Origin of the sequence: Enterobacter sp. 148H3 (assembly GCF_034107425.1) — a bacterium.
Classification (GTDB): Bacteria; Pseudomonadota; Gammaproteobacteria; order Enterobacterales; family Enterobacteriaceae; genus Enterobacter; species Enterobacter vonholyi.
On the sequence record NZ_JAWNEI010000015.1, the window covers coordinates 1 to 99,463 of the forward strand.

Genomic DNA, 99,463 nt, shown 5'->3' on the forward strand with positions numbered 1-99,463 from the left:
GACCCCATGCCGAACTCAGAAGTGAAACGCCGTAGCGCCGATGGTAGTGTGGGGTCTCCCCATGTGAGAGTAGGGAACTGCCAGGCATCAAACAAGTGAAGAGGCCATCCGGAAGGATGGCCTTTTTGCGTTTATGGGTCAAAAAACGGTAGGCCGGATAAGGCGAAGCCGCTACCCGGCAAGTCGTCAGATCGCACTCCACTCCATAATAAACTCCGCAATCCCATCCACATCATTTAAATCCAGTACCGGAACTTCAAGTGGCAATACAACATCACTGACCACCGCAATGACATGCTCATCAAGCGTTAACTCGCTGATGTCATGCCCGGCATCGCTTCTGAATAGCAGGATCTTAGGCACGGCCTCATGCTTAAATCCCTCAATCAGCACCAGATCCAGGGTGGAGTGATCCATCCTACTGACAAGATAAGCGAGATCCAGCGGCGCCTCGTCCGGCGTTTCTGCCATTAACGCCCAGCGTTGAGAACTTGCCACCATCGTTTGCGCTGCACCCGCTTTACGCAGCTCAAAGCTGTCTTTTCCCGGTTTATCGACATCCATATTATGGTGCGTATGCTTAATCAATCCTGGACGAATACCTCTGGCACATAGCGCAGGAATGAGCTTTTTCAGGAGCGTGGTTTTCCCGGTCCCACTCCATGCGGAAATGGCTAAAATAGGTATCATTTTTTCTCCTGCATCATCTGCAAATCTTCATGCGTATTCACGTTCACAAACGCTGATTTTAAATCGCTAAAATCAACGGAATGGCCGCCAGACTCACGCATGAAGACCATTACCCTGCGCTCTCCCCCAGCCAGATAGCTCTGCAGAGCAAGCGCTAGCGATCGGTGCATTAATGCGATAGCAGGATGGTCACGCTCGCCGTCATGTACCCAAACCACAGGAGCTGTACCGCGAAGCTGTAATAAACGCTCGGCAAGACAGGACGGAATAAACGGGGTATCGCAGGGGCAGAAGATAAACCACTCTCCTTGAGACTGTTGTATGACCGAAAGCATACCGGCCAGCGGTCCTGGGTAATCCTCAACGATATCCTGGTAGACGGCGTACCCGCTGCTTCGGTAAGTGTCGATATGCCGGTTAGCGCTGATGGCCATTGTCGACACCTGGCCTGAGAGCGTATCGACGACATGCTGCCATAAGGGTTTTCCATTAAGAAGCTGAAGCCCCTTATCTTTTCCGCCCATTCGCGTTGCTCTGCCGCCTGCCAGAACGACCCCGATGATTTCCTGGCTAAGATTCACGAATATCGCCTCTTTTATTGTGGGATTGACCCTGCTAACGTGTCACTCTAAATGAAAGGAGCACCACCATGAAATGTAAACGTCTGAATGAAGTTATTGAACTCCTACAGCCCGCCTGGCAAAAAGAGCCAGAGCTAAATCTGATGCAATTTTTACAGAAACTGGCGAAAGAGTCAGGTTTTGACGGCGATCTGGCTGACCTTTCTGACGACATCCTGATCTACCACCTTAAAATGCGCGACTCTGCCAAAGATGCTGTTATTCCTGGTATTCAGAAAGATTATGAGGAAGATTTTAAGACCGCATTATTGCGCGCACGAGGCGTAATTAAAGAGTAAAAGCTTGTAAGCGGCGGCACCGAAATCGCCACAAGATGATATCCTGAATCATTCGTATAATTTCCGGATGATCGGATGAACGACCAGGCTTTTACTTTCCAGACATTACACCCGGACACCATTATGGATGCCCTGTTTGAACAGGGTATTCGGGTGGATTCCGGGCTAACACCGTTAAACAGCTACGAAAACCGCGTCTATCAATTTCAGGACGAGGATCGTCAGCGATTCGTTGTAAAGTTCTATCGTCCTGAACGCTGGTCCGCAGAACAAATTCAGGAAGAGCATCAGTTTGCTCACGATCTGCTGGATGACGATGTTCCCGTTGCCGCACCGCTAAAATTCAATAACCAAACGCTCCTCACGCACGAAGGGTTTTACTACGCTGTATTCCCGAGCCTGGGGGGGCGCCAGTTTGAAGCGGATAATATCGATCAGATGGAGTGGGTTGCCCGCTATCTTGGGCGTATACACCAGACGGGACGCAAAAAAGCCTTTATTGCCCGCCCGACTATCGGGATTCAGGAATACCTTCTTGAACCGCGCCAAGTATTCGAAACGTCTGCAATGATCCCCGCAGCGCTAAAGGATGATTTCCTCAACGCCACCGATAAGCTTATTGCTGCAGTGAAAACCTGCTGGCGCGATGATATTTCCGTCCTGCGCCTGCATGGCGATTGTCACGCCGGGAATATTCTCTGGCGTGACGGCCCGCTCTTTGTCGATCTCGACGATGCGCGCATGGGGGCAGCGGTTCAGGACCTGTGGATGCTGCTCAATGGCGATAAAGCCGAGCAGCGCATGCAGCTTGAAACCATTATTGAAGCTTATGAAGAATTTAGCCCGTTTAATTCAGACGAAATTGCCCTGATTGAGCCTTTACGTGCGATGCGTTTTGTTTATTATCTCGCATGGTTAATCAGGCGTTGGGACGATCCGGCATTTCCTCGCAATTTCCCGTGGCTTACCGGAGAGGATTACTGGCGTAGCCAGATATCTACATTTACTGAGCAGGTTAGGGTTCTTCAGGAGCCCCCTCTGCAATTAACGCCGATGTATTAATGGACACACCCAGGAGAGAGTTAATCATGAAAAAAATTTGGCTGGCGCTGGCAGGTATGATTCTGGCATTTAGCGCTTCTGCTGCGCAGTTTACCGACGGCAAACAGTACATCACGCTGGACAAGCCGGTCGCTGGCGAGCCACAGGTTCTGGAGTTCTTCTCGTTCTATTGCCCACACTGCTATCAGTTCGAGCAGGTGCTGCATGTTTCTGACAACGTGAAGAAAAAGCTGCCGGAAGGCACAAAAATGACCAAGTACCACGTCGAGTTCCTGGGCCCATTGGGTAAAGACCTGACTCAGGCATGGGCGGTGGCGATGGCACTGGGCGTGGAAGATAAGATCACTTCGCCAATGTTTGAAGCCGTACAGAAAACACAGACCGTTCAGACCACTGCGGATATCCGTAAAGTGTTCGTTGATGCCGGCGTGAAAGGTGAAGAGTATGATGCCGTGTGGAACAGCTTCGTGGTGAAATCACTGGTTGCCCAGCAGGAAAAAGCGGCTGCTGACCTCCAGCTTCAGGGCGTTCCGGCGATGTTTGTTAACGGCAAATATCAGCTGAACATGCAGGGCATGGACACCAGCAGCATGGATATCTTCGTACAGCAGTATGCTGATACCGTGAAATACCTGGTTGAGAAGAAGTAATTTCACTGATGTAAAAACGCCGGTCACTGACCGGCGTTTTTGTATGAAGATTTAATCCTGCCTATCTGTTCGTCTTTCTCTTTCCAGAGCGTATTAAGCCACTGCTGGAAACGACGTTTGAAATTCTTGTCGTTTACGTAATCACCGTGCAGTTCAGCGTCAATCGGAACCAGGTCGACATGCACGACAATGCGCGTCAGTTTGCCGCTGAGCATATCGAAGAATGGCGTCCTGTCGTTTTCCGGATAGCAGAGCGTGACGTTAAGAAGTTTATCGAACTGTGCTCCCAGCACGTTAAGCGCCATCGCAATCCCCGCTGCCTTTGGCGGCAACAGATGCTGATAAGGAGAGCGAGTTTGCTGGCGCTTCTCTTCCGTAAACCGGGAACCTTCAACAAAGTTCACGATAGTCGTTGGATGCGCGCGAAACTTTTCGCAGGAACGGCGCGTGGTCTCCACATCTTTGCCGCGACGCTCGGGATGACGAATCAAATAGCTGCGCGAATAGCGTTTCATAAAGGGCATATCTAGCGCCCAGCAGGCCAGCCCAATAAAAGGCACCCAGGCGAGCTGCTGTTTCAGAAAGTATTTGTTCATCGGGATGTGTTTGCGAAAAAGCACGCATAACACCACGATGTCCGCCCAGCTGTGGTGATTGCAGATCAGCAGGTACCAGTTCTTCTTGTTAAGACTCTCCAGTCCTTTGATATCCCACTTCAGATGCGGGTTCAGGCACAGCAGGATCGCCAGCCCTTCGCACCAGCAGTACATCATGAAATTACAAAATGCGGACACGGCTCGCCACACCATGGGGACAGGCAGCAGCAGTTTAATGATCCCGGCTACGATGATCGGCACAGAACATGCGACAGTCACCAGAATAGTTAAAATGATGCTTAACAGTAATGTTATTGCAGCGAGCAATCTCGACATGATGAGCTTTTTCAGGTAGTTAGCTGTAAGTTAGCGGCCGGCTATTCGACGCTGGGCGCTGATTTTACCAGAAAACGGACAAATTAATGGCGCTTTCATGTGATGATTTGGCCGCTTTTACCCTGTCGTAGACGATTTCACTGTGATTCCGCGCTTATCAAGGCTTATATCCACATAGACTAAATTGCCATCAGTTGGCCATATAGATAAGATCTAATGCCATAACAGCATGATAATTAAGATCTAAAAAATAACTCATATGTGTATTTTGTGTCTGTTATTCATATGAAGTGAAAATATGCACAAACTTATCCACAGTTTGAATTTTGCGAGCGATCCTCACGATCGCAAAATCTTTTCCTGTATCAGGCGCTAATAACTGATGTTTTCATCCTTCTGTGGCATCCTTTACCCATAAATTGATTAAAGGCACGGACATTATGGTTCAGATCCCAGAAAACCCTCTTATTCTCGTCGATGGCTCTTCTTACCTGTATCGGGCATACCATGCGTTTCCTCCTCTGACCAATAGCGCAGGGGAACCCACCGGCGCAATGTACGGCGTGCTGAACATGCTGCGCAGCCTGATCCTTCAGTACCAGCCAACCCATGCGGCTGTGGTCTTTGATGCGAAAGGCAAAACGTTCCGCGATGAGCTGTTTGAGCATTACAAATCTCACCGTCCGCCAATGCCTGACGATCTGCGTGCGCAGATTGAGCCGCTGCACACCATGGTAAAAGCGATGGGGCTACCGCTGCTGGCCGTCTCTGGCGTTGAAGCCGATGACGTCATCGGTACGCTGGCGCGTGAAGCAGAAAAGATGGGTCGTCCTGTACTGATCAGCACCGGTGATAAAGATATGGCGCAGCTGGTGACGCCAGGTATCACCCTGATTAATACCATGACCAATACCATTCTGGGGCCTGAAGAGGTTGTCACTAAGTATGGCGTGCCGCCTGAGCTGATTATCGACTTCCTTGCGTTGATGGGCGACTCCTCGGATAACATCCCGGGTGTCCCTGGCGTTGGTGAGAAAACCGCGCAGGCGCTGCTTCAGGGGCTGGGCGGGCTGGATACGCTCTACGCGGAATCAGACAAAATCGCCGGGCTCTCCTTCCGTGGCGCAAAAACCATGGCCGGAAAACTGGAAGAGAACAAAGAGGTGGCTTATCTCTCCTATAAGCTGGCTACAATCAAAACCGATGTCGAACTGGAGCTGGGCTGTGAGCAGCTTGAGGTGCAACAGCCTTCTGCTGGCGATCTGCTGAGCCTGTTTAAGAAATACGAATTCAAGCGCTGGATCACTGACGTGGAAGCCGGTAAATGGCTACAGGCAAAAGGGGCCAAACCTGCTGCAAAGCCGAAGGAGACGATTGTTGTTGAAGCAGAAGATCAGGCTGAAGAAGAAGCCGTGGCGCTTTCATTCGACAACTACGAAACCATTCTTGAAGAGTCACAGCTGATCGCCTGGATCGAGAAACTGAAAAAGGCGCCGGTCTTTGCCTTTGATACCGAAACTGACAGTCTCGATAACATCTCAGCCAATATGGTTGGCCTGTCATTTGCGACAGAGCCGGGTATTGCAGCCTACGTTCCTGTGGCGCACGATTACCTGGATGCGCCGGAGCAGCTCTCCCGTGAACGCGTGCTTGAGCTGCTGAAGCCGATCCTGGAAGACGAAAAGGCGCTCAAGGTTGGGCAAAACCTCAAGTACGACCGCGGCATTCTGCAAAACTACGGCATTGAACTGCGTGGGATCGCCTTCGACACCATGCTCGAATCCTACATTCTGGACAGCGTCGCGGGCCGCCATGATATGGATTCCTTATCTGACCGCTGGCTCAAGCACAAAACCATCACCTTTGAAGAGATTGCCGGAAAAGGGAAAAATCAACTCACCTTTAACCAGATTGCTCTTGAAGAGGCGGGTCGCTACGCGGCGGAAGATGCTGACGTCACGCTGCAGCTGCATCTGAAGATGTGGCCAAAACTGCAGAAGCACGAAGGTCCGCTGAACGTGTTCCAGCATATCGAGATGCCGCTGGTGCCCGTGCTATCCCGCATTGAACGCAACGGCGTGAAAATCGACCCAACGGTGCTGCATAACCACTCCGGGGAGCTAGCGCAGCGCCTGACCGAGCTTGAGCAAAAAGCGCATGAGCTTGCAGGCGAGCCGTTTAACCTCTCTTCACCGAAGCAGCTGCAAACCATTCTGTTTGAAAAGCAGGGCATCAAGCCGCTGAAGAAAACCCCTGGCGGCGCACCGTCAACCTCTGAAGAGGTGCTGGAAGAGCTGGCGCTGGATTACCCGCTGCCAAAAGTGATTCTGCAGTACCGTGGTCTCGCGAAGCTGAAGTCGACCTACACCGACAAGCTTCCGCTTATGATCAACCCGAAAACGGGTCGCGTACACACGTCGTATCATCAGGCTGTTGCGGCGACCGGTCGTCTCTCGTCTACCGATCCTAACCTACAGAACATCCCGGTACGTAACGAAGAGGGCCGTCGTATTCGCCAGGCTTTCATCGCACCAGAGGATTATCTGATAGTCTCTGCTGACTACTCGCAAATCGAACTGCGCATAATGGCGCATCTGTCCCGTGACAAAGGCCTGCTTACCGCGTTTGCTGAAGGAAAGGATATCCACCGGGCAACCGCGGCGGAAGTATTCGGCTTGCCGCTGGACAGCGTGACCAACGAGCAGCGCCGCAGCGCTAAGGCGATCAACTTCGGTCTGATCTACGGCATGAGTGCATTTGGTCTGTCGCGCCAGCTCAACATTCCGCGTAAAGAGTCGCAGAAGTATATGGATCTCTACTTCGAGCGTTATCCGGGTGTGCTGGAATATATGGAACGCACCCGCGCGCAGGCGAAGGAAAAAGGTTACGTCGAAACCCTGGATGGCCGCCGTCTCTACCTACCGGACATCAAATCCAGCAACGCGGCGCGCCGCGCTGGCGCAGAGCGTGCGGCGATCAACGCCCCGATGCAGGGTACCGCGGCGGATATTATTAAGCGTGCAATGATCGCCGTTGATGCCTGGCTGGAAGAAGAGAAGCCTCGCGTGAAAATGATCATGCAGGTACACGATGAACTGGTATTTGAAGTGCACAAGGACGACCTCGACGCCGTGTCGAAGAAGATCCACGAACTGATGGAAAACAGCATGACGCTTGATGTGCCGTTGCTGGTGGAAGTGGGAAGTGGTGAAAACTGGGATCAGGCTCACTAACGATTCTTCGCATAACGCGCTATTTATGTAAGTTTGCAACATTAGAACGCGCGTTTTGTGACGATCATTAGAATTCCCTATGTAAAGAATGAAAAAAAACTACAAAAAGTGCTTTTTCTGCAGCACAAAAAGGGGTAGAGTTATCGGCGTAGGGTACAGAGGTAAGATGTTCTATCTTTCAGACCTTTTACTTCACGTAATCGGATTTGGCTGAATATTTTAGCCGCCCCAGTCAGTAATGACTGGGGCGTTTTTTATTGCGGCAAAGAAATGTTCAGGCAAAAAAAGCGCGGACATTGCCGCGCCCGGTATTACTCTTCTTCCGCTTCCTTCGCGGGTTCCAGCTCGCTAAACCAGGTATCGAGTTTCTGACGCAACTTGTCCACGCCCTGCTTTTTCAGCGAGGAGAACGGCTCAACCTGTACATCACCGTTGAACGCCAGCACCGCTTCGCGAACCATATTCACCTGCGCTTTACGCGCGCCGCTCGCCAGCTTATCGGCTTTCGTCAGCAGCACCAGTACGGCGATATCGCTTGCTACAGCCCAGTCGATCATCTGCTGATCGAGATCTTTTAGCGGGTGACGAATATCCATCAGCACCACCAGACCTTTCAGGCACAGACGTTTTTCCAGGTATTCACCCAGCGCACGCTGCCACTTGATTTTCATCTCTTCCGGTACCTGCGCGTAACCGTAGCCCGGTAAGTCGACCAGGCGTTTGCCCTCTGCGACTTCAAACAGGTTGATCAGCTGGGTACGGCCAGGTGTTTTTGAGGTACGCGCCAGGCTCTTCTGATTGGTCAGCGTATTCAGGGCGCTGGATTTCCCCGCATTTGAGCGGCCAGCAAAGGCCACTTCAATACCGGTATCAGAAGGCAGGTGGCGAATATCGGGCGCACTAGTGACAAAATGCGTCTGTTGGTAGTTCCAGGTAGTCACGTGGTCGTCTCCAAAATCGTAATCTGAAGGGGATTATACCCGAATGCAGGCAAAAGGCTTTTCTGTTTGCTAATGACCTGTAGGCAAATGCCTCAGGCAGTGTGAGAGATCGGCCAGTAATGCCCTGAGATATTTCAGAGAATTCGCAGGTGTCAAAAAATCCAAACTGTTTTAAATCATAAGCTTATTTTCGGGTAATTGTCTGAAAATCCTTTTTTGTACCGTTTCGTTGCTTGTTAGTTTAACGGAACAAGGTAAAGTGTGCGTCAGGGCGAGGAAGCCAACAGGAAATCGACTTAAGGATTAGGGTCAGGAGCGCCAGGAGGCGAAGACGCAGGATTGTCAGGACGACCAGCGCCTGGAGGCGTTTTAAAAGGAAATGGAACCGTATCACGGACGGTATTAGCCAAGGGATAAACAGGGTTTGTTGTTGGCAAACATGGAATGTCTGACCCGCTAAGGGTTGTGAGTCAGGAAAAAAGGCGACAGATTGCTCTGTCGCCTTTTTTCTTTGCTTGCTTTCTGCTAGATTTCGCCGCAATTCTATACTGAAGAAAACGACTTAAAGATAAAACATCATGAAAAAACCAACCTCCGCTGCGGGCGCGAAACGCCCTGCAAAAGCACGCCGCAAAACGCGCGAAGAACTGAACCAGGAAGCGCGCGACCGCAAACGCGACAAAAAACATCGCGGTCATGCTGCGGGTAGCCGTGCCAACGGTGGTGGTGCAGCGGGCGCTTCTGCAAAAGGCAAGCAGCAGAAAGATCCTCGTATCGGCAGTAAAACTCCCATTCCACTGGGCGTGACAGACACCCCGGTCACTAAGCAGCACAAACCAAAGAGCGAGAAACCTATGCTTTCACCGCAGGCTGAGCTGGATTTGCTGGAGAACGATGAGCGCCTGGACGCGCTGCTGGAACGTCTTGAAGAGGGTGAAACCCTGACCGCTGAAGAGCAGTCATGGGTGGATGCCAAACTGGATCGTATTGATGAACTGATGCAGAAGCTGGGCCTGTCATACGACGATGACGAAGATGAAGAAGAAGACGAGAAGCAGGAAGATATGATGCGTCTTCTGAAGGGTGGAAACTAACATTTGCACCCGGCAGGCACGATAGTCCTGCTTATAACCCTTCCGGTTATATGTTATCTGGTGTGGTTATTCGTTAAACTACGGCGGTTGTCGCGGCGACAGAAGTGGCTGCGCACCCGAATGATGGCCCGCAATGGGGTCAGAACGGGCCGCCGTATACGAACGCGACACCAACGGAAGGAGTGAGCATGTCAGCATCAACTATCGAATGGGATTTGGCCCTAATCCAGAAATATAACTATTCCGGGCCGCGTTATACGTCATACCCCACCGCGCTGGAGTTCTCCGATGCCTTCGGAGAGCGTGATTTCCAGCAGGCTGTCGCGCGCTATCCTGAGCGTCCGCTGTCGCTCTACGTCCATATTCCGTTCTGCCACAAGCTTTGCTACTTCTGCGGCTGCAATAAAATCGTGACCCGCCAGCAGCATAAAGCCGACCAGTATCTTGATGCGCTCGAACAGGAAATTGTGCATCGCGCGCCGCTGTTTAAAGGCCGTCACGTGAGCCAGCTTCACTGGGGCGGCGGTACGCCAACCTATCTGAACAAAGCGCAAATAAGCCGCCTGATGGCGCTTCTGCGCGGCTATTTCAGTTTTAATGCTGACGCTGAGATCTCGATCGAAGTCGATCCGCGTGAAATTCAGCTGGATGTCCTGGATCATTTACGCGCAGAAGGATTCAACCGACTGAGTATGGGCGTACAGGATTTCAATAAAGAGGTTCAGCGTCTGGTGAACCGCGAGCAGGACGAAGAATTTATCTTTGCCTTACTCAATCACGCGCGTGAGATTGGTTTCACCTCGACCAATATTGACCTGATTTACGGCCTGCCAAAGCAAACGCCGGAAAGCTTCGCCTTCACGCTGAAGCGCGTGGCTGAACTTAACCCGGACCGCCTGAGCGTCTTTAACTATGCGCATCTGCCAACGCTCTTTGCCGCCCAGCGCAAAATCAAAGATGCCGATCTTCCTTCTGCCCAGCAGAAGCTGGATATCCTGCAGGAAACCATCACCTCGCTGACCGAAACCGGCTATCAGTTTATCGGCATGGATCACTTTGCCCGTCCGGATGACGAGCTGGCCGTTGCTCAGCGCGAAGGGGTCCTGCACCGTAACTTCCAGGGATATACGACCCAGGGCGATACCGATTTACTGGGAATGGGTGTCTCCGCCATTAGCATGATTGGCGACTGCTACGCGCAGAACCAGAAAGAGCTGAAGCTGTATTACCAGCAGGTTGATGAGACTGGCAACGCGCTGTGGCGCGGCATTGCGTTAACGCGTGATGACTGTATCCGTCGCGATGTGATTAAGGCGCTTATCTGTAACTTCCGTCTCGATTTCAGCGATGTGGAAGCGCAGTGGGAACTGAACTTCAGCGATTATTTCGCGGAAGATCTGAAGCTTCTGGCGCCGCTGGCGAAAGACGGGCTGGTGGATGTGTCGGAGAGCGGGATTGAGGTCACGCCGAAAGGGCGTCTGTTGATCCGTAATATCTGCATGTGCTTTGACGCGTATCTGCGTCAGAAAGCGCGAATGCAGCAGTTCTCGCGAGTTATTTAAACTGTAATGCCGGGTGGCGGCTTCGCCTTACCTGGCCTACAAAAGTGCGAAATGTAGGCCGGGTAAGCGAAGCGTCACCCGGCTTTTCATCGCCAACTCGCTAGCTAAACAGCCCAACCAGCGCCGCGCACAACATAGCCGCAACGGCTGTTTGTGGCGTGTGGCTTTCAGCGGCTCCGCTAGAGAGCATATTCACGAATGTTTCCAGCATGATGTTCACCCCCAATTTCCGGGCACGATCATACAAAACTCATCGGAACAGTAAAGCGCAAAATAACGACGATTTGCGTTCAATTAATAACCTTTACACAGCGGCGTGAGATCATTCCATTCCCAGCTCTTTCAGCTTGCGCGTCAGGGTATTGCGACCCCATCCCAACAGGCGAGCGGCTTCCTGCTTGTGACCCTGCGTATGACGAAGCGCGGTGGTCAACAGCGTACGCTCCATCTCAGGCTGAGCCTCAGACAGCAGGTTTTGATGACCGGAACGCAGCGCGCGGTCGGCCCACTGCGCCAGCAGCGTCGCCCAGCTGTCCGGCAGCGCGTGTCCGCTACTGCTTTCCGGCGCGGTCGCCTCAAACAGTTCGGCCGGTAAATCCTGAATCAGCACTTCCTGACCGGCAGCCATCACGGTTAACCAGCGGCAGGTGTTTTCCAGCTGACGCACGTTGCCCGGCCACGCCAGACGCGTCAGAGCGGCATCGGTTTCCGGGTGAAGCTGCTTGGCTTCCACGCCCAGCTCGCGGGCAGCCACCTGCAGAAAATGACGCGCCAGGCGGGGAATATCTTCCCGACGTTCACGCAGCGGCGGCAGATGAACGCGAATGACGTTCAGACGGTGGAATAAATCCTCACGGAATTTTCCTTCCTGCACGCGTTGTTCCAGGTTCTGGTGGGTCGCGGCGATAATACGCACGTCCACTTTCACCGGCGCATAGCCGCCCACGCGATAAAACTGCCCGTCGGCCAGCACGCGCAGCAGGCGGGTCTGAACGTCAAGCGGCATATCACCGATTTCATCCAGGAACAGCGTGCCGCCGTCAGCCTGTTCGAAGCGCCCCTGGCGAATGGTATTTGCGCCGGTAAATGCCCCTTTTTCATGGCCGAACAGTTCGGACTCAATTAAATCCTTCGGGATCGCCGCCATATTCAGGGCGATGAACGGGGCTTTTGCCCGCGGGCTATGGCGATGCAGTGCATGCGCTACAAGCTCTTTACCGGTGCCCGATTCGCCGTTAATCAAGACGCTGATGGACGAGCGGGACAGACGGCCAATAATGCGAAACACGTCCTGCATCGCCGGCGCTTCGCCAATGATGTCGGTGGTTGGCCCAAAATCGGGCGCGTGGCGTGGTTGTTGCTGCTCCTGATAATGGCTAATCGCGCGTTCAACCAGCGCCACCGCTTCGTCGATATCAAACGGTTTGGGCAGGTAATCGAACGCCCCTTGCTGATAGGCACTCACTGCGGCATCCAGATCGGAGTGCGCGGTCATTATGATGACCGGTAGCATAGGGTGGCGTTGTTTGATCTGCTTTAACAGCGCCAGCCCGTCCATGCCCGGCATACGGATATCCGACAGCAGAACATCGGGCGTTTTAGTGGTGAGTGCGTCGAGCACTTCGCTGCCGCTCTCAAACGTCGTGCAGCTTAATCCTGCCCCTGTGAGCGCGCGTTCAAGCACCCAACGGATGGAGCTATCGTCATCGACTACCCAGACTATCCCTCGTTGCATAAACGTCACCTTTATTTTTTAATCGGCAGGAAAACCGAAAACTCGGTATGTCCCGGCCAACTGGTAAATTCAATTTTTCCAGAGTGTTGGTCGATCAAACTGCGGGCAATGGATAAGCCCAGGCCGGTTCCGCCTTCGCGGCCGCTGACCATCGGGTAGAACAGGGTGTCCTGCAGATGCGATGGAATGCCGGGCCCGTTATCCTCAACGTCGATTCGGGCGGCCAGCCGGTAGCGCACGCCGTGTAACGTGAGCTGGAAGGCGGTGCGGGTGCGTAAAATAATCTCGCCGCCTTCAGGTCCCAGCGCCTGCAGAGCATTACGCACAATATTCAACAGGACCTGCTCAATCTGGTCCGGGTCATGGGCCAGTTCCGGCAGGCTTGGGTCGTAATCACGTACCAGCGTGACGTTCTCTGGCAGCTCCATTGAGACGAGCTTCACCACCCGCTCAGCCACTTTATGGATGCTTTCAGTGACGTGCATTCCCGGCTGCTGCGGACCGAGAAGACGGTCTACCAGATTCCGCAGACGGTCCGCCTGCTCAATGATGACGTTGGTATATTCCGCCAGCGCAGGGTCAGGCAGCGCCTTGGTCAGAAGCTGCGCCGCGCCGCGTAACCCACCCAGCGGGTTTTTGATTTCATGCGCCAGACCGCGCACGAGGTCACGGGCTGCAATCTGCTGCGCATGCTGAAGCTGCTCCTGGCTCAGTCGACGCTGATTATCCATCGGCGCCATTTCCAGCAGGATCAGGCCTTCGGGAAGACGTTGCGCGGTTAGCGACAGAATGTGCGAGCGCCCGTCGATCACCAGCGTCACTTCGTTATCGGTGAAACCCTGGCCTGCCTGTAAGCTTTCCTGCATCAGGCCAATATTCAGCGAAAAGTAGCTCAGGAGTTCCGGAAGCGGGGTACCGAATAGTTTACGTGCGCTTTGGGCAAGCAGCTGCTGTGCCGCCGGGTTGGCGTAATGAACGGCCAGCTCGTCATCGACCAGCAAGATGCTGTTAATCAAAGAATTGAGGATCTGCCCAGCATCGGGCAGCGTGCCAGTTGCCATTCAGCAGTCTCCTGGAGTCGTTTGCACTAATTTAGTGCAGTATAGCGTTTTCGGCGTAAAAAGCGCGTGAGATCAGATTGTTGGTGGAGAAAAAAGCCCATCCTGAGATGGGCTAAAAGTTTCCACGGCAACTACTCCCGGCGCTTGTCACGCCGGGTAAAACAACTTAATTAAACGCTGTAGTACAGTTCGAACTCAACCGGATGCGGAGTCATGCGCACGCGGTCGTTCTCTTCAGTGCGCAGTGCGATGTAAGCATCGATAGCGTCGTCAGTGAATACGCCACCTGCAGTCAGGAACTCACGGTCTGCGTCCAGCGCCTGCAGGGCTTCTTCCAGAGAGCCAGCAACCTGTGGGATCTCTTTCGCTTCTTCTGGCGGCAGGTCGTACAGGTTTTTGTCCATCGCTTCGCCCGGGTGGATCTTGTTCTTGATACCGTCCAGACCTGCCATCAGCAGTGCTGCGAAGCACAGGTATGGGTTAGCCGCTGGATCCGGGAAGCGTACTTCGATACGACGCGCTTTAGGAGACGCTACTACCGGGATACGGATAGAAGCAGAACGGTTACGTGCAGAGTAGGCCAGCATCACTGGCGCTTCGTAGCCCGGGACCAGACGCTTGTAGGAGTTGGTGGTTGGGTTAGCCAGGGCGTTGATCGCTTTAGCGTGTTTGATTACGCCGCCGATGTAGTACAGCGCCTGCTCGGACAGGCCAGCATATTTGTCGCCAGAGAACAGGTTGGTACCGTTCTTGGACAGAGACATGTGGCAGTGCATACCGGAACCGTTGTCGCCAAACATTGGTTTTGGCATGAAGGTCGCGGTTTTACCGAAACGGTGCGCAACGTTGTGCACAACGTATTTGTAGATCTGAATTTCGTCCGCTTTTTTGGTCATGGTGTTGAAGCGGGTTGCCACTTCGTTCTGACCAGCAGTCGCCACTTCGTGGTGGTGAGCTTCAACAACCAGGCCCATCTCTTCCATCACCAGACACATGGTGGAACGAATGTCCTGTGCAGAATCGACCGGAGGAACCGGGAAGTAACCACCTTTAACGCCAGGACGGTGACCTTTGTTACCACCTTCATATTTGGTGGAGGAGTTCCATGCACCTTCGATGTCGTCGATAGCAACGTGGGAGCCAGAAATAGAAGCACCGAAACGGATGTCATCGAACAGGAAGAACTCTGGCTCTGGCCCGAACAGAACGGTGTCTGCGATGCCGGTAGAACGCAGGTACTCTTCAGCGCGTTTAGCGATAGAACGCGGGTCGCGGTCGTAGCCCTGCAGCGTGCCTGGCTCGAGGATGTCGCAACGGATGATCAGGGTTGGTTCTTCGAAGAACGGATCAATGACCGCAGTGGTCGCATCTGGCATCAGAACCATGTCGGATTCGTTAATGCCTTTCCAGCCACCAATGGAGGAGCCGTCAAACATTTTGCCTTCTTCAAAGAATTCGGCGTTCACCTGATGAGCAGGGATTGTGACGTGCTGTTCTTTACCTTTGGTGTCGGTGAAGCGGAGATCAACAAACTTCACTTCATGTTCGTTCAGCATCGTCAAAACGTGTTCAGCGGACATACTTAACTCTCCAGATTGGTCATTGTCGTCGTGGTAACGAGGTCTTCAGTTTCTGTTTGTACTGGCTGTTGCCATGTATTTTTATAAAGCGAAATCTGTGCCAACTTTTAAATCACCCCAAAAAGGCGTTATCATGCGCACCATAGTGCAAAAGGGCTGCACCACGATGGATTTGTTGCACCAGTATAGTGCTTCAATGTGAACATTGAGCACCATATTGGTGCAATTTACGTTAAAGTGCCCTTTTTCGCTCCGTGAAAGCGATCACAAAGCATCTCTGCAATACTTGTTTGCGGAGGATGTTTGTGATCCTGTTTTGTAGTGCGATTAATCCGTGTACAATAACGCGCTATTTCTAATGCCTGAGGCAAAGTTGTGATCGAAAATTTGCGTAACATCGCCATCATCGCGCACGTTGACCATGGTAAAACTACCCTGGTTGATAAGCTGCTGCAGCAATCCGGTACGTTTGATGCGCGTGCCGAAACTCAAGAGCGTGTGATGGACTCCAACGATTTGGAGAAAGAGCGTGGGATTACCATCCTCGCGAAAAACACCGCGATTAAATGGAATGACTACCGTATCAACATCGTTGATACCCCAGGGCACGCCGACTTCGGTGGTGAAGTTGAGCGCGTGATGTCCATGGTGGATTCCGTGCTGCTGGTGGTTGACGCATTTGACGGCCCAATGCCGCAAACGCGCTTCGTGACCAAAAAAGCATTTGCCCATGGCCTGAAACCAATTGTTGTTATCAACAAGGTTGACCGTCCTGGCGCACGTCCTGACTGGGTTGTTGATCAGGTATTCGACCTGTTCGTTAACCTCGACGCGACCGACGAACAGCTGGACTTCCCTATCATTTACGCTTCGGCGCTGAATGGTATCGCGGGTCTGGATCACGAAGATATGGCGGAAGACATGACCCCGCTGTATCAGGCGATTGTCGATCACGTACCGGCACCGGATGTTGATCTGGATGGTCCACTGCAGATGCAGATCTCCCAGCTGGACTACAACAACTACGTTGGCGTCATCGGTATCGGCCGTATCAAACGCGGTAAAGTGAAGCCAAACCAGCAGGTTACTATCATCGATAGCGAAGGCAAAACCCGTAACGGTAAAGTTGGCAAAGTGCTGACTCACCTGGGTCTGGAGCGTATCGACAGCGATCTGGCTGAAGCGGGCGACATCATCGCTATCACCGGTCTGGGCGAGCTGAACATCTCTGACACCATCTGCGACCCGCAGAACGTGGAAGCGCTGCCAGCCCTGTCTGTTGATGAACCAACCGTTACCATGTTCTTCAACGTCAACACCTCTCCGTTCTGTGGTAAAGAAGGTAAGTTCGTTACCTCTCGTCAGATCCTTGACCGCCTGAACAAAGAGCTGGTGCACAACGTTGCGCTGCGTGTTGAAGAAACCGAAGACGCTGATGCATTCCGCGTTTCTGGTCGTGGTGAGCTGCACCTGTCTGTTCTGATCGAAAACATGCGTCGTGAAGGTTTCGAAATGGCGGTTTCCCGTCCGAAAGTTATCTTCCGCGAAATCGACGGCCGTAAACAAGAGCCGTTCGAAAACGTGACGCTGGACGTTGAAGAGCAGCACCAGGGTTCTGTGATGCAGGCGCTGGGTGAGCGTAAAGGCGACCTGAAAAACATGAATCCAGATGGCAAAGGCCGCGTACGTCTCGACTACGTGATCCCAAGCCGTGGCCTGATCGGCTTCCGTTCTGAGTTCATGACCATGACCTCCGGTACCGGTCTGCTGTACTCCACCTTCAGCCACTACGACGACGTGCGTCCGGGCGAAGTTGGCCAGCGTAACAACGGCGTGCTGATCTCCAACGGTCAGGGTAAAGCGGTTGCGTTTGCGCTGTTCGGTCTGCAGGATCGCGGTAAGCTGTTCCTGGGTCACGGTGCTGAAGTTTACGAAGGCCAGATCATCGGTATTCACAGCCGTTCTAACGACCTGACCGTAAACTGCCTGACCGGTAAGAAACTGACCAACATGCGTGCGTCCGGTACTGACGAAGCAACGGTTCTGGTTCCACCGATCAAGATGACCCTGGAGCAGGCTCTGGAATTCATCGATGACGACGAACTGGTAGAAGTGACTCCGCTGTCTATCCGTATCCGTAAACGTCACCTGACCGAGAACGATCGTAAACGTGCAATGCGCGGTGCGAAAGAAGAGTAATACGGTCAATCTATAGGTCGGGTAAGCGCATGTACCACCCGGCCGGTAAAAAGCCGCTGATCCCTCAGCGGCTTTTTTATTCGATGATCGCCAGAATTCTTCATTACCCGGGGGAGTTATGTCCCAACGCTATCTTTTTCCTGCGAAATTCACGGATTAGGGTAACTCTGCTCCATTTATCACGAACACCCGATCTGCCGATGAAATCGTGGTTTCGCGATGCGCGATAATAATCCTCGTAATGTTCATCGCCTGTATAGACTGATTGACCTGACTTTCACTGGTTTTATCAAGGTGGCTGGTCGCCTCGTCCATGAATAAAATACCCGGTTTACGGTATAATGCCCGGGCAATATAAATCCGCTGTTTTTGACCGCCGGACAACCCTTCCCCAAGTTCACCAATCAGTGTCTCGTAACCCATTGGTAGCTTTAAAATGTCATTATGAATATGGCTTGCGATAGCGCATTGCACCATCCACTGCTCGTCAATGTCAGGCCGAAAACCGGCGATATTCTCTTTGATTGAGCCTGAAAACAGCTTATCTTCCTGCATGATACAGGCAATGCGTTCAGCATAATGCTCGAAACCAAGTTGCTTAATATCAATGCCATTAATTCGGACGCAGCCGTTCGACGGTTCGAATAAACCGCACAACACTTTCATCAAGGTGCTTTTACCTGAACCCGATACGCCCGTAATAGCAATACTCTCTCCGGCATGAATGGTCAGATTCAGTTTGCTGAAGATAGGGTCCGCATGGTTATCATAACGGTAAGTCAGATCCTGAGTTTCGAGCGTTAAGGCTCCGTGTGGTAAACGCAGCGGGCTGGTGGCCGTTGAAGAAGATGCTTCCTGCAGCGCAATATCGGCAACGCGTTCATTGTGTAAGTTGATGATCTTCAGCTGAATGATAAAGTTGATCAGGGCATTTATTCGGTCATAGAACTGACTCCTGAAGGTGTTAAATGCGATAAACATACCGATGGTTAAATGACTATCCATCATCAGCCTGCCGCTAACCCACAGGATAACAATTTGGTCGCAGGCGGCGATAAAAGAGACGACGCCACCAAAGAAAAGATCCATTCGCGTCAAACGAATGCCTGTATTGACCTTATCTGAAAAAAGATTAAACCAGTTATTGATTCTCAGGTCAGTCATCCCCTGAATCTTAATCGTCGCGATACCGTACAGGGTTTCCATAAAATAAGAATTAAGGCGTGCTTCCTTGATTAACTCTTCTTCGGATAGCTGGCGATAGTATCGATAGGTAGCAAACCGAATGAAGGTGTATATTGCGGTAAAAGAGACCACTATCATGCTGAGCTGCAGGTTGTATAAAAACATCATTACCAGCAAACCCATGAGCATTAGCGTATCAATAATGCTACCAGTCAAACCTGTGGTAAAAGTGGCCCGTATAACATCAAGCGAGTGGAAGCGAGACTGAATGTCCCCCAGTTTGCGTCTTTCAAAATAGGTGGTCGGTAGCTTAATAAGGTGAGAAAAGAGGCTAAAACTCCACTGGACGTCGATGAGTGTTCCCAGTACCAGCGTGGTCCAGGAGCGTATGACACTGACCGTCAAACGTAACAGAATCAGAATAAACAACCCAAGACAGATGATATTAAGTAAACCGTAATCTCCGGATGCAATCACATTATCCGTGACTAATTGTGTCCCCACAGGCATTAGCAGGCTGATCAACTCAATCACCAGCGATAAGAAAAATACCTTCGTCAGTGAAGTTATCAGTCCATTGATATTCTTTAATAACGTGGTCGCTTTTAACCTGTTTTGCTTCTTTTGAACTGAGAAAGTGGTTCCCGGCCATACCTCAAGCACAACACCAGTAAAATGTTGGGACAATTCGGGCATGCTAATCACCCGTCGTCCAAACGCAGGGTCGTGGATCACCGCGCTGTTCTTATCGACCTTAATCAGTACGACAAAATGGTTAAAATCCCAATGCAATATGCAGGGCTTACGCACGTCATGTAATTCCTGAAGGTCCACGGACAATGCGCGTGACGACATCTCCAGTTCACTGGCAATTGCTTTTATCGCATTGAGGTTGACCCCACGTGATGACAAATTGAATTGTTGCCGGAGTTGCAGTAGATCCACCTGCTTGCCATAAAAACTGCATATCATTGAAAGACAGGCCAGGCCACATTCGGACGCTTCGGTTTGAAAAACAACTGGGATGCGTTTAAATATTTTCAGATCCAACTTGCGCAGCAGCGTCTCAAGTGTATAAAGATTATTCATTACCCGCGTCCGTTACGCTCATTTTCATTTCGTAAAATGGCGATAATAACCACTCATAGATATGTCTCTTTTCAAGGAAAAGAGAAATCTGCGCTTTGGCTCCCTGGCTCAGTGAGAGTTGTTTTCCATGAACTTGCACAGACTGTAGGTCAGGTTTGATCATGATTTTGTACCAGGACTTTTTATCGTCATAGAATTCATGTGCGATGGTCTGCTTTGACAGGAGTTCTGGCTTCGATGCCGGAAGCCTGGATATTGCTGATATTGATGCCCTGAACTGACCAAATTTTTCATAAGGAAAGGCGTCGTAACTAACATTAACGCGCTGGCCAATCGCCAGATAAGGAAGAACTTCATCCGGAACCCAGGTTTCGAGATAGCATGGTGAATGGATATTCTGCTGAACTCGCGCCAGTACATCGCCTGCGCCGATCATCTTACCTTGCGCCGTATTGATGGAGTCGATTAAGCCATCGGCTGTTGCCACGATGACATAATTACCTTCCGCTTCTGTATTTAACTTTTCTTTTTGCAGTTCGTATATTTGTTGCTCAAGCTGGTAAATCTGTTGGTCATAATCAGCGCTCTGGGACTGGATTTGCTGATTGAGCGCATCGATCTGAACCTGGTCCTGTGATTTTCTGGCGACCAGGTCAGAAACATTGCTCTGCTGTTGGTAGAGTAGTGCGTTTTGGCTACTCATCTGGTCTTTGGTGACCAGACCTTTTTCCTGATAACCACGGTAATCGTTAACGTTCTTCTCAATCTGATGCAGTTCCCGCTCAGCCTGCACCAGTAGCCCAGATGAGGTATTAAAACTGGACTGATAATGATCTTTTTGAGTCGTCAGCGCGTTGAGCGTACGGTTTTTCGAAGAGTTCAAATTTGCCATCATTACGCTGATACTCTTTATTTGTAGCGCGATCTCCTTTTTTTTATTCTCATCAACCAGGCCTGATTGCGTCGATACACCCGAATGAATGAGAAAGAGAGCATCACCTTTTTTTACGCGATCGCCTTCATTAACAAAACTCTGCACGACTGTACCCTGCATTGATGCAGAGATATTCACTGAGCCAGGGAAAGTGGTTATTTCACCGTGAACGATGACGCGACGGGTGTAGGAACCTTTGGTAATAAAAATAGAAATGGAAGCAATAAAAAAAATGCTGAGCAATATGATAAGAGCAAAAGGGATGCCCGGCAGAAGAACAGCTTTCCCTTCCCACCGTGTACTCTGATATTCAATAGCTTCCTTGCGAAACATACCTGGCCTCTTGCGGGGGTGGAAATAGCCGCCAAATATCAGCGGCTATGAGTTATAATGGTTCAGGAATTAATGTCTACCGTGATCATTACCCTGGCGGCCACCGCCACTTTTCGAACCACCATTACCTTTTGATGAACCACCGCTTTTACCACCAACGTTAACCGAGCAACCACCGCTAAAGGATGTGCTTTCAGAGTGAGAACCATCTTTGTTAGTGGTGCTGGTGTGAGAATAGCTGCCATTACAACCAGCGCTACCACCACCGAACATCCCACCAATCGCACTACCGATAGAACCCCACATTCCTGCACCGCTGACGTTACTTAATTCACTTTCATTGAGTTCACGCATTATTAATTTTCCTTGCAATAGTGAGCAAAAGGTATACCCATAATATCCATAGACTTTTTCCATACCATTTCACCATCCGTGAATGAAATGTTTTTTACGCCAAAACGCGTAAAATCCTTTTCGCTGTACGTCGACAGACCTGTGTCTGGATCACCAATATTTTCTTTTTGCCCGCAAAGTGGCATCATCCATGACACATTTATATCTTTGTAGAATGCTTTATCCGTTTTTCTTATTTCTGAGAAAATGCGATCTGTTATCGTTGTGTCTGTATTGATTTCTCCGTTAACCGTAGTTGTTAACTTATTGTCATCAGAATTAGGCGACCCATGGAAACCAATAATGGAACCATAATTGATGATTTTGTTTTTTGCCGCTGGGAAAAGATAGTTAGCACAGGAAGAAAGGCATAATCGCCTGACCTCAATGTTAATTTCTTTATCATGAATAACTTGTGCTATTTTTATTGCAGTTTCGACATCGCCGCCACCACTGTTTATGGATATCGTTCTGACAGGGATAAGGTTTTTTCTGATAAGCCCCACAATGATTTTGTCATCATCTTTGGATATGTTTCCGTCGATATATAACGTATCAAAAACGAGGTGGGTTGAAAGTTTTGGTTCAAGCCCTTGCTTCACAATCAGTTGGCTGGAGAGTTGATATAAAATATCTCTGCTGGCTTTTTTAAATCGGTAGGCATTGTATGAATAAATAGCGAAAGCGCAGAGTAAAGCTATTAAAACGGCACTGAGGACGTATCCCTTTTTAATCTTCACGAAAGTGCAGCTCCATGTGTAAAGTAATGTAAACTTATCATTATAAAAAAGAAGATAAATAGAGCATTTGTATCTAAATGTAAATTTAAGTAAAGTGAACTTGTTGCGATTTCGAGCAAAGCCGCGCGAAATGGGATTGCCATGGCAAAAATGGGGGAATATGGTGATGAGAAAAAATATTACGGAAGCGTTTTTCTATAATTTTTTGCAGAATGAACTAAAACGTATATCTTCGCAAAATCGAACTTAAATAAAACTCATCCCTGCCTATCGCCAGTAAGCCAATATCATCTTCCTGGCTAAATTTTTGTTCTTCATACTGCTCCCTCTAAGCTGAATCTCGTGCATAGCCAAACTTTATCTTTCCCGCTACAGTTACCTCTCCACGGCGAGCAGGAGATAAACATGCTTTATATCTTTGATTTAGGAAACGTCATCGTCGATATCGATTTTAATCGCGTGTTGGGCGCATGGAGCGATTTTAGCCGCGTGCCGCTGGCGACCTTAAAGCAGAATTTCGCGATGGGCGAGACCTTCCACCAGCATGAGCGCGGTGAAATCAGCGATGAAGCATTCGCTGAACGTTTCTGCCAGGAGATGGGGCTTTCGTTAAGCTATGAACAGTTTTCCCACGGCTGGCAGGCGGTATTTGTGGCGGTTCGCCCTGAGGTGATCGACATCATGCACAAACTGCGCGAGCAGGGGCATCGGGTCGTTGTGCTATCAAATACCAACCGTCTGCATACCACGTTCTGGCCTGAAGAATACCCTGAAGTTAAGGCGGCGGCTGATAAAATCTATCTCTCGCAGGAGATGGGCATGCGTAAGCCTGAAGCGCGAATTTATCAGGCTGTTCTGCAGTCAGAAGGATTCACCGCGGCCGATGCGGTCTTTTTCGACGACAACGCCGATAATATAGAGGGAGCTAACCAGTTGGGTATTACGTCAATTCTGGTGACCGGAAAAGAGACGATACCTGACTACTTTGCGAAGCAGCTATGCTAAAAACCGTTCATCAAAAAGCCACGCACCATACTCGCCCGCTGCGGGCCTGGCTGAAACTGCTCTGGCACCGGATTGATGAGGACAATATGACCACGCTGGCGGGTAACCTCGCCTACGTGTCATTGCTCTCGTTAGTGCCGCTGGTGGCGGTTATCTTTGCCCTGTTTTCCGCCTTTCCGATGTTTGCGGACGTCAGCGTGCAGCTTCGTCATTTTGTCTTCGCGAATTTCATTCCGGCAACCGGGGATGTTATCCAGAACTACATTGAGCAGTTTGTTGCCAATTCCAGCAAGATGACGGCAGTGGGGGCGTGCGGTCTTATCATCACCGCGCTGCTGTTGATGTACGCCATCGATAACGCGCTAAACACGATCTGGCGGAGTAAAAAAGCGCGGCCAAAGGTCTATTCTTTTGCCGTGTACTGGATGATCCTCACGCTGGGGCCGCTGCTGGCCGGGGCGAGCCTGGCAATCAGTTCTTATCTGCTCTCCCTGCGCTGGGCGAGTGATTTAAACGGCGCTATTGATAATGTGCTTCGCATCTTTCCGTTGATCCTGTCGTGGCTCTCGTTCTGGCTGCTCTATAGCGTGGTGCCGACCACGCGCGTGCCTAACCGCGATGCGGTCGTGGGGGCGCTGGTGGCGGCATTGCTCTTTGAGCTCGGTAAGAAAGGGTTTGCCCTCTACATCACCATGTTTCCGTCCTATCAGCTGATTTACGGCGTGCTGGCGGTGATCCCCATTTTGTTTGTCTGGGTCTACTGGACCTGGTGTATCGTCTTGCTTGGTGCTGAAATAACTGTCACTCTCGGTGTATACCGCGAACTTAAAAAAGCAGCAGAAGCTGAAAAACAACAAGAAGCAGACCAACCATGATTGCATTGATACAGCGCGTAACCCGTGCCAGCGTCACCGTGGAGGGAGAGGTGACGGGTGAAATTGGCCCAGGACTTTTGGTGTTGTTAGGTGTCGAAAAGGATGACGACGAGCAAAAAGCCAACCGCTTGTGTGAGCGCGTACTGGGCTACCGTATTTTCAGCGATGCGGAAGGCAAGATGAACCTGAACGTCCAGCAGGCGGGCGGCAGCGTGCTGGTGGTTTCCCAGTTTACGCTGGCAGCGGATACCGAGCGCGGCATGCGCCCGAGTTTCTCGAAAGGCGCCGCGCCGGATCGTGCAGAAGCACTTTACGAGTACTTTGTTGAGCGTTGTCGCCAGCAGGAAATGAATACGCAAACCGGACGATTCGCTGCAGATATGCAGGTATCGCTGGTGAACGATGGCCCCGTCACATTCTGGCTCCAGGTATGAGCATACTTACGGCATGGCCGCGGGTAACAAGAGAGAGTACAGCTATGTATCACCTTCGAGTACCGCAAACGGAAGAAGAGTTAGAAGCCTATTACCAGTTCCGCTGGGAAATGCTACGCAAGCCATTACATCAGCCAAAAGGCTCTGAGCGCGACGCCTGGGACGCGATGGCCCACCATCAGATGGTGATGGACGAAGAGGGCAACCTCGTGGCCGTCGGGCGTTTGTATATCAACGCCGATAACGAAGCGTCTATTCGCTTTATGGCGGTTCATCCCTCCGTGCAGGACAAAGGTCTGGGGACGCTAATGGCGATGACCCTGGAATCCGTCGCCCGTCAGGAAGGCGTTAAGCGCGTTACCTGTAGCGCCCGCGAAGATGCCGTGGAATTCTTCGCTAAACTCGGTTTTGTGAATCAGGGGGAGATCACGACCCCGCAAACCACCCCGATTCGTCATTTTTTGATGATCAAACCTATCGCCACGCTGGACGATATTCTGCATCGCGCCGACTGGTGCGGACAGCTGCAGCAGGCCTGGTATCAGCACATTCCGCTCAGCGAAAAAATGGGCGTGCGCATTCAGCAGTACACCGGACAAAAATTTATTACCACCATGCCGGAAACTGGCAATCAGAACCCCCACCACACCCTCTTTGCTGGAAGTCTGTTCTCACTGGCCACGCTCACCGGCTGGGGACTTATCTGGCTGATGCTGCGCGAGCGCCATCTGGGCGGCACTATCATTCTTGCTGATGCTCATATCCGCTATAGCGCACCGATCAGCGGTAAACCGAGCGCGGTGGCCGATCTGGGATCGCTGGGCGGCGATCTGGATCGCCTGGCACGCGGCCGCAAGGCTCGCGTACAAATGCAGGTTGAACTATTTGGCGATAAAACACCGGGCGCGGTGTTTGAAGGCACCTATATCGTTCTTCCGGCGAAGCCTTTTGGCGCGTATGAAGAGGGCGGGAACGAGGAGGAGTAATCTTCTGTTCACGTTATCCGGGCGTGCTGAATCCGCCCGGCGATATCCCGCATAACGTCTCGCGCAGACTGGCTAACGCCGCCAAGCTGAAAGAAGCCATGGATGACGCCCAGCCAGCGCTGAGCGGTACACTTCACACCTTGCTCAGTCAAATGCTGATATAACATTTCTCCCTCATCGCAGAGCGGATCGTACTCTGCGGTAATGATGTGCACTGGCGGAAGTCCGTAAAAATCATCGCGCCACAGCGGGCTCGCTTCGGGATGTTGGCGGTCGATGTCGGCGAGGTACATTTCATACCCGCTGAGCAGGGTATCGCGGGTGATAATGTAATCCGTGCCATTGAGGGCATAGCTTTCAAAACTGGCGGTGGCGTCGAGCATGGGATAGATAAGAATGAGCTGCGCGGGTTTCCATCGTCCTTTCGCGTTGAGCCGCAATGACGTCACCAGCGCAAGATGGCCTCCTGCGCTGTCTCCGCAAAGTGTGATCCGGTTTTTATCCACGCCCAGTTTGTCCGCATATTGCCAGACCAGATCTGCACCTTTTTCCGCATCGTCATGTGCTGCGGGGAAAATATGCTCCGGGGCCAGCCTGTACTGAATCGCGATCACCCGGCAATTGCCGTAGCAGGCTAACTGGCGGAGTTGGTTGTCATGGGTATCAAAGCCGCCGCTGATGAAACATCCACCATGATAGTAAATGGCAGCAGGCAATATTTCAGGCGCATTGAGAGGTGAAAATACCCGAATGGTAAGACCCTCAAGAACAAGCGTCTCCACCTGAACGCGCGTTTCGGTCTCCCCGGCAAGCCCCGTGCTGGCAATATAACCTGCTCGTCGCACCTCAACGCTGTGGCGACGTGACGAGGGTCGCCCTGCAGCGATAAATCCCTGAACCAGCTGTGCAATACCCTGTTCCAGCGCCATGAAAATTCCCTTTTACTGTATGGATAAACAGTTTTATAGCCTGGTTTGATTCAAAAGAAAACAAGAATATTGTTGAGGGCAACAAACTGGAAAGCGGCTCGCAAAGGCGATGACGCGTCTCTCAATGAGAATGGAGAGCATCTGACATGAAAGACGGCGGGTAATGCTGTCGAACTGCAGGCCGGGCAAGCACGCGCCGCCCGGCACTGTCACAGGGAGTTATTCCCCTTCACCCGGGAACAGGAACGGGTTGATCGAGCTGCGGGCGAATCCCTCCTGCTCCATCTTCGCGTCCAGAATCAGCGAGGCAAGATCGTCGGCCACCGCTTCGACTTTCGGGTCTTTTTCCTGATACAGAATCTTCAGGTAAGTGCCGCAGTCGCCGCAGCTTTCGGCTTTCACTGCCGCTTCTTCATTTTCCAGCGACCAGTAATTCAGATCGCGGGTCTGCTCGCAGTTGCTGCACTTGATGCGAACCACGTGCCACTCGGTTTCACACAGGTTGCAGTGCAGGTAGCGCAGCCCCTGAGTGGTGCCGATTTGCACCATGCTCGATACCGGCATGGAGCCGCAGACCGGGCAGAACTGGCGCGCCTCGCCGTATTCGGCGCGAGCTTTGCCGGGGATCAGGCTCGCCATTTGCGCCCAGTAAAGCGACAGCGCAGCCCAGATAAACGGCGCTTTATCGCTGCTCACCAGAGCAAAGTCGGAGGCAAACAGCGCGCTCGCCATCTCTTCCAGCTCCAGGTCAGAGGCTTTTTCCAGATTCTCAATGACCGCCAGCGCGGTTCCGCTCATCTCCGGCTTCAGCTCGGCAATCAGCGAATGCAGCAGCTTTTGCCAGTGCTTGTCGCGCGGCAGGACGTGAATGTCCAGCGGCGGTTTGCCCTGCGCGTTGGCTTCTTTGATGCGCGCGGTCAGATCCATTTGCAGGGGATGGTCGTACAGCACCACTTCCTGCGCGTGGGCGACCAGCGCGGCAAAACGCAGAAAATCGCCCAGCGGGTTGTTCTCTGCCAGCTCGCGCAGACGCTCTGCGCGGCGGTTGTAGAGGTTCTTGAGTCTGGGGAATAACAACGGCGGAATATAATCCGCCGTGCGTTTCTCGCTCGACCCCAGCTCATCTTGCGGGATTATGCGAATACTCATTCAGATGACTTTTCCTGTTTCTGGCGGACTTCACGGTACCAGCGCGGGTGATGTTTCTTCGCCCACGTACTGGTTACCCATCCTTCCACCATCGCGGTAATGGTGCCTTTCACCCAAAGGGCGGCGTAGATATGCACCATGATAACCACAATTAACGCCACTGCGGCAAATGAATGCAGCATCAGCGCGAATCGGATCACCGGGATTGAGAAAGCAGGCGCAAAGTACGGACGCCAGATGATCACGCCGCTCACCAGCAACAGGACCAGGAAGATAATCGCCGCCCAGAATACGCATTTCTGGCCGAAGTTATAACGCCCGGTGTCACCCACTTCCTCGTTGACGACGATCTTACGAATATTCTTCGCCCAAAAGATATCATCCCGATTGATTAGGTTATGGTGCCAGTAGCGGAAAAACATGATGATGAAAGACGCGAACATAATGACGCCCACAAACGGGTGCAGGATGCGCGCCAGCTGTGGAGTCCCCATGATCTGCATCAGCCAGTTGAAGGACGGGAAGAAGAACCCCAGCCCGCTTATCGCCGCCAGCATGAAGCAGAAGGCGGTGACCCAGTGGTTGATGCGTTCCGGCGCGGTGTAGCGCACGATGGTGTCACGTTTTCTCATTTGCGCACCTCGTCTTTCTCTTCATGCAGGTTGTCGTCTTCCTCTTCCGCGCGGTTCGGACCGACGCCGACGTAGTGGAAGATGCTCGCTGCGAAGGTGGCAGCAAAACCGACCGCTGCCAGCGGTTTCCAGATGCCTTTCCAGAACTTCACGGTGGCGCTGATTTCCGGGTTCTCCGGCAGACCGTGATACAGATTCGGCTTGTCGGCGTGGTGCAGCACGTACATCACGTGCGTACCGCCAACCCCGGCCGGATCGTACAGGCCCGCGTTGTCGTAACCACGGGTTTTCAGCTCGCCCACGCGCTCTGCCGCCAGCGTTTTCATATCCTCTTTGGAGCCAAAGTGGATAGCGCCGGTTGGGCAGGTCTTCACGCACGCTGGCTCCTGGCCGACGGTTACGCGGTCAACGCACAGGGTGCATTTGTAGACGCGGTTGTCTTCCGGGTTCAGGCGCGGTACGTCGAACGGACAGCCCGCGATGCAGTAGCCGCAGCCGATGCACTGTTCGGACTGGAAGTCGACGATGCCGTTGGCATACTGAATGATAGCCCCTTCTGACGGACATGCCTTCAGGCAGCCCGGATCCGCACAGTGCATACAGCCGTCTTTGCGGATAAGCCATTCCAGTTTGTCGTTCTGCTCAACTTCCGAGAAACGCATCACCGTCCAGGACTTGGCGGTCAGGTCCGCCGGGTTGTCGTACACCCCGACGTTGTGACCCACTTCGTCACGCAGATCGTTCCACTCAGAGCAGGCCACCTGACAGGCTTTACAGCCGATACAGGTGGTCACGTCGATAAGCTTCGCCACTTCCTGCTGGTGGTCCCGCGCCTGAGGCGCGGGCGTGAAACCATTAGTCGCGGAACGACGGATAATGTCTTGAGATTGATAAGCCATAAGTCGTCTCCGTTACACCTTTTCCACGTTCACGAGGAAGGCCTTAAACTCCGGCGTCTGCGTGTTCGCATCACCGACGAACGGCGTCAGGGTGTTCGCAATGAACCCTTTCTTCGCCACGCCCTCATAGCCCCAGTGAATCGGAATACCGATGGTATCCACCTGCTGACCGTGAACGTTCAGCGTGCGAATACGCTTAGTCACCACCGCCTTGGCTTTAATATAGCCGCGGTTAGAGGAGACCTTCACGGTATCGCCATGGGCAATGCCGAGCTTGTTCGCCAGCTTTTCGCCGATCTCCACAAACTGTTCTGGCTGCGCGATGGCGTTAAGCAGCGCGTGCTTGGTCCAGTAGTGGAAGTGCTCGGTCAGACGGTAGGTGGTGCCCACGTACGGGAACTTGTCTTTTTTACCCAGCGCTTCGAAATCGCCCTTAAAGATACGGGCTGCCGGGTTAGAGACCACGTTCGGGTGCAGCGGGTTGGTGCCCAGCGGCGTCTCAAACGGCTCGTAGTGTTCCGGGAACGGACCTTCCGCCATCTTATCGATAGCAAAAAGGCGTCCCATTCCCTCAGGCTGCATGATAAATGGCCCAACGTCGCTGCCCGGTGCGGCAGTGCTGTAGTCCGGAATATCCACGCCGCCCCATTTCGCACCGTCCCACTTCAGAAGCTGACGCTTCGGATCCCACGGGTTACCCTGCGGGTCAGCGGATGCGCGGTTATAGAGGATGCGGCGGTTGAGCGGCCACGCCCATGCCCAGCCCAGCGTATTGCCAAGGCCCGACGGGTCGGCGTTATCGCGGTTTGCCATCTGGTTGCCTTTCGGCGTCCAGCTACCGGCAAAGATCCAGCAGCCGCTGGAGGTGGTACCATCATCGCGCAGGTGCGCGAAGGTGCTGAGCTGATCGCCTTTCTTCGCCAGCACGGTACCGGTGGCTGGGTCGATAACGTCCGCCAGCGCCTTACCGTTGCTCTCCATCGCCACTTCTTCTGGCGCAGGGTTTTCAGGCGTCGAGTAGTTCCAGGTCATGTTCAGCACAGGTTCCGGGTTCGCGCCGCCTTCTTCCGCATACATCTTACGTAGGCGTAAGAAGATGCCGGCCAGGATCTCGCCGTCGTTCATGGCGATGCCCGGGGCGTCCGCGCCTTTCCAGTGCCACTGCAGCCAGCGTCCGGAGTTAACGATCGACCCGTTCTCTTCCGCGAAGCAGGTTGACGGCAGACGGAACACTTCGGTCTGAATCTTCGACGGATCGACGTCGTTCGATTCGCCGTGGTTCTGCCAGAAGGTCGAGGTCTCGGTATTGAGCGGGTCAATCGTCACCAGGAACTTCAGTTTCGACAGCGACTCAACAACCTTGTTCTTGTTAGGGAACGAGGCCACCGGGTTAAAGCCCTGGCACAAATAGCCGTTCACTTTGCCCTGGTGCATCATCTCGAAATACTGCAGAACGTCATAACCTTTGTCCCACTTCGGCAGCCAGTCAAAGCCCCAGCTGTTTTCAGCCGTCGCTTTATCACCGAAGAACGCTTTCATCATCGAGACGAAGAACTTCGGATAGTTGCCCCAGTAGTTCACCTGGCCTTCAAGCAGCGGTTTAGGCGTGCTGGCCGTCAGGTAGGTTTGCAGGTCGGTCTGTTTCTCGCTTGGCAGGTTCATGTAACCCGGCAGGCTTTGAGACAGCAGGCCGAGGTCAGTCAGACCCTGAATGTTGGAGTGACCGCGCAGGGCGTTCACGCCGCCGCCAGCCATACCCATGTTGCCGAGCAGGAGCTGAACCATCGCCATGGTACGGATGTTCTGCGCACCGATGGAGTGTTGCGTCCAGCCGAGGGCGTACAGGAACGACGCGGTTTTGTCCTTCGCGCTGGTTTCGGCGATCAGCTCGCACACCTTCAGGAAGTCCGCCTTCGGCGTACCGCAGATGTTTTCGACAACCTCAGGCGTGTAGCGGGAAACGTGCTCTTTCAGCAGGTTCCACACGCAGCGCGGGTGCTGCAGGGTGGGGTCGCGCTTCGCAAAGCCTTTTTCATCCAGCTCGTAGTTCCAGCTGGTTTTGTCGTATTTGCGTTTTTCGGCGTCGTAACCGCTGAACAGGCCATCTTCGAAGTGGTAATCCTCACGCACGATCAGGCTGGCGTTGGTATAGGCTTCGGTGTATTCGCGGTTATATTTTTCGTTGGTCATCAGGTACAGCAATACGCCTGACAGGAAAGTGATGTCAGTACCTGAACGAATAGGGGTGTAAAAATCCGCCACTGACGCAGTTCGCGTAAAGCGGGGATCGATCACAATCAGTTTCGCACCGTTGTGGATTTTGGCTTCCATCGCCCAGCGGAACCCGACCGGGTGCGCTTCAGCGGCGTTACCGCCCATCACCACAATGAGGTTGGCGTTCTTGATGTCGACCCAGTGGTTGGTCATCGCACCGCGACCAAATGTTGGAGCAAGACTTGCTACCGTTGGTCCGTGTCAGACACGCGCCTGGTTGTCGACCGCGAGCATACCGAGTGCGCGCGTAAATTTCTGGGTTAAATAACCGGTTTCGTTGCTTGAAGCGGAGGCACACAGCATCCCGGTGGAGAGCCAGCGGTTGACCGTGACGCCGTCGGCATTCTTCTCAACAAAGTTGGCATCGCGGTCTTCTTTAATGTGTTTTGCGATGCGGTCAAACGCCTCTTCCCAGCTGATTTGCTGCCATTTGTCGGATCCAGGCGCACGATATTCAGGGAATTTGAGACGGCTTTCGGAGTGGATAAAGTCCACCAGACCGGCCCCTTTCGGGCACAATGCGCCGCGGTTAACCGGATGATCCGGGTCGCCTTCGATATGGAAAATAGACGCTTTGGCGTTTTTAGCACCGTCGCCGAGGCTATACATTAACAGCCCGCAACCGACAGAGCAGTACGTACAGGTATTACGGGTTTCACGGGTGCGCAGCAGTTTATACTGCCGCGTTTCCGCCAGCGCTACGCCGGGCGCAAAGCCCAGTGCCGCTGCCGTGGTGCCTGCCATACCGCCAGCGCAGATCTTAAAGAACTGCCTTCTGCTGACCTGCATGGGTCACTCCTTGTTTCGACATTGCTTACATATGTAGTTTTGACTTCGCGGCTGAAGAATGACCGCAAAGGAAAAAATTTGCGTTAATCCCTCAATTCCACGAGGGATATCATCAGAATACCACATTGTCGGTACCGCTGTTCTAATGGCGTTAATACAAAGTGAACGTATTATCACCATGTTGATTATAAAGTGTGACATTGATCACATTAACGGCTCTGCATGTTAAAGCGGTGTAGCCGGTGGCAGGTTGCACCCCTGCTAAATGAGTAGGAGAATGGTTGTCGAAAAGTTGATCCATACTATGCGTACAGCCTGTGGTTTATGCTGCAATAGCACGCTCACCTCCGTGGTTGTTCAGGAATACCGCTGTGTCTAAACAAAACCGTGCTCCCCACTCGTCACCACTACCTGCAGGTATTGTGGAACTGTCGGTACACCGACCGCCCCACATCACCCATGCCACGCCGGATTTTCTGGCGGAAGAAGTGCCCGTTGCGCTCGTTTACAACGGTATTTCACATGTGGTGATGATGGCATCTCCAAAAGATCTTGAGCTGTTCGCCATCGGTTTTTCCCTCTCGGAAGGCATCATTGACCACCCGCAAGATATCTATGGCATGGACGTGGTGCAGGCCTGCAACGGCCTGGAAGTGCAAATCGAGCTCTCCAGCCGCCGCTTTATGGGACTCAAGGAGCGCCGTCGCGCGCTGGCCGGGCGTACCGGCTGTGGCGTGTGCGGCGTTGAGCAGCTCAACGATATTGGTAAACCTGTTGCGCCATTGCCGTTTACTCAGACCTTTGATCTGGTGCACCTCGACCCTGCGCTTAAGCACCTGAATGATGTACAGCCCATCGGCCAGCTGAGCGGCTGCACGCACGCGGCGGCATGGGTGTTGCCGTCGGGGGATATTGCCGGGGGACATGAGGACGTTGGCCGCCACGTGGCGCTGGATAAGCTGCTCGGCCGCCGGGCACGTGAAAGTGAGGTCTGGAAGCAGGGGGCAGCACTCGTTTCCAGCCGCGCCAGCTACGAGATGGTGCAAAAATCCGCGATGTGCGGTGTGGAAATTCTGTTTGCGGTCTCAGCCGCAACAACGCTGGCGGTGGAGGTGGCGGAGCGCTGCAACCTGACGCTGGTGGGCTTCTGCAAGCCGGGAAGGGCGACGATTTATACCCATCCACAACGATTGATAGTTGATCAGTAATTTTGAATGATAATAGCAAATCCTTCCGCTTTTAGTTGTTCATGATGAGGTCTAGTATTTATCTCATCAAGGCGCGGTGCCTTACCAAAACAACTTAATGAAAGGGTTTATATCATGAAAATCATCAAAAATTTTGTCGCTGTAATCGCTCTGGCTACTTCTTTCGGTTCTTTCGCTGCACAGACCGTAACCGCAACCGCCTCTACCATTGATGGCGCAGAAGCTAAAATCGCGGCTCAGGCTCAGGAAGCCGGCGCGTCATCGTACAAAATTACCCAGGCGTTCTCAGGTAACCGCGTACACATGACCGCTGAACTGACTAAATAAGCTGTCACACCGTCGAAAGAGCGCCCCCGGGGCGCTTTTTTAGTTTATGCCCGCCACGCGCAGCAGCGCGGTTACCACTGCCGCCGCTACGATCACCACAATTAACGGCATCTTCCGCCAGGCCAAAAACACTGCAAACGCCACGCCCAGCACGCGCGCCATGCCGGCAAAGTGGTCACCCTCATAAAACGTGGTCGCCAGCGCCACGGAAAACAGCAATACAGTTGCCGCATCTGACAGCAGCGCCTGTGAACGCTCTGACAATGCCAGCCTGCTGCCCAGTTTCGCTCCGCCAAGACGCATCAAATAGGTTCCCGCAGACAAAATGGCGATGCCGAGAATAAAGAACGTCATGTTTTCCATTATTTTTTCCTCGCGGCAAGACCGAGTAAAGAGAGCAGTACCGGCAGACCTACGGGGGCAAACGGCACCGCGGCCAGCGACAGAACGGCACCGCTGCAGGCGCGGATCAGCGTGGTGCGGTTTTTAAATGCGGGAACCACTAATGCCAGCAGTATCGCCGGAAATACCGCATCCAGGCCTATGGTTTCCGGGTCCGGCAGCAGCTTGCCGACCATGGCACCCAGCAGCGCGCCAAGCGGCCAGACGATGGCAACGCCTAAACCGCACAGCCAGTAGGCGGCTTTACGCTGCTCGGCGGTTTTTTGCGACAGGCCAAACACCACGCTTTCGTCGTTCATGATGTGGCAGCCCAACAGGCTAAGACCGCGCTTACCGACCAGCTCTCGCACCGTCACTCCAAACGGCACGTGGCGCGCGTTGACCAGTAATCCTGCGGCTGCAGCCGCCAGCGGGTTACCACCGCTTGCTACAATGCCGATAAACATAAACTCTGACGCGCCCGCGAGTACGGTGATGGAGAGCACAAACGGCACCCAGACAGGGAAACCATAGGCCATCGCCAGCGAGCCGTAGGACATCCCCACCACGCCCACCGCGAGGCAGACCAGGATGATTGCTTTTATGGTGTCGCCTTTCAGACAAGAGAGATGATGCTTCATACATTTTTAGCCATATCGAACGTGTATCCATTATAATGAACGCAACGAAACTGATTTTCAAGGCGAACGATTCGTTCGTTTTATAGAACAAGAGGCCGTTATATGACGCAGCCAATCAGCCTGATCGCTAAAAGTCTGGTGCGGGAACGTCTGCGCACCGGGCTTTCGCTGGCGGAAATTGCCCGCCGTGCCGGGATCGCTAAATCCACTCTTTCCCAGCTGGAGTCCGGCAACGGTAACCCTAGCCTGGAAACGCTGTGGTCGCTGTGCGTGGCGCTGGATATTCCTTTCGCCCGCCTGCTTGAGCCGCAGTTGCCGACCACGCAGGTGATCCGCCGTGGTGAAGGGACAAAAGTGGTCGCCGGACAGGCTAATTATGAAGCCATTTTACTGGCGGCATGCCCACCCGGCGCGCGCCGCGATGTCTATCTTCTGATGACCCAACCGGGCGCAGATCGTATTTCTCAGCCGCATCCGCCGGGCTCTGTTGAACATATTATTGTGACGCAGGGCCGGGCGCTGGTCGGCCTGCTCGACGCGGCGGAAGAGCTCGGCGCAGGGGATTATATTTGTTATCCCGCCGACCAGCCGCACATCTTCAAGGCCCTGGAGCCAGACACTTACGCGCTGCTGGTGGCGGAACAAAACTAACAGAGATACGGAAACTCATGTCGCTTAAAGCCATTGCCAAAGAACTGGGGCTGTCAGTCACCACCGTCAGCCGCGCCCTCAACGGATATGACGACGTCTCCGCCGAGACGCGCGCTCGCGTAGAAGCGGAAGCCCAGCGACGCGGCTATCGGCCTAACACCTTCGCCCGCCGCCTGAAGATGGGAAAAATTGATGCCGTTGGGCTGGTGTTCCCGGTCCATCCTGTTCCGCTCAATAACAGCGTATTTATGGACATGGTCGGCGAAATTAGCCACGAACTGGCGCGACATGAGATCGACTTATTGCTTATCGCCGACGACGATCTTGCGGATAAGCACAGCTATATGCGCATGGTGCAAAGCCGCCGCGTGGATGCGCTGATTGTGGCCCACACGTTGGATCGCGATCCGCGACTTGAGCAGCTGCAGGCCGCTGGATTTCCCTTTCTGGCGCTTGGTCGCAGTCAGCTACCGCAGCCGTACGCGTGGTTCGACTTCGACAACTATGCCGGTACGTACAATGCTACACGCTGGCTAATCGGGAAAGGCCATCAGCGCATTGCCCTACTGGGCGAAAGCAACAATCAGGCATTCATCACCCAGCGTCGTCAGGGCTATCTGGAAGCGTTGCGGGAAGCCGGGCTTTCCAGCGAATGGCTGCGCGCCATGCCCCCTTCGCGCCGCGTGGGTTATGCCACCACGAAAGAGCTTCTCTCGCTGTCGCAGCCGCCCACGGCCATCATTACCGACTGCAACACTCACGGTGACGGCGCGGCGATGGCGCTGACAGAGCTGGGCCGTCTGACCGGCGAGAACGCTGTTGCGTTGGTTGTTTATGACGGGCTCCCGCAGGACAGTATCGTCGATGCTGACGTGGCGGCAGTGATCCAGTCCACCCGCCAGGGCGTCGGGAAACAGATTGCCGATATGGTGCGTCAGCTGATTAACGGCGACGATATTGAACGGCTTCAGGTGCTTTGGCAGCCCGAATTCTTTCCCGGCCAGACGGCCTGAATCTCTCCATTTTCTAAAGCCGATCACAAAACCGAAACGTTTTGGTTTGTATCCGAAACGTTTCGGATCAACACTCAGATCATCCCGATGACAGGAGATGTCTGATGCAAGATTCCGTTTTACGACTTGAAAGCAACACGGTAGACGTGGTGATCAAAACGTACCCGTTCGCCGAAATTCTCTACTGGGGGCCGCACCTTCAGCACTTTTCGCCACAGGATGTTGCTATGCTCGCGCGCCCTGTTGCCAACGGCAGGCTTGACGTCGACTCCCCGGTCACGCTGATGGCCGAGCTGGGGCACGGTCTGTTTGGTGCTCCCGGCATTGAGGGGCATCGGCAGGGGCTGGACGGTTCACCCATGTTCACCACCACAGACGTACAGCAGTCAGGACAAACCCTGACGGTGACGGCGGAAGATGAACATGCGGGCCTGCGTCTGACCAGCGAGCTGGCGCTGGATGCCAGCGGCGTGCTGGTGGTTCGTCACGGTTTAACGAACCTGAAAGCGATCCCCTGGCAGGTGGACCGTTTCGCCGTCACGCTGCCGGTGGCCGAACGCGCGCAGGAGGTGATGGCCTTCCACGGACGCTGGATCAGGGAATTTCAGCCGCACCGCGTAAAGCTTGAACACGACAGCTTTGTGATTGAAAACCGCCGGGGTAAAACCTCCCACGAGCACTTCCCGGCGCTGATTGCCGGTACGCCGTCGTTTAGCGAAATGCAGGGTGACGTCTGGGGCGTGCATCTGGGCTGGAGCGGCAACCACCGCCTGCGCGCGGAAGCGAAAACCGATGGTCGTCGCTACCTGCAGGCCGAAGCGCTCTACCTGCCGGGCGAAATGGCGGTTGAGGAGGGCGATACGCTCTGGACGCCGCGCCTGTATGCCAGCTATTCCACGCATGGCCTGAACGGCATGAGCCAGCCGTTTCATCGCTACCTGCGCAACAACGTTATCCGCTTCCCGGAAAACAAACCGCGCCCGGTGCACCTCAATACCTGGGAAGGGATCTACTTCAACCACGATCCGGACTACATCATGCGCATGGCCGACGAGGCGGCGACGTTGGGTGTGGAGCGCTTTATCATCGACGACGGCTGGTTCAAAGGTCGTAACGACGACCATGCCGCGCTGGGCGACTGGTACCTGGATGAGAAAAAATACCCGAACGGCCTGACGCCGGTGATCGACCACGTCAAACGGCTCGGCATGGAGTTTGGCATCTGGGTTGAGCCGGAGATGATCAACCCAGATTCAGATTTGTACCGCGCGCACCCTGACTGGGTGCTGGCGCTGCCGGGCTACAAACAACACACCGGGCGGCACCAGCTGGTGCTCAATCTGAGTATCCCGGAAGCATTTGATTATCTTGTGGAACGCATGAGCTGGCTTCTGGGTGAACATGAAGTCGACTACGTGAAGTGGGACATGAACCGTGAGCTGGTACAGCCGGGTCACGACGGGAAGGCCGCCGCTGACGCGCAAACCCGCCAGTTTTATCGCCTGCTGGACGTGCTGGGTGAACGTTTTCCGCACATCGAATTTGAATCCTGCTCATCCGGCGGGGGGCGCATTGATTATGAGGTGCTGACGCGCTGCCACCGCTTCTGGGCTTCGGACAACAACGATGCGCTGGAGCGCAACACCATCCAGCGCGGCATGAGCTATTTCTTTCCGCCTGAGGTGATGGGGGCGCATATCGGTCATCATAAATGTCACGCCACCTTCCGCCAGCACAGCATTGAATTTCGCGGTCTAACGGCGCTGTTTGGCCATATGGGGCTGGAACTTGATCCCCTCACCGTCGATGAGAAGGAGCGCGAAGGCTATCGCCGTTACGCCGCGCTGTACAGGCAGTGGCGCGAGGTTATTCATCAGGGCACACAATGGCGCGTGGATATGCCTGATGCCACTACGCTGGCACAGGGTATTGTGAGCGAAGATAAAACGCAGGGGCTGTTTATCGTCAGCCAGCTCGCCATGCCGGACTACACGTTGATGATGCCGCTGCGCATGCCGGGGCTTGAGCCCAGCGCGCAGTATCGTATTTCGCTGCTCGATCACCCTGATATTCACATTACCGGTGAAGGAGGCCATACCATGCGCAAGCTGCCGGCATGGATGGAAACACCGCAAACGGCGAGCGGCGAGTGGCTGATGCAGGCGGGCATTGCGTTGCCGATTCTGGATCCGGAAACCGCCGTTCTGATTGGCGTTGAACGCGTGTAAAGGTGACGGGCCGGGCTGCCGGCCCTCCGTTGAGGATAAAAATAATGAACACAACACCCTGTACCCACAAAGACAACCCTAACTTCTGGATTTTCGGGCTGTTCTTCTTTCTCTACTTCTTCATCATGGCCACCTGCTTTCCGTTCCTGCCGATCTGGCTGTCGGATATCATCGGCCTGAACAAAACCCATACCGGCATCGTCTTTTCCTGCATCTCACTCTCGGCCATTGCCTTCCAGCCGGTGCTTGGGGTGATCTCGGATAAACTGGGTCTAAAAAAACACCTGCTGTGGATCATCTCCGTGCTGCTGTTCCTGTTTGCCCCTTTCTTCCTCTACGTCTTCGCGCCGTTACTAAAAGCCAACATCTGGCTGGGCGCGCTGAGCGGCGGCATGTATATCGGCTTTGTCTTTTCGGCGGGCTCAGGGGCCATTGAGGCCTACATTGAACGCGTGAGCCGTAACAGTTTTTTTGAGTACGGTAAGGCGCGCATGTTTGGCTGCCTCGGCTGGGGGCTATGCGCCTCCACGGGCGGGATCCTGTTCGGCATCGATCCGTCGTATGTTTTCTGGATGGGTTCGGCGGCGGCGCTGCTGTTGATGCTGCTGCTGGTGGTCGCGAAGCCAAAACCCAACCAGACGGCGCAGGTGATGAATGCGCTGGGTGCCAACCAGCCGCAGATCACCGCGAAAACGGTATTTAGCCTGTTCCGTCAGCGCAGGATGTGGATGTTTATTCTGTACGTGATTGGCGTGGCCTGCGTCTATGACGTCTTTGACCAGCAGTTTGCTACCTTCTTCAAAACGTTCTTCGCCACGCCGCAGGAGGGCACTCGCGCCTTTGGTTTTGCGACCACTGCCGGGGAAATCTGCAACGCGATCATCATGTTTTGTTCACCGTGGATCATTAACCGCATCGGCGCGAAAAACACGCTGCTCATCGCCGGGGGGATTATGGCGACGCGCATTATCGGCTCGTCGTTTGCCACCACCGCCGTAGAAGTGATTGCCCTGAAGATGCTGCACGCGCTGGAGGTGCCGTTCCTGCTGGTGGGGGCCTTCAAGTACATCACCGGGGTGTTTGATACGCGTCTTTCGGCGACTATCTATCTGATTGGATTTCAGTTTTCCAAACAGTTGGCAGCGATTTTTCTCTCCGCGTTTGCCGGAAATATGTATGACCGGATCGGCTTCCAGGAGACGTATCTGATGCTGGGCTGTTTCGTGCTGGCGATTACGGTGGTGTCGGCGTTTACGCTTAGCAGCAGGGAGGAGATTGCGGCAGGCAATAAGGCGCTGGAAGTCCATTAACGCCCTGAACACATTCACTATTCCTGCGTTGGTCTAAAACCGAATAACCTTATAAAAACTACGGCATTGATAATCATTTTCAATATCATTTAATTAACTATAATGAACCAACTGCTTACGCGGCATTAACAGCTGTGCCGCCCGACAATAATGGAGAGGATTATGAGTTATACACTGCCATCCCTGCCGTATGCCTACGACGCACTGGAACCGCATTTCGACAAGCAGACGATGGAAATCCATCACACTAAACATCACCAGACCTACGTGAACAACGCGAACGCCGCGCTGGAAAGCCTGCCAGAGTTCGCTAACCTGCCTGTTGAAGAGCTGATCACCAAGCTGGACCAGCTGCCAGCGGACAAGAAAACCGTGCTGCGTAACAACGCGGGCGGCCACGCAAACCACAGCCTGTTCTGGAAAGGCCTGAAAACCGGTACCACCCTGCAGGGCGACCTGAAAGCGGCTATCGAGCGCGACTTCGGTTCCGTTGACAACTTCAAAGCGGAGTTCGAGAAAGCCGCTGCAACCCGTTTCGGCTCCGGCTGGGCGTGGCTGGTACTGAAAGGTGACAAACTGGCGGTTGTTTCTACTGCTAACCAGGATTCCCCGCTGATGGGTGAAGCGATCTCTGGCGCATCCGGCTTCCCAATCCTGGGTCTGGACGTGTGGGAACACGCTTACTACCTGAAATTCCAGAACCGTCGCCCGGACTACATTAAAGCCTTCTGGGACGTGGTTAACTGGGACGAAGCAGCAGCGCGTTTCGCCGCTAAAAAATAAGGTTGCATTGACGCCTGCGAGAAGCGAGTCTGATGGCTCGCTTTTTTTGTATCTGCGTAATGGAGGCAGCGATGCATTATCCGGTGAATGTATTTACAGGCAAGGTAAGGGAGTACGACGGCAGCCGCCCGAGCGCCATCGCCAAAATTCAGGTCGACGGTGAGCTGACGTTAACCGACCTCGGGCTTGCGGGTGACGAGCAGGCAGAAAAGAAAATCCACGGCGGGCCGGAGCGCGCGCTGTGCCACTATCCGCGCGAACACTATCAGTACTGGAAAAACGAGTTCCCCGAACAGGCGGATCTCTTCGTTGCCCCCGCGTTTGGCGAGAATCTCTCCACCGAAGGGCTCACCGAAAAGAATGTATTTATTGGTGATATTTACCGCTGGGGCGATGCCCTGATCCAGGTGACGCAGCCGCGCTCGCCGTGCTTCAAGCTCAACTTCCATTTCGGTATTCATGACATGTCGGCTCAGATGCAAAGCGTGGGTAAAACCGGCTGGCTGTACCGGGTGGTGCTGGCAGGGCAGGTCTCAGCAGATGCGCAGCTCGAGCTGGTATCACGCCTGAGTGAGGTGTCTGTTTACGACGCCTGCGCCATTGCCTGGCATATGCCGTTTGATGACGAGCAGTATCATCGCCTGCTGTCGGCGGCGGGGCTATCGACCAGCTGGACAAGAACGATGCAGAAGCGACGTTTAAGCAGCAGAATCGAAGATAATTCCCGGAGATTGTGGGGTAAGTAGTGTCCTTCATCCCGGCCCTCTCCCCTTCGGGGAGAGGGTTAGGGTGAGGGGGTTACGAACGCTTGTACAATGGTAGCCACAGCGTTAACCGTAGCCCACCCAGCGGGCTGTCGTCGGCTTTGACCCAGCCGCGGTGCTGTTGCATGGCGGTTTCCACAATCGCCAGACCCAGCCCCGTGCCGCCGGATTCCCGGTCGCGCGCCTCATCGGTACGATAGAACGGACGGAAAATCTGCTCGCGATCTTCCGGGCTGACGCCAGGACCGTCGTCGTCGACAATGACGGTGATCCCGTCTTTATCCACCGAGAACGCCACCTCAATCTTAGTATGCGAGTAGCGCAGGGCATTACGCACGATATTCTCCAGCGCGCTTTCCAGCGCGTTGGGGTTACCGTAGAGCGGCCACGGGCCCGGCGGGAAGTTGACGGTGAAGGATTTGCCCATCTGCTCTGCTTCGAATGCCGCGTTGTCCAGCACCTCGTGCCAGAGGTGATTCGCTTTCACCGTTTCGCTAACCAGCGCGTTTTTCTGCTGATTGCGGGACATGACCAGCAGATCGTTAATCATGCTGTCCAGGCGGTGAGCTTCGGTTTCGATACGTTCCAGCTCTTTGCTTTCCCCGCTGCGACGGCGCAGCAGCGCGGTGCCAAGCTGTAAGCGCGTAAGCGGGGTACGCAGCTCGTGCGAGATATCCGACAGCAGGCGCTGCTGTGCGGTCATCATGCGATCGAGAGCGCTCACCATCTGGTTAAAACTGGTCCCGGCGGCAAGGAACTCCTGCGGTCCGGCTTCCAGTTCAGGGTGTTGTCGCAGGTTACCCTGTGCCACCTCATCGGCGGCGTTCTTCAGCTTACGTGCCGGTTTTGCCAGGCTCCACGCCAGCCACAACAGCAGCGGCGAGCTGACCAGCATGGTGACAATCAGCAGCAGGAGAGGGCGGTCAAACAGCAGGTTGATGAAGTCGGACTGAGAGCTGCTTGCGGGGCGAATCAGGTAGAGCTGGTAATTATCCTCTCCGTCCCTGACGGAGAAAGGCCCCACCATCTCTACGCGGCCATATTTCTTCTTCTGGGGATGATCGGCGTTATCCGCCTGGCCAATGAAGTTGCGGATAATCTGCATTTCATTACGATCGGCACCAATGACGCGGCCTTCGCTGGTCACCAGCAGCAGGCGTTGTCCGGGCGGGGCCCACTTGTCGATAGCGCGAAACAGCCTGCGCCACCACATTAAATCGTTCGGCGGATCGTTTGCCAGCTCGGCTTCAACATGTTGCTCGATCATCACGCCCTGACGTTGCTCGCTGTCGAGAAGCTCCGTCATCTGGCGTGAGTCGAGTTTTGGCAACATCAGTACGAGCATTAAAACCAGTGCCAGCGTCAGCCAGAAGATGGCGAAGATGCGGGCGGTTAAGCTTCCTATCATGAAGCGGAAACCATCAGATAACCGCGACCACGCAGGGTTTTAAACCATGGGTGACCGTCTTTACGCTCAGGCAGCTTACGGCGCAGGTTAGAGATGTGCATGTCGATGGCGCGGTCAAACGGGGTGAGGCGTTTGCCCAGCACTTCCTGGCTTAGATGTTCACGCGAAACCACCTGGCCGAGGTGCTGCGCCAGCAGATATAGCAGGGTGAACTCCGTGCCGGTTAGTTCCAGCGTCTGGCCATCAAAGCTCGCTTCCTGACGGCCCGGGTTGAGGCTCAGGGAGTCGACTTCTAGAGTAGGTGAGCTGTTGTCGGTATTTTGCTGCTGTTCGCTCCAGTGGGAACGACGCAGGATAGCGCGAATACGGGCAACCAGTTCACGGTCATTAAACGGCTTTGGTAAATAGTCATCCGCGCCCAGCTCAAGGCCGAGTACGCGATCAAGTTCGCTGCCGCGTGCGGTCAGCATGATTACGGGAGTCTGGTGTGTCTGGCGAAGTTCTTTCAACGTATCAATACCGTTTTTCTTCGGCATCATCACGTCGAGCAAAAGTAAATCGATGCTATCGTCAAGGAGACTCAGCGCCTGCTCGCCATCATGGGCAACCAGGACGTTGAAACCTTCCATGTCGAGCAACTCCTTTAAAAGGGATGTGAGCTCTCGGTCATCATCAACTAACAGGATTTTATTCATTGTTTAAATACCTCCGAGGCAGAAATTACGACATCAAGGCTGTCTAATCCATGACTTTACGTTGTTTTACACCCCCTGACGCATGTTTGCAGCCTGAATCGTAGACTGTCTCTCGTTGAATCGCGACACGAAAGATTTTTGGGAGCAAGTGATGCGCAAAGTTACCGCTGCCGTCATGGCCTCAACGCTGGCGTTCAGTGCGTTTAGCCAGGCTGCTGAAGCTATCATCAGCGATAACAGTCCCTTACAAGAGGGCGCAACGCAGAACAGCAGCCAAAGCCATATGTTTGACGGCATAAGTTTAACCGAACATCAGCGTCAACAGATGCGAGATCTGATGCAGAGGGCAAGACACGACCAGCCCCCTGTTAATGTTAGCGAAATGGAGACAATGCATCGCCTTGTCACCGCAGAAAATTTTGATGAAAGCGCTGTGCGCGCTCAGGCCGAAAAAATGGCACAGGAACAGGTTGCCCGCCAGGTAGAGATGGCGAAGGTCCGCAACCAGATGTTCCACCTGCTAACGCCCGAGCAGCAAGCGGTTTTGAATACGAAACATCAGCAGCGAATGGACCAGCTGCGTGAGGTTGCACGGATGCAGCGAAGCTCAGAAACGACGTTTTTCAGTAGCAATAGCAGTACCCGTAGTAACCAGTAAACCCTGTTTTCCTTGCCATAGACACCATCCCTGTCTTCCCCCACATGATGTGGGGGTTTTTTTTGCCCCGCATCTCGTCTGTTAACCGTTTATTCATCCTTTGACTCCCCATGCTTCCGTTATACTAGCGGCATAACATGACAGGAGCGTTTATGAATCAATCCTATGGAAGACTGGTCAGCCGGGCCGCCATTGCGGCGACCGTCATGGCCTCCAGCCTGTTACTGATTAAAATCTTTGCGTGGTGGTATACCGGCTCGGTCAGTATTCTGGCGGCGCTGGTGGACTCGCTGATGGATATTGCCGCCTCGTTGACCAACCTGCTGGTGGTGCGTTACTCGCTGCAGCCAGCGGACGAAGAGCACACGTTTGGGCACGGCAAAGCGGAGTCGCTGGCCGCGCTGGCGCAAAGTATGTTCATTTCCGGCTCTGCGCTGTTCCTGTTTTTAACCGGCATTCAGCATCTCGTTTCGCCAACACCGATGAACGATCCCGGCGTGGGCGTCGTTGTGACGATAGTCGCGCTTATATGCACCCTTGTTCTGGTAACGTTCCAGCGCTGGGTTGTTCGCAAAACGCAAAGCCAGGCTGTACGGGCGGATATGCTTCATTATCAATCTGATGTTATGATGAATGGGGCTATTCTTATTGCGCTCGGTCTGGCCTGGTATGGCTGGCATCGCGCCGATGCGTTGTTTGCGTTAGGGATTGGTATCTATATTTTATATAGCGCCCTGCGGATGGGGTATGAAGCGGTGCAATCACTGCTTGACCGCGCCCTCCCGGACTCAGAACGTAATGAAATTTTTTCTATCGTGACCTCCTGGCCCGGCGTCAGCGGTGCACACGATCTTCGAACGCGGCAGTCAGGGCCGACCCGCTTTATACAGATTCATATTGAAATGGAAGACAACCTGCCACTGGTACAGGCTCACGTTATTGCTGAGCAGGTCGAGCAGGCGATTTTGCAGCGTTTTCCTGGTTCAGACGTCATCATTCACCAGGATCCCTGCTCGGTTGTACCCGGTCATGTTGGGCTTTCGTAATTCGTTGTAAAAAAGTGAGCCAGGCCAGCATTTTGTGTATAAATTACCGCCGTTTGGTCTGACCTGAATCAATTCAGCTGGAAGGGATTGATATACTATTTGCAGTATTCGTTGGTCGATAAGTTTCTTCCGGCAACAGATTTCAATTTTGCATTCCTAAGTTCAGAGGTAGTCATGATTAAGAAAATCGGTGTGTTGACAAGCGGCGGTGATGCGCCGGGCATGAACGCGGCAATTCGTGGTGTTGTCCGTGCAGCGCTGACGGAAGGCCTGGAAGTTTTTGGCGTTTATGACGGTTATCTGGGCCTGTATGAAGATCGTATGGTTCAGCTCGACCGCTACAGCGTGTCTGACATGATCAACCGTGGCGGTACTTTCCTCGGTTCTGCGCGCTTCCCGGAATTCCGCGACGAACACGTTCGTGAAGTGGCTATCGAAAACATGAAGAAACGTGGTCTGGACGCCCTGGTGGTTATCGGTGGTGACGGTTCCTACATGGGTGCAAAACGTCTGACCGAAATGGGTTTCCCGTGCATCGGTCTGCCTGGCACCATCGACAACGACATCAAAGGCACTGACTACACTATCGGCTTCTTTACTGCACTCGGTACCGTTGTTGAAGCGATTGACCGCCTGCGTGACACCTCGTCTTCTCACCAGCGTATCTCTATCGTTGAAGTGATGGGCCGTTACTGCGGCGACCTGACGCTGGCGGCAGCGATTGCGGGCGGTTGCGAATTTATCGTCGTGCCAGAAGTCGAATTTAGCCGTGAAGATCTGGTTGCTGAAATCAAAGCGGGCATCGCGAAGGGTAAAAAACACGCGATCGTCGCTATCACCGAGCACATCTGTGACGTTGACGAGCTGGCGAAGTACATCGAAGCCGAAACCAAACGCGAAACCCGCGCGACCGTACTGGGTCACATCCAGCGTGGCGGTTCCCCAGGCCCTTACGACCGTATTCTGGCGTCCCGTATGGGCGCGTACGCGATCGATCTGCTGCTGCAGGGCCACGGCGGCCGCTGCGTCGGTATTCAGAACGAAAAACTGGTTCACCACGACATCATCGACGCGATTGAAAACATGAAGCGTCCGTTCAAAGGTGACTGGCTGGACTGCGCGAAAAAACTGTACTGATCGGCTCTGTTGCCCGGTGGCGCTGCGCTTACCGGGCCTACAAAGGCACGACTCGTAGGCCGGGTAAGGCGTAGCCGCCACCCGGCTTTTTTATGCGTGGACGCTTTTTTATTCCACTACGTTATAGCCAATCTTTTTTTATTCTTTAATCCTCGATTCGCTTTCTGGCACGCTGCATTCATCAAAACACTACACAAGAGAGCTGGGCGATGAATAAATGGGGCGTGGGTTTAACATTATTGCTGGCATCGACCAGCGTTCTGGCTAAGGACGTTCAGTTACTAAACGTGTCATACGACCCGACGCGTGAACTGTACGAGCAATACAACAAAGCGTTTGCGGCGCACTGGAAGCAGGAAACCGGCGACAATGTCGTGGTTCGCCAGTCTCACGGAGGTTCTGGCAAGCAGGCGACCTCCGTCATCAACGGCATTGAAGCCGACGTGGTGACCCTGGCGTTGGCCTACGATGTCGACGCGATCGCCGAGCGTGGCCGCATCGACAAAAACTGGATCAAACGCCTGCCGGATAATTCCGCACCCTACACCTCGACCATCGTCTTCCTGGTGCGTAAAGGCAACCCGAAACAAATTAAAGACTGGAACGACCTGATCAAACCGGGCGTTTCTGTGATTACCCCGAACCCGAAAAGCTCCGGCGGCGCTCGCTGGAACTACCTGGGCGCATGGGGTTACGCGCTGCATCACAACAACGGCGACCAGGCCAAAGCGCAGGAGTTCGTGAAGGCGCTGTATAAAAACGTTGAGGTGCTGGACTCCGGCGCGCGTGGTGCCACCAACACCTTCGTTGAGCGCGGGATTGGCGACGTGCTGATTGCATGGGAAAACGAAGCGCTGCTGGCGACCAACGAACTGGGTAAAGACAAATTCGAGATCGTGACCCCGAGCGAATCGATTCTGGCTGAGCCGACCGTTTCCGTGGTCGATAAAGTGGTTGAGAAGAAAGATACCAAAGCGGTGGCGGAAGCTTACCTGAAGTATCTCTATTCGCCAGAGGGCCAGGAAATTGCGGCGAAAAACTTCTATCGTCCACGCGATCCGGCTGTTGCGAAGAAATACGAAAGCGTATTCCCTAAACTGAAACTCTTCACCATCGATGACGAGTTCGGCGGCTGGACGAAAGCGCAGAAAGAGCACTTCTCTAATGGCGGTACCTTCGACCAAATCAGCCAGCGCTAACCATTAGCCTGTGACACGGTGACCCGGCGTGAGAAATCCGCCGGGTTTTTTATTTGGTCATCATTTTGCGTTACTCTTTTGCCTCAATCGAAAACAGGGAACGCGTTGTGAAAAAAATTATCTTATTGATCCTCCTTGTCATCGCCCTTGCCGCTGGCGGCGTGTACTGGATGAAGGCGGGTAATCCGAATGCGTTAAGACATATCGTTCTCGACCAGTGTGTGCCGAATCAGATCCAGAATCGTAACCCGGCACCGTGTGCGCAGGTGAAAACGGATGCAGGCTATGTGATATTTAAAGACCGCAACGGGCCGCTGCAATACCTGCTGATGCCGACCTATCGCATCAACGGCACCGAGAGCCCGCTGTTGACCGAAGCGCATACGCCGAACTTTTTCTGGCTGGCGTGGCAGTCGCGCAGCTTTATGACCCTGAAGCGAGGAGCCGAGGTGCCTGACAGCGCCATTTCGCTGACGATTAACTCCCCGACAGGGCGCACGCAGAACCACTTTCATATTCATATCTCCTGCCTTCGCCCGGACGTGCGCGAGAAGCTCAACGCGGCACAGGGAGAAATCAGCACCCAGTGGCTGCCTCTTCCTGGGGGACTGGAAGGACATGAGTATCTTGCTCGTCGGGTGACGGAGAATGAACTGGTCCAGCGCAGCCCGTTTATGATGCTGGCAGAAGAGCTGCCGGAAGCGCGCGACCATATGGGGCGTTTCGCACTGGCGATGGCGCAGCAGTCTGATGGTTCGTTTGTGTTGCTGGCGACCGAGCGTAACCTGCTCACGCTTAACCGCGCGTCTGCGGAGGAACTGCAGGATCATCAATGCGCTATCCTGAAGTAACCCCACCATAAATCGCGTTTACTCGGGCTGCCTGTCACCGTAGACTTGCTGAAAAATTCTACAGGAGACAGGTATGTCGCTCTGGTCAACGTATCCTCTGCTGCTGCCCTCACTGATCGTTGGCGTCACCATCGTGCTGTGGGCGACGTCGCTATTGCCGGAATTCATCACCGCGCTGCTGTTCTTCACGGCGGCAATGACTGCGAAGATCGCCCCGCCGGAGGTCATCTTTGGCGGTTTTGCCTCGTCTGCTTTCTGGCTGGTCTTCAGCGGATTCGTGCTCGGCGTGGCGATCCGTAAAACCGGACTGGCAGACAGGGCCGCCAGGGCGCTGTCGGCAAGGCTCACCGACTCCTGGGTGTTGATGGTGGCGAGCGTGGTGCTGCTGAGCTACGCGCTGGCGTTTGTGATGCCGTCGAATATGGGACGTATTGCGCTGCTGATGCCGATTGTCGCCGCGATGGCGAAACGCGCCGGTATCTCAGACGGCTCCCGCGCGTGGTTTGGTCTGGCGCTGGCGGTAGGGTTTGGGACGTTCCAGCTTTCGGCGACGATTCTGCCTGCTAACGTCCCTAACCTGGTGATGAGCGGTGCGGCGGAAGGTTCGTACGGCATCCATCTGAACTATGTCCCTTATCTTCTGCTGCACACGCCGGTGCTGGGCGTTCTCAAAGGCCTGATTCTGATTGGCCTCATCTGCTGGCTATTTCCCGGCAGCCCAAAACCGCCTAAGGAACAGGCGCCGTCTGAGCCTATGGGGCGGGACGAAAAGCGTCTTGCCTGGCTGCTGGCGGTGGTGCTGGGGATGTGGGTGACGGAGAGCTGGCACGGCGTGGGGCCCGCGTGGACGGGGCTGGCGGCGTCGATCATCGTTATGCTGCCGCGCATTGGTTTCATTACCGGGGAAGAGTTTTCTGCGGGGGTGAATATGCGCACCTGTATCTACGTTGCCGGTATTCTGGGGCTGGCGATCGTCGTGACGCAAACCGGTATCGGAACGGCGGTGGGCGAGGCGTTGCTTCGCATTATGCCGCTGGATACAGACCGACCGTTCACCAGTTTCCTGGCGCTGACCGGTATTACCACCGCACTCAACTTCATTATGACCGCCAACGGCGTTCCGGCGCTGTATACCACTCTGGCGCAGAGTTTTTCGGACGCGACCGGTTTCCCGCTGCTGTCGGTGATCATGATTCAGGTGCTGGGTTATTCCACGCCGCTGTTGCCCTATCAGGCGTCGCCGATTGTGGTGGCGATGGGGTTAGGAAAGGTGCCTGCCAGGGCGGGGATGGTGCTTTGTCTGGCGCTGGCTATTGCAACGTATCTGGTGCTGCTGCCGCTGGATTATCTGTGGTTTAGCCTGCTGGGACGGCTGTAAAAAAGCCCGGTGGCGCTGACGCTTACCGGGCCTACAGAACCGTAGGGCGGGTTAGCGAAGCGCCACCCGCCACAAAGGCAATTACGCCTGTTTAGCTGCTTCTGCCGCTTTAACGATCACCGCGAAAGCGTCCGCTTTCAGGGATGCACCGCCAACCAGCGCGCCATCGATGTCTGGCTGGGTGAACAGCTCAGCAGCGTTGGAAGCGTTAACGGAACCGCCGTACTGGATAATCACTTGCTCAGCGACTTTGGCGTCAGCTTTCGCAATGTGGTCACGAATGAATTTGTGAACAGCCTGAGCCTGTGCAGGGGTTGCTGATTTGCCGGTACCGATCGCCCAGACTGGCTCGTAAGCGATAACCGCGCCTTCGAACGCTGCCGCGCCCTGGGTTTTCAGCACTGCGTCGATCTGACGTGCGCACACTTCTTCAGTTTTGCCCGCTTCGTTTTCTGCTTCGGTTTCACCGATGCACAGAACCGGGATCAGACCCTGCTCTTTCAGCACGGCGAATTTCTTCGCGATGAACTCGTCGGATTCTTTGTGATAGGTGCGACGCTCGGAGTGGCCGATGATGATGTATTTCGCGCCGATATCTTTCAGCATTTCAGCGGAGGTTTCACCGGTGAACGCGCCAGACAGGTTAACGTCAACGTTCTGCGCGCCCAGAATGATGTGGCTGCCGTCAGCGGCACGTTTAGCCAGATCCAGGTACATATCCGGCGGAGCGATAGCAACCGCGCAGCCGGTCACGCCAGCCAGCTCTTTACGCAGGTTCGCAACCAGTTCGTTTACCATGTGGCGGCTGCCGTTCAGTTTCCAGTTACCCATCACTAAAGGATGTCGCATTTCAATTCTCCACGCTAAATAAGCGAATTAAGGAATATGGCCACCCTGTCGGGCAGCATGGTCTGTGAATCAGTATAGAGATTTTCCCTCGAAAGGCTTTGCTTTTTGTCATTAATTCGCCCCGCCGAGAGTGTCAGATAGTGCCAGCTTAATCGGTTCAACAGCGAAGGTCAGTCCTTTTTCGCCGTTGTCCGCCACAACATAGCGGATCGCGCCTTCGGTATCGGCGTAGTAACGCTTGTTTTTCCCGGCGGTAAGGAGTTTCTGCAGCTTTTGCTGGCTTTGCTTTTTCGTCAGTGCCGGGGTAAACGCCTGCAGGACCGCGCTCATATACTCAAGCGCTTTCGCCTTAGCGGCTTTCTGCTCTGGCCCCTGTATCGGCAGCCAGGTGATTTGCATGCTTTTGATTTTTAACGTTCCGCGCTCCAGCGCCGTCGAGGCATACAAATTCTCATTAATCTTGCTTGCCGCACGAGTCAGTGTGGGGGTATCGCGGGAGCCATCAATGGCGCGAAACTCATCCAGCGGCAGCGTGGGGTTGGCCTGATTGAAGGCTTCACGAAACTGGCTGATGGACTGATCGAACGACGGGGCGCCCGCCAGCAGATACGGCGCTGTGGTGGGGGCAGTGGTTTCGGCGGCGTGCAGGGGAAAACCCGCGCTGAGCACCGCTAAACACAGGAAAAGAGAATGTGCCGAACTTTTCATCAACATTGTCCCTGGCCGTAAGTGCTCATGATTAAAACGATATCTGGTCGGCTTGTCAAAAGGTCACAACTCCAGGGTAAAATGCGCGCTATACGATAATAAGGAACCTTACATGACCATACAGCAGTGGCTGTTTTCATTCAAAGGGCGTATTGGACGCCGTGATTTCTGGATCTGGATGGTGACGTGGGTTGTCGCCATGCTGCTTCTGTTTTTCGTTGCTTACAACGCATGGCTGAGCACGCAAACGGCGGCCTTCGCGCTGGTCTGCCTGCTATGGCCAACGGCGGCTGTTGTTGTTAAACGCCTGCACGACCGCGGTCGTTCCGGCGCGTGGGCATTTCTGATTATTCTGGCGTGGATGCTGGTGGCGGGGAACTGGGCGATGCTTCCGTCCATCCTGCCGTGGGTTGTGGGCAGGCTGCTGCCTTCGGTCATCTTCGTGATGATGATTGTCGATCTGGGTGCGTTTATCGGCACCCAGAGCGAAAACAAATACGGTAAAGATACCGTTGAGGTGAAATACCGCTGATCACCAGTAGTGTTCAGCGGTCATATGGCCCGGCCGGCGGCGAAGATGTTTCGTCATCTGCCGGGTATCCTTCAGAAGCTGCTGCGTGTCGCGTACCATCTGCGGGTTGCCACACAGCATGACGTGGCTGGTTTCAGCAGTCATCGGCAAACCCACCGCCTCTTCCAGGGCTCCACTCTCAATTAACGCCGGCACGCGACCGGTAAGCGTTCCTGCTACGGTTTCACGGCTGACAACCGTCTGAATCTTTAACTTGCCGCCGTACTGCTGCTCCAGCGCCTGCATCTGCGGCAGGTAGCTCAGGTCCGCGGCGTAGCGCGCAGCGTGCACCAACACGATGTTTTTAAAGCGCTCCAGATCTTTGCCGTACTGCAAAATAGAGAGATAAGGGCCGATGGCCGTACCGGTTGCCAGCATCCAGAGCGTGTCACAATCCGGGATCTCTTCGAGTACAAAGAAGCCTGCCGCTTCACTCACAATTTGCACGTCGTCGCCGGGCTTAAGGGCGGCAAGGCGCGGGCTGAGTTTACCGTCAGGAACGGTGACCAGATAGAATTCGAGATCCGGGTTATCAGGCGCGTTAACGTAAGAGTAGGCGCGCTGCACGCGCTCTCCGTCGACATCCAGTCCCAGCTTCGCAAATTGCCCGGCTTTAAACGGGTGAACGGGAGCATGTACGGTGAGACTAAATAGCGCATCGGTCCAGAACTGTACCTTTGTGACTTTACCTGTTACCCAGTCCGCCATGATCTTCTCCTGTGCTGTTTCTCTGTTCTATCTTCCGTACTTGTGGTGACAATTTCCAGCCCGTCAGGGCCGGAAAGCTCTATCGATCAAACGGTTTTACAGAATGTGCGTCTGCACGTCCGGGTCTTTGCGGTCGAGATAGTGGATAGACTGGATGCGACGAATGGTGCGTGATTTACCGCGGATCAGCAGCGTTTCGGTGGTCGCCATATTGCCCTTGCGGGTGATGCCGTCCAGCAGATCGCCTTTGGTGATGCCGGTCGCCGAGAAGACCACGTTATCGCTACGGGCCATCTCGTCCAGCGCGAGCACTTTATTGGCCTCGATGCCCATCGCTTCGCAGCGCGCCAGCTCGTTTTCTCCGATACGGCGGTTCTCTTCGCTGTCGCCTTTCACCTCGTGGCGGGGCAGCAGACGGGCCTGCATATCGCCATCGAGCGCGCGGATCACTGCCGCAGAGACCACACCTTCCGGTGCGCCGCCGATGCCGTACAGCACGTCTACTTCGCTGTCCGGCATGCAGGTAAGGATCGAGGCGGCAACGTCACCGTCCGGAATGGCAAACACGCGCACGCCGAGCTTTTGCATCTGCGCGATGGTGGCGTCGTGGCGCGGTTTCGCCAGAATCGTCACGGTGAGTTCGCTAAGGGGTTTGCCCAGGGCTTTGGCGACGTTGTGCAGGTTCTCTTCCAGCGGCAGCCTAAGGTCGATTGCGCCTTTCGCGCCAGGACCGACAATCAGCTTTTCCATGTACATATCCGGCGCGTTAAGGAAGCAGCCTTTATCGCCCACGGCCAGCACCGCCAGGGCGTTGGCCTGACCCATTGCGGTCATGCGGGTACCTTCGATCGGGTCGACGGCAATATCCACGGCATCGCCTTTGCCGGTACCGACTTTTTCACCAATATAGAGCATTGGCGCTTCGTCGATCTCGCCTTCGCCGATCACGATGGTGCCGTCGATGTTGACCTGGTTAAGCACAATGCGCATGGCATGGACGGCTGCACCGTCTGCGGTATTTTTATCGCCACGACCCAGCCACTTATAGCCTGCAAGGGCGGCCGCTTCGGTGACGCGGGAAAACTCGATAGCTAGTTCACGTTTCATGAGGTACTCGTGCAATCAAAAGGAATTGCACGAAGTTTATCACAGAGTGGGGAGGGGTGTTTTAAGTCCCCTCTCCCCTTTGGGGAGAGGGTTAGGGTGAGGAGAAAGTATGTCTTACTCCTCGTGTTCTTCCCACGCCAGGGCGCGTTTCACCGCTTTCTTCCAGCCGCTGTAGCGGAAGTTACGCTCGGTGGTTTCGATGCCCGGGCGGAACTCGCGTTCGATAACCGCTTTTTCCTGCAGCTCGTCCAGGTTCTGCCAGAAGCCTACCGCCAGACCGGCAAGGTACGCCGCACCCAGCGCCGTCACTTCACGCACTTCAGGGCGCTCAACGCGGGTGCCCAGAATGTCGGACTGGAACTGCATCAGGAAGTTATTCGCTACCGCACCGCCGTCCACGCGCAGGGCGTGCAGACGAATGCCGGAGTCCGCCTGCATCGCTTCCAGCACGTCGCGGGTCTGGTATGCGATGGATTCCAGAGTGGCGCGAATAATGTGGTTAGAGTTCACGCCACGCGTCAGTCCGAAAATCGCGCCGCGTGCATACGGATCCCAGTAGGGTGCGCCCAGACCGGTGAATGCAGGCACCACGTACACGCCGTTGGTGTCTTTCACTTTGGTGGCGAAGTACTCGGAGTCGAATGCATCGCTGATCAGCTTCATCTCGTCACGCAGCCACTGGATAGACGCACCGGCCATGAACACAGCACCTTCCAGGGCATAGTTCACTTCGCCGCGCGGGCCGCAGGCGATGGTGGTCAGCAGACCGTTTTCTGATTTCACCGCTTTCTCACCGGTGTTCATCAGCATAAAGCAGCCGGTGCCGTAGGTATTCTTCGCCATCCCTTCCTTGACGCACAGCTGGCCGAACAGCGCCGCCTGCTGGTCACCGGCGATACCGGCAATAGGAATACGGGTGCCACCTTTACCGCCGATGTTGGTCTGGCCGTAAACCTCAGAAGACTTGCGCACTTCAGGCAGCATCGCGCGTGGGATATCCAACGCGTCCAGCATCTTGTCATCCCACTCCAGGGTGTTGATGTTGAACAGCATGGTACGCGAGGCGTTGGTGTAATCGGTGACGTGGACGCGTCCCTGGGTCATCTTCCAGATAAGCCAGGTGTCAACGGTACCGAACAGCAGCTCGCCACGTTTAGCACGCTCGCGTGAACCTTCCACGTGGTCGAGGATCCATTTCACTTTGGTGCCGGAGAAGTACGGGTCAACCACCAGGCCGGTGGCGCTGCGCACGTACTCTTCCATACCGTCGCGCTTCAGCTGTTCGCAAATCTCAGAGGTACGGCGGCACTGCCAGACGATGGCGTTGTAAATAGGTTTACCGGTTTCACGTTCCCAGACAATCGTCGTTTCACGCTGGTTAGTGATACCAATCGCGGCAATCTCGTCGGAACTGATATCGGCTTTCGCCAGCACTTCGACCAGCGTGGAGCTTTGTGACGCCCAAATCTCCATCGGGTCGTGTTCTACCCAGCCTGGACGAGGATAAATTTGCTCAAATTCGCGCTGTGACACGCTGACGATGTTCGCGTCATGATCCATTACGACAGCGCGGGAGCTGGTAGTGCCCTGGTCGAGCGCAACGATATATTTTTTTTCGGTCATGGTATGTGTCCCGTAGTCAGATTACAGCGAAGCTTTTTGTTGTGCGGTAGAAGTCGTTTCCTTCTCATCTTCCACACAGGTGTCGCACGGTAAGTGGCGACCAATTAATTTGCGGTAGCTAAAGGCACCCAGCGCAGCCCCGACAACCGGCGCAAACAGCGGCACCAGGAAGTAAGGAATGTCTTTGCCACCTGTGAAGGCGACATCGCCCCAGCCTGCGATAAAGGCGAACGCTTTTGGTCCGATATCACGTGCCGGGTTCATCGCGAAGCCGGTCAGCGGGCCCATGGATGCGCCAATTACCGCAATCAGCAGGCCAATCAGCAGGGGGGCCAGCGGGCCGCGCGGAATGCCGTTTCCGTCGTCGGTCAGCGCCAGGATAACGCCCATCAGAATAGCGGTAATCACCATTTCAACTGCGAACGCCTGCACAAAATTGATGTGCGGGTTTGGATAGGTTGAGAAGATGCCTGCCAGATCCAGACTTTCGACGCTACCGCGCACCATATGATGCGTCTGTTCGAAGTCGATGAAAAGATTGTAATAAAGCCCGTAAACTAACGCCGCTGCGCAAAACGCGCCGGCAAACTGAGAAAGAATGAAAGGTACAACTTTGCGTCCGTCGAAGCACGCGAACAGCCACAGTGCGATTGTCACCGCCGGGTTAAGATGTGCACCAGAAACCCCTGCAGTCAGGTAGATGGCCATCGCCACGCCCAGACCCCAGATGATACTGATTTCCCACTGACCAAAACTGGCACCCGCCACTTTCAGTGCAGCGACACAGCCCACTCCGAAGAATATCAACAACCCGGTACCAAGGAATTCGGCAATGCACTGGCCTTTTAAGGTTGATGTCTGACTCATAATCGGAATCCTGAAGAAATTGATGTTTATTGTTAGCATGGCCGCCCGTGACAGCCACGATGCCCTGTAGACATAGTGTTAATTTATCGTTAACGAGCAAAAACGAGAAATATCGAAATCAAAATGTGTGGTCTGTGTCAATAAAATGAGCGTTTTCGCGCCATAAAGCACATTTTTGCAGCAGTACAGGATCAGTGCAGGAATGTGAGCTGAATCATTTCATTAACGAATCAGTTAACAATTTAGGGGTATATGACGCGAACACACCAGGACCAGACCTAAAAGTGTTGCAAACCGCGATCTGCGCGGTGTGTCGCTGGACACAGAGCGCCGCGCTCCATACAATCGACGGTATATGTCGTGCGCGTTTATGTTAAAGCGTCGCCTTGCAATTCAGGAGAGGTAGCATCATGTCTTTAGAAGTGTTTGAGAAACTGGAATCGAAAGTACAGCAGGCGATTGACACCATCACCCTGCTGCAGATGGAAATTGAAGAGCTGAAAGAGAAGAACAACAGCCTGGCGCAGGAAGTTCAGAACGCGCAGCACGGCCGCGAAGAACTGGAGCGCGAAAACAACCAGCTGCGCGAACAGCAGAACGGCTGGCAGGATCGCCTGCAGGCGCTGCTGGGACGTATGGAAGAAGTGTGATCCCCGCTGGGATAAACCAGGGACAAAAAAACCGCCACATTGCTGTTGGCGGTTTTTTTATGGTCCACGCTTACGGTTTTATTACTCGATATCCAGCGGATCTTCGGAAAGGATAATGCCGGTATTATCAGCGTAGAGATGGTCGCCTGAGAAGAAGGTCACGCCGCCGAAATTGACGCGCACGTCGCTTTCGCCGATGCCGTCACCTGCCGCCCCTACCGGTATGGCTGCGATAGCCTGAATCCCGATATCCAGGTCTTCCAGATCGTCCACCTGGCGCACGGAACCGTACACTACAAGGCCTTCCCACTCGTTCTGGACGGCAATGCCGGCCAGTTCAGCATCAATTAATGCCCGGCGCACGGAACCGCCGCCGTCGACCACAAGAACGCGACCGCGGCCGTTCTGTTCGAGCAGATCGTACAGCAACCCGTTGTCCTCGAAACATTTCACCGTGACGATTTGACCGCCAAATGATGACCGCCCACCAAAGTTGGAAAACAGCGGTTCAACGACGTTGACATCTTCCTGGTAGATGTCACAAAGCTCGGAGGTATCGTATTTCATAGGTTTAACGCTCAGTTGCTGCGAATGTGTTCAGTATATCGTGCGAAATGCGTTGTTGGCAAAATCATCAATTGTTAATTGATATTTGTCAGCTAACGCAGCGTCTGGCTTAACACAATCCCGATGACGAACAACAGGTTAGTCAGCAACGCGCCTTTTACCGTGCGTTCCAGCATCGGCGGCATGGCGGACGGGCTGAGTTCACGCATCACAAAGCGGGCCTGCTTAATCAGCAGCGGCGCGGCAAGCACAAACAGCCAGCCCCACAAGCTCTGCAAGGAAATCAGGTTAAACAGCGCCAGGCAAACCAGCGCGCCAATGAGCAGGCAGGCATGATAGCGGCGCGCATTGACCGGCCCCAGACGAACCGCCAGGGTGTTTTTACCGTTCTCGCGATCGCTGTCGATGTCGCGCAGGTTGTTGATGTTGAGCACCGCCGTCGCCAGCAGACCGCAAGCGGTCGCAGGCAGGAACAGGGCAGGGATCACCGTATGCACCTGCAGGTACCAGCTTCCCATCACGCTCAGCCAGCCGAAGAACACCAGTACGGAGATATCCCCGAGTCCAATATAACCGTAAGGACGCGTGCCGACGGTGTAGGTGATGGCCGCGATAATGGCTAATAAACCCAGCACCAGGAAACCAATAAAATCGCTGGTGGTTTTAGACGCTACCGTCACCAGCGCCAGGCCGGATACGCTGATCAGCACCACGGTGATAATCAGCGCGCGTTTCATCTGCGCCTGGGTAATCACCCCTTTTTGCATTCCGCGCAGTGGCCCTATGCGGTCCGGCTTGTCGCTGCCTTTTACCGCGTCGCCGTAGTCGTTGGCGAGATTGGAGAGGATTTGCAGCAGGCCTGCGGTAATCAATGCCAGCGCGGCAACCAGCGGATCGAAATAACCCTGCCACCAGGCAAGCGCCGTGCCGACGATAATCGCGGCAAAGGCCAGAGGAAGTGTTTTAGGGCGCAGACTTTCGAGCCACGCCTGAGTACGGCTGATGTCAGTCATAAGTATTTAGCCAATAAAAATGGGGGCATTAGCCCCCATTAAACGTGATGAGAATCCAGTAACCGCGATTATAGGATAAAACGGCTCAGATCTTCATCTGCCACTAACGCATCCAGATGTTTACTCACATATTCTGCGTCAATGGTAACGGTTTGACCGTTCAGGTCGCTCGCGTCGTAAGAGATATCTTCCACCAGGCGTTCCAGCACGGTGTGCAGACGACGCGCACCGATGTTCTCGGTGGTTTCGTTCACCTGCCATGCAGCCTGGGCAATACGTTTGATACCGTCTTCGGTGAACTCGAGGTTCACGCCTTCGGTCGCCATCAGCGCTTTGTACTGTACGGTAGCAGAGGCGTTTGGCTCGGTCAGGATACGTTCGAAATCTTCGGTGGTCAGGGCCTGCAGCTCAACGCGGATGGGCAGACGGCCCTGCAGCTCAGGGATCAGATCCGACGGGCTGGCAACCTGGAAGGCACCTGATGCGATAAACAGGATGTGGTCCGTTTTCACCATGCCGTGCTTGGTGGAGACGGTGCAGCCTTCTACCAGCGGCAGCAGGTCGCGCTGAACGCCTTCGCGTGACACATCCGGGCCGGAGCTGTTGCCACCGCGCTTACAAATTTTGTCGATTTCGTCGATAAACACGATACCGTGCTGCTCAACCGCGTCGATAGCATCCTGCTTCAGCTCTTCCGGGTTCACCAGCTTCGCCGCTTCTTCTTCAATCAGCAGCTTCATCGCGTCTTTAATTTTCAGCTTACGCGCTTTCTGCTTCTGTCCGCCCAGGTTCTGGAACATGGACTGGAGCTGACTGGTCATCTCTTCCATGCCCGGAGGCGCCATAATTTCCACACCCATTGGCGCGGCAGCGAGATCGATCTCAATCTCTTTGTCATCCAGCTGGCCTTCGCGCAGTTTTTTGCGGAACGCCTGACGTGCAGCAGACGGTTCTGCCTGCTGTTCTGCCTGGCCCCAGTTGTTTTTTGCCGGTGGGATTAGCACGTCGAGAATGCGCTCTTCGGCCATCTCTTCCGCGCGATAGCGGTTTTTCTCGATTGCCTGGACGCGCACCATCTTGATTGCCGAGTCGGTCAGATCGCGGATGATGGAGTCCACTTCTTTACCCACATAGCCCACTTCGGTGAACTTGGTGGCTTCAACTTTGATGAACGGCGCGTTAGCCAGCTTCGCCAGACGACGGGCGATTTCGGTTTTACCGACGCCGGTCGGGCCGATCATCAGAATGTTTTTCGGGGTCACTTCGTGGCGCAGCTCTTCATCAAGCTGCATACGACGCCAGCGGTTACGCAGGGCGATAGCCACGGAACGCTTGGCGTTATCCTGGCCGATAATGTGTTTGTTCAGTTCGCTGACAATTTCGCGTGGGGTCATTTCAGACATGGGAGATCCTTACGCTTTGGAGGTCAATTCTTCGATGGTGTGATTGTGGTTGGTATAGATGCAGATATCACCTGCAATATCCAACGCCTTCACCGCGATATCACGCGCGTTCATGTCGGTATTCTCCAACAGCGCGCGGGCTGCAGCCTGGGCATAAGGGCCGCCAGAGCCGATGGCAATCAGGTCATTTTCCGGCTGAATGACGTCACCGTTACCGGTGATGATAAGCGAAGCGGTTTCATCGGCCACGGCCAGCAGCGCTTCGAGCTTGCGCAGCATGCGGTCGGTACGCCAGTCTTTTGCCAGCTCAACGGCTGCTTTCACCAGATGCCCCTGGTGCATTTCCAGTTTGCGTTCAAACAGTTCAAACAGCGTGAAGGCATCCGCCGTGCCGCCTGCAAAACCGGCGATCACTTTGTCGTTGTAGAGACGGCGTACTTTCTTCACGTTGCCTTTCATGACGGTATTACCCAGCGTGGCCTGGCCATCACCGGCGATTACCACATGGCCGTTACGGCGTACACTTACTATTGTTGTCACGAGCAGACCCCCTGGTTACAGAATCGGGAAACAGAAGCCCTGAGCCTGTGCTCAGGGCTGAATTAAATGATAGATGGGGGGGATTTTGGGGGTTTCAACCCCCGGAGGCGAGTCGAATGCAGTTTGTGTGACCGGCGATTTTCAAACGCGAAATGGTGCCATCGGCATTTTCTTTGCCTTTGACCGGCCCAATCACCACGCGATTCCAGCCGTTATTGGTGGTAATACGCGAATCAAACCCTTCAAAGGCCAGCTGCGCGCGCACCGTTTCCGCCTGCTCTGCGCCTTTGAACGAACCGCACTGCACCATCCAGCGGCGTTCGTCTTTTTTCTCAGCCGTCTGCTTCGGCGCTTCGGTCTCTTTGGTCACCGGCGCAGCCTGCTGAGTTTTCGGCTGCTGCGCGGTGGTATGCGCTGGCGTCTGCAGCAGATCCTGATAAGGCTGAGCCGCCTGTTTTTGCGGCTGAGTTTTCGGCTGCTGCTGGACAGGCTGAGACTGCACCGTACGCGTCGGCTGCTGATACGGCTGTTCCGTTACCCGCGGCTGTGCCTTAGGCTGCTGCACCGGCTGGGTTTGTGCCCACTGTTGCTGTTGTTGCTGCTGGATCTGCTGTTGCGCCTGACGTCGCTGCAGCGTTTGCTGGCGCTGTGCCGGGGTCTGCTCATTCCACGGCACTTCGTTCAGCTGTGTAGGCTGCTGGCGCATATCGGCCTGCATTTGTGCCAGCAGCTGACGCTGTTCATCCGTTAGCTGATTCGCATTCTGCACTTCACCACCCGCAGAAGGTTCAGTTGGCGCACGTACCCCAGGCTGACGGCTTTCCAGCTCTTTGATATAGCGCCAGCGCTCTTCAGGCTTCGGAGGAAGGCCATTTCCGGCCACTTTGCTTGCCTGAAGCGCCTCAGACTCTTCTTTTTTATGGTGCGTGATAAAGTACAGGCCACCAATAAAGGCGACGACTACAGCCGCAGCAATAGCGACCATTGCTGGCGAGACAGCAGGCAGGTTACGTTGCTTTTTCCTTGAGCTACTCTTTTTGCGTCGCGAAGGTGCCGGCTGGCCGCGACGTACATAATCTCGTTGTGCCACTATCGTTTCGCTGTATTTATTCGTTCGTCAGTCCGCCATGTTACTTAAGCGGCGGGGCTTTGACCAGATAAGGGTATCCGAAAGACGTTTACTTTAAGTCAATGCCTGGGTAGTGCCGCGGACGATCAGTTCACAGTCAAGCAACCGCGAGCCGCTGCTAACTGTTTGACCGTGAAGCTGATCCAGCAGAAGAAGCATCGCTTCGCGGCCGATTTGGTAGCGCGGCTGAGCGACCGTTGAGAGCGGCGGATCGCAAAATTCCGAAAGCGAAATATTATCGAAACCGATGATCGATAAATCTTTAGGTATGCGAAGGCCGCGGCGTTTGGCATACGATAATGCGCCCAGCGCCATCACGTCGCTGTGACAAAATACGGCGGTTGGCGGCTCAGGCAGGTCCAGAAGTTTCTCCAGCGCCTGTCCACCTGCAGCGAAGGTAAAATCGCCGCGCGCAATGTAGTGCGGATCGACGGTAGCGCCGGTACGGCGCAGCGCCTGAACGTAGCCCTGCAGACGGTAATGACACAGCGGCATCTCTTCCGGTCCGGCGATGCAGCCAATACGCTTATGCCCCAGCTCCTGGAGATAATTTACGGCGTTGAACGCGGCGGTGAGGTTATCGATATGGACCGTCGGCAGCTCCAGCTCTGGCGCAAACTCGTTGGCCATGACCATCGGCGGTAAATTACGCTGTTCTTCAATGCTGGCATCAAACGGCAGACGAGAGCCAAGCAAAAGCATGCCGTCGATCTGCTTGGTGATAATAAGGTCGATGAAGGTTTTTTCCTGCTGATTCTGATGAGCACAGTCGCCAATCAGCACCAGGTAACCTTGTTCCGCCGCGGTGACTTCAATACCGCGGATAATCTCGCTGAAGAAGGGGTCACAGATGTCCGGCACAATCACCAGAATGGTGCGCGACTCGTTGCGTTTAACGTTACGCCCCATCGCCTGTGGGAAATAGCCCACTTCCAGCGCAGCCTGCTCCACCCGGTTACGGGTCGCCTGGGAGACTTTATCCGGGTTCATTAATGCGCGGGATACCGTTGCCGTAGAGACTTGTGCTTTCTGGGCAACGTCTTTCATGGTCGCCGGTGCAACCTCTTTCCTGGACTTCAACGTCTTCTCCTCGCCTGAACACCGAACTTCTGACATCACCATTTTTACAGATAGTTAATGGAATCGGTTACAGAATTTTCATAAAAAGTGTGAGGAGCGTTAAATTTTTCGATCCAGCTTCAGCCTTCGATAGGGTCGACGTCCAGCACCCACTTCACTTTTCGCGCTTCGGGCAGGGTGTTAATCAGCACCAGCGCGCCGCTAACAATATGCTGAAGACGAATGCGCGAGGGGTGCTGGAGCAAGATCTGCCAGCGGAAACGGCCGCCGCGTTTTGGCGCGAGGGCAGGCACCGGGCCCAAAATCCACAGCTGACTATCCACCAGCGGGCTGGCCTGCAGGAGGTTTCTCAGCTGCTGCAGGAAAAGTGGCGCCTGCTGGTTGTTATGATCTTCCGCGCGGATGATGACGTGACTGGTCCACGGCGGTAGCTGCATAGTCTGGCGCTCGGCCAGCGCCTGCTCGGCAAAGGCGTCATAGCCTTTGTGCAGCAAGGTTTGCAGCAGCGGGTGCTCCGGGTGGTGCGTTTGCAACACCACTTCGCCCTGTTTACCGGCGCGTCCTGCACGTCCGGCTACCTGGGTATAAAGCTGGGCGAAGCGCTCGGCTGAACGAAAATCTGCCGAGAACAGCGCGCCGTCCACGTCCAGCAGGGCGACCAGCGTGACGTCCGGAAAATGGTGACCTTTAGCCAGCATCTGGGTACCAATCAGGATGCGCTCGCCGCCGCGATGCACTTCCGCCAGCTGCTGTTCGAGCGCGCCTTTGCGGCTGGTGGTGTCCCGGTCGATACGCGAAATCGGCACGTCCGGGAAAAAGGGACCAAGCGCTTGTTCAAGCTGTTCCGTTCCCAGACCGACCGGCACAATATGCGTTGAACCACATGACGGACACTGGCGCGGCACCGGACGCTGGCTGTCGCAGTGGTGGCAGCGCAAATGCCGCTGGGCCTGGTGGAAGGTATAGTAGTGGTCGCAGCGCGGGCATTCGGCAATCCAGCCGCAGTCGTGGCACAGCAGGGCAGGGGCGAATCCGCGGCGGTTCAGAAACAAAATGACCTGATTCCCCGCCTGCAAATGCTGGCGCATGCGGGTAATCAGCGCGGGCGCTAGCCCCGCCTGAACCTGCTGACCTTTCAGATCCAGCACGTGCTGAATGGCCGGACGGGCATTCCCCGCCCGACGCGTCAGGCGCAGCATGTGGTATTTACGCTGGCGCACGTTGTGCAGCGTTTCGAGCGCCGGCGTGGCGGAACCCAGAATAATGGGAATTTGCTCGCTGTGCGCGCGATAGACCGCCAGATCGCGGGCATGATAGCGCCAGCCTTCCTGCTGTTTATAGGAGCTGTCGTGTTCTTCGTCGATCACGATAACGCCAAGATTTTTAAACGGCGTAAACAGCGATGAACGGGTGCCGATCACAATCGCCGCCTCGCCGTTCTTCGCTTTCAGCCAGGCGCTGAGGCGTTCGCTGTCGTTCAGGCCGGAGTGCAGCACCTCAACCGGCGCGTTAAAGCGTTCGCGGAATCGGGCGATGGTTTGCGGCGTCAGGCCAATTTCCGGCACCATCACCAGCGCCTGTTTCCCCTGAGCGAGCACGTTTTCCAGCACGCTCAGGTAGACTTCGGTCTTGCCGGAACCGGTGACCCCCGCCAGCAGCCAGGCAGAGAAACGATCGGAGGCGCTATGAATCGCGCCTACCGCGGTGGCCTGTTCGGTATTCAGACGCAGGCGATCACCTGAAACGGAGAAACTCTCCCGCCAGTCGTTCAGAGCAGGCGCTTCGCTGGCCAGTTCGCTTAGCCCTTTCTTTCTTAATGCCTGTAGCGCCGTTTCGCTGACCTCAAGCTCGTCGACCTGATGCCGCCAGATTTTCCCCTGACGCAGCGCCGCCAGCGCCTGCTGCTGCTTCTGCGAGCGCTTCAGGCTGTTGATGTCGACGGCCTGGCCTTCCTCCGTGGCAAACCAGTACCACATTGGCGCATGGCTGGCGCTCTTGCCCTGACGCAGCATAATTGGCAGAGCGTGGAACAGGACGTCGCCGATCGGGTGATGATAATAATCCGCCGCCCACAGCAGCAGTCGCCATATGCTGGTGGAGTAAACCGGCTCGCTGTCCAGCACCTCAACGACTGATTTCAGCTCATTAAGCGGTAGCTCGCTTTTATCGCTGACGGAGACGACGATCCCCACGCGCTGCTGTTTGCCAAACGGCACGGTCACGCGGCAGCCCGCTTTGGCGCTCATGCTGTCGGGCAGCAGATAGTCAAAGGTGCGGGGAAGCGGAACGGGCAGGGCAACGTGAGCGACGGGCATCGAATCTTCCTGACTTGAAAAGTGGCGCGTTAGTATACACATTAGTAAAAGTGGCGTGCGGATCAGTTTGCATACGTTGGTCAAATTCTGTATGATTCGCCGCCTTTGGTGTACTTTACGCCAAAGAACTTACAATCAACATCGCGTGGTGTCTGGCGTTAGGGCTGGAAGAGCGACGCGGCCTTAACTGAGGTTCTCCCATGAAAAAAGATATTCACCCGAAATACGAAATGATTACTGCAAACTGTTCTTGCGGTAACTCTATCCAGATCCGCTCTACCGTGGGTCACGATCTGAACCTGGACGTGTGCGGCAAATGCCACCCGTTCTACACTGGTAAGCAGCGTGACGTTGCAACCGGTGGCCGTGTTGACCGCTTCAACAAGCGTTTCAGCATCCCGGGCGCTAAATAAGTTTCCCGAAAAAAAGGCACCGCAAGGTGCCTTTTTTGTATCCGCTTCTCAGTATTCCCACGTCTCCGGGTCAATACCCAGTTCACGCATGATCACCTTCGCCTCTTCCGGGATTTCATCACTACGCTCTTTGCGCAGATCTTCATCGTTCGGCAACGGTTGACCGGTAAACGCATGCAGAAACGCTTCGCACAGCAGTTCGCTGTTAGTCGCGTGGCGCAGGTTGTTCACCTGACGACGCGTACGTTCATCGGTGAGGATCTTCAACACCTTCAGAGGAATGGAAACCGTAATTTTCTTTACTTGCTCACTCTTCTTACCGTGCTCAGCGTATGGGCTGATATATTCGCCGCTCCATTCAGCCATGAGATACCTTTAATCCTCTCAGTCATTTATCTAAAGGTGCAAAACCTGTAACCACCCGTTTTGAACCGCAATCTTGTCTAGTTTACCGTAGAGACGATACCGTGGCACGGATATTGCCGCTGCAGCGTGCACTAAAGCATATAATTTTAACGGCTATTTGCGCATTGCTCAATCTATACGCAAAGAAGTTTAGATGTCCAGATGTATTGACGTCCATACTTTCAATGTTTACTCTGGTGCCTGACTTTTCACCTCATTCGCCAGGAAGCCCTCACCATGACGCGTAAACAGGCCACTATTGCAGTGCGTAGCGGATTAAATGATGACGAGCAGTACGGCTGCGTTGTCCCGCCGATTCATCTTTCCAGTACCTACAACTTCACCGGATTTAATGAACCCCGCGCGCATGATTACTCGCGTCGTGGCAACCCTACGCGTGACGTGACCCAGCGCGCGCTTGCGGAACTGGAAGGGGGCGCAGGGGCAGTATTAACCAATACCGGGATGTCCGCCATTCACCTGGTGACCACCGTGTTCCTGAAACCGGGCGATCTGCTGGTTGCCCCACACGATTGCTACGGCGGCAGCTATCGCCTGTTTGATAGCCTGGCAAAACGCGGCTGCTATCGCGTGCTGTTTGTCGATCAAAACGACGAACAGGCGCTGAAACAGGCTCTGGCAGAGAAACCAAAGCTGGTTCTGGTGGAAAGTCCAAGTAATCCATTGTTGCGCGTTGTCGATATTGCGAAAATTTGTCAGCTTGCAAGGGATGCGGGAGCGATAAGTGTAGTGGATAATACGTTCCTCAGTCCGGCCCTTCAGAACCCACTCGCATTGGGTGCCGATCTGGTATTGCATTCATGCACTAAATATCTGAACGGCCATTCTGACGTAGTGGCAGGCGTGGTAATTGCCAAAGATCCGGATGTTGTCACCGAACTGGCATGGTGGGCCAATAACATTGGCGTCACCGCGGGCGCCTTCGATAGCTATCTGCTGTTGCGCGGCATCCGCACGCTTTCGCCGCGCATGGACGTAGCGCAGCGCAATGCCCAGGCGATTGTCGATTTCCTGAAAACCCAGCCGCTGGTGAAAAAGCTTTATCATCCGTCGCTGCCGGAAAATCAGGGGCACGAGATTGCCGCGCGCCAGCAGAAAGGGTTTGGCGCGATGTTAAGTTTTGAACTGGATGGTGACGAGCAAACGCTGCGTCGCTTCCTGAGCGGGCTGTCATTGTTTACGCTGGCGGAATCCTTAGGTGGGGTTGAAAGCTTGATCTCCCACGCCGCAACCATGACGCACGCAGGTATGGCACCGGAAGCACGTGCCGCCGCCGGGATTTCTGAGACGCTGCTGCGTATCTCAACCGGCATTGAAGATTCTGAAGATTTAATTGCCGATCTGGAAAATGGCTTCCGGATCGCAGCCAAGGGGTAATCATGAGTGTGATAGCGCAGGCAGGGGCGAAGGGTCGTCAGCTGCACAAGTTTGGTGGTAGTAGTCTTGCTGATGTGAAATGTTACCTGCGCGTTGCAGGGATCATGACGGAATATTCACAGCCGGGTGACATGATGGTTGTCTCGGCAGCGGGCAGCACCACCAACCAGTTGATTAGCTGGCTGAAACTGAGCCAGACCGATCGCCTTTCTGCGCATCAGGTGCAACAGTCCTTACGTCGTTACCAGAGCGAGCTGATTGCCGGCCTGCTGCCTGCGGACGTGGCGGACGGGCTGATCGGTGCCTTCACCCATGACCTTGAGCGTCTGGCTGCCCTGCTGGACAGCGGTATTACCGATGCGGTGTATGCCGAAGTGGTGGGCCACGGTGAAGTGTGGTCCGCACGCCTGATGGCCGCCGTACTGCAACACCTGGGCGTGGAAGCGGCTTGGCTCGACGCGCGTGATTTCCTGCGCGCCGAACGCGCCGCGCAGCCGCAGGTGGATGAAGGGTTGTCCTACCCGCTGCTGCAACAGCTGCTGGTGCAGCATCCGGGCAAACGTATTGTCGTCACCGGCTTTATCAGCCGCAGCAACGCGGGCGAAACCGTGCTGCTGGGCCGTAACGGATCGGACTACTCGGCAACGCAGATTGGTGCCCTGGCGGGCGTGTCCCGCGTCACCATCTGGAGCGACGTGGCCGGTGTTTACAGCGCGGACCCGCGTAAAGTTAAAGATGCCTGTCTGCTGCCGCTGCTGCGCCTGGATGAAGCCAGTGAACTGGCCCGTCTGGCTGCGCCGGTACTGCACGCGCGCACGCTGCAGCCGGTTTCCGGCAGCGATATCGACCTCCAGCTGCGCTGCAGTTACACCCCGGATCAAGGCTCCACGCGCATTGAGCGCGTGCTGGCGTCCGGTACCGGGGCACGTATTGTCACCAGTCATGACGACATCTGCCTGATTGAGTTCCAGGTGCCTGCGGGGCAGGACTTCAAGCTGGCGCATAAAGAGATCGACACGATCCTGAAACGTGCTCAGGTGCGTCCGCTGGCCGTGGGTGTTCACAATGACCGCCAGCTGCTGCAGTTCTGCTATACCGCAGAAGTGGCGGACAGCGCGCTGAAAATTCTGGATGAAGCAGGCCTGCCGGGCGAACTTCGCCTGCGTCAGGGGCTGGCGCTGGTGGCGATGGTGGGCGCGGGCGTCACCCGTAACCCGCTGCACTGCCACCGCTTCTGGCAGCAGCTGAAAGGCCAGCCGGTGGAGTTCACCTGGCAGTCGGAAGAGGGCATCAGCCTGGTTGCCGTTCTGCGCAAAGGGCCAACCGAAAGCCTGATTCAGGGTCTGCATACCTCCCTGTTCCGCGCGGAAAAACGCATCGGCCTGGTGCTGTTCGGGAAAGGTAATATCGGTTCCCGATGGCTTGAGCTGTTTGCCCGCGAACAGGTGACGCTCTCGGCGCGTACCGGGTTTGAATTTATTCTTGCGGGCGTGGTAGACAGTCGCCGCAGCCTGCTGAACTACGAAGGGCTGGACGCCAGCCGCGCGCTTGCCTTCTTTAACGATGAAGCGGTTGAGCAGGATGAAGAGTCGCTGTTCCTGTGGATGCGTGCGCACCCGTATGACGATCTGGTGGTGCTGGACGTTACCGCCAGCGAACAGCTTGCCGATCAGTACCTTGATTTCGCCAGCCACGGTTTCCACGTCATCAGCGCCAACAAGCTGGCGGGGGCGAGCAGCACCGATAAATACCGTCAGATCCACGACGCGTTTGAAAAAACTGGCCGTCACTGGCTGTATAACGCCACCGTGGGCGCGGGCCTGCCGGTTAACCACACCGTGCGTGACCTGATTGAAAGCGGCGACAGCATTCTGGCGCTGAGCGGTATCTTCTCCGGCACGCTCTCCTGGCTGTTCCTGCAGTTTGACGGCACCGTACCGTTCACCAACCTGGTGGATCAGGCGTGGCAGCAGGGCTTAACGGAACCCGATCCGCGCGTTGACCTTTCCGGTAAAGACGTGATGCGTAAGCTGGTAATCCTGGCGCGTGAAGCTGGTTACGACATCGAACCGGATTCCGTACGCGTCGAATCACTGGTGCCTGCCGGCTGTGAAGAAGGTTCTGTGGACCATTTCTTTGAAAATGGTGAAGAGCTTAACGAGCAGATGGTACAGCGTCTGGAAGCGGCGAACGAGATGGGGCTGGTACTGCGCTATGTGGCGCGTTTTGAGGCTAATGGAAAAGCGCGAGTCGGCGTCGAGGCGGTGCGTCCTGAGCATCCGCTGGCGGCGCTGCTGCCGTGCGATAACGTCTTCGCCATCGAAAGCCGCTGGTATCGCGATAACCCGCTGGTGATCCGCGGTCCTGGCGCGGGCCGCGATGTCACCGCAGGAGCCATTCAGTCCGACATCAACCGTCTGGCTAAGCTGCTGTAACTCGTCACCCTGGCCCTCTCCCCGCATAGGGGGAGAGGGCACCAGTCAGGACAGATTAAACCAAACGGTTTTTCGCATCCGCTATCGCCTGCGCCACCTGCTTAGGCGACACGCCGCCTTTCGCGGCACGTTTATCCAGGCAAGACTGCAGCGCAAGAATCGGATACACATCATCCCCGATAACCGCGCTGAACTTCTGCAGGTCGGCCAGCGCCAGATCTTCCAGCGGTTTACCCTGACGAATAGCTTCCACTACCGCTTCACCCACGATATGGTGCGCTTCACGGAAAGGTACGCCTTTCGCCACCAGATAATCCGCCAGCTCGGTAGAGTTCGCATAGCCCTGCTGCGCCGCTTCCTGGCAGCGCGGACGTTTCACCTGAATGCCGTCCAGCACCAGCGCGCCCATATGCAGACAGTCCAGCCAGGTGTCGAGCGCGTCGAACAGTCCTTCTTTGTCTTCCTGCATGTCTTTGTTATACGCCAGCGGCAGCCCTTTCAGGGTCATCATCATGCCGGTCAGCGCGCCCTGCACGCGGCCACATTTACCCCGAATTAGCTCCAGCGCGTCCGGGTTTTTCTTCTGCGGCATCAGGGATGAGCCTGAGGTCACGCGGTCGGACAGCTCGACGAAGCCCGCTTCGCCAGAGTTAAAGAAGATCAGGTCTTCGGCAAAGCGCGACAGGTGCACCATCCCGATCGAGGCATTGGAGAGCAGCTCCAGCACGTGGTCGCGGTCAGACACGCTGTCCAGGCTGTTACGGGTGGCGGAGGCAAAGCCCAGCCAGCCTGCCAGCTGTTCACGGTCGATTTCGTAAGCGGTTCCGGCCAGCGCGCCGCTGCCCAGCGGGCTGACGTCCAGACGTTTAAGGGTGTCCTGCAGACGGCTTTCATCACGCGCCAGCATCTCGACGTAGGCCAGACACCAGTGCGCAAAGGTCACCGGCTGGGCGCGCTGCAGGTGGGTATAACCCGGCATCACCGCGTCCTGGTTGTTCTGCGCGGTCTCCACCAGTGCGCTCTGCAGCTGACGATTAGCCGCCAGCAGTTCGCCAACGGTATCTTTACACCACAGCTTCAGATCGGTGGCGACCTGGTCGTTACGGCTGCGTCCGGTGTGCAGCTTTTTGCCCAGCTGGCCGACCTTGTCGATAAGTTTGCCTTCCACCCAGCTGTGAATATCTTCAGCATCGCTTTCGAGGATCTGCTGCGGGTTAAGACGCACCTCTTCCAGCAGATTATTCAGCGCTTCTTCCAGCTGTAATTGTTCGTCTGCGGTCAGTACGCCAACCGTCACCAGCGCTTTGGACCAGGCCACAGAGCCGACAATATCCTGTTCGGCCAGGCGGTAGTCGAAGCGCAAAGAGTCGTTGAACTGTTTGAACCGCTGATCCGCTGCCTGTGTAAAACGCCCACCCCAAAGTGCCATAACATGCTTCCTTAATATCTTTGAATTTCATTGCCCGGTGGCGCTGCGCTTACCGGGCCTACAAAACGTTAAATCGATTACGCCAGAATACGCGTGCCAATCGGCGTGCCGTTGAACAGCGCAGGCAGTTGTTCAGCGTGACGCCAGGAGGCGATATCCACCGGGCGGCCCAGCGTGCGCGCGGCATCCAGCGCGGCGTTCACTTTGACGATCATGCCGTCGGTGATGATGCCCTGCGCAATCAGCTGCTCGGCTTTCTCTGCCGTCATTTCTGCGATGCGCTGGCCTTTTCCGTCCAGAATGCCGCTCACGTCGGAGAGAAGGATCAGATCCGCGCCCAGCGTTGCCGCGAGCGCGGTTGCTGCCTGGTCAGCGTTGACGTTCATCAGCTCGCCCTCTTCGGTCACGCCGATTGAGCTCACCACCGGCAGGAAACCCCCTTCCAGCAGCGTATTAATCAGCTTAGGCGAACCAGGCTGCGCCAGTCCAACGTGGCCGAGCTCTTCGTCGAGCTGGGTCACTTTTACGCTGTCGCCATCGCCCAGATAGAGGCCAACGGACGCGATGTGGTGTTTCTTCGCCCACGCCAGCAGCGTTTTGTTCGCCGTACCCGCCAGCGCGCCGGTAATGATGTCAATCTGGTCAGCAGGCGTCACGCGCAGGCCGTTTTTCTTTTTCACCGGCAGGTTGAGCCCTTTCATCAGCTCATCCACCACGCAGCCGCCGCCGTGCACAATCACCAGCGGACGTTGATGTGACTCGCGATAGTTCACCAGCGCGGTAAACAGACGCTCCAGCGCTTCTTCGCTATCCAGCAGTACACCACCGAGTTTGATAATTAATGGGTTCATCATCACACCTTAAATAAGAGCCTGCGTTTCCGGGAAACCGAAACGAATATTTGCACACTGCATTGCCTGTGCGGCAGCGCCTTTCAGTAAGTTATCTTCTGCGGCCACCACGATGAGATGCTCACCTTGAACGGCAAAGCCGATATCGCAGAACGGCAGACCGACCACGTTTTTCAGCGCCGGCACGCCTTTGTCGTACAGGCGCACCAGCGGTTTGTCCGCATACGCCTGCGTGAAGGCCTCGTTCACCTGCTCTTTGGTCACGCCCGGTTTCAGGCGGCAGGTGATGGTTTCGAGGATCCCACGCGGGAAGCTGCCCAGGTGCGGGGTGAAAATGACGTCCGCGCCCAGATGCGTCGTGATTTCAGGGTGATGACGGTGATTAAACACGCCATACGGCTGAAGGCTCACTTCGCAGAAGCTGTTGGAGATCGCCGCCTTGCGGCCTGCACCGCTCACGCCGCTGGTGGCGTTGATCACCGGCCACTGGCTCAGATCCAGCAGGCCTGCGTCGATCAGCGGCTTCAGGGAAAGCTGCGCTGCAGTCGGGTAGCAGCCCGGAACGGCAATCAGGTCAGCTTCTTTCAGTTTGTCTGCGCTCCACTCCGCCAGGCCGTACACCGCTTTTTCCAGCAGATCCGGATGCTGATGGGTGAAACCGTAATATTTTTCGTAGAACGCGCCGTCGTTAACGCGGAACGCGCCGGAGAGGTCGAAGACCACGCAGCCAGCCGCCAGGAACTGCGGCGCCAGGTCGTGGCTGACCTCGTGCGCGGTGGCTAAAAACACCACGTCGACGCCGTCGGTAAACTCGCTGATGTCAGACATGGGCTGCAGCGGCAGATCGACCTGGCCCTTAAGCTGCGGATGCAAATCGGAAATTAACTTTCCTGCATCATTGCTTTGCGCTGACACGGTCAAAGCGGTTATGGTCATATGTGGATGGCGATTCACGTAGCTTACAAGCTCTGCGCCCGCATAACCGCTAGCGCCTACAATCAGCGTATTCAACATCGGGTTCCTTTATGCTCAACGTTAATGTATTTTTATTCACATTTATTGCATGAATATTGATACTATCACGACCTAAGGTGTGTCAACAATGAAAATGAACTTACCGCCATTTATCGAGATCTACCGCGCCCTGATTGCCACACCGTCCATCAGCGCAACGGAAGAAGCGCTGGATCAGAGCAATGAGTCTTTAATCAATCTGCTGGCGGGTTGGTTTAGCGATCTTGGTTTTAACGTTGAGGTTCAGCCCGTTCCCGGAACCCGCCACAAATTTAACCTGCTCGCCAGCACCGGAACCGGTGCGGGCGGCCTGCTGCTGGCCGGTCATACCGACACCGTGCCGTTTGACGATGGCCGCTGGACGCGCGATCCTTTCACCCTGACCGAGCACGACAACAAGCTCTACGGTTTGGGCACCGCCGACATGAAAGGCTTCTTCGCCTTTATCCTCGACGCGCTGCGTGACGTGGACGTGACGAAGCTGAAAAAACCGCTCTACATTCTGGCGACCGCTGATGAAGAGACCAGCATGGCGGGCGCGCGCTACTTCTCTGAAAACACGTCGATTCGCCCGGATTGCGCGATCATCGGCGAGCCGACGTCGTTGCAACCTATTCGCGCGCACAAAGGCCATATCTCTACGGCCGTGCGCGTGCTCGGCCAGTCTGGCCACTCCAGCGACCCGGCGCGCGGCGTGAACGCCATTGAGCTGATGCATGACGCCATCGGTCGCATCATGGCCCTGCGCGACGATCTGAAAGAGCGCTATCACTATGACGCGTTCACCGTGCCGTATCCGACTCTGAACCTCGGCAGCCTGCACGGCGGCGATGCCTCGAACCGTATCTGCGCCTGCTGCGAACTGCATATGGACATCCGCCCGCTGCCGGGTATGACCCTCAGCGATCTCGACGGCCTGCTGAATGAGGCGCTGGCCCCGGTGAGCGAGCGCTGGCCGGGCCGCCTGACGGTCTCCGAACTGCATCCGCCGATCCCGGGTTACGAATGCCCGTCGGACCATCAGCTGGTTGAGGTGGTGGAAAAGCTGCTCGGTGAGAAAACCGACGTGGTGAACTACTGCACCGAAGCGCCGTTTATTCAGACGCTTTGCCCTACGCTGGTCCTGGGCCCCGGCTCCATCAACCAGGCGCACCAGCCGGATGAATATCTGGAAACCCGCTTCATCAAGCCAACCCGTGAACTGATTACCCAGGTTGTGCATCACTTCTGCTGGCATTAAAACCGCACCGAACACCCCATAGGGAGAAGACTGCCTGGTGCGGTCTTTTCCCCTTTACCCAAAGGGCAGTAAGGTCCTGGGCAGGGGATGTCTCACTCCCCATCATGAACTTTCTTCATCTTGTCTGAGCAAACCTCACCGTTATTGTTGATTATTTATGTTGACGTCCCTCTGCTTTTCCGTCATTTTTACATCTGGACGTCTAAACGTATAGAAGTTCACAAGACAACAGACAACGACATGTGATTGATAGAGGTAAGGTATGAGCTTTTTTCACGCCAACCAGCGGGAAGCACTGAATCAGAGCCTGGCCGAAGTAAACGGCCAGATTAACGTCTCTTTTGAATTTTTCCCGCCGCGCACCAGTGAAATGGAGCAAACCCTGTGGAGCTCTATCGATCGTCTCAGCAGCCTGAAACCGAAGTTTGTCTCCGTGACTTACGGCGCTAACTCCGGCGAGCGCGATCGTACGCACAGCATTATCAAAGGCATCAAAGATCGTACCGGTCTGGAAGCTGCGCCGCACCTCACCTGTATTGACGCGACCCGCGACGAGTTACGGGCTATCGCCCAGGATTACTGGAATAACGGCATCCGTCATATTGTCGCACTGCGCGGTGATCTGCCGCCGGGCAGCGGTAAGCCGGACATGTATGCCGCCGATCTGGTCGCGCTGCTGAAAGACGTGGCTGATTTTGATATCTCCGTTGCTGCTTATCCTGAGGTGCATCCGGAAGCGAAAAGCGCCCAGGCCGATCTGCTTAACCTCAAGCGTAAAGTGGACGCCGGCGCGAATCGCGCCATTACACAGTTCTTCTTCGATGTTGAAAGCTATCTGCGCTTCCGTGACCGCTGCGTCTCCGCGGGCATCGACGTTGAAATTATCCCTGGCATTCTGCCGGTCTCTAACTTCAAGCAGGCGAAGAAATTCGCTGATATGACCAATGTCCGCATTCCGCTGTGGATGTCCAAAATGTACGAAGGGCTGGACGATGACCCGGAAACCCGCAAGCTGGTGGGGGCTAATATCGCGATGGACATGGTGAAAATTTTAAGCCGTGAAGGAGTAAAAGATTTCCACTTCTACACGTTAAATCGCGCGGAGATGAGCTACGCCATTTGCCATACCCTGGGCGTTCGCCCCGCGTAAAACACCAAAAGCCCTCTTATATTGAGGGCTTTTTAACAGGGTAAAAAGTTAAAAGGTATCAGCTATCGAATCTGTGGATTAATTCAACTATAACTTATTGCTAGTGGTGTATATCGTAACGGTAACACTGTAAAAGGGAGCATAGCGATGAGCACGTCAGACGAGACCAATAAAGCGGCATCAGTCGGCAAATGCCCGTTCCACCAGGGCGGCGTCGATCACAGCGCGGGCGCAGGTACAGGCAGCCGCGACTGGTGGCCAAAACAACTCCGCATCGATCTTCTTAACCAACATTCCAATCGTTCGAACCCGCTGGGTGAAGACTTCGACTACCGCAAAGAATTCAGCAAACTTGATTACTCCGCCCTTAAAGGCGACCTCAAAGCACTCTTAACCGACTCTCAACCGTGGTGGCCTGCCGACTGGGGCAGCTATGCGGGCTTGTTTATCCGTATGGCCTGGCACGGCGCGGGTACCTATCGCTCCGTTGACGGACGCGGTGGGGCTGGACGCGGTCAACAGCGCTTTGCGCCGCTGAACTCCTGGCCGGATAACGTAAGCCTGGATAAGGCGCGCCGTCTGCTGTGGCCCATCAAGAAAAAATACGGACAAAAAATTTCCTGGGCTGACCTGTTTATCCTCGCGGGTAACGTGGCGCTGGAAAACTCGGGTTTCCGCACCTTTGGTTTTGGTGCCGGACGTGAAGACGTTTGGGAACCGGATCTGGACGTGAACTGGGGTGATGAGAAAGCCTGGCTGACCCACCGTGACCCGGAAGCGCTGGCGAAGCGTCCGCTGGCTGCCACCGAAATGGGCCTGATCTACGTCAATCCGGAAGGGCCAAACGCCAGCGGCGAGCCGCTGTCAGCGGCGGCAGCGATTCGCGCCACCTTTGGCAACATGGGTATGAACGACGAAGAGACCGTGGCGCTGATTGCAGGCGGCCATACCCTCGGAAAAACCCACGGCGCGGGTGAAGCCACCCACGTGGGTACTGACCCGGAAGCCTCACCGATTGAAGCGCAGGGCCTCGGCTGGGCGAGCACGCTCGGCACGGGCGTGGGCGCTGATGCCATAACCTCCGGTCTGGAAGTCATCTGGTCACAAACTCCGACCCAGTGGAGCAACTACTTCTTCGAGAACCTGTTCAAATTCGAATGGGTGCAGACCCGCAGCCCGGCGGGTGCGATTCAGTTTGAAGCCGTGGATGCGCCGGAAATCATGCCTGACCCGTTCGACCCGTCCAAAAAACGTAAGCCAACGATGCTGGTTACCGACCTGACGCTGCGTTTTGACCCGGAATTCGAAAAGATTTCCCGCCGTTTCCTGAACGACCCGCAGGCCTTTAACGAAGCCTTCGCGCGCGCGTGGTTCAAACTGACCCACCGCGATATGGGACCAAAATCGCGTTACCTCGGCCCGGAAGTGCCGAAAGAAGATCTGATCTGGCAGGACCCGCTGCCGGAGGCGGTATTCAATCCGACCAAAGAGGACATTGAAAGCCTGAAGGCGGAAATTGCGGCTTCTGGCCTCTCCGTGAGCGAGCTGGTTTCTGTGGCCTGGGCGTCGGCATCGACCTTCCGCGGTGGCGATAAGCGTGGCGGCGCCAACGGTGCGCGTCTGGCGCTTGCTCCTCAGCGTGACTGGGACGTGAATGCCGCAGCGGTTCGTGCGCTGCCGGCTCTGGAAGCTATCCAGCGCACCACCAACAAAGCCTCTCTGGCCGACATTATCGTGCTGGCGGGCGTGGTAGGCGTTGAGCAGGCCGCAAAAGCGGCAGGCGTTTACGTCAACGTTCCGTTTACGCCGGGCCGCGTGGATGCGCGTCAGGATCAGACGGATATCGAGATGTTTAACCTGCTCGAACCGGTTGCTGACGGCTTCCGCAACTATCGTGCGCAGGTGGATGTGTCCACGACGGAATCCCTGCTTATTGATAAAGCCCAACAGCTGACGCTGACCGCACCGGAGCTGACGGTGCTGATCGGCGGCCTGCGCGTGCTGGGTGCCAACTTTGATGGCAGTAAGAACGGCGTGTTCACCAACCGCGAAGGCGTGCTGAGCAATGATTTCTTCGTGAACCTGCTGGACATGAATACCCAGTGGAAGGCGACCGACGAATCTAATGAGCTGTTTGCCGGAAGCGATCGCGCCAGCGGTGAAGTGAAATATACCGCCACCCGCGCCGATCTGGTCTTCGGTTCAAACGCCGTGCTGCGCGCGCTGGCAGAGGTTTATGCCAGTGATGATGCACACGAGAAGTTTGTCCGCGACTTCGTTGCAGCATGGGCGAGGGTAATGGATCTGGACCGGTTTGACGTGAAGTAACCCTTGTGCCGGGTGGCGGCTACGCCTTACCCGGCCTACGGGCAAAAAAATCCCCGCCGATGCGGGGATTTTTATTCATGCCAGTTACTCCCACTCCTGCAGGAACCGCTGCCCATACTGGTCAGCCACCAGCAGCGCCGCGTAAACCTGATCCGGCGACACGCCGCCAGGCATATTGTGGATGGTTTCTCCTTCCGCACAGGATGCCTCTGCGATCAGCCGCATTTTGGCCGGAATATCTTCTTTAATATTTAGCTGTGCCAGCGTAATCGGCAGCCCAACGCTGTGGCAAAGCGCCGCGACGGTCTCTATTTCTTCTACCGGCGCGTTTTCCAGCACCAGCTGCGTCAGCGTACCAAACGCCACTTTTTCACCGTGATAGAAGTGGTGCGCGTCCGGTACCGCCGTCATACCGTTATGAATAGCGTGTGCCGCCGCCAGTCCGCCGCTTTCAAATCCTACGCCGCTAAGATAGGTGTTGGCTTCGATAATGCGTTCCAGCGCCGGTGTTACTACATGCTGTTCCGCTGCAAGCATGGCCTTTTCACCCTCTTCAATCAGCGTGTTGTAGCACAGCTCGGCCAGCGCGAGAGCAGCCTGCGTACATTTGCCGCCCGCCATGGTGGTCGCACCGCTGCGCGAGCAGGCGCGTGCTTCAAACCAGGTCGCCAGCGCATCGCCAATCCCGGCGGCCAGCAGACGTGCCGGCGCACCTGCTACCACTTTGGTATCCACAATGACCATGTTCGGGTTGTGCGGCAGCATCAGGTAGCGATCGAACTCGCCGCTGTCGGTGTAGATAACGGAAAGGGCGCTGCACGGCGCATCGGTGGAGGCAATAGTCGGTGCAATGGCGACGGGTACGTCCATAAAGTGAGCCAGCGCTTTGGCGGTATCCAGCGTTTTACCGCCGCCGATGCCCAGGACTGCCAGGCAGTCGGCGCCGTCGGCCAGTTTTTTCAGGCGATCGATTTCATTTTGTGAACACTCGCCGCCAAATGGCGCTATTTCGGCATAGAGTTCCGCATTTTTAAAACTCTGACGCAGGGTCTCTTCGGCAAAACCCAGCACAAATTTATCGCCGACAACCAGCCAGCGATTGGCCAGGGGTTTCAGATAGTCGCCGAGACGGGTAAGCACATCAGCGCCCTGGATATATTTTCCCGGCGATTGAATGATACGGTCCATAACAGTTCTCCCTTAGAGATTGAGGCTACCAAACGCGTTTTTCCAGTCTTGCTCGAACTTCTCTACGGCTGACTCTACCGCTGGCGTGCCGAGCATTTGTTGCGCTACGTCTAAGGGAAGCGTGATTGCCTCGCATCCTGTCAACAAGCAGTCCAGCGCCTGACGCGGCGTTTTGAAGCTGGCGGCCAGCACTTTGCTTTCCGGCGCGTGCAGTTCCAGAAGGGACTGCAGTTCCTGGACCATGCGAATGCCGTCCCCGCCCTGAGCGTCAACGCGGTTTACATACGGCGCGACATATTTCGCGCCTGCCAGTGCGGCAAGCAAACCCTGCGCAGCGCTGTAAACGGCAGTCCCCAGCGTGGTTATCCCCTCTTTTTTCAACGCTTTAATCGCGATAAGCCCCTGAGCGGTCACCGGGATTTTCACCACGATGTCCGGGATGGCGTTACTCAAACGTTTGGCTTCCTCCACCATGCCTTCTGCGTCGCGGCTCATGGTTTGAGCAAACAGCGTGCCTTCCGGCCCGATGGCTTTTTGCAGGCGCGGCAGCACGTCCCAAATGGATTCACGGCTGGCGGCAATGATGCTCGGGTTGGTGGTGACGCCCGCTATGGGAAAAATGCGCGCCAGGCGTTCAACTTCCGCCACGTTGGCGGTATCCAGGTACAGTTCCATCACTCTTCCTCGTTTTACAGTTCTAATTCGTGTTGTAGCAGGGAAGCAATCGCCTCCCCTGAGCTGGCGTTAACCAGCGCATGGCGAAAATTCTCATGCATGATGCGGCGTGCCAGGCGGGAGAAAATACGCATATGCTGATCGCCCGCGGCGTGTTTGTTCAGCGTTAGCATGATGATGAACTGTGCTTCTTCATCTCCCCACATGACGGGGGCTTTCAGGCGTGCAACGCTGATGGTGGATTGCTCAATGTGCTCTGATTTGCTGTGCGGAATAGCAAAGCTAAAGCCGAGCCCGGTGGAGAAGACCGCTTCGCGCGCCCAGAGATCGGCCTCCAGCTTGCGGGGGTAGCGGCAACGTCCTGCGAGCAGCAGGTTATCGGTCATTCCTTTCATGACCTCTTCTTTGCTGTTCCAGTCATTGTCCAGTGAAATACAGCGAGGTGTAACCAGAGGTGTGTCCTGCTGATTCATGCGGAACTGCGCCAGCAGGTGCTCAACTTCAAGTGAGGTGCGACACGCCATGGCCTGATTCAGCAACTGGCGGCAGGCGCGGCTATCAAGCTGAGCCAGACGCGCTTTGGTTGCCGGAATGGCGGGCGACCCCATGCTCAGCTCATCCAGACCCAGACCCACCAGCAATGGCAACACCGAACCTTTTGCACCCAGTTCGCCGCACAGGCCAATCCATTTACCCTGGCGATGGACGGCTTGCACCGCGTAATCCAGCGCCCGCAGGAAGGCCGGGTTAAGGCTGTTGTAATGGCGTGTGACTTTGGCGTTGTCGCGGTCAACGGCCAGCAGATACTGCGTCAGGTCATTGCTACCGATGCTAAAGAAATCAATCTCTTCGCAGCACTGATCGATGATAAACATTACAGAAGGCACTTCCAGCATGATGCCGAGCGGGATTTTCTCATCAAACGGAGTATGTTCCGCGCGGAGCTGTTGTTTCGCTTCGGCAAGTTTCTCTTTCACCCACAGGATCTCTTCCATGGAAGAGATCATCGGGATCATTATCTTCAGGCTGCCGTGAGCAGAGGCGCGCAGGATCGCCCGAAGCTGGGTGGAGAAAAGCACTGCATATTCTTCGTAAATACGTACGGCGCGGTAGCCGAGGAACGGGTTATTTTCGGCCGGGATATTCAGATACTCCACCGGTTTATCGCCGCCGATATCCATGGTCCGCACGATGATGCTGCGCCCGTTTGCGCTTTCCAGCGCCTGGCAGAAAATGTTGTAGAGCTCGTTTTCACCGGGCGCGCTGCTGCGGTCCATATAAAGCATTTCGGTGCGAAACAGGCCAACGCCTTCGGCGCCGTTCGCAAATGCTGCCTGCGCTTCCACCGCATGGGCGATGTTAGCGGCAATCTCAACGCGCAGGCCGTCTGCGGTTCTGGCTTCCCGGTCAAGCCAGATGCCCTGCTGCTCGCGTAGTGCCTGTTGTACCCGTGCTTCCTGTCGGTAGTAGCGTGTTACCGCATCGCTGGCATTGACCACGACCGCACCGGCATTGCCATCGATAAATACGGGCTTATTGCGCCACTGCAGCAGGCTTTCGCTGTCGACGCCCACCAGTGTCGGAATATTAAAGGAGCGTGCAAGAATAACGGTGTGCGAGGTTGTTCCACCGCTTTTTAGCAGTAGCCCCTTAAGCAAAGTTTTATCGAGTTCCAGGAACTGGCCGGGCGTGAGGTCGTCGGCAAGGCAGACGCTCGGCTGAGTGAGTTGTCCCGGTGCCGGAAAGCGTTGTTCACCATAAATTTGTTGTAAAAGTTGATAGCAAACATCGCGCACATCCAGCACACGTTCCTGTAAGTAGCTGCTGCTGGAGCGAGAGAACGCATCGCAGAAATGGTTGGCTGTGGCGATTATCGCTTGCGCGCAGCTTAGCCCCTGGCTCACGCCAGCAAGAAGATGCTGATGCAGAGAGGTATCCGTCGCCAGAGATCTGTGCGCGTCGAGAATTGCGCTGGCGGTGCTGTCGCTGTCCAGCGCACGAAGTTCAATGTTTTTCACCAGCAGGGTGAGTCCGTTGTCCAGCGCTGACTGTTCATCTTCCACGCTTTTCCCGTCGGGTAAATCCGTCAGTGCATTGAGATCCAGCGAGGTCAGCAACGTCAGCACGCCCTGGGCACTACCGCTGCACACAGGCAGGGCGCGAAAGAGCGTTGGATTAAGGCGTGCGAGAGATTCTGGCAGCGGATCGCGCTCAGTATTGATGGCTTCTGCGAGCGGCGCATCACAGTGTGGAAATTCTTCCCGGAGCCATTGTTCTAGTTGTTGATGGGCGTTCTGCTCATCTTCACCGTGGATCACCAGACGACAGGCGTCGCCTGCCAGCGTATCGGTACCAATAAGTGCCAGTGCGCTCTTGGCATTCCCTTTACGGTCTGTGCGCAGGTTGTGCCATTCGATTTGTGAGATAAACGTATTGCACAGCGTCTCCACATGACTTGCCGGACGCGCGTGAACACCGTTGGGTAATTCACAGGTAAATTCCACTACGAGAGCCATACACACTCCTGAAATCAATCCTTATTCATTGGGCAACAGCATACGAGTGTGTTGATGACGCGCGCCATGTGATAAATCTGCCAAAAGCTGGACAAATGTAATATCACGTGAAAAGTGAGATTTGACTCACAGGTTGTGGTGTTTTGTCTTATGCGTGCCGTTGATCAGAAATGTGGAGGCGGATCTCATTTTTATTTCGACATTACAAAAATCCAGTAAATGGCCTTTTTGTCTCCTGTTAGCCGTCTTCCTGATTGCCTATTGTTTGCCACAACATCTTTGTGGTTTTAGGCCAGGAGCGACATATGAAAGAGTTGGTGCATATTCTCAAGAACACGCGGCAGCATCTGATGACCGGGGTATCACACATGATCCCGTTCGTGGTCGCAGGCGGTATTTTGCTGGCGGTCTCGGTCATGCTGTACGGCAAGGGTGCGGTCCCGGATGCTGCAACCGATCCCAACCTCAAAAAGCTATTCGATATCGGCGTAGCAGGGTTGACGCTGATGGTGCCTTTCCTGGCCGCCTATATTGGCTATTCCATTGCCGAGCGCGCAGCGCTGGCGCCTTGCGCTATTGCCGCGTGGGTCGGTAACAGCTTCGGTGCGGGTTTCTTCGGCGCCATTATTGCCGGGATCCTCGGCGGGATTGTCGTCTGGTATCTGAAAAAACTGCCGGTCCCGAAAGTGCTGCGATCCGTCATGCCTATCTTCATCATCCCTATCATCGGCACCTTTGTTACCGCAGGCATCATGATGTGGGGTCTGGGTGAACCAGTTGGCGCGTTGACGACGGGCTTAACCCAGTGGCTGCAAGGGATGCAGCAGGGCAGCATCGTAGTGTTGGCCGTCATCACGGGGTTGATGCTGGCCTTCGACATGGGCGGCCCGATTAATAAAGTCGCCTATGCCTTCATGCTGATCTGCGTTGCACAGGGCGTCTACACCGTGGTGGCGATTGCGGCAGTTGGTATCTGTGTGCCACCGCTGGGATTAGGCCTGGCGACGCTGATTAATCGCAAGAATTTTACCGGTGAAGAGCGTGAAGCGGGTAAGGCCGCATTAGTGATGGGCTGCGTGGGGATCACCGAAGGGGCCATTCCGTTCGCCGCTGCCGATCCTCTGCGTGTCATTCCCTCCATCATGCTGGGATCCGCATCTGGCGCAGTGACGGCCGCCGTGATGGGCGCGCAATGCTATGCCGGCTGGGGCGGGCTCATCGTTCTCCCTGTGGTGGAGGGCAAACTCGGCTACATCGCGGCGGTTGCCGTGGGGGCTGTGGTGACGGCCATTAGCGTTAACGTGCTGAAGAGTATTGCCCGCAAGAATGCAAAACAGGTCGTGGAAAAAGAGGACGACCTGGATCTGGATTTCGAAATTAACTGAGTGAGGAAGAGAACATGACCCGAATTATTGCAGTAACAGCATGTCCGTCAGGCGTTGCCCATACCTACATGGCGGCCGAAGCGTTGGAAAGTGCCGCCAAAGCTAAAGGTTGGGAAGTGAAGGTTGAAACGCAGGGGTCAATTGGCCTGGAGAACGAACTGACGGCAGAAGACGTTGCCGCCGCAGATATGGTGATCCTGACCAAAGATATCGGCATTAAGTTCGAAGAGCGCTTTGCCGGGAAAACCATTGTACGCGTCAATATCAGCGACGCGGTAAAACGCGCTGACGCCATCATGAACAAAATTGATGCCCACCTGGCGCAAACCGCCTGACGCTTTCCCGCCTTTAGGGGCGGGCTCGTTTTCCGTTACAGGAGTTCCCTCATGACGAATCGTACCCAGCGTTTGAAAGACGCTCTTTTTGCTAATCCACGTGAAATCTCGCTTGAGCGTGCTTTGCTCTATACCGCCAGCCATCAGCAGACGGAGGGCGAGCCGGTTATCCTCAGGCGAGCAAAAGCCACGGCGTACATTCTGGACCATGTGAACATCGCGATTCGTGATGAGGAACTGATTGCGGGAAACCGGACCGTTAAACCGCGCGCGGGCATTATGTCTCCTGAGATGGATCCGTACTGGCTGCTTAAGGAGCTGGACCAGTTTTCCACACGCCCGCAGGACCGCTTCGAGATCGGCGAAGCGGATAAGCAGATTTACCGTGACGTGCTGTATCCCTACTGGGAAAAACGGTCGATGAAGGATTTCATCAACAGCCAGATGACGGATGAGGTGAAAGCCGCCGTGGGGACGCAAATTTTCAGCGTCAATCAGACGGACAAAGGGCAGGGGCATATCATTATTGATTATCCGCGCCTGCTGAATAACGGGCTGGGTGCGCTGGTGGCGCAAATGCGAGAATATTGTGCCCGCGATGCCCAGAACATGTTCTATGCCGCCGCGCTGATTCTGCTTGAAGCATCCCAGCGTCATATTCTGCGCTATGCCGCGCTGGCTGAAAGGCTTGCGTCCGGCTGTGATGAAGCTTCACGGCGTGAAGAACTATGTAAGATTGCCGAAATCTCGCGTCATAACGCGCAGCATAAGCCGCAAACGTTCTGGCAGGCGTGTCAGCTGTTCTGGTATATGAACGTCATTTTGCAATACGAATCTAACGCCAGCTCGCTTTCTATCGGGCGCTTCGACCAGTATATGTTGCCGTTTTATCAGGCTTCACTCTCGCAGGGGGACGATCCCGAATTTCTGAAAGAGCTACTGGAATCGCTGTGGGTGAAATGCAATGACGTGGTGCTTTTACGTTCGACCAGTAGCGCACGTTATTTTGCTGGTTTTCCGACGGGTTATACCGCGTTGTTGGGCGGCTTAACGGAGAGCGGTCGGAGCGCAGTGAATGTACTTTCCTTCCTGTGCCTGGATGCTTACCAGAGGGTTCAGCTTCCGCAGCCGAACCTCGGCGTACGGGTTAACGAACTTATCGACCGACCTTTCCTGCTTAAAACGGCGGAGACGATCCGCCTGGGCACCGGTATCCCGCAGATTTTCAATGATGAAGTGGTGGTGCCTGCTTTCCTTAATCGGGGGGTGTCGCTGGAAGACGCGCGCGACTACGCGGTGGTTGGCTGTGTAGAACTGTCGATTCCGGGTAAAACCTACGGTCTGCATGATATCGCGATGTTTAACCTGCTGAAGGTAATGGAAATCGCGATGCAGGAGAACGAAGGTAACGCAGCGCTGAGTTATGAAGGCCTGCTGGACCATATCCGCGCCAAAATTAACCACTATATTGCGCTAATGGTTGAGGGGAGCAATATCTGCGATATCGGCCATCGCGACTGGGCACCGGTGCCGTTACTCTCTTCATTCATAAGCGATTGTCTGGAATCAGGGAAAGATATTACCGAGGGTGGCGCGCGCTATAACTTTTCTGGCGTTCAGGGGATCGGGATAGCCAATCTGAGTGATTCACTGCACGCCCTGAAAGGGCTGGTTTTTGAACAGCATCGCTTAAGTTTTGATGAGCTATTAGCCGTATTGAACGCTAACTTTGCCACGCCAGAGGGCAAAAAAATCCGCGCACGGTTGATTAATCGCTTCGAAAAATACGGCAATGATATCGATGATGTCGACAACATCAGCGCTGAACTGCTGCGCCATTACTGTAAAGAGGTCGAAAAATACCGGAACCCGCGCGGCGGGCACTTCACTCCGGGGTCTTATACCGTGTCGGCACACGTGCCGCTCGGGGCGGTGGTGGGGGCCACGCCCGATGGCCGCTTTGCCGGCGAACAGCTGGCAGACGGTGGGCTTTCGCCGATGCTTGGGCAAGATATGCAGGGCCCAACGGCGGTACTTAAATCGGTAAGCAAGCTGGATAACTATCTGCTATCTAACGGTACGCTGCTAAACGTTAAATTTACCCCTGCGACGCTGGAAGGCGATGCCGGGCTGCAAAAGCTGGCTGATTTCCTTCGCGCTTTCACCCAGCTTAAGTTGCAGCATATCCAGTTCAACGTGGTGAACGCGGAGACATTGCGTGAAGCGCAACAGCGTCCACAGGATTTTGCCGGGCTGGTGGTACGCGTTGCCGGCTACAGCGCCTTCTTTGTGGAGTTATCGAAGGAGATCCAGGATGACATTATCCGCCGCACAGCGCATCAGCTGTGACGTAGTTGAAACGCGCGCCGAGGTGGCGCGTATTTTCAATATTCAGCGCTACTCATTGAATGACGGACGCGGCATCCGTACGGTGGTCTTTTTTAAAGGCTGCCCTCACCGCTGTCCGTGGTGTGCGAATCCAGAGTCGATTTCGCCGAAAATCGAGATTGTGCGCAGAGAAAGTAAATGTCTTAACTGCGCCCCCTGTTTACGGGACGTTGATGAGTGCCCCTCCGGCGCATTTGAGCCTATCGGGCGGGACGTTACGCTGGAGGAGCTGGAAAAAGAGGTAATGAAAGACGATGTATTCTTTCGTTCCTCGGGAGGCGGAGTGACGCTTTCGGGTGGGGAAATATTGCTGCAGGCACCTTTCGCGACACGGCTACTACAAAGGCTGCGTCGATTCGGCGTGCATACGGCCATCGAAACGGCAGGCGATGCCCCTTTGTCCCGATTAATGCCGCTGGCTCGCCAGTGTGATGAAGTGCTGTTTGATTTGAAGATCATGGACGCGGATCTGGCCCAATCGATTGTGGTAATGAATCTTCCCAGAGTGCTGGATAATTTCCGCCAGCTGGTGGCTGACGGGATAAACGTGATTCCCCGCGTGCCGCTTATTCTGGGCTATACGCTCAACGAAACGAACATGACGCGCGTACTGGATTTCCTGCTACCTTCAGGAATACGACAGCTGCATTTATTGCCCTTTCATCAGTATGGGGAGCCAAAATACCGTCTGCTGGGACAGGAGTGGGGCATGCGGCAAGTTATCCCTCCGACAGAAGATGAGGTGTCAGCGATGCGTCAACGGGCAGAGCGAGAAGGTTTCAATGTTACCCTGGGAGGCTGAATATGACAGTGATAACGGGACGTCATCTGGTGGCGGTGACCGCGTGCGTCAGTGGCGTCGCGCATACCTATATGGCTGCCGAACGGCTGGACAAGCTCTGCCAGCAGGAGAGGTGGAGTGTTAACATCGAGACGCAGGGAGCGCTGGGCATCGAGAGCGAGCTTACGGAAGACGACATTCAGCGTGCCGATGTCGTATTGCTGATTACCGATATAGAACTGGCGGGCAGTGAGCGTTTCGAGAATGCGCGCTACGTGAAGTGCGGTATTAGCGCCTTTTTACGTGATCCACAAAAGGTGATGGGGGCGGTGCGTAAGATATTAGCCGCTCCGCAGCATACTCAGGTCATTCTGGACTAGCGGTCTTCCCGGTGAGCTGGCTGTGATACTGGCGACGGTATTCTGAAGGCGAACGCTCCGTGTTCTTGCGAAATAACCGGCAGAAATAGTTGCTGTCAACAAATCCGCAGGCATGCGCCACCTCTTTCACTTTTAAATCATACCCTTTCAGCAACTGGCGAGCGTGTTCCAGCCGGGTATGCGTCAGGTATTCATTGAAACCCACTGCGCCCGTTTTCTGAAACAGATGCGACAGGTAGTTTGGGGAGATATAAAAAGCCTGCGCGACGGATTCCCGGGTAAGCGGGGTGGCGTAGTGTTCGTCAATATAGACCCGAATCGCTTCAAATAAAGCCTGACTGCGGGAGGCGGTTTGGATCTGGCTACCCAGCAGGTCGACGCAGTGGCTAAGCAGGCTGGCGATAATCAGCCGCGCGGTTTGTTGCTCATGGTGCTGCATCTGTATTTCATGAAGCGTCTGTAAGAGTAGCGATCCAATACGCGGACCACGGCGGGCAACGTTCTGCTTTGCCAGGTTACGAACGTCTACGCCATCCCAGTGTATAAGGCTAAACCCAAGCTGCTGTTTGCCAAACAGGATGCTCAGCGTTGTTGCGGGGGCTTGCCATTGTGGATTATTCCAGCCGCCAGCCGGGACGTATAAAACATCCCCCTGCTGTAATACGCAGCCAGCCAGGTCTTTCATGGATCCTTCGATCGCGATCTCCAGACGTGGAAAATCGACCTGCAAGGCAAGTTCGGGGGCGGAGGTCGCTGGGTTTGCAAAATGCACCTCATGCAGCGGCGTTGTGCCGTTGATCAGGTCATTCAGGATATCGGTAATGTCGTGGTGCATGGTGTTGATACCAGGGTATTGCCGGGTGGCGCTAACGCTTACCCGGCCTACTTATCGTAGGCCCGTGCAAGCGCAGCGCCGCCGGGCGTAAAGCATTAGCCGGTGTTACGCATACCCGCCGCAACGCCCGCAATCGTCACCATCAGCGCCTGTTCAACACGCGGATCCGGCTCTTTCCCTTCTTCTTCCGCCAGACGCGAACGGTGCAGCAGCTCTGCCTGCAGGACGTTCAGCGGGTCGGTGTAGATGTTACGCAGTTGAATAGACTCGGCAATCCACGGCAGGTCCGCCATCAGGTGTGAGTCGTTGGCGATGTCCAGAACCACTTTGATGTCGCCTTCCAGCAGTTCGCGCAGCTCTTTGCCCAGCGCCCACAGCTCAGGTTTCACCAGACGCTGATCGTAGTATTCCGCCAGCCACAGGTCAGCTTTCGAGAAGACCATCTCCAGCATGCCCAGACGGGTAGAGAAGAATGGCCAGTCGCGACACATGGTCTCCAGCTCGCTCTGTTTGCCGTCTTCCACCACTTTTTGCAGCGCGGCACCGGCACCCAGCCAGGCGGGCAGCATCAAACGGTTTTGCGTCCAGGCGAAGATCCACGGGATCGCGCGCAGAGACTCTACGCCACCGGTTGGGCGACGCTTCGCAGGACGTGAGCCCAGCGGCAGTTTACCCAGCTCCTGCTCAGGCGTGGCCGAGCGGAAGTAAGGAACGAAATCTTTGTTTTCACGTACGTAGCCGCGGTACAGATCGCAGGAGATGTCAGACAGCTCGTCCATGATATGGCACCAGGACGCTTTCGGCTCCGGCGGCGGCAGCAGGTTTGCTTCCAGGATAGCGCTGGTATAAAGCGACAGGCTGCTGATGGTCACTTCCGGCAGACCGTATTTGAAGCGGATCATCTCGCCCTGCTCGGTGACGCGCAGGCCGCCTTTCAGGCTTCCCGGCGGCTGTGACAGAAGGGCTGCATGTGCAGGTGCGCCGCCACGGCCAATTGAGCCACCGCGTCCGTGGAACAGGGTCAGCTCGATACCGGCTTTCTCGCAGGTTTTGATCAGGGCGTCCTGCGCCTGATACTGCGCCCAGGATGCCGCCATCACGCCTGCATCTTTCGCGGAGTCGGAATAGCCGATCATCACCATCTGTTTGCCCTGGATAAAGCCGCGGTACCAGTCGATATTCAGCAGCTGGGTCATGACGTCGTTGGCGTTATTCAGGTCGTCGAGGGTCTCAAACAGCGGGGCGACCGGCAGGGCGTAGTCGATTCCCGCTTCTTTCAGCAGAAGGTGAACGCCCAGCACGTCGGAAGGGGTCTTCGCCATTGAGATCACATAGGCGGCCACCGATCCTTTCGGTGCGTCCACGATCGCTTTACAGGTGTTGAGCACCTCGCGGGTTTCGTTGCTTGGCTCCCAGTTGCGCGGCAGCAGAGGGCGCTTCGAGTTCAGCTCGCGGATCAGGAAGGCCTGTTTGTCGGCTTCGGACCAGCTTTCATAGTCGCCGATGCCGAGGTAGCGGGTCAGCTCGCCCAGCGCTTCGGTATGGCGGGTACTTTCCTGACGTACGTCGATACGCACCAGCGGCACGCCGAAACACTTCACGCGGCGCAGGGTGTCGAGCAGTTCGCCGTTAGCGATGATGCCCATCCCGCAGGCCTGGAGTGATTTATAACAGGCGTACAGCGGCTCCCAGAGCTGTTCGTTCTGGCTGAGCAGGCCTTCTGGTTTTGGCAGGCGCTGACCTTTCAGACGCGCTTCCAGCCACGCTTGAGTGGCCATCAGCTGACCGCGCAGTTTTTTCATCAGGAAACGGTACGGTTCGCTGGCACCCTCTTCACCTGCCAGCGCGCGTAGTTCCGGCGTCGCTTCAACCATCGACAGCTCGGAGATCAGCACCTGAATGTCTTTCAGGAACAGGTCGGTCGCTTTCCAGCGGCTCAGCAGCAGGACGTGACGGGTAATTTCCGCGGTCACGTTCGGGTTGCCGTCGCGGTCGCCGCCCATCCATGAGGTGAAGCGGACCGGAACGAAATCGACCGGCAGGCGGTAGCCAAGGTTCTCTTCCAGCTGTTCGTTCAGCTCGCGCAGGTAGTTCGGCACCCCTTCCCACAGGCTGTTTTCCACCACCGCAAAGCCCCATTTAGCTTCGTCCACCGGGCTTGGGCGATGCTTACGAATTTCATCGGTGTGCCAGGACTGGGCAATCAGCTGGCGCAGACGGCGCATCAGCTGGTTGCGTTCGTAGTCGGCAATGTCTTTGTTATCCAACTGCTTCAGACAGTTGTTCACTTCCACCATTTTGTGGATCAGGGTGCGTCGGGTAATTTCGGTTGGGTGTGCGGTCAGCACCAGCTCCAGCGAAAGCGACTCCACCGCTTTTTTGATGGTGGCCTCGTTGAGGTCTGGCTGGTCTTTCAGTTTACGCAGGGTGCGGGCAATGACTTCCGGGTTGCTTGCCGCTTCGCCATTCGGCGAAATACTGTGGTATTGCTCAGCGGTATTGGCCAGGTTCAGGAACTGGCTGAATGCGCGCGCAACGGGCAGCAGCTCATCGTTAGAGAGGTTCTGCAAGGTGGTGAGCAGCTCCTGACGACTGGCCTCGTTACCGGCACGGGAAGATTTAGACAGCTTGCGGATGGTTTCAACGCGGTCGAGGATGTTCTCCCCTAACGCATCTTTGATGGTATCTCCAAGCACTTTGCCGAGCATACTGACATTACTACGCAACGCGGAATATTGTTCGTTCATAAAAACCCAGTCACCCCATCATTTTTGTTTATGCCCAGGCAAAAATTTTCTGGACATTATTTTGTCATCTCCCTTTATAAAGCCACGTAAAACCCCCGTCGTCAATTGCTGCGAAAACGGTTCAGCAAACGAATAAATGTGGGCAATTTACGAAATTTAATTCGCATTGCGTCAGATAAGAGATGCTTATGAAAATGTATGGGGGAAAGGGAGTAAACATTAAAAATGATCGCTTCGGTTGCCATTTTGTTTTTATATCCGGCCTTTTTTACGCAAAAAAAAGCGGACCACGGGGTCCGCAAAAGTTCACGTTGGCTTTAGTTGTTCGAGTTTTGAGAGAAACTCGTTGACGGTGCGGGGACGTCAAGGGTCAAACACGTGCCGCCTCGTCTATGTGGTGTATTATTCAACAGAATGCTTGATAGGGATAATCGTTCGTTGCTATGCTATCTATCGCCATGAACTATCGTGGCGACGGAGGATGAATAATGAATATTCGTGATCTTGAATACCTGGTAGCGTTAGCCGAGCATCGTCACTTTCGCCGCGCGGCAGATTCCTGCCACGTCAGCCAGCCCACGCTGAGCGGCCAGATCCGCAAGCTGGAAGACGAGCTGGGCGTGATGCTGCTGGAGCGCACCAGCCGTAAGGTTCTGTTCACACAGGCAGGTCTTCTGCTGGTGGATCAGGCGCGCACCGTGCTGCGCGAGGTCAAAGTGCTCAAGGAAATGGCAAGCCAGCAGGGGGAGGCCATGTCCGGCCCGCTGCATATTGGCCTGATCCCAACCGTTGGCCCGTACCTGTTACCGCACATCATTCCGATGCTGCACCAGACGTTCCCGAAACTCGAAATGTACCTGCACGAAGCGCAAACCCATCAGCTGCTGGCGCAGTTAGATAGCGGCAAGCTCGACTGCGCCATTCTGGCGCTGGTAAAAGAGAGTGAGGCCTTTATTGAAGTGCCGCTGTTCGATGAGCCGATGATGCTGGCGATCTATGAAGATCACCCGTGGGCGAACCGCGATCGCGTGCCGATGGCCGATCTGGCCGGTGAAAAGCTGCTGATGCTGGAAGATGGCCACTGCCTGCGCGACCAGGCTATGGGCTTCTGCTTCGAAGCGGGTGCCGATGAAGATACCCATTTCCGGGCAACCAGTCTGGAAACGCTGCGTAATATGGTGGCGGCGGGAAGCGGTATTACGCTTCTGCCTGCGCTGGCGGTGCCGCACGAGCGTAAACGTGATGGCGTGGTCTATCTGCCGTGCATTAAGCCGGAACCGCGTCGTACGATTGGCCTGGTTTATCGTCCGGGTTCACCGCTGCGCAGCCGCTATGAGCAGCTGGCAGAGGCCATCCGCGGTGCAATGGATGGCCATTTTGACAGCGCGTTAAAACAGGCGGTTTAAGCCGTTCAGCGCGGCTACCCGATAGGCTTCCGCCATGGTCGGGTAGTTAAAGGTGGTGTTGACGAAGTACTCAATGGTGTTACCACCACCTTTCTGCTCCATTATCGCCTGGCCGATATGAATGATTTCTGCGGCGCGTTCACCGAAGCAGTGAATCCCGAGGATCTCTTTCGTCTCGCGATGGAACAGAATTTTCAGCGTTCCCACGCTCATCCCCACGATTTGCGCCCGCGCCAGATGTTTAAACTGCGCACGACCCACCTCGTAAGGCACCTTCATTGACGTTAGCTGCTGCTCGGTTTTCCCGACTGAACTGATTTCCGGGATGGTATAGATGCCCGTCGGAATATCTTCAATCAGGTGCGCCGTTGCTTCACCCTTCACCAGCGCCTGAGCGGCAATTCGGCCCTGATCGTAGGCAGCAGAGGCCAGGCTCGGGTAGCCAATCACGTCGCCAACCGCGTAGACGTGCGGCAGGGCGGTCTGATACATGCTGTTGACCTTGAGCTGACCACGGCTGTCGGTCTCAAGCCCGATATTTTCCAGCTGCAGGGAATCGGTGTTGCCGGTACGGCCGTTGGCGTACAGCAGGCAGTCTGCTTTCAGCTTCTTGCCGGACTTCAGGTGCATGATCACCCCGTCGTCACAGCCTTCAATTTTCTCGTACTCTTCGTTGTGGCGAATCACCACGCCGCTGTTCCAGAAGTGGTAGGAGAGGGAGTCCGACATCTCCTGATCGAGGAACGCCAGCAGGCGGTCGCGGGTGTTGATCAGGTCAACTTTGACGTCCATCCCGCGGAAGATCGACGCATATTCGCAACCAATGACCCCTGCGCCATAGATAATGACGTGGCGGGGTTCATGGTGCAGGCTCAGAATCGAATCGCTGTCGTAGACGCGCGGGTGCGAGAAATCGACGTCGGCGGGATGGTAGGGGCGTGAGCCGCAGGCGATAACAAATTTTTCAGCCGTGATGGTTTCAACCGAACCGTCGTGGCATTCGAGTGCCAGGGTATGTTCATCCACAAAATGCGCGTTGCCCTGCAAAATTTCACAGTGGTTACGCTCATAAAATCCCTGACGCATGCGTGTCTGCTGGTTAATAACGGTATCCGCGTGATTCAGGATGTCAGCAAATGAGGAACGAAGAAGTCGGGAGTGGTCGCTGTAAAGAGGGTTCTGGTTAAATTCGATAATGCGGCTAACGGCGTGGCGGAGGGCTTTCGAAGGGATGGTGCCCCAGTGGGTGCAACCGCCGCCGACATTATGGTAGCGCTCGATGACCGCTACTCTGGCTCCCTGTTTCACCAGACCCATAGCAGCACCTTCGCCGCCGGGGCCGGAACCAATAACTATTGCGTCGTAATCGTAGGAATGTGGCATGGTAAGGCTTACCTGTTCTTATACATAAAAGCAACAGAATCATAACATCATTGCCGGAGTAACCCAATTATCGTTGTGCTTTTTTCCGGCAGTGGAGCACAAACCGCACGTAAACAATCATTCACAAAGCCAGACAAACAGATTAATTTTATTCTCTGGTATAGTGCCATCAGGCCTTTGGAAGGATTCAACTATCGTGATGGGCGTAAGAGCACAACAAAAAGAGAAAACCCGGCGTTCGCTGGTGGAAGCCGCATTCAGTCAACTGAGTGCTGAGCGGAGTTTTGCCAGTTTGAGCCTGCGCGAAGTCGCACGCGAGGCCGGGATTGCGCCAACGTCCTTCTATCGTCATTTCCGTGATGTGGATGAACTGGGCCTGACCATGGTCGACGAGAGCGGTCTGATGCTGCGTCAGCTGATGCGCCAGGCGCGTCAGCGTATCGCCAAAGGGGGCAGCGTGATCCGTACCTCCGTGTCGACATTTATGGAATTTATCGGCAATAACCCCAACGCGTTTCGTCTGCTTCTGCGCGAACGTTCGGGCACATCGGCAGCGTTTCGTGCCGCCGTCGCGCGTGAAATTCAGCACTTCATCGCGGAACTTGCCGACTATCTTGAACTCGAAAACCATATGCCGCGTGCCTTTACTGAAGCACAGGCTGAGGCGATGGTGACGATAGTGTTCAGCGCGGGTGCCGAAGCGCTGGACGTCAGCATTGAACAACGCAAGCAGCTTGAAGAGCGACTGGTATTGCAGCTCAGGATGATCTCCAAAGGCGCGTACTACTGGTATCGCCGTGAGCAAGAGAAACTGGCACATCAAACCGAAGAGTGAAGGTGAGTAATGAAACAGTCAGGTCAGGATAAAGGGACGCTGTTGCTGGCATTGATCGCTGGCTTATCCATTAATGGTACGTTTGCCGCTATTTTTAGCTCAATCGTTCCATTTTCGATTTTCCCGCTTATAGCGCTGGTGCTGACGGTTTACTGCCTGCATCAACGTTACCTGAACCGCACCATGCCGGTGGGGTTACCGGGGCTGGCCGCTGCCTGCTTTATTCTGGGCGTATTGCTGTATAGCACCGTGGTTCGCGCGGAGTATCCGGATATCGGCTCTAACTTCTTCCCTGCGGTACTGTCTGTGGCGCTGGTGTTCTGGATTGGCTCGCGCATGCGTAGCCGCAAGAGCCAGTTACCGGAGTAGAGAATTTTGTAGGGCAGGTAAGCGAAGCTCCACCTGCCAAAAATGCCGGATATTTACTTAGCCGTCAGAAGTACGCCGCACTCCATATGGTGCGTATACGGGAACTGATCGAACAGTGCCAGACGTTCAACCTTGTGCGTCTGGCCTAACGTTTCCAGGTTCTTGCACAGGGTCTCCGGATTACAGGAGATGTACAAAATACGCGGGTACGCCTGCACCATCTTCTCGGTTTCGCTGTCCAGGCCACTGCGCGGCGGGTCGACAAAAATCGTCTCACACTGGTAGCTCTTCAGATCGATCCCTTCCAGACGGTTAAACTGGCGTACGCCGTTCATTGCCTGCGTGAATTCTTCTGCGGCCATTCGAATGATCTGCACGTTGTCGATATGGTTGGCGGCAATATTGTACTGCGCGGCGGCAACCGACGGCTTGGCGATTTCCGTTGCGAGGACGCGGTCGAAATTACGCGCCAGCGCCAGCGAGAAGTTGCCGTTACCGCAGTAGAGCTCAAGCAGATCGCCCGTTGACCCTTCCGTCGCCTTCAGCGCCCACTCCAGCATCTGCACGTTCATCGCGGCATTCGGCTGGGTGAAGCTGTTTTCCACCTGACGATAGACCATCTCTTTACCCGCCACAGGCAGGCGCTCGTCGACGTAGTCCTGATCCAGCATGATTTTGGTTTTTGTCGCCCGGCCAATCAGGTGAACGTTGATGTTCTGCGCCCGTAGCGCATCGCGCAGCGCTTCTGCCTGCTCGCGCCACTCGTCGTTCAGCGCTTTGTGGTATAGCAGGGAGACAATCGCCTGATTGCTTTGCGTGGTCAGGTAGTCAATCTGGAACAGCTTGTTACGGAGCATCGGATTGTTGCGCACGCCGTCCATTATCAGCGTCATCAGCTGGTTGATAAGCTCACTCGCTGCCGGGAAGCTGTCCACGCGGATACGGGACTTCGTCTGCTGATCGAAAATGATGTGGTACAGGTCGTCACCGTCGTGCCAGATGCGGAATTCGGCGCGCATGCGGTAGTGGCTGACTGGAGAGCGGAACACCTCGGGAACGGGCGCGTTGAAAGGCGTCATCATACTTTGCAGGCGGACAACTTTTTCTGCCAGCTGCGCGTCGTACTGTTCTGTCGGGAGGTGTTCTGGGGTCATGATGCGTCCTGAGTGATAAAGAATTACGCGGCGATTGTAGGCATTGTTCAGGGGATGTCCAGATTTAATGGGCAATAGCTGTCTGGACATCCATACGTGTCTAATTGTAGCATTCTGTTTCCGGTCTCCTGAGAGTGAAAAGGGAATCCAGTGTAAATCTGGAGCTGACGCGCAGCGGTAAAGACTGGCGGGATGAGCGTTGTAGACACTGTGAAAATGGGAAGTCTTCATCCTTATATAGCCACCTAGCCCGAAGACCTGCCGGGATCACGTCGCATTTGGTTTCATCATCGCGTGCTATCGATGAGGCCTGCGGCATCCTTCTTATATTGTGGATGCTTTAACAATGATTAAAAAAGTATCGCTGTTGACGGCGTTGTCCGTCACGGCATTTTCGGGCTGGGCGCAGGATAGCGCAGACTCGTTGGTGGTGACGGCAAATCGTTTTGAACAACCGGCAAAAACTGTTCTGGCACCGACGTCCGTGGTGACGCGCGAAGATATTGAACGCTGGCAGGCCAGAAGCGTGGTGGAAATCATGTCACGTCTGCCTGGCGTGGATATCGCGCAAAGCGGTGGAATGGGCTCGAACTCTTCGACTTTTATTCGCGGAACGGAATCTCGCCATGTGCTGGTGCTGATTGACGGTATTCCTTTGAATAACGCCGGGATCAGCAACGTTCCCGATCTGAGCCAAATCCCGACCTCGCTGATTCAGCGTATTGAGTACATCCGTGGTCCGCGTTCGGCCCTGTATGGCTCCGATGCGATTGGCGGCGTGATCAACATCATCACCGGACGTGACAAGCCGGGTGCGGAAATCTCAGCGGGCGTCGGCTCTAAGGGTTATCAGACTTATGACGGCGCTTTCCAGCAGGTGCTGGATAAAACCAAAATCACCATGGCGGGTAACTACACCTATACCCGTGGTTTTGATATTGATGCCAAAGATGCTCCGCGCCAGCCGGACCGCGATGGCTTTATGAGTAAATCGCTGTACGGCTCCGTGGAACAGCAGATCACCGACAGCGTGAGCGGCTTCTTCCGTGGCTTTGGTTATGACAACCGCACCGCGTACGACGGTTACGATCACTACGACGACAACTTTATGGTGGATGGACGACCTGATACTCGCCAGCTCTATAGCCAGAACTGGGATACCGGTCTGCGTTACAACCAGGGGATTTTCCAGTCACAGCTGGTCGCGGGTTACGGTCGCAGTAAAGATCAGAACTATGATCCGAAGAAAGGGCGTTACGCTGATTCCGCCACCATGGATGACGTGAAGCAGTACACCACCCAATGGCTCAACACCGTGGAAGTCGGTCACGGCAACATTGGCGCAGGTCTGGACTGGCAAAAGCAGAAGACGCAGGCCGGAACGGGCTACCTCGATAAAGGTTACGAGCAACGCAATACCGGCGTGTTTGTTTCGGCAATGCAGCAGTTCAGCAGCGTGACGCTGGAAGCGGCGGCGCGTAATGACGACAACTCCAACTTTGGTAACCATGGCACATGGCAAACCAGCGCGGCGTGGGAGTTTGTGGATGGCTATCGCGTGATTGCCTCCTACGGTACCGCATTTAAAGCACCAACCATGAGCCAGATCCACAGCGCTTCTTACGGTAATCCGGACCTCAAACCGGAGGAGAGTAAGCAGTGGGAAGGGGGCTTTGAAGGTCTGACGGGACCGGTCAACTGGCGTATCACCGGCTATCGCAATGACATTGATAATCTTATTAACAGCGATCCGCATACGTATCGTTACTACAACGTCGACGAAGCACGTATTAAAGGTGTGGAAGCGACGGCACAGTTCGATACTGGCCCGGTCGGACATCAGATTTCCTATGATTATGTCGACCCGCGTAATGCCAAAACCAACGAAGTACTGGCCCGCCGTTCTAAGCAGCAGGTTAAGTACCAGCTTGACTGGCAGGTATGGGATCTCGACTGGAACCTTGCCTACCGTTATCTGGGCACCCGCTATGATGTCGCGATTGATCCTGACACCTATTCGTCAGAACGCGTGAAAATGGGCGGTGTAAGCCTGTGGGATGTCGCAGTTTCGTATCCTGTCACCTCACACCTTACAGTTCGTGGTAAAATAGCCAACCTGTTCGATAAAGATTACGAGACAGTTTATGGCTACCAAACTGCAGGACGGGAATACACCTTGTCTGGCAGCTACACCTTCTAATCCGCGTCCCACCGTGCTGGTGTTTGATTCCGGCGTCGGTGGGCTTTCGGTCTATGATGAGATTCGGCATCTCCTGCCGGATCTCCATTACATCTACGCCTTCGATAACGTCGCTTTCCCGTATGGGGAAAAGAGCGAAGATTTTATTGTTGAGCGTGTAGTTGAAATCGTCACTGCGGTACAAAAACGCTATCCCCTTGCGCTGGCCGTCATCGCCTGTAATACGGCGAGCACCGTTTCTCTTCCCGCCCTGCGTGAAAAATTCCAGTTCCCGGTTGTGGGCGTCGTCCCTGCAATAAAGCCTGCCGCGCGTCTGACGGCGAACGGCATAGTGGGTTTGCTGGCAACGCGAGGCACGGTAAAGCGTCCTTATACCCGCGAGCTGATCGACCGTTTTGCTAACGAATGTCAGATTGCGATGCTGGGCTCGGCCGAGCTGGTGGAGATGGCCGAAGCGAAGCTGCATGGAAAGGCGGTATCACTCGACGAGCTGCGTCGTATTCTTCGTCCGTGGCTGCGGATGCCCGAACCTCCGGATACCGTTGTGCTGGGCTGTACCCACTTCCCGCTATTACAGGAAGAGTTATTGGAGGTGTTACCGGAGGGGACGCGCCTGGTGGATTCGGGTGCGGCTATCGCTCGTCGTACTGCCTGGCTGCTGGAACACGAAGCGCCGGATGCGAAATCTACCGATGCGAATATCGCGTTTTGTATGGCTATCACGAAAGAGACTGAGCAACTTTTACCCGTTTTACGCCGTTATGGCTTTGAAACGCTCGAAAAACTGGCGCTATAGCACGGTTTTGAGCAAAAAAGAGACGGTTGAAAGTTTTTTTTAAAAGAGGGGTTGTCAACGTCTGAGAACTCCCTATAATGCGCCTCCACTGACACGGAACAACGGCTTACAGGCCGCCGGGTTAGCGGGGTTCAGAGATGAACGCCAGCAGAGAAAAGCGAAAATAATCACTTGACTCTGAACGAGGAAAACGTAATATACGGGACCTCGCAACGGTGAGCGAAAGCCGCGTTGCACTGCTCTTTAACAATTTATCAGACAATCTGTGTGGGCACTCAAAGTGACATGGATTCTTAACGTCCTCGGACGAAAAAT

General features: G+C 54.9%; 88 protein-coding genes, 1 rRNA gene and 1 riboswitch. Of the genes, 44 read left to right on the plus strand and 45 right to left on the minus strand.

Going from position 1 to position 99,463, the window contains the following annotated elements; genetic code table 11:
* A 5S ribosomal RNA gene (rrf, locus tag USH94_RS18725) occupies window positions 1-86 on the plus strand; the annotation flags it as partial.
* 100 nt (window positions 87-186) lie between these two features.
* Here rrf and mobB read toward each other — a convergent pair.
* Both mobB and mobA read right to left on the minus strand, forming a co-directional pair.
* Entirely contained in the window at window positions 187-690 is a 504-nt protein-coding gene (gene mobB, locus USH94_RS18730; protein WP_111963932.1) for a molybdopterin-guanine dinucleotide biosynthesis protein MobB, read from the minus strand.
* Window positions 687-1,271, minus strand: coding sequence for a molybdenum cofactor guanylyltransferase MobA (gene mobA, locus USH94_RS18735; RefSeq protein WP_111963933.1), 585 nt, complete (start codon window positions 1,269-1,271; stop codon window positions 687-689). Before mobA ends, mobB begins: the two co-directional genes overlap by 4 nt.
* 68 nt (window positions 1,272-1,339) lie before the next feature.
* Between mobA and USH94_RS18740 the strand changes: the two genes are divergently transcribed.
* From USH94_RS18740 to dsbA, 3 genes are all read left to right on the plus strand, one after another.
* The gene (locus tag USH94_RS18740) at window positions 1,340-1,609 is read left to right on the plus strand and encodes a YihD family protein (protein ID WP_008501866.1); all 270 of its coding nucleotides are present in this window, start codon (window positions 1,340-1,342) and stop codon (window positions 1,607-1,609) included.
* Window positions 1,610-1,684: 75 nt separating this feature from the next.
* The gene (locus USH94_RS18745; RefSeq protein WP_111963934.1) at window positions 1,685-2,671 is read left to right on the plus strand and encodes a serine/threonine protein kinase; all 987 of its coding nucleotides are present in this window, start codon (window positions 1,685-1,687) and stop codon (window positions 2,669-2,671) included.
* Window positions 2,672-2,697: 26 nt separating this feature from the next.
* Window positions 2,698-3,321, plus strand: coding sequence for a thiol:disulfide interchange protein DsbA (gene dsbA / locus USH94_RS18750; protein ID WP_111963935.1), 624 nt, complete (start codon window positions 2,698-2,700; stop codon window positions 3,319-3,321).
* 23 nt (window positions 3,322-3,344) lie between these two features.
* Here the strand turns inward: dsbA and USH94_RS18755 are convergent, their stop codons facing one another.
* Window positions 3,345-4,253: an acyltransferase gene (locus USH94_RS18755; protein ID WP_111963936.1), complete on the minus strand. Its 909-nt coding sequence runs from the start codon at window positions 4,251-4,253 to the stop codon at window positions 3,345-3,347.
* A gap of 440 nt (window positions 4,254-4,693) precedes the next feature.
* On the opposite strand from USH94_RS18755, the gene polA reads away from it, so the two are divergent.
* Window positions 4,694-7,486 carry a DNA polymerase I gene (gene polA / locus USH94_RS18760; protein WP_111963980.1) on the plus strand — a complete coding sequence of 931 codons (2,793 nt, stop codon included), beginning with the start codon at window positions 4,694-4,696 and terminating at the stop codon, window positions 7,484-7,486.
* 311 nt (window positions 7,487-7,797) lie between these two features.
* Here the strand turns inward: polA and yihA are convergent, their stop codons facing one another.
* Complete coding sequence (gene yihA / locus USH94_RS18765) at window positions 7,798-8,427, minus strand: ribosome biogenesis GTP-binding protein YihA/YsxC (protein ID WP_111963937.1); 630 nt, start codon at window positions 8,425-8,427, stop codon at window positions 7,798-7,800.
* 578 nt (window positions 8,428-9,005) lie between these two features.
* Here yihA and yihI point away from each other — a divergent pair.
* Together yihI and hemN are read left to right on the plus strand one after the other, a co-directional pair.
* Window positions 9,006-9,521: a Der GTPase-activating protein YihI gene (gene yihI, locus USH94_RS18770; protein WP_032644299.1), complete on the plus strand. Its 516-nt coding sequence runs from the start codon at window positions 9,006-9,008 to the stop codon at window positions 9,519-9,521.
* Window positions 9,522-9,709: 188 nt separating this feature from the next.
* Window positions 9,710-11,083, plus strand: a complete 1,374-nt coding sequence (gene hemN / locus USH94_RS18775) for an oxygen-independent coproporphyrinogen III oxidase (RefSeq protein ID WP_111963938.1) — start codon at window positions 9,710-9,712, stop codon at window positions 11,081-11,083.
* A 100-nt stretch (window positions 11,084-11,183) separates the two neighbouring features.
* On the opposite strand, the gene USH94_RS18780 is transcribed toward hemN, so the two are convergent.
* The 4 genes from USH94_RS18780 to glnA all read right to left on the minus strand — a co-directional run bounded on the left by USH94_RS18780 (window position 11,184) and on the right by glnA (window position 15,459).
* Entirely contained in the window at window positions 11,184-11,294 is a 111-nt protein-coding gene (locus USH94_RS18780; protein ID WP_136196048.1) for a YshB family small membrane protein, read from the minus strand.
* Window positions 11,295-11,405: 111 nt separating this feature from the next.
* Entirely contained in the window at window positions 11,406-12,818 is a 1,413-nt protein-coding gene (gene glnG, locus USH94_RS18785; RefSeq protein ID WP_008501858.1) for a nitrogen regulation protein NR(I), read from the minus strand.
* Between the two features lie 11 nt (window positions 12,819-12,829).
* Window positions 12,830-13,879, minus strand: a complete 1,050-nt coding sequence (gene glnL / locus USH94_RS18790; protein WP_008501857.1) for a nitrogen regulation protein NR(II) — start codon at window positions 13,877-13,879, stop codon at window positions 12,830-12,832.
* Between the two features lie 170 nt (window positions 13,880-14,049).
* A complete protein-coding gene (glnA, locus tag USH94_RS18795) occupies window positions 14,050-15,459 on the minus strand; it encodes a glutamate--ammonia ligase (RefSeq protein ID WP_008501856.1) in 1,410 nt (469 codons plus the stop codon).
* 375 nt (window positions 15,460-15,834) lie between these two features.
* On the opposite strand from glnA, the gene typA reads away from it, so the two are divergent.
* Entirely contained in the window at window positions 15,835-17,658 is a 1,824-nt protein-coding gene (gene typA / locus USH94_RS18800) for a ribosome-dependent GTPase TypA (protein ID WP_008501854.1), read from the plus strand.
* A gap of 156 nt (window positions 17,659-17,814) precedes the next feature.
* On the opposite strand, the gene USH94_RS18805 is transcribed toward typA, so the two are convergent.
* The 4 genes from USH94_RS18805 to USH94_RS18820 all read right to left on the minus strand — a co-directional run bounded on the left by USH94_RS18805 (window position 17,815) and on the right by USH94_RS18820 (window position 22,332).
* On the minus strand, window positions 17,815-19,932 hold the full coding sequence (locus tag USH94_RS18805; protein ID WP_111963939.1) for a peptidase domain-containing ABC transporter: 2,118 nt from the start codon (window positions 19,930-19,932) through the stop codon (window positions 17,815-17,817).
* Window positions 19,925-21,199 (minus strand): HlyD family secretion protein, encoded by a 1,275-nt coding sequence (locus tag USH94_RS18810; protein ID WP_111963940.1) that lies wholly within the window; start codon window positions 21,197-21,199, stop codon window positions 19,925-19,927. Before USH94_RS18810 ends, USH94_RS18805 begins: the two co-directional genes overlap by 8 nt.
* A 69-nt stretch (window positions 21,200-21,268) precedes the next feature.
* On the minus strand, window positions 21,269-21,553 hold the full coding sequence (locus tag USH94_RS18815) for a hypothetical protein (RefSeq protein WP_023309759.1): 285 nt from the start codon (window positions 21,551-21,553) through the stop codon (window positions 21,269-21,271).
* Window positions 21,554-21,555: 2 nt separating this feature from the next.
* Window positions 21,556-22,332, minus strand: coding sequence for a hypothetical protein (locus USH94_RS18820; protein WP_058841944.1), 777 nt, complete (start codon window positions 22,330-22,332; stop codon window positions 21,556-21,558).
* 405 nt (window positions 22,333-22,737) lie between these two features.
* Between USH94_RS18820 and yihX the strand changes: the two genes are divergently transcribed.
* The 4 genes from yihX to fabY are packed head-to-tail and all read left to right on the plus strand — an operon-like array spanning window position 22,738 to window position 25,632.
* Window positions 22,738-23,337, plus strand: coding sequence for a glucose-1-phosphatase (gene yihX / locus USH94_RS18825; RefSeq protein WP_111963942.1), 600 nt, complete (start codon window positions 22,738-22,740; stop codon window positions 23,335-23,337).
* Entirely contained in the window at window positions 23,331-24,212 is an 882-nt protein-coding gene (locus USH94_RS18830; protein ID WP_111963943.1) for a virulence factor BrkB family protein, read from the plus strand. The genes yihX and USH94_RS18830 overlap by 7 nt, the downstream gene beginning before the upstream one ends.
* Entirely contained in the window at window positions 24,209-24,646 is a 438-nt protein-coding gene (dtd, locus tag USH94_RS18835) for a D-aminoacyl-tRNA deacylase (RefSeq protein WP_008501836.1), read from the plus strand. Before USH94_RS18830 ends, dtd begins: the two co-directional genes overlap by 4 nt.
* Before the next feature lie 44 nt (window positions 24,647-24,690).
* Complete coding sequence (gene fabY / locus USH94_RS18840; protein WP_025759561.1) at window positions 24,691-25,632, plus strand: fatty acid biosynthesis protein FabY; 942 nt, start codon at window positions 24,691-24,693, stop codon at window positions 25,630-25,632.
* An 8-nt stretch (window positions 25,633-25,640) separates the two neighbouring features.
* On the opposite strand, the gene USH94_RS18845 is transcribed toward fabY, so the two are convergent.
* From USH94_RS18845 to fdnG, 5 genes are all read right to left on the minus strand, one after another.
* Entirely contained in the window at window positions 25,641-26,561 is a 921-nt protein-coding gene (locus USH94_RS18845) for an alpha/beta hydrolase (protein ID WP_111963945.1), read from the minus strand.
* Window positions 26,562-26,780: 219 nt separating this feature from the next.
* On the minus strand, window positions 26,781-27,710 hold the full coding sequence (fdhE, locus tag USH94_RS18850; RefSeq protein WP_023309751.1) for a formate dehydrogenase accessory protein FdhE: 930 nt from the start codon (window positions 27,708-27,710) through the stop codon (window positions 26,781-26,783).
* The gene (fdoI, locus tag USH94_RS18855; protein WP_008501832.1) at window positions 27,707-28,342 is read right to left on the minus strand and encodes a formate dehydrogenase cytochrome b556 subunit; all 636 of its coding nucleotides are present in this window, start codon (window positions 28,340-28,342) and stop codon (window positions 27,707-27,709) included. Before fdoI ends, fdhE begins: the two co-directional genes overlap by 4 nt.
* A complete protein-coding gene (gene fdxH / locus USH94_RS18860) occupies window positions 28,339-29,241 on the minus strand; it encodes a formate dehydrogenase subunit beta (protein WP_008501831.1) in 903 nt (300 codons plus the stop codon). Before fdxH ends, fdoI begins: the two co-directional genes overlap by 4 nt.
* 12 nt (window positions 29,242-29,253) lie before the next feature.
* Entirely contained in the window at window positions 29,254-32,304 is a 3,051-nt protein-coding gene (gene fdnG, locus USH94_RS18865) for a formate dehydrogenase-N subunit alpha (RefSeq protein ID WP_111963946.1), read from the minus strand.
* Between the two features lie 371 nt (window positions 32,305-32,675).
* Between fdnG and fdhD the strand changes: the two genes are divergently transcribed.
* On the plus strand, window positions 32,676-33,512 hold the full coding sequence (gene fdhD, locus USH94_RS18870) for a formate dehydrogenase accessory sulfurtransferase FdhD (protein WP_111963947.1): 837 nt from the start codon (window positions 32,676-32,678) through the stop codon (window positions 33,510-33,512).
* A 114-nt stretch (window positions 33,513-33,626) separates the two neighbouring features.
* Window positions 33,627-33,839, plus strand: coding sequence for a DUF1471 domain-containing protein (locus tag USH94_RS18875; RefSeq protein ID WP_111963948.1), 213 nt, complete (start codon window positions 33,627-33,629; stop codon window positions 33,837-33,839).
* Window positions 33,840-33,878: 39 nt separating this feature from the next.
* On the opposite strand, the gene USH94_RS18880 is transcribed toward USH94_RS18875, so the two are convergent.
* Together USH94_RS18880 and USH94_RS18885 are read right to left on the minus strand one after the other, a co-directional pair.
* Entirely contained in the window at window positions 33,879-34,202 is a 324-nt protein-coding gene (locus tag USH94_RS18880) for an AzlD domain-containing protein (protein ID WP_111963949.1), read from the minus strand.
* Complete coding sequence (locus USH94_RS18885; RefSeq protein WP_008501825.1) at window positions 34,202-34,861, minus strand: AzlC family ABC transporter permease; 660 nt, start codon at window positions 34,859-34,861, stop codon at window positions 34,202-34,204. The genes USH94_RS18880 and USH94_RS18885 overlap by 1 nt, the downstream gene beginning before the upstream one ends.
* Window positions 34,862-34,963: 102 nt before the next feature.
* Here USH94_RS18885 and USH94_RS18890 point away from each other — a divergent pair, with 102 nt between their 5' ends.
* From USH94_RS18890 to yiiM, 6 genes are all read left to right on the plus strand, one after another.
* Window positions 34,964-35,512, plus strand: a complete 549-nt coding sequence (locus USH94_RS18890; protein WP_023309744.1) for a helix-turn-helix domain-containing protein — start codon at window positions 34,964-34,966, stop codon at window positions 35,510-35,512.
* Window positions 35,513-35,529: 17 nt separating this feature from the next.
* Window positions 35,530-36,525, plus strand: a complete 996-nt coding sequence (locus USH94_RS18895; protein WP_111963950.1) for a LacI family DNA-binding transcriptional regulator — start codon at window positions 35,530-35,532, stop codon at window positions 36,523-36,525.
* Between the two features lie 104 nt (window positions 36,526-36,629).
* The gene (locus USH94_RS18900; RefSeq protein ID WP_111963951.1) at window positions 36,630-38,753 is read left to right on the plus strand and encodes an alpha-galactosidase; all 2,124 of its coding nucleotides are present in this window, start codon (window positions 36,630-36,632) and stop codon (window positions 38,751-38,753) included.
* Between the two features lie 44 nt (window positions 38,754-38,797).
* Window positions 38,798-40,063 carry an MFS transporter gene (locus USH94_RS18905; protein WP_111963952.1) on the plus strand — a complete coding sequence of 422 codons (1,266 nt, stop codon included), beginning with the start codon at window positions 38,798-38,800 and terminating at the stop codon, window positions 40,061-40,063.
* Between the two features lie 162 nt (window positions 40,064-40,225).
* A complete protein-coding gene (gene sodA, locus USH94_RS18910; protein ID WP_003861999.1) occupies window positions 40,226-40,846 on the plus strand; it encodes a superoxide dismutase [Mn] in 621 nt (206 codons plus the stop codon).
* 71 nt (window positions 40,847-40,917) lie between these two features.
* Window positions 40,918-41,592: a 6-hydroxyaminopurine reductase gene (gene yiiM / locus USH94_RS18915; protein ID WP_111963953.1), complete on the plus strand. Its 675-nt coding sequence runs from the start codon at window positions 40,918-40,920 to the stop codon at window positions 41,590-41,592.
* Between the two features lie 52 nt (window positions 41,593-41,644).
* On the opposite strand, the gene cpxA is transcribed toward yiiM, so the two are convergent.
* Both cpxA and cpxR read right to left on the minus strand, forming a co-directional pair.
* The gene (gene cpxA, locus USH94_RS18920; protein ID WP_045329509.1) at window positions 41,645-43,018 is read right to left on the minus strand and encodes an envelope stress sensor histidine kinase CpxA; all 1,374 of its coding nucleotides are present in this window, start codon (window positions 43,016-43,018) and stop codon (window positions 41,645-41,647) included.
* Window positions 43,015-43,713: an envelope stress response regulator transcription factor CpxR gene (gene cpxR / locus USH94_RS18925; protein WP_006179159.1), complete on the minus strand. Its 699-nt coding sequence runs from the start codon at window positions 43,711-43,713 to the stop codon at window positions 43,015-43,017. The genes cpxA and cpxR overlap by 4 nt, the downstream gene beginning before the upstream one ends.
* 151 nt (window positions 43,714-43,864) lie before the next feature.
* Between cpxR and cpxP the strand changes: the two genes are divergently transcribed.
* From cpxP to USH94_RS18955, 6 genes are all read left to right on the plus strand, one after another.
* Window positions 43,865-44,371 carry a cell-envelope stress modulator CpxP gene (gene cpxP / locus USH94_RS18930; RefSeq protein ID WP_111963954.1) on the plus strand — a complete coding sequence of 169 codons (507 nt, stop codon included), beginning with the start codon at window positions 43,865-43,867 and terminating at the stop codon, window positions 44,369-44,371.
* A gap of 152 nt (window positions 44,372-44,523) precedes the next feature.
* On the plus strand, window positions 44,524-45,417 hold the full coding sequence (gene fieF, locus USH94_RS18935) for a CDF family cation-efflux transporter FieF (protein WP_023309697.1): 894 nt from the start codon (window positions 44,524-44,526) through the stop codon (window positions 45,415-45,417).
* A gap of 174 nt (window positions 45,418-45,591) precedes the next feature.
* On the plus strand, window positions 45,592-46,554 hold the full coding sequence (gene pfkA / locus USH94_RS18940) for a 6-phosphofructokinase (protein WP_023309696.1): 963 nt from the start codon (window positions 45,592-45,594) through the stop codon (window positions 46,552-46,554).
* Between the two features lie 209 nt (window positions 46,555-46,763).
* Window positions 46,764-47,753: a sulfate ABC transporter substrate-binding protein gene (locus USH94_RS18945; protein ID WP_111963955.1), complete on the plus strand. Its 990-nt coding sequence runs from the start codon at window positions 46,764-46,766 to the stop codon at window positions 47,751-47,753.
* Window positions 47,754-47,860: 107 nt separating this feature from the next.
* On the plus strand, window positions 47,861-48,604 hold the full coding sequence (locus USH94_RS18950; RefSeq protein WP_111963956.1) for a CDP-diacylglycerol diphosphatase: 744 nt from the start codon (window positions 47,861-47,863) through the stop codon (window positions 48,602-48,604).
* A gap of 73 nt (window positions 48,605-48,677) precedes the next feature.
* Complete coding sequence (locus USH94_RS18955; protein ID WP_111963957.1) at window positions 48,678-49,982, plus strand: SLC13 family permease; 1,305 nt, start codon at window positions 48,678-48,680, stop codon at window positions 49,980-49,982.
* 81 nt (window positions 49,983-50,063) lie between these two features.
* Here the strand turns inward: USH94_RS18955 and tpiA are convergent, their stop codons facing one another.
* Both tpiA and USH94_RS18965 read right to left on the minus strand, forming a co-directional pair.
* Window positions 50,064-50,831 (minus strand): triose-phosphate isomerase, encoded by a 768-nt coding sequence (gene tpiA, locus USH94_RS18960; RefSeq protein WP_003862019.1) that lies wholly within the window; start codon window positions 50,829-50,831, stop codon window positions 50,064-50,066.
* Between the two features lie 111 nt (window positions 50,832-50,942).
* Window positions 50,943-51,539: a DUF1454 family protein gene (locus USH94_RS18965; RefSeq protein WP_111963958.1), complete on the minus strand. Its 597-nt coding sequence runs from the start codon at window positions 51,537-51,539 to the stop codon at window positions 50,943-50,945.
* Between the two features lie 112 nt (window positions 51,540-51,651).
* Between USH94_RS18965 and USH94_RS18970 the strand changes: the two genes are divergently transcribed.
* Window positions 51,652-52,071, plus strand: a complete 420-nt coding sequence (locus USH94_RS18970) for a DUF805 domain-containing protein (protein WP_023293600.1) — start codon at window positions 51,652-51,654, stop codon at window positions 52,069-52,071.
* On the opposite strand, the gene fpr is transcribed toward USH94_RS18970, so the two are convergent.
* The 4 genes from fpr to USH94_RS18990 all read right to left on the minus strand — a co-directional run bounded on the left by fpr (window position 52,072) and on the right by USH94_RS18990 (window position 56,415).
* Entirely contained in the window at window positions 52,072-52,818 is a 747-nt protein-coding gene (fpr, locus tag USH94_RS18975; RefSeq protein WP_111963959.1) for a ferredoxin--NADP(+) reductase, read from the minus strand.
* 96 nt (window positions 52,819-52,914) lie between these two features.
* Window positions 52,915-53,925: a class II fructose-bisphosphatase gene (glpX, locus tag USH94_RS18980; protein WP_111963960.1), complete on the minus strand. Its 1,011-nt coding sequence runs from the start codon at window positions 53,923-53,925 to the stop codon at window positions 52,915-52,917.
* A gap of 114 nt (window positions 53,926-54,039) precedes the next feature.
* On the minus strand, window positions 54,040-55,548 hold the full coding sequence (glpK, locus tag USH94_RS18985; RefSeq protein ID WP_023309688.1) for a glycerol kinase GlpK: 1,509 nt from the start codon (window positions 55,546-55,548) through the stop codon (window positions 54,040-54,042).
* 21 nt (window positions 55,549-55,569) lie between these two features.
* Entirely contained in the window at window positions 55,570-56,415 is an 846-nt protein-coding gene (locus USH94_RS18990; RefSeq protein ID WP_047174104.1) for an MIP/aquaporin family protein, read from the minus strand.
* Window positions 56,416-56,825: 410 nt separating this feature from the next.
* Between USH94_RS18990 and zapB the strand changes: the two genes are divergently transcribed.
* Window positions 56,826-57,065, plus strand: coding sequence for a septal ring assembly protein ZapB (gene zapB / locus USH94_RS18995; protein WP_010436935.1), 240 nt, complete (start codon window positions 56,826-56,828; stop codon window positions 57,063-57,065).
* An 81-nt stretch (window positions 57,066-57,146) separates the two neighbouring features.
* On the opposite strand, the gene rraA is transcribed toward zapB, so the two are convergent.
* The 7 genes from rraA to priA form a co-directional block, all read right to left on the minus strand.
* On the minus strand, window positions 57,147-57,632 hold the full coding sequence (rraA, locus tag USH94_RS19000; protein ID WP_023309687.1) for a ribonuclease E activity regulator RraA: 486 nt from the start codon (window positions 57,630-57,632) through the stop codon (window positions 57,147-57,149).
* 92 nt (window positions 57,633-57,724) lie between these two features.
* Window positions 57,725-58,645 (minus strand): 1,4-dihydroxy-2-naphthoate polyprenyltransferase, encoded by a 921-nt coding sequence (gene menA / locus USH94_RS19005; protein ID WP_111963961.1) that lies wholly within the window; start codon window positions 58,643-58,645, stop codon window positions 57,725-57,727.
* A 68-nt stretch (window positions 58,646-58,713) separates the two neighbouring features.
* Window positions 58,714-60,048, minus strand: a complete 1,335-nt coding sequence (hslU, locus tag USH94_RS19010; RefSeq protein WP_023309685.1) for an HslU--HslV peptidase ATPase subunit — start codon at window positions 60,046-60,048, stop codon at window positions 58,714-58,716.
* Window positions 60,049-60,057: 9 nt separating this feature from the next.
* On the minus strand, window positions 60,058-60,588 hold the full coding sequence (gene hslV / locus USH94_RS19015; RefSeq protein WP_008501802.1) for an ATP-dependent protease subunit HslV: 531 nt from the start codon (window positions 60,586-60,588) through the stop codon (window positions 60,058-60,060).
* A 94-nt stretch (window positions 60,589-60,682) separates the two neighbouring features.
* Window positions 60,683-61,678, minus strand: a complete 996-nt coding sequence (gene ftsN / locus USH94_RS19020) for a cell division protein FtsN (protein ID WP_111963962.1) — start codon at window positions 61,676-61,678, stop codon at window positions 60,683-60,685.
* Window positions 61,679-61,771: 93 nt separating this feature from the next.
* Complete coding sequence (gene cytR, locus USH94_RS19025; protein ID WP_024909190.1) at window positions 61,772-62,797, minus strand: DNA-binding transcriptional regulator CytR; 1,026 nt, start codon at window positions 62,795-62,797, stop codon at window positions 61,772-61,774.
* Between the two features lie 119 nt (window positions 62,798-62,916).
* Window positions 62,917-65,112 carry a primosomal protein N' gene (priA, locus tag USH94_RS19030; protein ID WP_111963963.1) on the minus strand — a complete coding sequence of 732 codons (2,196 nt, stop codon included), beginning with the start codon at window positions 65,110-65,112 and terminating at the stop codon, window positions 62,917-62,919.
* 200 nt (window positions 65,113-65,312) lie between these two features.
* Here priA and rpmE point away from each other — a divergent pair, with 200 nt between their 5' ends.
* Window positions 65,313-65,525: a 50S ribosomal protein L31 gene (gene rpmE, locus USH94_RS19035; RefSeq protein ID WP_003862040.1), complete on the plus strand. Its 213-nt coding sequence runs from the start codon at window positions 65,313-65,315 to the stop codon at window positions 65,523-65,525.
* 48 nt (window positions 65,526-65,573) lie between these two features.
* On the opposite strand, the gene metJ is transcribed toward rpmE, so the two are convergent.
* Complete coding sequence (gene metJ / locus USH94_RS19040; protein WP_015966498.1) at window positions 65,574-65,891, minus strand: met regulon transcriptional regulator MetJ; 318 nt, start codon at window positions 65,889-65,891, stop codon at window positions 65,574-65,576.
* Window positions 65,892-66,167: 276 nt separating this feature from the next.
* Between metJ and metB the strand changes: the two genes are divergently transcribed.
* Together metB and USH94_RS19050 are read left to right on the plus strand one after the other, a co-directional pair.
* The gene (gene metB / locus USH94_RS19045) at window positions 66,168-67,328 is read left to right on the plus strand and encodes a cystathionine gamma-synthase (RefSeq protein ID WP_045909121.1); all 1,161 of its coding nucleotides are present in this window, start codon (window positions 66,168-66,170) and stop codon (window positions 67,326-67,328) included.
* A 2-nt stretch (window positions 67,329-67,330) separates the two neighbouring features.
* The gene (locus tag USH94_RS19050; RefSeq protein WP_111963964.1) at window positions 67,331-69,763 is read left to right on the plus strand and encodes a bifunctional aspartate kinase/homoserine dehydrogenase II; all 2,433 of its coding nucleotides are present in this window, start codon (window positions 67,331-67,333) and stop codon (window positions 69,761-69,763) included.
* Between the two features lie 55 nt (window positions 69,764-69,818).
* On the opposite strand, the gene argH is transcribed toward USH94_RS19050, so the two are convergent.
* The 3 genes from argH to argC form a co-directional block, all read right to left on the minus strand.
* The gene (argH, locus tag USH94_RS19055; RefSeq protein ID WP_039264229.1) at window positions 69,819-71,192 is read right to left on the minus strand and encodes an argininosuccinate lyase; all 1,374 of its coding nucleotides are present in this window, start codon (window positions 71,190-71,192) and stop codon (window positions 69,819-69,821) included.
* A gap of 77 nt (window positions 71,193-71,269) precedes the next feature.
* A complete protein-coding gene (gene argB, locus USH94_RS19060) occupies window positions 71,270-72,046 on the minus strand; it encodes an acetylglutamate kinase (RefSeq protein WP_090420882.1) in 777 nt (258 codons plus the stop codon).
* A 6-nt stretch (window positions 72,047-72,052) separates the two neighbouring features.
* Complete coding sequence (argC, locus tag USH94_RS19065) at window positions 72,053-73,057, minus strand: N-acetyl-gamma-glutamyl-phosphate reductase (protein ID WP_111963965.1); 1,005 nt, start codon at window positions 73,055-73,057, stop codon at window positions 72,053-72,055.
* An 88-nt stretch (window positions 73,058-73,145) separates the two neighbouring features.
* On the opposite strand from argC, the gene argE reads away from it, so the two are divergent.
* The 3 genes from argE to katG all read left to right on the plus strand — a co-directional run bounded on the left by argE (window position 73,146) and on the right by katG (window position 77,775).
* Window positions 73,146-74,297: an acetylornithine deacetylase gene (gene argE, locus USH94_RS19070; RefSeq protein WP_111963966.1), complete on the plus strand. Its 1,152-nt coding sequence runs from the start codon at window positions 73,146-73,148 to the stop codon at window positions 74,295-74,297.
* 262 nt (window positions 74,298-74,559) lie between these two features.
* A complete protein-coding gene (metF, locus tag USH94_RS19075) occupies window positions 74,560-75,447 on the plus strand; it encodes a methylenetetrahydrofolate reductase (protein ID WP_023309676.1) in 888 nt (295 codons plus the stop codon).
* Window positions 75,448-75,594: 147 nt separating this feature from the next.
* Window positions 75,595-77,775 carry a catalase/peroxidase HPI gene (gene katG / locus USH94_RS19080; RefSeq protein ID WP_111963967.1) on the plus strand — a complete coding sequence of 727 codons (2,181 nt, stop codon included), beginning with the start codon at window positions 75,595-75,597 and terminating at the stop codon, window positions 77,773-77,775.
* An 84-nt stretch (window positions 77,776-77,859) separates the two neighbouring features.
* Here the strand turns inward: katG and gldA are convergent, their stop codons facing one another.
* From gldA to ptsP, 3 genes are read right to left on the minus strand one after another with little or no spacing between them, the layout of a single operon-like run.
* A complete protein-coding gene (gldA, locus tag USH94_RS19085; RefSeq protein WP_111963968.1) occupies window positions 77,860-78,963 on the minus strand; it encodes a bifunctional L-1,2-propanediol dehydrogenase/glycerol dehydrogenase in 1,104 nt (367 codons plus the stop codon).
* Between the two features lie 12 nt (window positions 78,964-78,975).
* Complete coding sequence (gene fsa / locus USH94_RS19090; RefSeq protein ID WP_111963969.1) at window positions 78,976-79,638, minus strand: fructose-6-phosphate aldolase; 663 nt, start codon at window positions 79,636-79,638, stop codon at window positions 78,976-78,978.
* Window positions 79,639-79,652: 14 nt separating this feature from the next.
* Window positions 79,653-82,154, minus strand: coding sequence for a phosphoenolpyruvate--protein phosphotransferase (ptsP, locus tag USH94_RS19095; protein WP_111963970.1), 2,502 nt, complete (start codon window positions 82,152-82,154; stop codon window positions 79,653-79,655).
* Window positions 82,155-82,459: 305 nt separating this feature from the next.
* Between ptsP and USH94_RS19100 the strand changes: the two genes are divergently transcribed.
* The 5 genes from USH94_RS19100 to USH94_RS19120 are packed head-to-tail and all read left to right on the plus strand — an operon-like array spanning window position 82,460 to window position 87,423.
* Entirely contained in the window at window positions 82,460-83,539 is a 1,080-nt protein-coding gene (locus USH94_RS19100; RefSeq protein ID WP_111963971.1) for a PTS fructose transporter subunit EIIC, read from the plus strand.
* 14 nt (window positions 83,540-83,553) lie between these two features.
* Window positions 83,554-83,874: a PTS fructose-like transporter subunit IIB gene (locus USH94_RS19105; protein WP_111963972.1), complete on the plus strand. Its 321-nt coding sequence runs from the start codon at window positions 83,554-83,556 to the stop codon at window positions 83,872-83,874.
* A 51-nt stretch (window positions 83,875-83,925) separates the two neighbouring features.
* Window positions 83,926-86,223: a formate C-acetyltransferase gene (locus tag USH94_RS19110; protein ID WP_111963973.1), complete on the plus strand. Its 2,298-nt coding sequence runs from the start codon at window positions 83,926-83,928 to the stop codon at window positions 86,221-86,223.
* A complete protein-coding gene (locus USH94_RS19115) occupies window positions 86,189-87,064 on the plus strand; it encodes a [formate-C-acetyltransferase]-activating enzyme (protein ID WP_111963974.1) in 876 nt (291 codons plus the stop codon). The genes USH94_RS19110 and USH94_RS19115 overlap by 35 nt, the downstream gene beginning before the upstream one ends.
* 2 nt (window positions 87,065-87,066) lie before the next feature.
* The gene (locus tag USH94_RS19120) at window positions 87,067-87,423 is read left to right on the plus strand and encodes a PTS fructose-like transporter subunit IIB (RefSeq protein WP_111963975.1); all 357 of its coding nucleotides are present in this window, start codon (window positions 87,067-87,069) and stop codon (window positions 87,421-87,423) included.
* Here the strand turns inward: USH94_RS19120 and USH94_RS19125 are convergent.
* Window positions 87,410-88,258 (minus strand): AraC family transcriptional regulator, encoded by an 849-nt coding sequence (locus USH94_RS19125; RefSeq protein ID WP_111963976.1) that lies wholly within the window; start codon window positions 88,256-88,258, stop codon window positions 87,410-87,412. The genes USH94_RS19120 and USH94_RS19125 overlap by 14 nt on opposite strands.
* Window positions 88,259-88,353: 95 nt before the next feature.
* The gene (ppc, locus tag USH94_RS19130) at window positions 88,354-91,005 is read right to left on the minus strand and encodes a phosphoenolpyruvate carboxylase (RefSeq protein WP_047653049.1); all 2,652 of its coding nucleotides are present in this window, start codon (window positions 91,003-91,005) and stop codon (window positions 88,354-88,356) included.
* Window positions 91,006-91,493: 488 nt separating this feature from the next.
* Between ppc and oxyR the strand changes: the two genes are divergently transcribed.
* Entirely contained in the window at window positions 91,494-92,411 is a 918-nt protein-coding gene (gene oxyR / locus USH94_RS19135; protein WP_008501786.1) for a DNA-binding transcriptional regulator OxyR, read from the plus strand.
* Here the strand turns inward: oxyR and sthA are convergent.
* A complete protein-coding gene (gene sthA, locus USH94_RS19140; RefSeq protein WP_008501785.1) occupies window positions 92,394-93,794 on the minus strand; it encodes a Si-specific NAD(P)(+) transhydrogenase in 1,401 nt (466 codons plus the stop codon). The genes oxyR and sthA overlap by 18 nt on opposite strands.
* Window positions 93,795-93,990: 196 nt before the next feature.
* Here sthA and fabR point away from each other — a divergent pair, with 196 nt between their 5' ends.
* Together fabR and USH94_RS19150 are read left to right on the plus strand one after the other, a co-directional pair.
* Window positions 93,991-94,629, plus strand: a complete 639-nt coding sequence (gene fabR, locus USH94_RS19145; protein ID WP_008501784.1) for an HTH-type transcriptional repressor FabR — start codon at window positions 93,991-93,993, stop codon at window positions 94,627-94,629.
* Between the two features lie 9 nt (window positions 94,630-94,638).
* Window positions 94,639-94,998 carry a YijD family membrane protein gene (locus tag USH94_RS19150; RefSeq protein WP_008501783.1) on the plus strand — a complete coding sequence of 120 codons (360 nt, stop codon included), beginning with the start codon at window positions 94,639-94,641 and terminating at the stop codon, window positions 94,996-94,998.
* Between the two features lie 53 nt (window positions 94,999-95,051).
* Here USH94_RS19150 and trmA read toward each other — a convergent pair whose 3' ends face one another.
* On the minus strand, window positions 95,052-96,152 hold the full coding sequence (trmA, locus tag USH94_RS19155) for a tRNA (uridine(54)-C5)-methyltransferase TrmA (protein ID WP_111963978.1): 1,101 nt from the start codon (window positions 96,150-96,152) through the stop codon (window positions 95,052-95,054).
* Window positions 96,153-96,256: 104 nt separating this feature from the next.
* A riboswitch (cobalamin riboswitch) is annotated at window positions 96,257-96,433 on the plus strand.
* Window positions 96,434-96,498: 65 nt separating this feature from the next.
* On the opposite strand from trmA, the gene btuB reads away from it, so the two are divergent.
* Window positions 96,499-98,352 (plus strand): TonB-dependent vitamin B12 receptor BtuB, encoded by a 1,854-nt coding sequence (gene btuB / locus USH94_RS19160; RefSeq protein ID WP_111963979.1) that lies wholly within the window; start codon window positions 96,499-96,501, stop codon window positions 98,350-98,352.
* Window positions 98,297-99,148 (plus strand): glutamate racemase, encoded by an 852-nt coding sequence (gene murI / locus USH94_RS19165; protein WP_023309660.1) that lies wholly within the window; start codon window positions 98,297-98,299, stop codon window positions 99,146-99,148. The genes btuB and murI overlap by 56 nt, the downstream gene beginning before the upstream one ends.
* Window positions 99,149-99,463: the final 315 nt, after the last annotated feature.

Excerpts from the sequence above, each read along its gene's own strand:
- mobB (WP_111963932.1), bottom strand. The coding sequence starts at position 690 with ATGATACCTATTTTAGCCATTTCCGCATGGAGTGGGACCGGGAAAACC.
- USH94_RS18740 (WP_008501866.1), top strand. The coding sequence starts at position 1,340 with ATGAAATGTAAACGTCTGAATGAAGTTATTGAACTCCTACAGCCCGCC.
- USH94_RS18745 (WP_111963934.1), top strand. The coding sequence starts at position 1,685 with ATGAACGACCAGGCTTTTACTTTCCAGACATTACACCCGGACACCATT.
- dsbA (WP_111963935.1), top strand. The coding sequence starts at position 2,698 with ATGAAAAAAATTTGGCTGGCGCTGGCAGGTATGATTCTGGCATTTAGC.
- USH94_RS18755 (WP_111963936.1), bottom strand. The coding sequence starts at position 4,253 with ATGTCGAGATTGCTCGCTGCAATAACATTACTGTTAAGCATCATTTTA.
- polA (WP_111963980.1), top strand. The coding sequence starts at position 4,694 with ATGGTTCAGATCCCAGAAAACCCTCTTATTCTCGTCGATGGCTCTTCT.
- yihI (WP_032644299.1), top strand. The coding sequence starts at position 9,006 with ATGAAAAAACCAACCTCCGCTGCGGGCGCGAAACGCCCTGCAAAAGCA.
- hemN (WP_111963938.1), top strand. The coding sequence starts at position 9,710 with ATGTCAGCATCAACTATCGAATGGGATTTGGCCCTAATCCAGAAATAT.
- USH94_RS18780 (WP_136196048.1), bottom strand. The coding sequence starts at position 11,294 with ATGCTGGAAACATTCGTGAATATGCTCTCTAGCGGAGCCGCTGAAAGC.
- glnG (WP_008501858.1), bottom strand. The coding sequence starts at position 12,818 with ATGCAACGAGGGATAGTCTGGGTAGTCGATGACGATAGCTCCATCCGT.
- glnL (WP_008501857.1), bottom strand. The coding sequence starts at position 13,879 with ATGGCAACTGGCACGCTGCCCGATGCTGGGCAGATCCTCAATTCTTTG.
- glnA (WP_008501856.1), bottom strand. The coding sequence starts at position 15,459 with ATGTCCGCTGAACACGTTTTGACGATGCTGAACGAACATGAAGTGAAG.
- USH94_RS18805 (WP_111963939.1), bottom strand. The coding sequence starts at position 19,932 with ATGAATAATCTTTATACACTTGAGACGCTGCTGCGCAAGTTGGATCTG.
- USH94_RS18810 (WP_111963940.1), bottom strand. The coding sequence starts at position 21,199 with ATGTTTCGCAAGGAAGCTATTGAATATCAGAGTACACGGTGGGAAGGG.
- USH94_RS18815 (WP_023309759.1), bottom strand. The coding sequence starts at position 21,553 with ATGCGTGAACTCAATGAAAGTGAATTAAGTAACGTCAGCGGTGCAGGA.
- yihX (WP_111963942.1), top strand. The coding sequence starts at position 22,738 with ATGCTTTATATCTTTGATTTAGGAAACGTCATCGTCGATATCGATTTT.
- USH94_RS18830 (WP_111963943.1), top strand. The coding sequence starts at position 23,331 with ATGCTAAAAACCGTTCATCAAAAAGCCACGCACCATACTCGCCCGCTG.
- dtd (WP_008501836.1), top strand. The coding sequence starts at position 24,209 with ATGATTGCATTGATACAGCGCGTAACCCGTGCCAGCGTCACCGTGGAG.
- fabY (WP_025759561.1), top strand. The coding sequence starts at position 24,691 with ATGTATCACCTTCGAGTACCGCAAACGGAAGAAGAGTTAGAAGCCTAT.
- USH94_RS18845 (WP_111963945.1), bottom strand. The coding sequence starts at position 26,561 with ATGGCGCTGGAACAGGGTATTGCACAGCTGGTTCAGGGATTTATCGCT.
- fdhE (WP_023309751.1), bottom strand. The coding sequence starts at position 27,710 with ATGAGTATTCGCATAATCCCGCAAGATGAGCTGGGGTCGAGCGAGAAA.
- fdoI (WP_008501832.1), bottom strand. The coding sequence starts at position 28,342 with ATGAGAAAACGTGACACCATCGTGCGCTACACCGCGCCGGAACGCATC.
- fdxH (WP_008501831.1), bottom strand. The coding sequence starts at position 29,241 with ATGGCTTATCAATCTCAAGACATTATCCGTCGTTCCGCGACTAATGGT.
- USH94_RS18875 (WP_111963948.1), top strand. The coding sequence starts at position 33,627 with ATGAAAATCATCAAAAATTTTGTCGCTGTAATCGCTCTGGCTACTTCT.
- USH94_RS18880 (WP_111963949.1), bottom strand. The coding sequence starts at position 34,202 with ATGGAAAACATGACGTTCTTTATTCTCGGCATCGCCATTTTGTCTGCG.
- USH94_RS18885 (WP_008501825.1), bottom strand. The coding sequence starts at position 34,861 with ATGAAGCATCATCTCTCTTGTCTGAAAGGCGACACCATAAAAGCAATC.
- USH94_RS18890 (WP_023309744.1), top strand. The coding sequence starts at position 34,964 with ATGACGCAGCCAATCAGCCTGATCGCTAAAAGTCTGGTGCGGGAACGT.
- USH94_RS18895 (WP_111963950.1), top strand. The coding sequence starts at position 35,530 with ATGTCGCTTAAAGCCATTGCCAAAGAACTGGGGCTGTCAGTCACCACC.
- USH94_RS18900 (WP_111963951.1), top strand. The coding sequence starts at position 36,630 with ATGCAAGATTCCGTTTTACGACTTGAAAGCAACACGGTAGACGTGGTG.
- USH94_RS18905 (WP_111963952.1), top strand. The coding sequence starts at position 38,798 with ATGAACACAACACCCTGTACCCACAAAGACAACCCTAACTTCTGGATT.
- sodA (WP_003861999.1), top strand. The coding sequence starts at position 40,226 with ATGAGTTATACACTGCCATCCCTGCCGTATGCCTACGACGCACTGGAA.
- yiiM (WP_111963953.1), top strand. The coding sequence starts at position 40,918 with ATGCATTATCCGGTGAATGTATTTACAGGCAAGGTAAGGGAGTACGAC.
- cpxA (WP_045329509.1), bottom strand. The coding sequence starts at position 43,018 with ATGATAGGAAGCTTAACCGCCCGCATCTTCGCCATCTTCTGGCTGACG.
- cpxR (WP_006179159.1), bottom strand. The coding sequence starts at position 43,713 with ATGAATAAAATCCTGTTAGTTGATGATGACCGAGAGCTCACATCCCTT.
- cpxP (WP_111963954.1), top strand. The coding sequence starts at position 43,865 with ATGCGCAAAGTTACCGCTGCCGTCATGGCCTCAACGCTGGCGTTCAGT.
- fieF (WP_023309697.1), top strand. The coding sequence starts at position 44,524 with ATGAATCAATCCTATGGAAGACTGGTCAGCCGGGCCGCCATTGCGGCG.
- pfkA (WP_023309696.1), top strand. The coding sequence starts at position 45,592 with ATGATTAAGAAAATCGGTGTGTTGACAAGCGGCGGTGATGCGCCGGGC.
- USH94_RS18945 (WP_111963955.1), top strand. The coding sequence starts at position 46,764 with ATGAATAAATGGGGCGTGGGTTTAACATTATTGCTGGCATCGACCAGC.
- USH94_RS18955 (WP_111963957.1), top strand. The coding sequence starts at position 48,678 with ATGTCGCTCTGGTCAACGTATCCTCTGCTGCTGCCCTCACTGATCGTT.
- tpiA (WP_003862019.1), bottom strand. The coding sequence starts at position 50,831 with ATGCGACATCCTTTAGTGATGGGTAACTGGAAACTGAACGGCAGCCGC.
- USH94_RS18965 (WP_111963958.1), bottom strand. The coding sequence starts at position 51,539 with ATGAAAAGTTCGGCACATTCTCTTTTCCTGTGTTTAGCGGTGCTCAGC.
- USH94_RS18970 (WP_023293600.1), top strand. The coding sequence starts at position 51,652 with ATGACCATACAGCAGTGGCTGTTTTCATTCAAAGGGCGTATTGGACGC.
- fpr (WP_111963959.1), bottom strand. The coding sequence starts at position 52,818 with ATGGCGGACTGGGTAACAGGTAAAGTCACAAAGGTACAGTTCTGGACC.
- glpX (WP_111963960.1), bottom strand. The coding sequence starts at position 53,925 with ATGAAACGTGAACTAGCTATCGAGTTTTCCCGCGTCACCGAAGCGGCC.
- glpK (WP_023309688.1), bottom strand. The coding sequence starts at position 55,548 with ATGACCGAAAAAAAATATATCGTTGCGCTCGACCAGGGCACTACCAGC.
- USH94_RS18990 (WP_047174104.1), bottom strand. The coding sequence starts at position 56,415 with ATGAGTCAGACATCAACCTTAAAAGGCCAGTGCATTGCCGAATTCCTT.
- zapB (WP_010436935.1), top strand. The coding sequence starts at position 56,826 with ATGTCTTTAGAAGTGTTTGAGAAACTGGAATCGAAAGTACAGCAGGCG.
- rraA (WP_023309687.1), bottom strand. The coding sequence starts at position 57,632 with ATGAAATACGATACCTCCGAGCTTTGTGACATCTACCAGGAAGATGTC.
- menA (WP_111963961.1), bottom strand. The coding sequence starts at position 58,645 with ATGACTGACATCAGCCGTACTCAGGCGTGGCTCGAAAGTCTGCGCCCT.
- hslU (WP_023309685.1), bottom strand. The coding sequence starts at position 60,048 with ATGTCTGAAATGACCCCACGCGAAATTGTCAGCGAACTGAACAAACAC.
- priA (WP_111963963.1), bottom strand. The coding sequence starts at position 65,112 with ATGCCCGTCGCTCACGTTGCCCTGCCCGTTCCGCTTCCCCGCACCTTT.
- rpmE (WP_003862040.1), top strand. The coding sequence starts at position 65,313 with ATGAAAAAAGATATTCACCCGAAATACGAAATGATTACTGCAAACTGT.
- metJ (WP_015966498.1), bottom strand. The coding sequence starts at position 65,891 with ATGGCTGAATGGAGCGGCGAATATATCAGCCCATACGCTGAGCACGGT.
- metB (WP_045909121.1), top strand. The coding sequence starts at position 66,168 with ATGACGCGTAAACAGGCCACTATTGCAGTGCGTAGCGGATTAAATGAT.
- USH94_RS19050 (WP_111963964.1), top strand. The coding sequence starts at position 67,331 with ATGAGTGTGATAGCGCAGGCAGGGGCGAAGGGTCGTCAGCTGCACAAG.
- argH (WP_039264229.1), bottom strand. The coding sequence starts at position 71,192 with ATGGCACTTTGGGGTGGGCGTTTTACACAGGCAGCGGATCAGCGGTTC.
- argB (WP_090420882.1), bottom strand. The coding sequence starts at position 72,046 with ATGATGAACCCATTAATTATCAAACTCGGTGGTGTACTGCTGGATAGC.
- argC (WP_111963965.1), bottom strand. The coding sequence starts at position 73,057 with ATGTTGAATACGCTGATTGTAGGCGCTAGCGGTTATGCGGGCGCAGAG.
- argE (WP_111963966.1), top strand. The coding sequence starts at position 73,146 with ATGAAAATGAACTTACCGCCATTTATCGAGATCTACCGCGCCCTGATT.
- metF (WP_023309676.1), top strand. The coding sequence starts at position 74,560 with ATGAGCTTTTTTCACGCCAACCAGCGGGAAGCACTGAATCAGAGCCTG.
- katG (WP_111963967.1), top strand. The coding sequence starts at position 75,595 with ATGAGCACGTCAGACGAGACCAATAAAGCGGCATCAGTCGGCAAATGC.
- gldA (WP_111963968.1), bottom strand. The coding sequence starts at position 78,963 with ATGGACCGTATCATTCAATCGCCGGGAAAATATATCCAGGGCGCTGAT.
- fsa (WP_111963969.1), bottom strand. The coding sequence starts at position 79,638 with ATGGAACTGTACCTGGATACCGCCAACGTGGCGGAAGTTGAACGCCTG.
- ptsP (WP_111963970.1), bottom strand. The coding sequence starts at position 82,154 with ATGGCTCTCGTAGTGGAATTTACCTGTGAATTACCCAACGGTGTTCAC.
- USH94_RS19100 (WP_111963971.1), top strand. The coding sequence starts at position 82,460 with ATGAAAGAGTTGGTGCATATTCTCAAGAACACGCGGCAGCATCTGATG.
- USH94_RS19105 (WP_111963972.1), top strand. The coding sequence starts at position 83,554 with ATGACCCGAATTATTGCAGTAACAGCATGTCCGTCAGGCGTTGCCCAT.
- USH94_RS19110 (WP_111963973.1), top strand. The coding sequence starts at position 83,926 with ATGACGAATCGTACCCAGCGTTTGAAAGACGCTCTTTTTGCTAATCCA.
- USH94_RS19115 (WP_111963974.1), top strand. The coding sequence starts at position 86,189 with ATGACATTATCCGCCGCACAGCGCATCAGCTGTGACGTAGTTGAAACG.
- USH94_RS19120 (WP_111963975.1), top strand. The coding sequence starts at position 87,067 with ATGACAGTGATAACGGGACGTCATCTGGTGGCGGTGACCGCGTGCGTC.
- USH94_RS19125 (WP_111963976.1), bottom strand. The coding sequence starts at position 88,258 with ATGCACCACGACATTACCGATATCCTGAATGACCTGATCAACGGCACA.
- ppc (WP_047653049.1), bottom strand. The coding sequence starts at position 91,005 with ATGAACGAACAATATTCCGCGTTGCGTAGTAATGTCAGTATGCTCGGC.
- oxyR (WP_008501786.1), top strand. The coding sequence starts at position 91,494 with ATGAATATTCGTGATCTTGAATACCTGGTAGCGTTAGCCGAGCATCGT.
- sthA (WP_008501785.1), bottom strand. The coding sequence starts at position 93,794 with ATGCCACATTCCTACGATTACGACGCAATAGTTATTGGTTCCGGCCCC.
- USH94_RS19150 (WP_008501783.1), top strand. The coding sequence starts at position 94,639 with ATGAAACAGTCAGGTCAGGATAAAGGGACGCTGTTGCTGGCATTGATC.
- trmA (WP_111963978.1), bottom strand. The coding sequence starts at position 96,152 with ATGACCCCAGAACACCTCCCGACAGAACAGTACGACGCGCAGCTGGCA.
- btuB (WP_111963979.1), top strand. The coding sequence starts at position 96,499 with ATGATTAAAAAAGTATCGCTGTTGACGGCGTTGTCCGTCACGGCATTT.
- murI (WP_023309660.1), top strand. The coding sequence starts at position 98,297 with ATGGCTACCAAACTGCAGGACGGGAATACACCTTGTCTGGCAGCTACA.